Origin of the sequence: Shewanella metallivivens, from assembly GCF_028750675.1 — a bacterium.
In the GTDB taxonomy this organism is placed as follows: Bacteria; Pseudomonadota; Gammaproteobacteria; order Enterobacterales; family Shewanellaceae; genus Shewanella; species Shewanella metallivivens.
Map to the genome: position 1 here is coordinate 288358 of NZ_JAQQPZ010000003.1, position 91498 is coordinate 379855.

The 91498-nt window shown below is 42.5% G+C and carries 81 protein-coding genes, 2 tRNA genes and 1 pseudogene (1 of these 84 cut by a window edge); 18 read left to right on the plus strand and 66 right to left on the minus strand.

All coding sequences use genetic code 11. The features are described 5' to 3' along the window. Both PQR79_RS06580 and PQR79_RS06585 read left to right on the plus strand, forming a co-directional pair. A protein-coding gene (locus PQR79_RS06580; RefSeq protein WP_238107210.1) for a YjiH family protein crosses the window boundary here: on the plus strand, positions 1–145 show its end. 1133 nt of this gene lie to the left of the window's left edge; only the last 145 of its 1278 coding nucleotides appear in the window; the start codon falls outside the window, past its left edge; its stop codon occupies positions 143–145. Positions 146–299: 154 nt separating this feature from the next. Then, the gene (locus PQR79_RS06585) at positions 300–665 is read left to right on the plus strand and encodes a PilZ domain-containing protein (RefSeq protein WP_238106947.1); all 366 of its coding nucleotides are present in this window, start codon (positions 300–302) and stop codon (positions 663–665) included. A 105-nt stretch (positions 666–770) separates the two neighbouring features. Here PQR79_RS06585 and radA read toward each other — a convergent pair whose 3' ends face one another. Continuing rightward, the gene (radA, locus tag PQR79_RS06590; RefSeq protein ID WP_238106946.1) at positions 771–2150 is read right to left on the minus strand and encodes a DNA repair protein RadA; all 1380 of its coding nucleotides are present in this window, start codon (positions 2148–2150) and stop codon (positions 771–773) included. Positions 2151–2620: 470 nt separating this feature from the next. Here radA and PQR79_RS06595 point away from each other — a divergent pair, with 470 nt between their 5' ends. Then, complete coding sequence (locus PQR79_RS06595) at positions 2621–5014, plus strand: PilZ domain-containing protein (protein ID WP_238106945.1); 2394 nt, start codon at positions 2621–2623, stop codon at positions 5012–5014. Positions 5015–5023: 9 nt separating this feature from the next. On the opposite strand, the gene PQR79_RS06600 is transcribed toward PQR79_RS06595, so the two are convergent. Beyond that, positions 5024–5932, minus strand: coding sequence for an alpha/beta fold hydrolase (locus tag PQR79_RS06600; RefSeq protein WP_238106944.1), 909 nt, complete (start codon positions 5930–5932; stop codon positions 5024–5026). 97 nt (positions 5933–6029) lie between these two features. Continuing rightward, positions 6030–7016 carry a phosphoserine phosphatase SerB gene (gene serB / locus PQR79_RS06605; protein ID WP_238106943.1) on the minus strand — a complete coding sequence of 329 codons (987 nt, stop codon included), beginning with the start codon at positions 7014–7016 and terminating at the stop codon, positions 6030–6032. 161 nt (positions 7017–7177) lie between these two features. On the opposite strand from serB, the gene PQR79_RS06610 reads away from it, so the two are divergent. After that, on the plus strand, positions 7178–7864 hold the full coding sequence (locus PQR79_RS06610) for a YtjB family periplasmic protein (protein ID WP_238106942.1): 687 nt from the start codon (positions 7178–7180) through the stop codon (positions 7862–7864). 83 nt (positions 7865–7947) lie between these two features. Here the strand turns inward: PQR79_RS06610 and deoD are convergent, their stop codons facing one another. The 10 genes and pseudogenes from deoD to pnp form a co-directional block, all read right to left on the minus strand. Continuing rightward, the gene (gene deoD, locus PQR79_RS06615; RefSeq protein WP_238106941.1) at positions 7948–8658 is read right to left on the minus strand and encodes a purine-nucleoside phosphorylase; all 711 of its coding nucleotides are present in this window, start codon (positions 8656–8658) and stop codon (positions 7948–7950) included. Positions 8659–8761: 103 nt separating this feature from the next. Beyond that, complete coding sequence (locus PQR79_RS06620; protein WP_238106940.1) at positions 8762–9979, minus strand: phosphopentomutase; 1218 nt, start codon at positions 9977–9979, stop codon at positions 8762–8764. A gap of 11 nt (positions 9980–9990) precedes the next feature. Continuing rightward, on the minus strand, positions 9991–11322 hold the full coding sequence (gene deoA / locus PQR79_RS06625) for a thymidine phosphorylase (RefSeq protein WP_238106939.1): 1332 nt from the start codon (positions 11320–11322) through the stop codon (positions 9991–9993). Between the two features lie 146 nt (positions 11323–11468). Then, positions 11469–12242, minus strand: a complete 774-nt coding sequence (gene deoC / locus PQR79_RS06630; protein WP_238106938.1) for a deoxyribose-phosphate aldolase — start codon at positions 12240–12242, stop codon at positions 11469–11471. 401 nt (positions 12243–12643) lie between these two features. Beyond that, complete coding sequence (locus PQR79_RS06635; protein ID WP_238106937.1) at positions 12644–13483, minus strand: nucleoside-specific channel-forming Tsx family protein; 840 nt, start codon at positions 13481–13483, stop codon at positions 12644–12646. A 358-nt stretch (positions 13484–13841) separates the two neighbouring features. Continuing rightward, positions 13842–15093, minus strand: a pseudogene (locus PQR79_RS06640) (NupC/NupG family nucleoside CNT transporter). Positions 15094–15270: 177 nt separating this feature from the next. Further along, positions 15271–16032 carry a TatD family hydrolase gene (locus PQR79_RS06645; protein ID WP_238106935.1) on the minus strand — a complete coding sequence of 254 codons (762 nt, stop codon included), beginning with the start codon at positions 16030–16032 and terminating at the stop codon, positions 15271–15273. A 191-nt stretch (positions 16033–16223) separates the two neighbouring features. After that, entirely contained in the window at positions 16224–17804 is a 1581-nt protein-coding gene (gene prfC / locus PQR79_RS06650; protein WP_238106933.1) for a peptide chain release factor 3, read from the minus strand. A 76-nt stretch (positions 17805–17880) separates the two neighbouring features. Next, the gene (nlpI, locus tag PQR79_RS06655) at positions 17881–18792 is read right to left on the minus strand and encodes a lipoprotein NlpI (protein ID WP_238106932.1); all 912 of its coding nucleotides are present in this window, start codon (positions 18790–18792) and stop codon (positions 17881–17883) included. Between the two features lie 150 nt (positions 18793–18942). Next, positions 18943–21039, minus strand: coding sequence for a polyribonucleotide nucleotidyltransferase (gene pnp, locus PQR79_RS06660; protein ID WP_238106931.1), 2097 nt, complete (start codon positions 21037–21039; stop codon positions 18943–18945). A gap of 396 nt (positions 21040–21435) precedes the next feature. Between pnp and PQR79_RS06665 the strand changes: the two genes are divergently transcribed. Continuing rightward, a complete protein-coding gene (locus PQR79_RS06665) occupies positions 21436–23472 on the plus strand; it encodes a putative bifunctional diguanylate cyclase/phosphodiesterase (RefSeq protein WP_238106929.1) in 2037 nt (678 codons plus the stop codon). 419 nt (positions 23473–23891) lie between these two features. On the opposite strand, the gene rpsO is transcribed toward PQR79_RS06665, so the two are convergent. The 14 genes from rpsO to rlmE form a co-directional block, all read right to left on the minus strand. Further along, the gene (gene rpsO, locus PQR79_RS06670) at positions 23892–24161 is read right to left on the minus strand and encodes a 30S ribosomal protein S15 (RefSeq protein WP_238106928.1); all 270 of its coding nucleotides are present in this window, start codon (positions 24159–24161) and stop codon (positions 23892–23894) included. 127 nt (positions 24162–24288) lie between these two features. Further along, positions 24289–25242 carry a tRNA pseudouridine(55) synthase TruB gene (truB, locus tag PQR79_RS06675; protein ID WP_238106926.1) on the minus strand — a complete coding sequence of 318 codons (954 nt, stop codon included), beginning with the start codon at positions 25240–25242 and terminating at the stop codon, positions 24289–24291. Continuing rightward, entirely contained in the window at positions 25242–25673 is a 432-nt protein-coding gene (rbfA, locus tag PQR79_RS06680; RefSeq protein ID WP_238106925.1) for a 30S ribosome-binding factor RbfA, read from the minus strand. The genes truB and rbfA overlap by 1 nt, the downstream gene beginning before the upstream one ends. Positions 25674–25738: 65 nt before the next feature. Further along, on the minus strand, positions 25739–28393 hold the full coding sequence (gene infB, locus PQR79_RS06685) for a translation initiation factor IF-2 (protein WP_238106923.1): 2655 nt from the start codon (positions 28391–28393) through the stop codon (positions 25739–25741). A gap of 25 nt (positions 28394–28418) precedes the next feature. Next, on the minus strand, positions 28419–29918 hold the full coding sequence (nusA, locus tag PQR79_RS06690; RefSeq protein ID WP_238106922.1) for a transcription termination factor NusA: 1500 nt from the start codon (positions 29916–29918) through the stop codon (positions 28419–28421). 31 nt (positions 29919–29949) lie between these two features. Continuing rightward, positions 29950–30405 carry a ribosome maturation factor RimP gene (gene rimP, locus PQR79_RS06695; protein WP_238106920.1) on the minus strand — a complete coding sequence of 152 codons (456 nt, stop codon included), beginning with the start codon at positions 30403–30405 and terminating at the stop codon, positions 29950–29952. 170 nt (positions 30406–30575) lie between these two features. Beyond that, positions 30576–30651: transfer RNA gene (locus PQR79_RS06700), tRNA-Met, on the minus strand. An 82-nt stretch (positions 30652–30733) separates the two neighbouring features. Continuing rightward, a tRNA-Leu gene (locus PQR79_RS06705) sits at positions 30734–30820 on the minus strand. 13 nt (positions 30821–30833) lie between these two features. Further along, positions 30834–31169, minus strand: a complete 336-nt coding sequence (secG, locus tag PQR79_RS06710; protein WP_238106919.1) for a preprotein translocase subunit SecG — start codon at positions 31167–31169, stop codon at positions 30834–30836. Positions 31170–31173: 4 nt separating this feature from the next. Continuing rightward, on the minus strand, positions 31174–31956 hold the full coding sequence (gene tpiA / locus PQR79_RS06715) for a triose-phosphate isomerase (RefSeq protein WP_188917264.1): 783 nt from the start codon (positions 31954–31956) through the stop codon (positions 31174–31176). Positions 31957–32094: 138 nt separating this feature from the next. Further along, complete coding sequence (gene glmM / locus PQR79_RS06720; protein ID WP_238106917.1) at positions 32095–33432, minus strand: phosphoglucosamine mutase; 1338 nt, start codon at positions 33430–33432, stop codon at positions 32095–32097. A 102-nt stretch (positions 33433–33534) separates the two neighbouring features. After that, complete coding sequence (gene folP / locus PQR79_RS06725; protein WP_238106916.1) at positions 33535–34368, minus strand: dihydropteroate synthase; 834 nt, start codon at positions 34366–34368, stop codon at positions 33535–33537. A 68-nt stretch (positions 34369–34436) separates the two neighbouring features. Then, the gene (gene ftsH / locus PQR79_RS06730; protein WP_238106915.1) at positions 34437–36386 is read right to left on the minus strand and encodes an ATP-dependent zinc metalloprotease FtsH; all 1950 of its coding nucleotides are present in this window, start codon (positions 36384–36386) and stop codon (positions 34437–34439) included. A gap of 45 nt (positions 36387–36431) precedes the next feature. Continuing rightward, entirely contained in the window at positions 36432–37061 is a 630-nt protein-coding gene (gene rlmE / locus PQR79_RS06735; protein WP_238106914.1) for a 23S rRNA (uridine(2552)-2'-O)-methyltransferase RlmE, read from the minus strand. Between the two features lie 90 nt (positions 37062–37151). Between rlmE and yhbY the strand changes: the two genes are divergently transcribed. Next, positions 37152–37451, plus strand: coding sequence for a ribosome assembly RNA-binding protein YhbY (gene yhbY, locus PQR79_RS06740; RefSeq protein WP_188917254.1), 300 nt, complete (start codon positions 37152–37154; stop codon positions 37449–37451). A 67-nt stretch (positions 37452–37518) separates the two neighbouring features. Here yhbY and secF read toward each other — a convergent pair whose 3' ends face one another. From secF to dnaK, 12 genes are all read right to left on the minus strand, one after another. Next, entirely contained in the window at positions 37519–38442 is a 924-nt protein-coding gene (gene secF, locus PQR79_RS06745) for a protein translocase subunit SecF (RefSeq protein ID WP_238106913.1), read from the minus strand. Between the two features lie 4 nt (positions 38443–38446). Further along, positions 38447–40270, minus strand: coding sequence for a protein translocase subunit SecD (secD, locus tag PQR79_RS06750; protein ID WP_238106912.1), 1824 nt, complete (start codon positions 40268–40270; stop codon positions 38447–38449). Between the two features lie 135 nt (positions 40271–40405). Then, a complete protein-coding gene (locus tag PQR79_RS06755; protein WP_238106910.1) occupies positions 40406–40954 on the minus strand; it encodes a hypothetical protein in 549 nt (182 codons plus the stop codon). 201 nt (positions 40955–41155) lie between these two features. Next, entirely contained in the window at positions 41156–41632 is a 477-nt protein-coding gene (gene greA, locus PQR79_RS06760; RefSeq protein ID WP_238106909.1) for a transcription elongation factor GreA, read from the minus strand. A 226-nt stretch (positions 41633–41858) separates the two neighbouring features. Beyond that, entirely contained in the window at positions 41859–45080 is a 3222-nt protein-coding gene (carB, locus tag PQR79_RS06765) for a carbamoyl-phosphate synthase large subunit (RefSeq protein ID WP_238106907.1), read from the minus strand. Positions 45081–45102: 22 nt separating this feature from the next. Next, positions 45103–46260, minus strand: a complete 1158-nt coding sequence (carA, locus tag PQR79_RS06770) for a glutamine-hydrolyzing carbamoyl-phosphate synthase small subunit (RefSeq protein WP_238107209.1) — start codon at positions 46258–46260, stop codon at positions 45103–45105. A gap of 173 nt (positions 46261–46433) precedes the next feature. After that, positions 46434–47246, minus strand: a complete 813-nt coding sequence (dapB, locus tag PQR79_RS06775; RefSeq protein WP_238106905.1) for a 4-hydroxy-tetrahydrodipicolinate reductase — start codon at positions 47244–47246, stop codon at positions 46434–46436. A gap of 73 nt (positions 47247–47319) precedes the next feature. Then, a complete protein-coding gene (gene bamJ / locus PQR79_RS06780; RefSeq protein ID WP_238106904.1) occupies positions 47320–47937 on the minus strand; it encodes a BamJ family beta-barrel-assembly machinery protein in 618 nt (205 codons plus the stop codon). Between the two features lie 81 nt (positions 47938–48018). Next, positions 48019–48825 (minus strand): M48 family metallopeptidase, encoded by an 807-nt coding sequence (locus PQR79_RS06785; RefSeq protein WP_238106902.1) that lies wholly within the window; start codon positions 48823–48825, stop codon positions 48019–48021. Between the two features lie 97 nt (positions 48826–48922). Beyond that, on the minus strand, positions 48923–50155 hold the full coding sequence (locus PQR79_RS06790; RefSeq protein ID WP_238106901.1) for a DEAD/DEAH box helicase: 1233 nt from the start codon (positions 50153–50155) through the stop codon (positions 48923–48925). A gap of 106 nt (positions 50156–50261) precedes the next feature. Next, the gene (dnaJ, locus tag PQR79_RS06795) at positions 50262–51377 is read right to left on the minus strand and encodes a molecular chaperone DnaJ (protein ID WP_238106900.1); all 1116 of its coding nucleotides are present in this window, start codon (positions 51375–51377) and stop codon (positions 50262–50264) included. A 110-nt stretch (positions 51378–51487) separates the two neighbouring features. Further along, entirely contained in the window at positions 51488–53410 is a 1923-nt protein-coding gene (gene dnaK, locus PQR79_RS06800; protein ID WP_238106898.1) for a molecular chaperone DnaK, read from the minus strand. A 400-nt stretch (positions 53411–53810) separates the two neighbouring features. Between dnaK and PQR79_RS06805 the strand changes: the two genes are divergently transcribed. Next, positions 53811–54146, plus strand: coding sequence for a hypothetical protein (locus PQR79_RS06805; protein ID WP_238106897.1), 336 nt, complete (start codon positions 53811–53813; stop codon positions 54144–54146). 69 nt (positions 54147–54215) lie between these two features. Here PQR79_RS06805 and PQR79_RS06810 read toward each other — a convergent pair whose 3' ends face one another. The 4 genes from PQR79_RS06810 to PQR79_RS06825 form a co-directional block, all read right to left on the minus strand. Then, positions 54216–55490, minus strand: coding sequence for a glutamate-5-semialdehyde dehydrogenase (locus PQR79_RS06810; RefSeq protein ID WP_238106896.1), 1275 nt, complete (start codon positions 55488–55490; stop codon positions 54216–54218). A gap of 10 nt (positions 55491–55500) precedes the next feature. Then, positions 55501–56610, minus strand: a complete 1110-nt coding sequence (gene proB / locus PQR79_RS06815) for a glutamate 5-kinase (protein ID WP_238106894.1) — start codon at positions 56608–56610, stop codon at positions 55501–55503. A gap of 159 nt (positions 56611–56769) precedes the next feature. Next, entirely contained in the window at positions 56770–58059 is a 1290-nt protein-coding gene (locus tag PQR79_RS06820) for an NCS2 family permease (RefSeq protein ID WP_238106892.1), read from the minus strand. Between the two features lie 871 nt (positions 58060–58930). Further along, positions 58931–60472: a M17 family metallopeptidase gene (locus tag PQR79_RS06825; RefSeq protein ID WP_238106891.1), complete on the minus strand. Its 1542-nt coding sequence runs from the start codon at positions 60470–60472 to the stop codon at positions 58931–58933. 170 nt (positions 60473–60642) lie between these two features. Here PQR79_RS06825 and PQR79_RS06830 point away from each other — a divergent pair, with 170 nt between their 5' ends. Next, positions 60643–62106 carry an aminoacyl-histidine dipeptidase gene (locus tag PQR79_RS06830; RefSeq protein ID WP_238106890.1) on the plus strand — a complete coding sequence of 488 codons (1464 nt, stop codon included), beginning with the start codon at positions 60643–60645 and terminating at the stop codon, positions 62104–62106. Between the two features lie 68 nt (positions 62107–62174). Here PQR79_RS06830 and dinB read toward each other — a convergent pair whose 3' ends face one another. From dinB to PQR79_RS06925, 19 genes are all read right to left on the minus strand, one after another. Then, complete coding sequence (gene dinB, locus PQR79_RS06835) at positions 62175–63254, minus strand: DNA polymerase IV (RefSeq protein WP_238106888.1); 1080 nt, start codon at positions 63252–63254, stop codon at positions 62175–62177. A 126-nt stretch (positions 63255–63380) separates the two neighbouring features. Then, positions 63381–63848: a bacterioferritin gene (gene bfr, locus PQR79_RS06840; RefSeq protein WP_238106887.1), complete on the minus strand. Its 468-nt coding sequence runs from the start codon at positions 63846–63848 to the stop codon at positions 63381–63383. 11 nt (positions 63849–63859) lie between these two features. Then, positions 63860–64330 carry a bacterioferritin gene (bfr, locus tag PQR79_RS06845; protein WP_238106886.1) on the minus strand — a complete coding sequence of 157 codons (471 nt, stop codon included), beginning with the start codon at positions 64328–64330 and terminating at the stop codon, positions 63860–63862. A 220-nt stretch (positions 64331–64550) separates the two neighbouring features. Beyond that, positions 64551–64775 carry a (Na+)-NQR maturation NqrM gene (gene nqrM / locus PQR79_RS06850; RefSeq protein ID WP_238106884.1) on the minus strand — a complete coding sequence of 75 codons (225 nt, stop codon included), beginning with the start codon at positions 64773–64775 and terminating at the stop codon, positions 64551–64553. 53 nt (positions 64776–64828) lie between these two features. Continuing rightward, positions 64829–65842, minus strand: a complete 1014-nt coding sequence (locus PQR79_RS06855) for an FAD:protein FMN transferase (protein ID WP_238107208.1) — start codon at positions 65840–65842, stop codon at positions 64829–64831. 115 nt (positions 65843–65957) lie between these two features. Beyond that, positions 65958–67205, minus strand: a complete 1248-nt coding sequence (gene nqrF, locus PQR79_RS06860) for an NADH:ubiquinone reductase (Na(+)-transporting) subunit F (RefSeq protein WP_238106883.1) — start codon at positions 67203–67205, stop codon at positions 65958–65960. Between the two features lie 45 nt (positions 67206–67250). Beyond that, positions 67251–67859, minus strand: coding sequence for an NADH:ubiquinone reductase (Na(+)-transporting) subunit E (gene nqrE / locus PQR79_RS06865; protein ID WP_238106882.1), 609 nt, complete (start codon positions 67857–67859; stop codon positions 67251–67253). A gap of 5 nt (positions 67860–67864) precedes the next feature. Continuing rightward, complete coding sequence (locus tag PQR79_RS06870) at positions 67865–68497, minus strand: NADH:ubiquinone reductase (Na(+)-transporting) subunit D (protein WP_238106880.1); 633 nt, start codon at positions 68495–68497, stop codon at positions 67865–67867. Further along, positions 68497–69282 carry a Na(+)-translocating NADH-quinone reductase subunit C gene (locus PQR79_RS06875; RefSeq protein WP_238106879.1) on the minus strand — a complete coding sequence of 262 codons (786 nt, stop codon included), beginning with the start codon at positions 69280–69282 and terminating at the stop codon, positions 68497–68499. The genes PQR79_RS06870 and PQR79_RS06875 overlap by 1 nt, the downstream gene beginning before the upstream one ends. Then, positions 69275–70474, minus strand: a complete 1200-nt coding sequence (locus PQR79_RS06880) for an NADH:ubiquinone reductase (Na(+)-transporting) subunit B (RefSeq protein ID WP_238106877.1) — start codon at positions 70472–70474, stop codon at positions 69275–69277. Before PQR79_RS06880 ends, PQR79_RS06875 begins: the two co-directional genes overlap by 8 nt. Continuing rightward, positions 70474–71808 (minus strand): Na(+)-translocating NADH-quinone reductase subunit A, encoded by a 1335-nt coding sequence (locus tag PQR79_RS06885; protein ID WP_238107207.1) that lies wholly within the window; start codon positions 71806–71808, stop codon positions 70474–70476. The genes PQR79_RS06880 and PQR79_RS06885 overlap by 1 nt, the downstream gene beginning before the upstream one ends. Positions 71809–72219: 411 nt before the next feature. Continuing rightward, positions 72220–74292, minus strand: coding sequence for a TonB-dependent receptor (locus tag PQR79_RS06890; protein ID WP_238106875.1), 2073 nt, complete (start codon positions 74290–74292; stop codon positions 72220–72222). A 178-nt stretch (positions 74293–74470) separates the two neighbouring features. After that, entirely contained in the window at positions 74471–74980 is a 510-nt protein-coding gene (luxS, locus tag PQR79_RS06895) for an S-ribosylhomocysteine lyase (RefSeq protein ID WP_188926516.1), read from the minus strand. A 141-nt stretch (positions 74981–75121) separates the two neighbouring features. Further along, positions 75122–76213, minus strand: a complete 1092-nt coding sequence (locus PQR79_RS06900; protein WP_274408424.1) for a TRAP transporter substrate-binding protein — start codon at positions 76211–76213, stop codon at positions 75122–75124. Between the two features lie 255 nt (positions 76214–76468). Then, complete coding sequence (locus PQR79_RS06905; protein WP_238106873.1) at positions 76469–76768, minus strand: BolA family protein; 300 nt, start codon at positions 76766–76768, stop codon at positions 76469–76471. A 129-nt stretch (positions 76769–76897) separates the two neighbouring features. Further along, complete coding sequence (locus PQR79_RS06910; RefSeq protein WP_238106872.1) at positions 76898–78313, minus strand: DASH family cryptochrome; 1416 nt, start codon at positions 78311–78313, stop codon at positions 76898–76900. A 100-nt stretch (positions 78314–78413) separates the two neighbouring features. Further along, positions 78414–79061 carry an alpha-ketoglutarate-dependent dioxygenase AlkB family protein gene (locus tag PQR79_RS06915; protein WP_438270807.1) on the minus strand — a complete coding sequence of 216 codons (648 nt, stop codon included), beginning with the start codon at positions 79059–79061 and terminating at the stop codon, positions 78414–78416. Positions 79062–79085: 24 nt separating this feature from the next. Then, positions 79086–80054: a magnesium transporter CorA family protein gene (locus PQR79_RS06920; protein ID WP_238106870.1), complete on the minus strand. Its 969-nt coding sequence runs from the start codon at positions 80052–80054 to the stop codon at positions 79086–79088. A 38-nt stretch (positions 80055–80092) separates the two neighbouring features. Further along, complete coding sequence (locus PQR79_RS06925; protein WP_238106869.1) at positions 80093–80419, minus strand: winged helix-turn-helix domain-containing protein; 327 nt, start codon at positions 80417–80419, stop codon at positions 80093–80095. A 193-nt stretch (positions 80420–80612) separates the two neighbouring features. Between PQR79_RS06925 and PQR79_RS06930 the strand changes: the two genes are divergently transcribed. Beyond that, positions 80613–81344 carry a PH domain-containing protein gene (locus PQR79_RS06930; protein WP_238106868.1) on the plus strand — a complete coding sequence of 244 codons (732 nt, stop codon included), beginning with the start codon at positions 80613–80615 and terminating at the stop codon, positions 81342–81344. Then, a complete protein-coding gene (locus PQR79_RS06935; protein WP_238106867.1) occupies positions 81337–82947 on the plus strand; it encodes a PH domain-containing protein in 1611 nt (536 codons plus the stop codon). The genes PQR79_RS06930 and PQR79_RS06935 overlap by 8 nt, the downstream gene beginning before the upstream one ends. Positions 82948–83090: 143 nt before the next feature. Here PQR79_RS06935 and PQR79_RS06940 read toward each other — a convergent pair whose 3' ends face one another. Then, on the minus strand, positions 83091–83522 hold the full coding sequence (locus PQR79_RS06940; RefSeq protein ID WP_238106866.1) for a universal stress protein: 432 nt from the start codon (positions 83520–83522) through the stop codon (positions 83091–83093). 317 nt (positions 83523–83839) lie between these two features. Between PQR79_RS06940 and PQR79_RS06945 the strand changes: the two genes are divergently transcribed. Continuing rightward, entirely contained in the window at positions 83840–85261 is a 1422-nt protein-coding gene (locus PQR79_RS06945; RefSeq protein WP_238106865.1) for a coniferyl aldehyde dehydrogenase, read from the plus strand. Between the two features lie 75 nt (positions 85262–85336). Continuing rightward, entirely contained in the window at positions 85337–85927 is a 591-nt protein-coding gene (locus PQR79_RS06950) for a TetR/AcrR family transcriptional regulator (RefSeq protein WP_238106864.1), read from the plus strand. A gap of 40 nt (positions 85928–85967) precedes the next feature. Here the strand turns inward: PQR79_RS06950 and PQR79_RS06955 are convergent, their stop codons facing one another. Then, positions 85968–86282, minus strand: a complete 315-nt coding sequence (locus PQR79_RS06955) for a DUF1289 domain-containing protein (protein ID WP_238107205.1) — start codon at positions 86280–86282, stop codon at positions 85968–85970. A 421-nt stretch (positions 86283–86703) separates the two neighbouring features. Between PQR79_RS06955 and PQR79_RS06960 the strand changes: the two genes are divergently transcribed. The 3 genes from PQR79_RS06960 (at position 86704) to PQR79_RS06970 (ending at position 88850) form a co-directional block, all read left to right on the plus strand. Then, positions 86704–87279 (plus strand): DUF4136 domain-containing protein, encoded by a 576-nt coding sequence (locus PQR79_RS06960; RefSeq protein ID WP_238106863.1) that lies wholly within the window; start codon positions 86704–86706, stop codon positions 87277–87279. A gap of 121 nt (positions 87280–87400) precedes the next feature. Further along, positions 87401–88048 (plus strand): DUF2913 family protein, encoded by a 648-nt coding sequence (locus PQR79_RS06965; protein ID WP_238106861.1) that lies wholly within the window; start codon positions 87401–87403, stop codon positions 88046–88048. Between the two features lie 52 nt (positions 88049–88100). Further along, on the plus strand, positions 88101–88850 hold the full coding sequence (locus PQR79_RS06970; RefSeq protein WP_238106860.1) for a type 2 periplasmic-binding domain-containing protein: 750 nt from the start codon (positions 88101–88103) through the stop codon (positions 88848–88850). Positions 88851–88868: 18 nt separating this feature from the next. On the opposite strand, the gene PQR79_RS06975 is transcribed toward PQR79_RS06970, so the two are convergent. Continuing rightward, positions 88869–89441 carry a DsrE family protein gene (locus PQR79_RS06975; RefSeq protein ID WP_274408425.1) on the minus strand — a complete coding sequence of 191 codons (573 nt, stop codon included), beginning with the start codon at positions 89439–89441 and terminating at the stop codon, positions 88869–88871. Positions 89442–89574: 133 nt separating this feature from the next. On the opposite strand from PQR79_RS06975, the gene PQR79_RS06980 reads away from it, so the two are divergent. The 3 genes from PQR79_RS06980 to PQR79_RS06990 all read left to right on the plus strand — a co-directional run bounded on the left by PQR79_RS06980 (position 89575) and on the right by PQR79_RS06990 (position 91061). After that, the gene (locus PQR79_RS06980) at positions 89575–90066 is read left to right on the plus strand and encodes a GNAT family N-acetyltransferase (protein ID WP_238106858.1); all 492 of its coding nucleotides are present in this window, start codon (positions 89575–89577) and stop codon (positions 90064–90066) included. 204 nt (positions 90067–90270) lie between these two features. Then, positions 90271–90525 (plus strand): DUF2960 domain-containing protein, encoded by a 255-nt coding sequence (locus PQR79_RS06985; protein ID WP_238106856.1) that lies wholly within the window; start codon positions 90271–90273, stop codon positions 90523–90525. A gap of 26 nt (positions 90526–90551) precedes the next feature. Continuing rightward, positions 90552–91061, plus strand: a complete 510-nt coding sequence (locus tag PQR79_RS06990) for an RDD family protein (protein ID WP_238106855.1) — start codon at positions 90552–90554, stop codon at positions 91059–91061. A gap of 61 nt (positions 91062–91122) precedes the next feature. Here the strand turns inward: PQR79_RS06990 and PQR79_RS06995 are convergent. Next, on the minus strand, positions 91123–91498 hold a 376-nt coding region (locus PQR79_RS06995; RefSeq protein ID WP_274408426.1), incomplete at its 5' end, for an LptF/LptG family permease.

Consider the following 91498-nt stretch of genomic DNA (forward strand, 5'->3'; position numbering starts at 1 on the left):
ACAGTTAATCTACATGAGTGAAGTAGGGGCTTTATTGATTGGCAGTAAAATTCCGGTTAACTTTTTTGAACTGTTTGTCATCTTTATCTTGCGTACATTAGTCACGCTCCCCGTTATTGCTCTTATGGGACATTTGCTGGTTTAAGCTTAAACATGATCGACAACACAAAGAGCGCATTGCGCTCTTTGTGTTGTGTAAAAATGCAGCGCGAACGGCAAAAATCAAGTATGCTTTATTTTAATAGACTCAATTATAGTGAGCAATAACTCGTTATCATTAAACGCATTAAGGGTACCCAATGGATGACAGACGCAAATTTTCTCGTATCTTATTTGCTGCCAGCGCTCATTTAGCGCAAACGGAGCAAACTTGGCGTACCAAAATTTTAGATTTAAGCCTTAATGGTGCACTCGTAGAGTTACCAGAAGGTTATACTGGGCAACTCAATACCATATTAACGTTGGCATTTGTGTTGCCAGACTCTGATATTGAACTGCAGATGGAAGCAGCTATCGTGCATAAAACCCACGAGCATCTTGGGTTAAAGTGTACCCACATCGATCTAGATAGCATTACCCATTTGCGCCGAATTATTGAATTGAACATGGGCGATGCTGAATTACTCGATCGTGAGCTAACCTCACTTATTACACCTGCGCCATAAGGATAGTCGTTCGTTATTGTTACTGATTATAGATAACCATTTTTGCACTTTGTAAAACGAAAAAGGCAAGCCGAGTGGCTTGCCTTTTTCAGCTCAGGACAAAGACTAATTAATCAGTTCGAGTAACTCATGGATAGTTTTAACCGGGGTAATTTTAGCACCTAGGCCTTCCATGGATTTGTGGTAGTTACGAAATGGAATAAATATCTCAGTAAAACCATGTTGCGCGGCCTCTTTCACTCTCGGCACACCACTGTCAATTGGCCTTACATCACCATTTAAGCTCAACTCCCCCATAATGCAGGTGGTTCTTGGCACCACAAAGTCATTTAAACTGCTCAATAATGCCGTCACCAATGCTAAATCGATACAGGTTTCAGACTCATCAATTTTTAAACCGCCAACAATATTAAAAAACGTATCATGGAAAATCTTTGTTTTTGTATGTTTACGTAAAATCCCGGTTAACATTTTAATCCGGTTCATATTGAGCCCCACACACACGCGCTGCGGAAACTCAGATTCGGTTTCAGTGGTTAAACATTGGATCTCTAATAACAAGTTACGATTACCTTTACGAATGCAGGTAATGGTAGAACCGGGAGAATCAGTTGTTGACCCAGATAAAAATATCTCGCTGGGGTTATCAACGCTCACCATGCCACGCTCACTCATGCGGAAAATACCCACGGTATCAACATCACCAAAACGATTTTTATTAGCTCTTAAAGTACGGATTTGGCCGTCATTAGTATCGATATGCAATAACGAATCGACAATGTGCACTAACGTTTGCGGCCCCGCGATTTCATTATTTTTATTCACGTGGGCAATGATAAACATAGTGACGTTGTTTTTTTTACAGTATTGGGTAAACGCCTGCGCAGCCGTTTTAACCTGCGAAGGCGAACCTGGGCTGCCGTTGGCATTCTCGGTTATCACCGCTTGAATCGAGTCAATCACCGCAAATTTAATTTGTTTTGCTTCTAACTCTTCGATAATCGACTCAACACTGGTTTCCGATAACAAGTATAAATTGTCTTCGTTATAGTTCAGTTTTAAGCGATTTACCCTGTTTTTGAACTGAGATAATGATTCTTCAGCAGTACAATATAACGACGCTGTCGACTGCGACATCCGCGCGACAAGATCCGACAGTAAAGTGGTTTTACCCGCACCGGGATCACCTGAAATAATATTGACTGACCCCGTAGTCAAACCGCCACTTAATACGCGATCTAACTCACCTATACCCGTGAGCCTTTTTTCTGCTTCTACTGATTCGACTTCATTCAGTTTTTTAGCACCGCCCCCCGCAGCGCCGGCATACCCCAATACCGCAGGACGAGATGCAGACGTCTTAGCAGCAGATAGGCGCACCTCAACTAACGAATTCCAGGCACCACAACGACATTGCCCCTGCCAACGCGGATAATCCATACCACAATCGTCACACACAAATGCCATTTTTGGAGCTTTAGCCATGTTACTTCCTACCATTTACACGAATGTTTAGTCTTTTAAAAACTTAACTTAAGGTTGATTTTTCACCGCACTTAACTGTGGCAATATAAACCGTTAATACAATCAGCCCCATTATCCTATAACGGTGCAGTAGAGACAAAAGCTTAGATAACTTATATAAATACTCAATTAAATGAAGTTTATAGCGAAGATATATTGTTTGAACCTTGCCAAAAATACCAATCTTGTTCACACTGAATACGCCTAAGCAATAAAAGCAAAAAACGACAAATACTAATGTGGTGTAGCATGATGAGATCGATATTAATTTCACACTCGTCGATTACTTTTATTCATTTACTTTTGCATCATATTAGCTTACCAATTGTTGATTGGTCATGCATAATGATGAAAAATATTATAAAGAACAGCATGTTCTTGCCGATAAATATTAGCCAGACTCACAATAAGCCAATAAAACGATAACATAAATGAGTTTAGATAATCACAGTGCATTGATTGAACAACTTAAACCCTTGTTGATGGAGCCTGATTTTCAGGAAATCTTCGAGCAGTTAACTGCGGATGAATCAAACTCAACCCGATTCCTATTAAAAATGGAATTAAACCGCATCTCTTCGCAATGCACTCGTATTATTGATTTGCGTGACAAAACAGAATTACCCTGTGAAGAAGTTGTCATAGCCAATCAAAGACACTTTCTTGACGAACCGGCTAAAGAGTCACTCATCAATGCTCTGCCTTTATATCGTAATAAATATACACTTGGTGTTTACGAACAGGTTGTTAAAGCGCATAAGTTACGCCGTTTAAAGCTTCGTAATATAGAACCAGAAGAACTGATTTCAGAAGAAAACCCTTATTTAGTACCAGGTGTTGTGCTTGGCAGTTATTTTAATCGCTGTGAAGAGCGAATGAATTACAGCATTCGAATTGCGGTGAATCAACCAGGAGTGCCAGAGGTCAACGGCGTCACCCTCGATCTTTCTGTTGGCGGCGCGAGGATAAAACTTCCTTTAAAACACCACTTAGATCAAGACAAGCCGATTAAGCTCAAATTACTCGAACTAAGTGAAGAGTTTTTTGTAGATGATCTTCAGCATGGTGTTGACTATCAAATTGTTGATATTCAAAACAAAGACGGCAATGCCATACTAAGACTTAAACGCCTTGGCGGTGGTGAGACGCTCGACAAAGTGATTAGTAAAGTCATTCGAAGCTTTAAATTTCGTTACAAAGTGGATGTTAATGATGTCATTGTGACTGCCACAGGTCTTGGTTATGAGCGGCATTACTTACCCCTATTAACCCATCTTCCTTTGTATATTAGCGTTAAAGATGACATACCACATATTGCTTATGAGCTATTAGGCCGAGGTAATCAACCAATACAACACTATTTTCAAGATGAAAATGAAGTCAGCCAGTTGCCTAACTTCTTAAATAGCCGACGATTAACTCAAATTTTAAAAAATACCCTTGATGTTGACCACTGTTTATTATTTTCATTTACTCACCACGCACAAGGGAAGTTGCATTTCTACTCAGCGTCGCTAGCAGAGTTAAAAGCGACCAAAAACCTGCATTTATTTTTAGGATTTGCATCAACCAAAGCGAGCTGGCGAGTATTTAAGGTTGTAGCGCAAACGATTGATCACAGCAAAAACTACAAAACATCAACACTACCAGGTGATGATGCACGTTATAGTGCTCTAACAGAGCAACAATTAGCGCAATTTAGCCATACGTTACAATTGATCGACTTAACCAATGAAGATGCACGCAAAGATTACCAAGGGTGGTTTAATAAGGCCGATGTCAATGGCCTGAAAATTTTTGCACAAGCCAAGGTTAAGAAACACAGCATTAAAAAAGTATCGATGCCATTCAGTGAGCGTCGTCACGAAGCTCGTTTTGCATTTAAAACCCTTGTAACGATCCAACAAGGCGACAAGAAAGCCACAGGCGTCACCCATGATATTTCTAGTCGAGGCTTACAGCTTATATTAGAAGAAAGCGTCGATTTTACCGAGCCTGCTCAAGTTATGTTGTCTTTCCCTCGCCTGCAAGCCGCTTCAGGCAAAGCCAATTTAGCCCATTTACCTTATCAACTCATCCGTAGCCGCATGAACGGCCAAACATTGCATTTAAGTGCACTGATAGGACACACACCACATGATGGCGTTGAGTTTTTAAATAAACTGATTGCACATAATAAACAAAAACTAGAGCAATTATCTGATAATGAAGGCCAACTTAAAGAGCTAGCCGACGGACTTAAAAACTTGTTTATGCGTCAGCTGCCTGGAGTACCTTATTTTATTGAAAAAACAGTTAAATCAGCACAGATGGCCTACATTGGCATTGGCACAACCACTGATGAAATAAGCCATTTGTTTGCCCAAGACTCGGACCAAGTACTGCAATATAATTTACGACCATTACTTGATAACAATGTCCTAAAACAACAAATCATCGATCCAATCAAAGCCATGAAACCTAGCCATGACATGGATTTTTTTGAGGTGTTTATTCAACTCGTGCGCCAAGCAAGAGGCTCTGTGCAACTAAAATGTGTACTTAAGTCGGAGCTAGGCGGTAAAGACAACCAAGTAAAATTTATTCAACAAAGTAAAAAAGTTGGCCGTTTTATGGCTTTACGAGTCTATCGTGGTGCGACAGACAAACCAGACATGAGTTATATTCGTCGTGAATTAGAATATATCCATATTCATGCTAACCACCGCGCCAAACATCTTGAAGAACAACTGTGGAAAGTCATCGGCTCTGGTGAATTACTTGATATAACAGCAGAAGTAGAAATACGTTACCCCAGCTTAGTCATGATCAGCCAACCTAAATAACAACTTGCCTTATAAGGTTAAATACCACTGCTTAATCGCGACAAAGTGGTCTTGCTCAGCTTGTTTATGGGTTAACATCCCTGCATGATCATAATCAAATAAGTTTCCCTGCGCTTTAGACAATAATGTATATTTCACTTGCTTAAAGCCACATTCGGCAATCATATCGCGCACATCAGAGGGATTACCCAGTACTCGATCGTTTTTACCCGCAATAAACCAGCTTGTTGGCCACAGGGTTTGTCTTGCTGCACTCGCATAATCAAAATCATCATCGTGATCTATCCATTCGCCTTTTACCCAATCAATCGTTTGCAATAACGAGGCGCGACTTTCGTTGTCCATGCCAACACGTAAACGATTTGCATCTAGATAACCTTGCCTTTGCACAAAAAAAGGGGCCAAGCGGTTCCAAAAAAAATCGACCATTAGCCACTTTTTGAACGACTTAATGCTAATGGTTCGTTTGGAGCCAAATGTTAGCAAGGATGCAACACTGCCCTGCAAATCAGCAAAACGCACTAAGCTACTGGCCATGAGTACGCCTCCCCACGAATGGGCACACCAATGAACTTGGTTTACGAGTGGGTGACGTTGCAATATAAACTGATGTACCAACGGGAGCTGCTCACGGATCACCTCACCTTGCCCCAGACTAAAATCACGGTGAATTTTAGGTTCGCTTAAGCCTCGTCCGGCGGTATCCATCACATAAACATCAAAGCCAGCTTTAGCCAAAAAACATGCTAATCCACGGCCTGACTCACTGTAAAACACCCTGCCGTTAGACATAGCACCATGTAGCATCAAAATTGGGGTCGTCGCCCCATGTGGAGTTTGAGGATGAATATGCCTTACGTGAAGGCGACCTTCACGATAAGGAATAAATAATGAATGTTGTAAAATAGCAGTCGTCAAAATAGGCAGTATTCAATTCAATCGTAAGGTTAAGCTATCATTACTGCCATGAAATACCTAGAGTAATTGCGTTAAAAATTAACGCAATTAACGCATTCTATGCTTGTAAGCAAAAGACTAAAGCACGCAGGTCTAAACGTTGAATCGCCGCATCAGCCGCCGCAACTAGTTTTGGTTTGGCATGAAATGCCAAACCAAGGTCGGCCGCTTGGATCATTGGAATATCATTGGCGCCATCACCAATAGCAACACACTGCCCAGCCGCTATTGACCATTGCTTTGCACTTTTTGCAATCACATTAGCTTTATATTGTGCATCAACGACCTCGCCCGTGACTTCACCCATCAGCTTGCCATCTTTTATCACTAACTCATTAGCGTAGGCCGCATCTAAACCGAGTAATTGTTTTAACTGACCAACAAAAGGCGTAAAACCACCAGAGGCAACCACCAATTTCCATTGATAAGACTTGAGCTCAGCAATCATCGACTCAATCCCAGGCATCAAGGGTAAAGAATCGCATAATGATTGAATGATATTCTCATCTGCACCGGCTAATTTAGCTACACGCTGCCTTAACGACTGCTCAAAGTCTAGCTCGCCACGCATGGCGCTGGCGGTCACCGCAGCAACTTCTTCACCCACACCAGCCAATGCCGCGAGTTCATCAATACATTCGATTTTAATCGCGGTAGAGTCCATGTCCATCACTAATAAACCGGCAACCTTAAGCTGTGCGAGAGGTTGTTGAATAAGCACGATTTCAGCGCTGACTTGTTGTGGAAAAGAGCCTATCCATTGGTCACTCACACTTTGAGTAGCAAGCTCGAATCCGCGCAAATCGTTTTGTCTTTTCAGTTCGGCAATATGCACATCTGTTGGTGTCTGCGCTAACCAAGATTCGATTTCAGCGGCGGATTCAACATTAAAAATAACTCGACAACGGTAAGGTAAATGAGATTGTAAGCCCAATACATATTCAGATTCATCATAGCGGTATAGCACACGACCTTGATGTTGATAAGTCTCACAAGTCTCTGAAAATAACCAATTAAGTAAAACATTATCACGGGTTTGTTGCATCAATCCGGCCTCTTGGTATGTTACGACTATCTACTGACAAAATTTTCGATTAGTATAGCTTTTTGATGATTTTCTGTAATTGAATTGCCGCTGTGCCTTATATACACCACAGACAACCCAAAGCAGCCTTCAATTAAATAGAAAAAACACTGAGGATTAAAGTGATTTTTGTTAAAGGTCTTAAGAAAAGACAAAAATTCAGTCGGATAGTACAAATTATTATCGCAATAACACTGATTTTTGGTCTGATACATTTATGGCAGGCCAGTTTACGCAATGGTCAAAACTTACTTAACTCGCAAACGAAAGTAATGGCACGCTTACTGGCACAACAAGCTGCCAATGGCGCTGCCCCAGCTATGTATTTACAAAATGACGAGCAACTTCAATGGTTAGCGTCGGCATTAGCCGCTGATCCTAAAGTCATGTCTGTGAATATTTACAATTCTCAAGGTGTTAGACTTGCCTTTGCTCAGAGTGTGTCTTTTGAGCAATTAGAAGCTGACTCAGAAGCATTAAAAGGTTTATTAAAACCTTACCCGCCATTAATCGAAAATGTGGTTCAAGATGACAACAACCTAGGTTATGTTGAGGTGCGCTTAAACTTGGATATCTTTTTTGACGAGATTAAGATTTTGCACGAACAGAACATGGAGCTTCAGCAAATGATGTTAATCGTTGCTGGCTTTATCGGTTTGCTATTATCGCGTTCACTGTCCTTTAAGCGAGCCGATTTCGATCGCCGAAAAACACGCGCTAAACTGCACAAAAAGCCAAAAAAATCGGCCTTGCTTACGGAGTCTTCGCAAACGGCAGATAATGTTGTTGATAAAAATCCCCTCGCCTAAAGTGCAACACGCTAAAGATAGGTATAATCAGCAACAAAAAAGAGGCACTCATTGAGTGCCTCTTTTTAATATAACATTATAAATTAGAGCGTTAACGCTGCATCTAATGTCATCACGATCATGTCGTTGAAAGTTGTTTGACGCTCATCAGAAGTGGTTTTTTCACCCGTACGGATATGGTCAGATACTGTCACAACACATAAAGCTTTAGCACCTAATTCATGTGCCACACCGTATAAACCAGCGGCTTCCATTTCAACGCCTAATACACCCATTTTTTCCATCACGTCAAACATTTCAGGATCTGGTGTGTAAAATAGGTCAGCAGAGAAAACATTACCTACGCGGATTTTAGTGCCGTGAGTTTTAGCAGAATCGACCACTGCGCTCAGTAAGCTGTAGTCAGCAATAGCAGCAAAATCGTTATCTTTAAAGCGTAAACGGTTCACTTTAGAGTCAGTACAAGCACCCATACCAATGATCACGTCACGTACTTTTACGTCAGTGCTGATTGCACCACAAGTACCAACACGGATTAAGTTTTTAACACCGTAGTCTTTGATAAGCTCATGAGCATAAATTGAACAAGATGGGATACCCATGCCGCTGCCCATTACAGAAATACGCTTACCTTTGTAGGTACCCGTAAAGCCTAGCATGTTACGTACATCAGTGACTTGTTCAACATTTTCTAAAAAGGTTTCTGCAATGTATTTAGCACGTAGCGGATCGCCTGGAAACAGTACAGTTTCAGCAAAAGCACCTTCTACAGCATTAATATGTGGTGTAGCCATGTTATAACCCCTATGTTTCTATTTTATTTGGTCTTGCTTTAATAATATCGACAGTTTAGCAAACACATTAAATTTTATATAGAACCGTCGTTTGAAAATGTGACTAATTAATAAAAGATTCACCATAATTCATTGGTTCTAGTTTAAAGTAGCTCGCAATGGATTGGCCAATATCAGCAAATGATTGACGACGACCTAATGAACCAGCCGGTAAACCTGCTCCGTACGCTAATACAGGCACACGTTCACGAGTGTGCTCTGTTCCAACCCAAGTTGGGTCGCAACCGTGATCAGCGGTAAACACCACTAAATCGTCAGGCTGTAAAATAGCAAAGAGTTCAGGTAAACGAGAATCAAAATACTCTAATGCTTTCGCATAACCGGCAGTGTCGCGGCGATGACCATAATGAGAGTCAAAGTCGACAAAGTTAGTAAACACGATGGTGTTATCACCTGCGCGTTTTATTTGCGTTAAGGTCTCGTCAAATAACTCTTCAAGGCCTGTCGCTTTAAACTTTTGTGTAATACCACTATGTGCATAAATATCGGCAATTTTACCAATACTGACCACTTCACCGCCGGCGGCTTTCAGCTTATCAAGGATGGTGGGGGCCGGGGGTAATACCGCATAATCGTGACGATTACCTGTGCGGGCAAAATCAGCAGGGCCAGTGCCCACAAAAGGACGGGCAATGACACGGCCAATGTTATAAGGCTCAAGTTCTTCGCGAGCAATTTTGCATAAGTTGTACAGGTTTTCTATGCCAAATGTTTCTTCATGGCAAGCCACTTGAAATACAGAGTCAGCAGAAGTGTAGAAAATAGGCTTGCCTGTTTTCATATGCTCTTCGCCAAGCTCTTCAAGAATTTGGGTACCAGATGCATGACAGTTCCCTAAGAAATCCTCTAAACCTGCACGTTTAAGAATTTTATCAGTCAGCTCTTTCGGGAAAGAATGAGTTAAATCGCTGAAGTAGCCCCATTCATACAGAACCGGTACACCCGCCATTTCCCAATGACCACTAGGAGTATCTTTACCAGAACTCAGCTCGTCAGCATGGCCATAAGCACCAATCACTTCAACATCAGCGTTAAAGCCATCAGCAAATTTACCCGTGCTTTCAAAGCCAGCATGACCTAAACCTAATTTAGCTAAATTAGGCAACTTTAGAGGTCCCTGACGACCAATATCGGCTTTACCTTGTGCACACGCTTGAGCAATGTGACCAAAAGTATCAGAACCGACATCACCAAACTTTTCAGCATCAGTAGCAGCACCAAGGCCAAAAGAATCTAGCATTAAAATAAAAGTACGTTTCATTGTGTTTTCCTTTATAAATCTGAAGCGCGAATGTAGCGATATATTTCAGGCGTCTTTTCTGGCGCGCTATCACTAATCACAATTGCTTTTTGGACTGCCGCAGCAGCTTCAGCAAAGGCATCTTCAGATTGAGCATGGATCATCGCTAACGGAACATCTTGGTTAACTTCTTGACCCAGTGCGCAAACTTGAGTTAATCCGACACTGTAATCGAGCGCATCACCCGGTTTACGACGTCCACCACCTAAAGTGACGACGGCTAAACCAAGTTCGCGGGTATCCATGTGGTGAGCAAAGCCGGAAGTATTGGCATAAACTGGACGAATAATCTTCGCATGAGGCAGATACTTGTCATAAGCCTCAACAAAATCAGTTGGACCGCCTAAACCAGAGACCATTTTAGCAAATGCCTCAGCCGCTTTACCATTATCTAATACAGTATTTAGTTTATTGCGAGCGTCGGCTTCGTTTTGTGCAATACCACCCAAAACAAGCATTTCAGCACATAAACCCATAGTGACAGCATATAAACGTGGGTTACGGTATTGGCCGGTTAAAAATTGAATGGCTTCGCGGACTTCAACAGCATTACCCGCACAAGAAGCCAATACTTGGTTCATGTCAGTTAATAACGCTGTGGTTTTAGTGCCAGCACCGTTGGCTACTGCGGTAATACTGCGGGCCAATTCTTCAGAAGCTTCGTAAGTCGGCATAAATGCACCACTTCCCACTTTGACATCCATCGCTAACGCATCAAGACCTGCTGCCAGTTTTTTCGATAAGATCGAGGCGGTAATAAGCCCAATAGATTCAACGGTAGCCGTGTTATCGCGAATAGAATAAAAACGTTTGTCAGCTGGCACGAGATCGCCCGTTTGGCCGATAATAGCCACACCTGCGTCTTTAACAACTTTACGAAATAATTCGCTAGAAGGCTCGGTTTGATAACCAGGAATGGCATCAAATTTATCAAGTGTGCCGCCGGTATGGCCTAAACCACGTCCAGAAATCATGGGCACATAACCACCACAAGCTGCCGCCATTGGGCCAAGCATGAGGCTGATTACATCACCCACGCCACCTGTACTGTGTTTATCGATAATAGGACCATCTGCACGTAATGCATCCCAGTTTAATACGGTGCCAGAATCACGCATGGCTGTGGTCAGTGCAATACGCTCATCCATATTCATGTCTTGGAAATAAACCGCCATACCAAATGCCGCAATCTGACCTTCAGATACAGTATTACGAGTAATGCCATCGACAAAGAATTGGATTTCGGCTGTGCTAAGTGCATCGCCATTGCGTTTTTTACGGATGATCTCTTGAGCAAGAAACATAATACGTCCCCTTTTAGGCAACCCATCACCTTTAGGATCGCCATTAATATAGGAATACTATCTTACGATAGTGCCTTTAGATGACACCTTAATGCGTCACCTAAAGAGAAAATAAAGCCTAGCAGATCTCTGCTAGGCTATTGTCATTAGTAACCTGAAGTAGGCTTAGGCGCGTCTGACAACTCTAACGTGTGCAATAAGCTGTTTAATAAGCTTGATGCGCCAAAACGGAATGTTTGAGGCGTCACCCAGTCATCACCTAAAATGCGTGCTGCAAGGCCTAAAAACTCAGCCGTTTGAGCGGCATCGCGTACGCCACCGGCTGGCTTAAAACCAACGTTACGGTCTTTTTCACTGATTACGGTTAACATAATTTCAGCGGCTTCTAATGTGGCATTAACCGGTACTTTACCTGTTGATGTTTTGATAAAGTCTGCACCTGCATCAATTGAAATTTCAGACGCTTTACGGATTAACGCAGGATCTTTTAACTCACCAGACTCAATGATGACCTTAAGAATGGCTGCATCGCCACATTCTTCTTTACAGGCTTTAACCAGTTCAAAGCCTACTGTTTCATTACCTTCCATTAAGGCGCGATACGGGAATACAACATCAACCTCATCAGCACCATAAGCGACTGCTGCGCGGGTTTCTAATACCGCAATAGCAATATCATAGTTACCGTGTGGGAAGTTAGTTACTGTGGCGATTTTGATGTCTTCACAGTCAAGCTCATTTAGCGTTTTACGCGCAATAGGAATAAAACGTGGGTAAATACAGATAGCGGCAGTATTGCCAGCAGGTGATTTAGCTTTGTGGCACAAGTCGATCACTTTTTGATCGGTGTCATCGTCATTTAATGTGGTTAAATCCATTAAAGAAATGCCAAGTTGCGCCGCTTTTTTTAAATCAGTCATAATTGCTCTCCAAACGAAAAATCAAAGTAGATAAATTTTTATTCAGGCAACACTAGGTAGCAGGCATATGATTATTATTATGGCCGGGCCTTCAGTATTGCCAGTAAATCTAGGTGATATTTACTAACCTAAGTATTCAATCTGATAACGAGTACCACGACTTGAATCCTTGAAGACCGGAAAAGATAAAACAAAGATAGTTGTTTCAACCATTCCGCGAAAAATCCGTTTTAGCGCGCGAAAATAAAACTTTGTAGAGTACAAACCTTTATATAAAACTACGGTACTTGGACAATAATTTTAGATAACGATTTCTATAGTTGGGATGTTTTTTTGTTTTTGTTATGTTTTAAATTTGGAGCCGCAAATTGCGGCTCCAATAACCACAACGTTAACAAGTATTAGAACTTGTAAGTTGCAGAAAGATAGTGTGACCAACCTGTAGATTCTAGTGCTAAAGCACCTGCACCATCTTCTAACAAGTAAACATCTTTGAAACCTTTTAAGCCATAACCAAGTGCATAACGGTCAGAGTGCCAGTATAGACCGAAGAAGATGTTACCACCGCTTGAAGTGGTTGGTACGAATGCTGTTTCGTCTTCGTCAGCACCAAACTGATAATCGATATAACCTTGGAATGATAAGAAGCTCTTGTTGTCGAAGAAGTGGAAAGGCTTGAACCAGTTAGCAGAGAACTGATAACCATTCCATTCTTTATTATTCATGTCGTATAAACCATAAAGGTTCATACCAGTTTTGCCTAACCAAGGTACGTTTACGTCTGCACCAACACCCCAGAATGTAGAGTTAACGCCTTCGCCGTTAAGACCATCCCAGTTGAAAAGTGTAGAGAAATAAACTTCTTGAACTGGGCCAAAAGATAAATCTTTACCAGTAATAGCATCGATTGAGAAACGTGGAGCAAACTTCATGAATAGTTTACTGGTTCCTGAACCTGGGTTTTTGTCACCATTATCAGTTGTTTCGTTAGCTAAATTGAATATATCTACATAGCCATATAAATCAACAACACCAGAACGACCACCAAACTCCATTTCTAAATAGTTGTGTTGGTCACCAGATGCTGGATTTTCTGGCTTTTCACCGATAGAGTACATAGCATTAAACTGTAACCACTTGTAATCACTAGCGTGAAGGTCTGTACGGTCTGCAGCAAAAGCATTACCAGAAATAGCAGCAACTGTTGCACCCGCTAAAGCTAACATTTTTACATTTTTCATCATCAACCCCATGTATATTATTAAACTATCTTCTTGGATAGCACTTCTTTTTAATTCACTCGTATTTTACCGTTAATGCTAAAAATCACAACAATTAATCGATAAAAAACGAATACAAAATTCTATTCTGTGAACAATATCGCGACACAATGTCTACATATTGATAACAACACTTATTGAGACTAGCTAGCGGTTTTAAAGCATCCTCTTTCGCAGTCATCAATCAGTTGTCGTGTTACATCGGAAATGGTGGATTAACACAAAAATCAATAACAACGTTCTTATTACACTGGGTCTCTATCGTTATAAGTGTAAAGACCCAGTGTGATAGGAGAAACCTCCTATCAAGACTCTTAACTTAGATAGCTAAGAATAAACCGGCTAATGTCGCGCTCATTAAGTTAGCTAATGAAAACAGCACGGATACCTAATTTTGCAAGGTCATGGCGACGTGAAGGAGCCATAGCACCTAAACCACCAAGTAAGATTGCAATAGAAGATAAGTTAGCGAATCCACACAGTGCAAATGAGATAATCGCTTTAGTACGATCAGTCATGACAGCTTGTGTTGCTTCAACTAGGATACCGCCATCTGCAACATCTTTTAGGTATGGAGCAAAGTTTAGGTAAGCAACAAATTCGTTTACAACAATCTTTTGACCGATGAAAGAACCCGCAACTAATGCTTCGTTCCAAGGTACACCGATTAAGAATGCTAAAGGCATGAAAATATAACCAAGGATAAGTTCTAGAGTAATACCCTCTAAACCAAACCAACCTGTTACGCCACCGATGATGCCGTTGATCATGGCAATTAAGCCAACGAATGCAATCAACATTGCACCAACGTTAATCGCTAGGCTCATACCAGATGAAGCACCACCTGCTGCAGCGTCTAATACGTTAGCTGGCTTATCAGGATCTTCAGGTAAATCGTCCATTTCGTTGATCGCAGTTTCAGTTTCAGGGTGCATCAGTTTAGCCATTAATAGACCACCTGGTGCTGCCATGAATGACGCTGCAACTAAGTATTGAATTGGAACACCCATTTGCGCGTAACCCGCTAGAACTGAACCAGCAATAGATGCTAAACCACCAACCATGATGGCGAATAATTCAGACTGAGTCATTGTGGCAATGAACGGACGAACAACTAAAGGCGCTTCAGTTTGACCAACGAAAATGTTGGCTGTAGCAGACATAGACTCTGTACGGCTTGTGCCTAATGCTTTTTGTAAACCACCACCAATAATACGGATGATCCACTGCATGATGCCTAAGTAGTAAAGCACTGCAATTAAAGAAGAGAAGAATACAATGACGGGTAATACGTTAATGGCAAAAATAAAACCAACTTTAAAGTTAGCTAAATCACCAAATAAGAAGCTAATACCACTTTGTGCATAACTAATTACACTTGATACAGCGTCAGAAACACCTTTCAGAATATCTTTACCGATTGGAACATATAATACGAAGCCGGCGAAGAATGCTTGAATTGCTAAAGCACCACCAACGGTACGTACATTAATTGCTTTTTTATTATTTGATAGTAAGAAACCTATCGCAAGTAGGGTGACCACCCCTACTAAACTCATTAAAATATCCATTAATCATCACCCTTTTGTTAACAGTTTTTTTGAATGTTGTTAACTCACCTAATTTCCGTTGATGATTATAACTGAGCATGAAACGAAAAGCGTCGTTTTGATCAACTTTTTAGAGTTTAATTTCAATCTCTTAGGCAACAAAACTCAAATTTACACAATTCGTTTTAAAAAAAACAATTAAAGCTCAAACAGTTGCAAAGCATTTTTATTCAACTGTTCTAATATACAAACAGTTTCATTTTTCTTTAAAAATGAGATTTCGGACACAATTCTGGTTAATGTTAAAGGCGTATTACGTTGATTAACATCATCGAAAGGACTCATGCTTGGTGAATCTGTTTCTAACAAAAAATGATTTAACGGCAACTCAGCAACGGCCTGCCGAAGCTTTTTGGCACTAGGGTTGAGCAATAATCCACCAATCCCTAATTTAAAGCCGAGATCGATATATTGCTGAGCCACAATACTGTTTCCGTAAAAGCCATGGATTACACCTCCTCGGCTTAACTTGGCTGCACGTAGCAATCCTAATAATTCTTGATGCGCTTTTACCGCGTGTAAAATCACTGGTAATTGATATTTTTGGGCAAGTTCTAATTGCTTCTCTAATATTAACAGTTGCTTATCAGACCAATTATGTAATTTATCTAAGCCACATTCACCCACGGCAACTAAATGCTTATTTTGTCTATATTGCGTTAACTTGGCATCTAGCTTACAAATGGCATCATCAATATCATCTGGTACATACCAAGGGTGGATCCCTAGAGAAAAATACCATTGATACTTTTCAGCAATTTCTAGTTGTTTATCCCAAGCGTCCACAGCCACTCCAGGAATAATCACAGAAGTAATTCCTTGGGCAGTCATCGCTGCAACCAATTGCACTCTATCAACATCAAACTCAGGCATATCAAGATGAGCATGGGTATCGATCATTAATCACCTACTTAACCCAAAAGGTATCAACATATTGTCAAACACAGTCACTTTAATATCAATATCGACACAAACGCGCCTTTTTAAATACAGAAATACGTCATCAATACTGTGATGCTCCCCTTAAAATGCATAAAAAAAGGCGGCCAAAGCCACCTTTTTAACACTAAAGTAACATGTTGAGTAACAAATTAATGTTCGCGGGTCTTAGCAAACTCAATGTCAGGATAACGTTCCATAGACAGGTTTAAATTAACCATTGTTGGCGCAATATAAGTTAAGTTATCGCCACCGTCGAGTGCAAGGTTAGCACTGCATTTTCGACGAAACTCTTCAAGCTTTCGTTCATCTTTGCAATAAACCCAACGAGCAGTACTCACACTAATACCCTCGTAAATAGCTTCAACGTTATATTCGCTTTTTAAGCGTCCAACAACCACTTCAAACTGCAGAACACCAACAGCACCAACAATTAAATCATTCGAGTCTATCGGCCTAAACACCTGAACCGCCCCCTCTTCAGATAATTGCACCAAGCCTTTGAGTAACTGTTTTTGTTTTAAGGGATCTTTTAAACGAATACGGCGAAACATTTCTGGCGCAAAGTTAGGTACTCCAGTGAAACGTATCTTTTCACCTTGAGTGAAAGTATCGCCAATGCGCATGGTACCGTGGTTATGCAAACCAATGATATCACCAGGGTATGCTGCTTCGGCACGATTACGATCACCCGCCATAAAGGTCAATGCATCACTCACATTAACATCTTTACCAATTCGCACATGGTGCATTTTCATGCCTTGCTCATATCGACCTGAGCAAATACGCATAAAGGCTACACGGTCACGATGCTTAGGATCCATGTTGGCTTGAATTTTAAAAATAAACCCAGAGAACTTTTCTTCATTGGGTTGTACTTCACGGGCATCCGTTTCACGTGGCAATGGCTTAGGTGCCCACTCAACGATACCATCTAGAATATGGTCAACACCAAAATTACCTAATGCTGTACCAAAATAGACAGGCGTGAGTTCACCCTTTAAAAATGCTTCTTGGTCAAACTCATGCGACGCTCCAGCAACCAGTTCCATTTCATCGCGGATCTCTGTGGCATAAGCGCCCAGTTCTTTATCGAGTTCAGGGTTATGTAACCCTTTAATAATGCGTTTCTCTTGGATGGTATGGCCCATACCGCTTTGATATAAGATCACTTCATCACGCAGAATATGATAAACACCTTTAAATTCTTTGCCTGAGCCAATAGGCCAGGTAATCGGTGCACAAGCCATTTTTAAAATGTCTTCAACTTCATCCATTAACTCAATGGGATCACGAATGTCACGGTCACATTTATTCATGAAGGTCACAATCGGAGTATCGCGTAATCGCGTCACTTCCATCAGTTTAATGGTTCGATCTTCAACACCTTTAGCGGAATCAATAACCATTAAACAAGAGTCTACAGCGGTCAGAGTGCGGTAAGTATCTTCCGAAAAATCTTCGTGACCAGGCGTATCAAGTAAGTTGACGAGTGCGCCACCGTAAGGAAATTGCATAACTGAAGTCGTGATAGAAATACCACGATCTTTTTCCATTTCCATCCAGTCCGACTTAGCATGTTGCCCAGACTTTTTACCTTTAACCGTACCGGCTTTTTGTAAAGCTTGTCCGAATAAAAGTACCTTTTCGGTAATGGTGGTTTTACCCGCATCGGGGTGCGAAATGATGGCGAAGGTACGACGCTTGTCGACCTCAACGTTGTTGCCTGACATGTTAACCTTGCACTAGCCGCTAAAAAAGGCGCAAATTATAGCGCCTATCAACAGAATTGGCTAGGCAAAGTGCGGTTTAACCTTCGCCAGATAATGCAACTGACTTTTGGATCATGTTTTTCATTTTTGCCAATTCGATTCTGGCGTAACGATGCTCAACAAAATCGTAAATATTTGTCGCTAATGTTAATCGATAAAAATTTGCAGCTTGTTGGTATTGGCCTTGTGCAGCAGCGTGTTTTGCTAAATAGAAATAAGCTTCACATAAACGCTCAGCATATTCCTTCGGTTGTGACAAGCCCACTTTGGCAGCCGCAAAAACTTGCTCTTGATTAATTTTACCTAAATAAAAATCAACCAAAACACTCGCCCAATCTTGAGTGTTTAGCTGTTGACGCTGTAACGCCAAATCAGCTAAAGCCTGTGACTTATCAACTGCTGATGACATTAAATAAAGCCACAACACCCGATAACCATCAGTCGGGTCTCGTTCAAAAAAGGCTTGCATATCTTCTATCGCTAACTGGTAGCGCTCACCATAGTACAGAGCGATACCACGATTTAGATAGGCATAATCGTAACCTGGAGATAACTCTAATACACCATCAAAGGCCTCATAGGCACTTTCAAACTCGCCTTCTTGGGTGTAATAAATACCTAAAAAATTATACGCATCAGCTAAATCAGGTTGAAGCTTAATAGCTTGATGGAAATCAATTCGACCTAATAAACGTAAACCGACGCTGTCGTAGATAACCCCGCGGTCGTAATGAAAACGTGCACGCTGTTCATCCGTGAGCTCCATGGTCGCTAATACTTCATTTAGCTTAGCGAGAGTCACTTCCATTTTATAATCAGGCATGACAGGCGCGACAATCATTTGCCCTGCAACATCATCACTAGAGCCTTGCGTTGCAGCACAGCCTGACAACAACATGCTTGCACCGACAGCAACGGCAATGACTGTGGTGCGTAGTTTACATTCCATTCATATTACCTTATCAGGTTTTATTTATATTCAATATCATAGCAATCTGCTTATCTAAGAGCTATGGACTCATACAGATTATTTTTAATAAACATAAAAAAAGGAGATCGTATGATCTCCTTTTTAAGTCACTTAACACGTAAAATTAAATTACTCAGCAGTTTCCTTAGTCTGAGCTTCTTTAATTGACAATCTTACGCGACCTTGGCGATCCACTTCCATTACCTTAACAGCAACTTCTTGGTTCATTTGAAGGTGATCTGACACATTAGCTACACGCTCATCGCTAATTTGCGAGATGTGTACTAAACCGTCTTTACCGGGAAGGATGTTAACAAACGCACCGAAATCGACGATACGGATAACTTTACCATTGTAAATACGGCCCACTTCAACTTCAGCAGTGATTTCTTCAATACGACGAATCGCTTCTTTAGTTGCTTCACCGTTAGACGATGCAATTTTGACTGTACCGTCGTCATCAAGTTCAATCGTAGTGCCAGTTTCTTCAGTAAGTGCACGAATAACCGCACCACCTTTACCGATAACATCACGAATTTTTTCAGGATTAATCTTGATAGTCGTAATACGCGGCGCGTGATCAGAAATATCATCACGGTGCGAACCAATCGCTTGGTCCATTACATTTAAGATATGAACGCGAGCGCCATAAGCTTGTTGTAATGCAATATCCATGATTTCTTTCGTGATACCTTCAATCTTAATATCCATCTGCAATGCAGTAATACCATCACGAGTACCGGCTACTTTAAAGTCCATATCACCTAAATGATCTTCATCACCTAAGATATCAGAAAGTACAACAAAATCGTCGCCTTCTTTCACTAGACCCATTGCAATACCAGCAACAGAAGACTTAATTGGAACACCGGCATCCATTAATGCTAAAGATGTACCACAAACAGAAGCCATAGAGCTTGAACCGTTTGATTCAGTAATTTCTGATACGACGCGAACACTGTATGGAAATTCTTCAGCTGAAGGCATAACAGCATTCATACCACGCCATGCTAACTTACCATGACCGATTTCGCGGCGCTTAGGTGAACCAACCATACCTGTTTCACCAACAGAATACGGAGGGAAGTTATAGTGAAGCATGAAGCGGTTAGTGCGCTCACCCATAATGCTGTCAATTTTCTGTGCATCACGTTCTGTACCTAAAGTACAAGTCACTAATGCCTGAGTTTCACCGCGGGTAAATAATGCGCTACCGTGTGTGCGAGGTAACACACCAGCAAGTACGTTAAGAGCACGGATCATGTCTGGTTCACGACCGTCAATACGTGGCTTACCACTGATAATACGACCACGAACCACTTTCTTCTCTAAGCTACCTAATAAGTTGTCGACTTCACGTAAATCAACATCTGCATTCTCAGCAACAAGAGCCGCTTTTGCCGCAGCTTTAACAACACCGACTTGAACATAACGGTCTTGTTTAACTTCAATTTGATAAGCGTCAGTTAATCCTGCTTCAGCAAGATCTTTAATTTTAGCCACTAAGTCTTGGTCTTGAACTGGTGCAGTCCAGTCCCATGTAGGCTTACCCGCTTCAGCTTTAAATTCGCTAATGGCGTTAACAACAACTTGTTGTTGGTCGTGACCATAAGTCACAGCGCCTAACATGATTTCTTCAGCAAGCGATTTCGCTTCAGATTCAACCATTAATACTGCAGCTTGAGTACCTGCAACAACAAGGTTTAAGTCGCTTGTAGCAAGTTGTTCTACACTTGGATTAAGCACGTATTCGTTATTAATATAACCCACACGAGCAGCACCGAGAGGACCATTGAAAGGAATACCTGAAATAGCTAACGCAGCTGAGGTACCAATCATTGAAATAATATCTGGCTCAATTTGTGGATCAACAGAAACCACAGTGATGATAACTTGAACTTCGTTTTTAAAACCGTTAGGGAATAAAGGACGAATTGGACGGTCGATAAGACGGGCAATCAAAGTTTCATCTTCTGATGGACGACCTTCACGTTTGAAAAAACCACCAGGAATTTTACCTGCTGCATATGTTTTTTCTTGATAGTTAACTGTTAATGGGAAAAAGTCGCGACTTAAATCGGCTTCTTTTTTACCCACTACGGTAACTAGTACTGTGGTATCGCCCATGCTGGCTAAAACTGCAGCATTTGCCTGACGTGCAATGACACCTGTTTCTAAGGTGACGGTATGTTGACCATACTCAAAACTCTTTACAATTGGATTCACTTGACCCATTCCTTAATTTAATGACCTTTAATTACGCGCACAAGTATACTTCAATTACTTTGAATAGTTAAATAGACGCGATATACAGAATGAAAAATATTTAAAATAATCATTTTCCTACAGCAGAACATGACAATAATCATCGATTTGTTATTGAGAGTTCGGCTTTTGTTGCAAATAAGTTATCCCAGCGCGGGTTTTACCGACATTGTTAATGACAATCGTGTTGAATTTGACTAAAGTTAGCACAGTGATAAGCATCTATGATTTAAGGCAAAAGGATATAACTAACCCTAAAATAGGCTGCAAAAAACACAAATAACATTAGCGTTTATCGTAAACCAAGTAGAATATAATTAACGTAAAATTAGTCACTTATGCGACATGGAATACTAAATGACCCCCAGTTTTAAGTCTTTAACATGGAAACAGACTAACTTAGTGGTATTTACTGCTTTGTTTTTTGCGGTTGCTATTTTTATTGTCGAAATCGCTATTCAAGTTATCTCAACCAAAAATCAATTAGCTGAGGCACAGCAAGAGTTACTCAATTCGGTTGAGCAAACCACCACTAATGCAGTTTGGTCACTCGATGACAAGCTCGCTAGCCAAACGCTACAAGGGATCATAAAAGTCGATAATGTCGGTTCTGCAGTCATTGAACTGGATGATGGTTCACGATTTGTGTCAACAGCGAATCAAACCAGCAAATCATTTGGAGCCTATGAGAGTTTAAGTCAACGATTATTTGGTGACTTAAAAGAAACCTCGCGTCCTTTGTACCGTCCTTTTTATTTTGAAAGTAATCAACAACAACAGCTTATCGGCACCTTAACTATTTTTTACGATACCCAAAAACTGACCAACAAACTATTTGGTCAACTTAAACTTGGGTTAATTGCCACCTTAGCCAGAGCATTATTGCTCACATTAGTATTGAGTGTGGTGTTTCATCGATTTTTAACCCAACCAATAGCCCAAATCAGTGAGGCTATTGATAAAATTGATCCAGACTCACCCGATGAAAATCTATTACCCATGTCGCCAGCCCATAAAGACGATGAATTAGGCTTGGTGACCAGTAAATTCAATCAAATATTATTGCAATTTAGCCAAACTCAAAACAAATTGCGCAAAATGGCGACTCGTGATCCACTTACCGGTTTGCCAAATCGCACCTTATTATTAGAAACCTTAAACGTCACCATTCAGCGCTCTCGAGTACATAAACGTAATTTTAGCCTATTATTTATCGATTTAGACCGTTTTAAAAATGTCAACGACTCGTTAGGACATGCCCTTGGCGATCAGTTTTTGGCCCGTATAGCACGCATATTAGAGCGCGTGGTCGGCGATAAAGGCAGTGTGGCTCGTTTAGGCGGTGATGAGTTTGTGATTTTGGCCGATGAAATCCAAACCCCAGCTCAAGCCGCTGACTTCGTTGACAAATTACTGATTCAATTGAATGCGCCAGTGCAACTAAATGAACACGCTATCCACCCCGCTGCGTCGATTGGCATATCAATATATCCAGAAGATGGCGATACTGCAGAAGATTTAATCCGCCACGCAGACATTGCCATGTACAGCGCAAAGGCTGCGGGGTCAAACCAGTGGTCTTTCTTTAAGCAACAAATGACCGAACGTGCAGCGGTAAGACTTCGCACAGAAGCCTCATTACACGATGCCTTAAAAAACAATGAGTTTTTACTGTATTTCCAACCTAAGTTTGACTTAAATACTCATAAAGTGGTTGGGTGTGAAGCGCTAATACGCTGGCAAAAAGATGGCCGAGTGATTAGTCCAATGTCATTTATTCCAGTAGCCGAAGAAACGGGCATTATCATACCAATCGGACGCTGGGTCATTGAGCAAAGTTGTAAGGTTATCCGTGAATGGCAGCGGAAATATAATTATGCCATTCCTATTGCTGTTAATGTCGCATCACAACAGTTTGCCGATGCTAGTTTAGTTCCTGATATTAAGCAATTGGCCATTCGCTACCAAATTAGCCCTGAATTACTCGAAGTTGAAATTACTGAAACATCATTAATGAATGATGTCGAGCAGGCAATTATTAAGCTTGAACAACTTAAAACTGCCGGATTTGGTATCGCTGTTGACGATTTTGGCACGGGTTACTCTTCGCTGTCTTATTTGCGCCATCTGCCTATTACTACCATGAAAATCGACAGAGCCTTTGTGAGCGACTTACCAAAAGACAGTGCGATTGCATCAACCATTTTGATGCTTGGGCAACAATTAGATTTATCTATTGTGGCTGAGGGTATTGAAAACGAAGAACAACTACAGTGGCTTAAAGACAACAACTGTGTGATCGGCCAAGGGTTCTTTTTTAGTGAGCCATTACCGTTAGCAGAGTTTGAGCAACAGTTTATTTCAAGCAATACCGCCAAGATTCTGCACGTTTAGACAAAACAAATAATACCATTTCCATTAATGATGTCACCAATCTGAGCCACTCAGACTGTTCAGTTTAAGGTGCATTGTTAAAACAATGGTTATTCCCTTTTAAGACACAATGCAACAAAGAAATGGACAGTCTGAGGACCTCCTGCAAGGCGGGTTTCTGTGTATTCTATACTGCCTAATAGCATTTTGAGGTACGACTGCATGGATGCAGGAGCTAGAACAACGCAGGAGCAGTTGTCGAGAACAGCTATGCCTACTATCCTATTACTTGCCTTGAAGGCTCAGGACTCCCGCTGAATGACCAGATAATGGTTGGAGTGAGTGGGTATTAGGCACATTAAATTTAAGACAATAAAAAAGGAGGCCAATGCCTCCTTTTTTACGGTTTGTTGCCCAGTGATACTAAGCAACACATCGAATTAACGACGTAAACCTAACTTCTTGATTAGATCAGCATAACGATCTGCATCAGTACGCTTTAGGTAAGCAGTAAGCTTACGACGAGCGCTAACCATGCGTAATAGACCACGACGTGAGTGGTGATCATGGATGTGCTCTTTAAAGTGACCTTGAAGGTGGTTAATTTGAGCAGTTAACAAAGCTACTTGAACTTCAGTTGAACCTGAATCGTTTTCGCCGCGACCAAACTCAGCTAAAATTTTTGCTTTTGCTTCAGCACTTAGTGACATGTGTATCTCCAAAAAAGTAAATGTATCTCTAGCCGATCACTAACTCAGCCAGAGCGAGCGCGGTATAATAACGAGATTAACCTGCAACCGCAATAAAAAAACGCAAAAAAACGAACTATTTGTGTCGTTAAGATTGCTGTGCACTTTCATGCATAACAATAAGACGCTTAGGCGCTAATAAACCATCGTCATTCATCATACCAATGCCAACAAACTTACGTTCATCACCAATTGTAATCCGCACTAAGCAATCAGGCTTTAACCCCGACGCTTGAATAGCTTGACCTTGCATAACGTAGTACAGCATGGCATCAGGCAGGTTAATTTCTGGGAAATTAGCCACTGCGGTATCCATAGGCAATAATAAAGGATCAAGTAAGGTTTTAGGGGCAACCTCTTGCTCTTGAGCCTGGACCAACAATGCTTCTAGCTCTGCCAAGCTGACCATTTTTTCATATGGATAGTCTGCAACTTGAGTACGGCGCAACATAATCACATGAGCACCACATCCAAGCATTTCACCTAAATCATCGATAATAGTGCGGATATAAGTGCCTTTAGAGCAGTGTATGTCTAAGGTTAACTCATCACCTTCAAGCTTGATGAAATTAAGTTCAAATACCGTTATCGGACGCGATTCACGCGGTACTTCAATGCCTTCACGCGCATATTTATACAAAGGCTGACCTTGGTATTTTAGTGCGGAATACATTGACGGAATTTGTTGGGTCGTTCCACGAAAGAACTCAAGTTTTTCATCTAGAAAAGCCTGAGTAAATTCAACTGGACGCGTTTGGACGACTTCACCGTCGGAATCACTGGTGTCAGTACGCTCACCCAATTTTGCTGTAACAAGGTAACGTTTATCAGCATCCAAGAGATGTTGAGAAAACTTAGTCGCCTCGCCTAAGCAAATTGGTAACATTCCGGTCGCTAATGGATCTAACGCGCCAGTATGACCGGCTTTATTCGCGTTAAAAATGCGCTTAACACGTTGCAAAGCAAAGTTAGAACTCATGCCAGTGTCTTTATCGAGTAACACGATTCCGTCGATGAAGCGACCTTTAGGGCGACGAGCCATTAATCTTGCTCCTTGTCACCGTCAACAGCTTCGCTGCTTTCTGGTGCCTGTGGATCAAATTGTTGTTGCTTAGCTTTATCTTTATTAATGACCTGCGTGACTAGGTTAGACATTCGCATGCCCTCTACTAAAGAGCTGTCATAAACAAAGCGCAGTTCAGGCATAACACGTAATTTCATACGTCCCGCCACTAACGTGCGAATATAAGGTGCAGCTGCGCTTAGCGCATCAACTTTTTGCTGAACAAGTTCGTTATCTTCTTCAAAGAAGGTTACAAAAACTTTTGCATAGCTTAAGTCACGTGAAACGTCTACGTCGTTTACGGTAACAAAGCCTATACGTGGATCTTTCATATCGCGCTGTAACACCATTGCAAGTTCTTGCTGGAGTTGTTGAGCGATACGGCGGGTACGACTAAATTCTTTTGCCATGATGATATGCCATAACGTTGGGTATACAATCAAAAAGGGCGGCTAATGCCGCCCTGTTTTGGTTCTTATAAGGTGCGAGCTATCTCGACGGTTTCAAAGACCTCAATCTGGTCTCCTACACGTACGTCATTATAGTTCTTCACGCCGATACCACATTCCATACCGTTGCGTACTTCTGTTGCATCGTCTTTGAAGCGACGTAATGATTCAAGTTCACCTTCGAAGATAACCACGTTTTCACGTAGTACACGGATTGGCGCGCTGCGCTTAACCAGGCCTTCGGTAACCATACAACCAGCAATAGCACCCAGTTTAGGCGACTTAAACACGTCACGAACTTCAGCAAGACCAATAATCTCTTGTTTGAACTCAGGTGCTAACATACCGGTCATTGCAGCTCGTACTTCATCAATTAGATTATAGATGATGCTGTAATAACGTAGGTCAACACTTTCTGTTTCGATAGTCTTACGCGCTTGAGCATCTGCACGAACGTTAAAACCAACAAGAATAGCATTTGATGCCGCTGCAAGTGTTGCGTCAGTTTCAGTTAATGCACCGACACCACGAGCAATGATGTTCACTTTAACTTCGTCAGTAGACAGTTTAGTTAATGAATCACAAATTGCTTCTAGTGAGCCTTGTACATCCGCTTTAAGTACGATGTTCAGCTCTTGTACTTCGCCTTCTTCCATGTTGGCAAACATGTTTTCTAGTTTCGACTTCTGCTGACGAGCTAACTTAACGTCACGGAACTTACCTTGACGATATAGTGCGACTTCGCGCGCTTTACGCTCATCACGTACAACGGTCGCTTCATCACCCGCTGACGGCACACCTGAAAGGCCTAAAATCTCTACAGGAATAGATGGACCCGCTTCAGTAATTGCTTTACCGTTTTCGTCTTTCATCGCACGGATTTTGCCGTACTCTAAACCACATAAAACGATATCACCTTGGCGTAACGTTCCTTCTTGAACAAGGATAGTTGCCACAGGGCCACGGCCTTTATCAAGTTGTGACTCAATCACCACACCAGCAGCCATTGTATCGCGTACGGCTTTAAGTTCTAACACTTCAGCTTGTAGTAAGATGCCTTCTAACAACTCATCAACACCGTCACCTGTTTTAGCTGACAAGTGGACAAACATGTTGTCTCCACCCCAATCTTCAGACATCACGCCATGCTGAGAAAGTTCGCTCTTAACACGCTCTGGATCAGCTTCTGGCTTATCCATTTTGTTAACCGCAACAATTAATGGCACATTACCAGCTTTAGCATGTTGAATCGCTTCGATGGTTTGCGGCATTACGCCGTCATCAGCAGCAACAACCAAAATAACAATATCCGTTGCCTTAGCACCACGAGCACGCATCGAGGTAAACGCAGCGTGACCAGGGGTATCAAGGAAAGTAATCATGCCATTGTCTGTTTCAACATGGTATGCACCAATGTGCTGAGTAATACCACCGGCTTCGCCATCGGCAACTTTAGCGCGACGAATGTAGTCAAGTAGTGACGTTTTACCATGGTCAACGTGCCCCATAATAGTCACAACTGGCGCACGTGATTCTAGAATTACGTTATCATCACGGTCTTGTAGTACTTGATGCTCTAATTCGTTTTCACGAATTAATACCACTTTGTGACCCATTTCTTCTGCAACCATTTGAGCAGTTTCTTGGTCAAGTACTTGGTTGATCGTTACCATTGAACCCATTTTCATCATTTGTTTGATGATCTCAGTGGCTTTAATTGCCATTAAGTGAGCAAGTTCAGATACGGTTACGGTTTCACCGATACGTACATCGCGAGTGACTGCTGCTGCTGGCTTGTTAAAACCATGAGCCATCGATTGCGGTGCGGTACTGCGATTACGCATGTGTTTTTCACGGCCATCACGTGCATCTTTACCACCACGTTTTTTATTGGTGTTTTTGTTGCGTGCACGACGACCACGTTTTTCATCATCAGCATCAGAACTGTCTTCTGCTGCACGAGCAACTTTAGACGTTGTGATGTGGTGATCGCTGTTCTTTTCAGCATCTAAACGTTGACGTTCTTCTTCAGCCCAACGCTTCGAGTTTTCTTCAGCTAATTTGCGTGCTTTTTCTGCCGCTTTAGCTGCTTCTTCTTTCTGCTTTTCGGTTAATACCGCTTCTTGAGTTGCTTTTAAGCGCTCAGCTTCTGCTTTTGCTGCTGCCGTTTCTGGATCAGCGGCTTTAGGCGCTTTTTTAGGCTCTGCTTTCGGTTTTTCTGATTTCACTTTGGCTTCTGCTTCTGCTTTTTTCTTCGCTTCGGCGTCAGCTTTGGCTTTAGCTTCTGCTGCTGCTTTTGCTTCAGCCTCAGCTTTTGCCTTAGCTTCGGCTTCTGCTTTTGCTTTGGCTTGAGCTTCTAACTCAGCTTGTTTTGCTAATTCAGCATCATCACGCTTAACAAAAGTACGTTTTTTACGCACTTCAACTTTCACGTCTTTAGACTGACCGCCTGTACTTGCAACACTTAATGTTGACACAGTTTTACGCTGAAGCGTCATTTTAGTCGGTGCAGAATCTGCACCGTGCTGTTTTTTCAGATAATCTAAAAGCTGTTGCTTTTCTTGCTCTGAAACGGTGTCTTTCTGTTGCTTTTTAATACCAGCATCTGAAAACTGCTCGATTAGTCGATCAACCGATTTTCCCACTTCTGCTGCTAATTTTTCTACACTTGTATCTGCCATCAATTAAATCCCCCTGTTGATCGACTTATGCTTCTTCGCCAAACCAACAGATGTTGCGGGCAGCCATAATAAGCTCACCTGCTTTTTCTTCTGTTAATTCTTCAATATCAATTAAATCGTCAATACCTTGCTCGGCCAAGTCTTCTAAAGTCACTACACCTTTGCTCGCAAGAACATAAGCTAAATGTCTTTCTAATCCTTCCAATGCTAATAAATCATCACTTGGCTCTGCACCATCTAACGCTTCTTCAGTGGCTAATGCTCTTGTTGAGATAGCCGCTTTTGCACGTTCACGTAATGCCGCGACGATTCCTTCGTCAAAGCCTTCTATTGCGAGTAGTTCAGATTCTGGCACATAAGCAATTTCTTCAAGTGAAGTAAATCCTTCATCAGCTAATACGCTTGCAAAATCTGTATCTACATCTAGCGAAGCAACAAACAAATCAATCACCTTAGCGCTTTCGGCTTGGTGTTTCTTGTTCATGTCTTCTACTGTCATTACGTTAAGTTCCCAACCTGTTAGTTGAGTGGCTAAACGTACGTTTTGGCCGTTACGACCAATTGCTTGAGCTAAACTGTCTGCTTCAACTGCAATGTCCATAGAGTGGTTGTCTTCGTCCACAATAATAGACGCAACGTCGGCTGGCGCCATGGCATTGATCACATATTGAGCAGGATTATCATCCCACATCACGATATCAACACGTTCGCCACCTAATTCGTTTGACACAGCTTGAACACGTGCACCGCGCATACCAACACAAGCGCCAATGGGGTCGATGCGACGGTCATTTGATTTTACAGCAATCTTCGCGCGAGCGCCTGGATCACGAGCAGCACCCATCACTTCAATCATTTCGTCGTAAATTTCAGGCACTTCTACACGGAAAAGCTCGATTAACATATCAGGCTTACTGCGTGTTAAAAATAACTGAGCACCACGCGCTTCTGGACGAACGGCATACAATAATGCACGTACACGGTCACCTGGGCGGAATGATTCACGACTGATTAAGTCTTCTTTAAATAATACGCCATCGGCATTATTACCTAAATCGACAACCACGCTCTCACGGGTGCTTTTCTTTACAACACCAGTAACGATTTCGCCTTCACGTTCAATAAATTGTTCAACGATTTGTGCACGCTCAGCTTCTCGTACTTTTTGCACAATGACTTGCTTAGCTGTTTGTGTTGTAATGCGGTCGAAAGCGACAGAGTCGATTTGATCTTCAATAAATTCGCCAGGTTGAATTTCTGGGTCTTCAAAACGTGCAGCTTCAAGGGTAATTTCGCTGTATGGGTTTTCTAATGCTTCACCCTGGTCATCAACAACCATCCAACGACGGAACGTATCGTAATGACCGGTTTTACGATCAATTGCAACACGAACTTCAATATCACCTTCGTATTTTTTCTTAGTAGCAGTAGCTAATGCGATTTCTAGCGCTTCAAAAATTTTCTCGCGCGGAACGCCTTTCTCATTGGAAACCGCTTCTGCGACTAGCAGGATCTCTTTATTCATTTGGTCTTGCCTCGTTCTTCACCTGAAACTATCAAAACTTAGCGATAATGTTGCCTTTACGGATATTATCCAAAGCAACAATCAAGTCTTTACCATCAACTTTGATGGTGAGCATTTGCCCATCAACACTAGTGATGACGCCTTTTAAATTACGACTACCCGCAACAGGCATAGTCAACTGTACTTTCGCATCTTCACCGATATAAGCGGCATACTGCGCTGCAGTAAATAGCGGTCTATCTACCCCTGGTGAAGAAACTTCTAATGTGTATTCTGTCGAAATGGGGTCTTCAACATCCATAACAGCACTGACTTGGCGACTGGCCTCAGCGCAATCTTCAATATTGATGCCATTCTCGTGATCGATAAACACACGGAGTATTGAATGACGACCAGCTTGAACATATTCAATGCCCCAAAGCTGAAAGCCTGAAGCTTCAACTGGCACAGTTAATAATTCAACTAGTTTGGATTCTATTGTTGCCAAAAATGACCCCCAAAAAAACAAAAAAAGGGCTAAAAGCCCCAGAGCAACCCGCCATAAACACGGATATTTAAAAGTCCATATAACAAAAAACCCCGTAATCACGAGGTCATTTTATTATAGAACCTGTAAATTGCGATTTAATTTCAATGTGAAAATAAATCGCAAGGAGCTGGTTGCGGGGGCCGGACTTGAACCGACGACCTTCGGGTTATGAGCCCGACGAGCTACCAACTGCTCCACCCCGCGTCAACTGCATGCAAGTATATTGATTTACGTCATATCTTGCAATAACTAATCAAACACAATCCTTAGTTTGTTAGTTAAAATTTGGTGCCGAGAGCGGGACTTGAACCCGCACGTCCGTTAGGACACAGCCACCTCAAGGCTGCGCGTCTACCAATTCCACCACCTCGGCGACACCTGGTTTACTAGTCAGGAATTTTCGTTTCTGACTGTTCGGTTTGCACAGGCGCTTCATCAATGATTTGCTCTGCTGCTGAACCTAAATCGTTCCATTGATCGTTCTGCTGTGTATGGTTAGCACTTAAATTACCAATCACTAAGCTTAATGCGAAAAACGCAATCGCTAAAACAGCAGTCGAACGGGTCAGGAAGTTACCTGAACCACTTGAGCCAAATAAAGTGCCTGAAGCACCGGCTCCGAAAGATGCGCCCATATCGGCACCCTTTCCTTGTTGGATTAAAATTAAGCCGACTAGACCTAATGCAACCACCAAGTATACAACTATAAGAACTTCGTACATATTATTACGCGCTCATCGCTATGGTGCATAAACTTAAAAACTCTGTTGAGTTTAAACTTGCACCGCCAATCAGACCACCATCAACATCGGGTTGGGCAAAGATATCTGCCGCATTATTGGGGGTAACACTACCACCGTAAAGAATCCTAATGTTCTCTCCAATAAATGGAGACACTTCAGAGAGGCGACTGCGAATAAACGCATGAACTTCTTGTGCCTGCTCTGGTGTAGCGCTTTTACCGGTTCCTACAGCCCATAAAGGTTCGTAGGCGATAATCGCGTTATCAAAAGCCATGGTACCGTTTTTTTCAATTACAATATCTAGCTCTTCGGCAATCACCTCAAAGGTGCGTCTTGCTTCACGAGCAGGTCCTGATTCACCGACACACAGTATTGGTGTTAGACCATTTTTTTGTGCTGCAGCAAACTTCTCTGCCACAATATTACTCGTCTCTCCGTACATACGGCGACGTTCGGAATGGCCGATAATGACATATCGACATCCTGAATCTTTTAGCATTTGCCCGGAAATCTCACCGGTGTACGCACCAAAATCATGTTGACTAAGATTTTGCGCGCCCATTCTAACAAGCGCTCCATCTAAGGTTTGCTTATTGGCTTCAAGCAGCTGCCTAACACTTTCAAGATAAATTGAAGGCGGGCATAAAACCACTTCAGCTGAATCATTTTGGAGCTTAGTAGCAAATTTTTTAAATAACTCTTCAGCTAAAGCTGAATTGCCATTCATTTTCCAATTGCCAGCTACCATAGGACGTCTGAGTGCCATCACGGTCTCCTCTGAAAGCGGCGTGAATAATAGCGAACCACTTCTCAAGTTACAATAGGTAAAAGGGGAATATTTCAGTTTACCTGTCGAAGCGTCTACTTTTTGAGCGCGCAACTACATTACTGAATATTCAAATAATTAACATGCTGCTTTTACAGCCTCTGCAATGCGATTTGCATGCGCTAACACTTGTGAATGATCATCACCTTCAACCATTACACGGATTAACGGTTCAGTACCCGATTTACGCAGTAAAACTCGACCACGGGCACCTAATTGCATTTCGACATCAGCCTGTGCAGCTTTAACCGCATCGGTATCAAGTGGGTTTGTCGCTCCTTCAAAGCGAACATTGACCAATACTTGCGGTAACATTTTCATGGCATCAGTCAGTTGCTCAAGCGATGCTTGTTGTCTTCGCATTGCAGCAAGCACTAAAATACCAGCTACAATACCGTCACCGGTTGTACCATGATCGAGGTTGAGTATGTGACCAGAGTTTTCACCACCAATACGCCAATCATGCTGTTTAAGCATTTCCATGACGTATCGATCACCCACTTTTGAACGAACAAATGGAATATCAAGTGCTTGCAGTGCTAAGTCTAACCCTAAATTTGACATAAGGGTACCCACAACACCGCCTTTTAAAATACCACGTTTTTGCGCATCTACCGCTAAAATATACAGTATTTGATCGCCGTCTATCACTTCACCACGATTATTTACCATCATTATGCGATCGCCGTCACCATCAAGGGCAATACCTAAATCCGCTTTTTCAGCTAATACTGTTTCGCAAATTTTGGCCATTGAGGTGGCGCCAACTTTGTCATTAATATTCAGACCATCAGGTTTATCACCAATCGCGACAACTTGTGCACCTAGCTCTCTAAATACATTGGGCGCGATATGGTAGGTTGCGCCATGGGCACAATCGACCACAATTTTTAAACCTTCAAGAGTATGCTCTGCGGGAAAGTTACCTTTACAATATTCAATGTAACGCCCAGCAGCATCATCAATTCGGCGTGCTTTACCTAATAAGTGCGATTCAACACACACTAATGGTTTTTCAAGCTCGGCTTCAATTTCAAGCTCAATAGCATCATCGAGTTTACTGCCATCAGTTGAAAAGAACTTAATCCCATTATCATAATAAGGATTGTGTGAAGCGCTAATAACCACCCCTGCTTCAGCTCTAAAAGTTCGTGTCAAATATGCGACAGCGGGAGTTGGCATAGGTCCAAGTAATAATACATTTAAACCAGCAGCGGATAACCCCGCTTCCAAGGCCGATTCAAATAAATAACCCGAAATACGCGTATCCTTACCAATAATGACTTTTTGAGTGCCACTTCGTGATAATACTCTGCCAGCAGCCCAACCTAACTTTAACGCAAGTTCTGGGGTCATTTTGCCAGCCCCTACTTTACCGCGAATACCGTCGGTTCCAAAAAATTGTCTTTGTTTCACATGTCCCCACTTAAGTGATTCACTTTGTGATTAATATTATTATGTTTTATTCACGGTTTAACGAGTCAGAAAGTTAACGAATAGCACATTTCTGGTACTCATTTATAGCTGCTCCATGGTTGCAGACATAACTTTAAGCGCATCGACTGTTTCGGCAACATCATGAACACGAATAATCTGCGCGCCTTGTTGTGCCGCGATAAGCGCACCTGCAATACTGCCAGCAAGACGTTGGTCAGTATCGCGCCCCAGTAAATTACCAATCATACTTTTACGTGATAAACCGACAAGCACAGGTAAATGAAACTCATGTAATGTTGGTAGCATGGCTAATAGTCGATAATTATGCGCTAAAGTTTTACCAAAGCCAAAGCCTGGATCAAGGATTAACCGCTCACGCTCAATCCCAGCAGCTTCACAATAAGCAATTCTCAATTCAAAAAAAGCAGCCACCTCATCAACAACATCGGCATACTCTGGCGCATCTTGCATTGTTTGCGGTTCACCTTGCATGTGCATTAAGCAAATAGGCACATCAAGTGATGCCGCCATGGCTAATGCACCCGGCGCTTGCAATGCTCTTACATCGTTGATTAAGTTAGCACCAGCATTAACGGCAGCTTCCATCACTTCGGGTTTGCTGGTATCAATTGAAATCCACACATCATGAGTTTTAGCTGTGTATTCAATAATCGGCAGCACTCGGGCAAGTTCCTCTTCCACAGAAACTTCAGCTGCACCAGGGCGAGTCGACTCACCACCGACATCGATCACTAGCGCGCCTTGCTTAACCAAATTATCAACATGGCGACAAGTTTTTTCAAAGCCAGTATAAGCACCACCGTCAGAAAATGAATCAGGGGTAACATTGACGATCCCCATCACAACAGGTGCTGATAAATCGAGGGTTTTATTGGCATGAATTAATTGAAACACTGGGATATCCTAAATAAGATTAAAAACAAGAAAACCCCTTTCGGGGTTTTCTTTATTAGCGTGTATATTTATTTAGCAGGTGATTCATCTGCGTCATTAATATCAGCCTTTTGAGCCTCTTCAGGCTTTTCTTCTTCAACTTTCGGAGCGTTATTTCCGCCGCCTTGGCCATCTGAAGAATCATCTTTCTGCCAATCAGCTGGCATACGCACTTCACGGCGATTCATTAAATCATCGATTTGTAAAGAATCAATCGTTTCATATTTCATTAAAGCATCTTTCATCGCATGCAAAATATCCATATTTTCTGTCAACATGGTTTTAGCACGTTGATAGTTTTTATCGATAAACATTTTGATTTCAGAGTCAATTAATGTTGCAGTGTCACCCGACATTGCTTTTGACTTACCCATGCTGCGTCCTAAGAAAACCTCGTTTTCTTCTTCTGCATACAATAGTGGCCCTAACTTGTCAGAGAAGCCCCATTGGGTAACCATGTTTCGTGCAATAGATGTCGCGTATTTAATATCTTGCGACGCACCAGTAGACACTTTTTCACTGCCGTAAATAAGTTCTTCAGCTAAACGACCGCCATAAGCCACAGAAATTTGCGACTCAAGTTTACGACGGCTTTGGCTGATGGCATCGGCTTCTGGTAAGAAGAACGTCACGCCCAACGCACGGCCACGAGGAATAATCGTCACCTTATGCACAGGATCATGCTCGGGCACTAAGCACCCAACAATTGCGTGTCCAGCTTCATGGTATGCAGTCATTTCTTTTTCAGACTCAGACATCACCATCGAGCGACGTTCAGCACCCATCATAATCTTGTCTTTAGCACGCTCAAACTCTTCCATTCCTACAACGCGGCGATTACCACGTGCAGCAAATAGGGCAGCTTCGTTAACTAGGTTGGCTAAATCCGCACCTGAGAACCCTGGCGTACCACGTGCAATAACACTGGCTTTAACATCGTCAGAGAGTGGCACTTTACGCATGTGCACTTTTAAAATCTGTTCACGACCACGTACATCTGGCAAGCCAACAACCACTTGGCGGTCAAAACGACCAGGACGAAGTAGTGCAGCATCCAATACATCAGGGCGGTTGGTCGCAGCAATAACAATAATACCTTCATTACCTTCAAAGCCATCCATTTCAACCAACATCTGGTTTAATGTCTGCTCACGCTCATCATGACCACCACCAACACCGGCACCACGTTGACGGCCTACTGCATCGATTTCGTCAATAAAGATTATACAAGGCGCTGATTTTTTAGCTTGTTCAAACATGTCACGTACACGAGATGCACCAACACCGACAAACATTTCAACGAAATCAGAACCAGAAATAGTAAAGAATGGTACCTTTGACTCACCAGCAATCGCTTTAGCAAGCAAGGTTTTACCCGTACCTGGTGGTCCCACCATTAACACACCCGTAGGAATACGGCCACCAAGTTTTTGGAACTTAGTTGGATCACGTAAGTAATCAACCAGTTCTTTTACTTCTTCTTTTGCTTCATCACAACCAGCAACATCGGCAAAGGTGGTTTTGATTTGATCTTCGCTCATCAGTTTGGCTTTACTCTTACCAAACGACATTGCCCCCTTACCGCCACCGCCTTGCATTTGACGCATGAAGAAAATCCATACACCAATCAGCAGTAACATAGGGAACCATGAAATAAAAATTTGGGTTAAGAAGCTAGACTCTTCAGCTTCCTGGCCTTTCATGGTGATGCCTTTACGGTCAAGATCATTAATTAAATCTTGATCATACATTGGCATGATTGTAGTGAACTTCTCGCCGGTACGCTTGGTACCTTCAATCGTTCTTTGGTCGCTTTTAACTTCGACCGTGTTGATTTGACCATTTCGAACATTGTCCAAAAAGGCGGAATAATCCATCTTCTGCGAATTCGAAGAAGAGGGGGAATAACCCTGAAACACTGACATCAACACAACAGCGATGACAACCCAGAGTATTAAATTTTTTGCCATGTCACTCAAATTACTAGACCTCTTAACAGTCCTGCGATTATTAACGTTAGACTACTACAACTTGTAACCAGTCGCCACTAGATAGACTTCTCGAGAGCGCGCTCTAGAGGAGTCTGGTTTACGGGTTTTCACCACTTTGAATGCCTCTTTGACTGTTTTCATATACTCGTCAAAGCCCTCCCCCTGAAAGACTTTAACAGCAAAACAGCCATTAGGCGCCAACACTTGATGACACATATCTAGTGCTAATTCCACTAGGTACATAGCTCTAGGTTGGTCTACAGCATCCGAACCACTCATATTCGGCGCCATATCTGATAGTACCACATCCACTTTATCTTGCCCTACTCGGTCAAGCAATGCTTGTAATACTTTGTCTTCTCTAAAATCACCTTGAAGAAAATCTACGCCGACAATGGGATCCATTGGTAAAATGTCACAGGCGATCACTTTACCTTTTTCACCCGCTAATTTCACCGCGACTTGTGACCAGCCCCCAGGGGCAGCACCTAAGTCAACAACCGTCATGCCGGTTTTAATCAAATTATCTTTTTGCTGGATTTCTTCTAACTTAAATGCCGCGCGTGAGCGAAGTCCGCGCTTTTGCGCCAATTTCACGTAGTGATCATCAAAGTGTTCTTGCATCCAACGAGCAGAACTCGCAGTACGTTTTTTGGTTACCATTTAAATTCCGCAACGATTCAGAGTTACATAAGCCTTATATAAGGGTAGAATAACGGTTTTTCAACAGTAACTCAGCAAAAGTTGGTACAAATGAACTTAACAACCAAACAAAAACAGCATTTAAAAGGTCTGGCGCACAGTCTAAAGCCAGTGGTGCTGCTTGGTGGCAACGGACTGACTGAAGGTGTTCTGGCTGAAATTGATAGCGCTCTTACACATCATGAATTGATTAAAGTGAAAGTAGCCTCTGCCGACAGAGAGCTTAAAAATGCCATCGTTGACGCCATCGTACGTGAAACCCAGTCTGCGAAAGTGCAACTTATCGGTCATGTATTAGTTATCTTCCGTCATTCACCTGAAATGAAGATTGCCCTGCCAAAAGCAAAGTAACACAATCTTCAATGACAAAGCCGCTGAAATCTGCGGCTTTTTCATAAAAAAGATTAACTAAATATGTCTAAGGGGTATCAGGTAACGGCACAACAAGGTAATGCTCTGCCTTTAATCCTAAAAACTCAGGTAAGGTTGCACCTACCGATATCGATGACCAAGTCCCCGTTAAAATCCCAATGAACATGGCGATTGAAAAACCTTCTAACGGTGCCCCGCCCATCACCCAAAGGGCAACCACAGTAAGTAACGTGGTACCAGATGTCACCATAGTACGAGAAAAAGTAGATTTTACCGCTAAATTATTAATATCTGTAGTATTCCATTGTGGCTTTGCCACTAACTGCTCGCGCACTCTGTCGGCAATAATAATAGAGTCATTCAGCGAGTAACCCAGTATCGCCAAAATGGCGGCAAGCACGGTTAAATTAAATTCCATTTGGCTCAGTGAAAAAAATGCCAACACAAACACCACATCGTGCACTAACGCAAACAACGCCCCTGACGCTAGGCGCCATTCAAAACGAAAACTTAAATACCCCATAATACAGAGCATTGCGACCAGTAATGCTAATCCACCTTGCTCTACAAGCTCTTGGCCAACCTGCGGCCCAACAATGCTACTGTTAAGCACTGTAATATCGCTATTTAATGGTGCTAACACTGTGTGTAATTGTGGACGCTGCGCTTCATCAGGAATATTGGCATAACGTAATACCCAACGCCCAGGTTCACTGGCCGAGATCACACTCACTTCTTGCTGGTAGGCAGCATTCATTAAGGGTTGAATTTCACTGGCGCTAATACGCTTATCTATTTGAATTTCGGTAACCACTCCGCCGGTAAAATCTAACCCCCAGTTAAATCCTTTTACGCCGATAACGGTTAACGATAGCAACATAAATACGATTGATATTAAACTGGATGCATAACGCCATTTGGTTAAATAAGCTAATGCTTGCGATGAATTGTTTATTGTTTTTACATTCATTGTGTTACACCTTAATCGCGCGACGAGTGTCACGGCCATATACTAAATTAATGATTGCTCTAGACGCAAAAATACCGGTAAACATACTGGTTAATAACCCTAAGCCAAGCGTTAATGCAAAGCCTTGAATAGGCCCATTACCCATTGAAAACAACACTACAGCAGTAATCATTGTGGTAAAGTTAGCATCGATAATAGTTGAAAAAGCACTGTCAAAACCCACATCAATAGCGCTAGCAAAGCTGCGCCCTTCAGCTAACTTATCTTTAATACGTTCAAAAATAAGTACGTTAGTATCAACAGCCATACCCACAGTAAGCACTAAACCCGCAATGCCAGGTAAGGTCAAAACGGCGCCAGGGATCAATGCTAATAAACCAAACAACATCACCATATTGGCAATCAAAGCCAAATTTGCAACCCAACCTAAACGGCGATACCAACAGGCCATAAATAACAAGGTTACCGCCATTCCCAAAGCCAAAGCGGCAAAGCCATTAACAATATTTTCAGCACCTAAACTTGGACCTATGGTGCGCTCCTCTACTATTGTGACTGGCGCAGTCATTGAACCTGCTCGAAGCAATAGCGCTAATTGCTGTGCTTCTTGGTGTGTGCCAGCCCCGGTGATTTCAAATTTACTGCCTAATTGACTTTGAATAGTCGCGACACTAATGATTTTCGTGCTTTGCTGCGCCTGACCTTTTTCATTACGGCTATATTCGCTAAATGCTGTCGCCATGGGTTTGCCAATATTGTCGCGAGAAAAATCCGACATGAACTTACCACCGCCAGCATCTAAACTGATGTTGACTTTTGACATACCAAAATCCCCAATAGCAGCACGAGCATCAACAATATGATCGCCACCTAACACCGGTTTACGTGCAACATAAACCGGTTGATCTTGTTCATTCTTGAGCACCATGGCATTAACTGACCCCATTTCTAGTACCGGATAAAACGCTAAGCTCGCGGTGGCACCAATGACATTTTTTGCGCTGGCGGGATCTTGCACCCCAGGTAGCTCAATGCGAATGCGGTTTTCACCTTGCCGTTGCACTAAGGCTTCTGTAATACCCAGCTCTTCAATTCTGCTGCGCATGATTTGTAAGTTTTGTTGTACGGTAAGATTAGTCAGCTTGACCTGCTCACTTTCACTTAACGAGACAGTCAGAGTGTCTTGACGTCCTACGACCTGCCATAAAGGATATTGCTGGGCAATAAATTGTCTTATTTTTCCTCTTGCCTCTTGTTGTGCCGCTTCAACATTTACTTCAGCGCCGTCACCTTGACGGACCATCACAGCGCTAATATGTTCTTGCCGCACAAATTGTTTTACCGAATCGCTGACCATCAACGCTTGATTGTTGAACACCAAATCCAGATCGACATCAAGCAAAAATTGTACTCCGCCCCGTAAATCCAAACCTAACTTGATGGGCGCAAAACCCATGTTTAATAACCAGTTTGGTGCAGCGGGTGCCAGTACTAATGTGACCTGCACATCATCTGCAAAGGCTTGCGATAACAAATTTTTAGCAAGGGTTTGCTGATCAGCTTGCTGTAACACCACCAAGGTGTTTTGCATCTGTTGATCAATTCGCTTGGTATGAATCCCGGCTTGACTTAACACTTGGTACACTTGTTCTGACGATAAGCTATTAGGTGTTTTGCTCGATAACTGCACAGCAGCATCTTCGCCATACCAAGACGGCAAAGCACTTAAAAACAGTATGATTAAGGTGACGACCAGCACCCAGTATTTCCACTGGGCATATTTGTTGAGTTGCGTATTTAGCGGTTTATTGTTTGATAGTAATGTCATAACACTTGCTCTCACTAACCGCGCCCAAGGACACGATAACAATGCATAGCGAACGATAAAGTCGTAAAGCCATTATCGGTTCACAATCAAATCCATTAGCCTAGCTAATAGAGTGGGGAGTCAAACAAGTGCGTTTTAGCAGGTGTGCGAATGTACGAAAAGTCGGTTGGATTCTTTCCAAGCAGAAATACGAGAAGGACCAGATGCCGCTGTTAACACCCAGTCTAATTGCGGACTAAAATTAATTTGATAGCCAATTTGTAAAATCGGGATTGGTGGAGAAACAAACTCATAAGCGAATACATAACTAGGATTGACCTCATCAGGTTGATGCTGAGCAAGGTTAATGTAGCGCGCCGAATAGGTTGGCACATAATGAATGTCATTTGGGCTGCTCGCTGGAGTAATATCTGGGTCAAAGCTATTATTTCCAACATAACCGAGCCTAGAGGCATTAGTATCAATCAATGTTGCAGGGCTTATCTGAGTGACATCAGTAGATTGCTTGAGGCTTTTCGGCTCGCAATTAAGGATGGCAGTACAAACAGGTGAGCCGATAGAGCTTAGCTGTGGGGCGCTAGAATGCGATGACGGTAAAATTAATACACGACTATTGATCAGGAAGAATGAACTCAACCCTACAATAACCAGCATTAATACTATACGCACCCAAGGAAACGTCATAACCGCCTTGTAACCTATATCAATTGACCTTAATTAAGCCAATACCCTAATCAAGCATTACCTAAGATAGTATCGGCACTATTGTTAACAGGCAAATTAAATCTTTTACATCTTGCTTATAAAAAAAGCACTTACCTTAAAAGATAAATGCTTTTTAATTATTGCTTTAACGATATCTCATCGTCCAAACCAAATAACGGCTTAAATATACTCAACAGACACGATGTCGTAATCAGTTAGCCCGCCAGGCGTCGTGATAGACACTTCATCGCCTTCACTTTTACCAATCAAGCCACGGGCAATAGGTGAGTTCACTGAAATCAGGTTTTGTTTGATATCGGCTTCGTCGTCACCCACAATACGGTAAGTCATTTCAACATCTGTTTCGACATTTAAAATGGTCACTGTGGTGCCAAAAATGACCCGGCCAGTATTTTCCATTGTTTTCACGTCGATGATTTGTGCATTTGAAAGCTTACCTTCAATATCACGAATACGCGCTTCACAAATGCCTTGCTCTTCACGGGCAGCGTGATATTCAGCATTTTCTTTTAAATCGCCTAATTCACGTGCTGATGCAATGGCTTCAGTGATTTTTGGACGGCGATCAAACTTTAAAATCTCTAATTCTTTACGTAGTTGATCCGCACCAACCACTGTCATTGGAACCTTATTCATAATGTCTTTGTCTCCTTTAAAAACAAAAGCATCCCGTGTTAGCTAATGCCAACACAGTGAAAAAACTATTGGAAATACGCAATCGAGTTTGGCTGCGTCTTTGGGATGCATCTCTTCGATGATTGCAGACAGCTTACCTAAGCTTTTAACGACTTGCTAGTGATCCATCATCAAAATGTCATAAAAAAGGTCGCCATATGGCGACCTTTTAGTAACGCTTTATGGTTTAACCTACAATACGCTTATGAAGCTCTTGTATTGAACTCACTTTTACACGGTCATCGGCAGCGTGCGCGAGGCAAGTTGCAAAGGCAGCATTTAGTGTAGTGGTGTAATTCACTTTATAACGCAATGCACCGCGGCGGATCTGACGTGAGTCTTCAATGGCTTGACGACCTTCGGTGGTATTGACGATGTAAGTGTATTCACCATTTTTGATACGGTCCAAAATATGCGGACGGCCTTCATGTACCTTGTTCACCAAGCGAGGATTAATGCCTGCTTCGCCCAAGATAATGGCAGTGCCGTGAGTCGCATCAATTTCGTAACCTAATTCAATCAACTTAGATGCTAAATCAGCAACACGTTTTTTATCACTGTTACGCACAGATAATAATGCACGGCCTGATTTTGGTACTTCTGATGTGGCACCTAGTTGTGCTTTTGCATAAGCTTCGGCAAACGTATCACCCACGCCCATCACTTCACCAGTAGAGCGCATTTCAGGCCCTAATAATGGGTCAACCCCAGGGAATTTATTAAACGGCAATACCACTTCTTTAACCGAGAAATAAGGTGGGATAACTTCAGTGGTAAAGTTTTGCGCTTTTAAACTTTGGCCAGCCATAACACGAGCAGCAATTTTAGCTAACGGTACGCCAGTGGCCTTTGATACAAACGGCACGGTACGAGCAGCACGAGGGTTAACTTCAATCATGTAGATTTCGTTATCTTTTACTGCAAACTGGACGTTCATCAAACCAACAACACCGAGCTCGAAAGCAAGCTTAGACACTTGTTCACGCATTCTTGCCTGAATATCTGCACTTAATGTGTAAGGTGGTAATGAACAACCAGAGTCTCCAGAGTGAACCCCTGCTTGTTCAATATGTTCCATGATTGCACCAACAACCACAGTTTCACCGTCACACACTGCATCAATGTCAACTTCAATCGCATCGTCTAAGAAGTGATCAAGTAACACAGGCGATGCGTTAGACACTTTAACCGCTTCGTTGAAGTAACGTAGCAAGTCTTGTTGGTCGTACACGATTTCCATTGCACGACCACCCAATACATAAGATGGACGAACCACTAACGGATAACCAATGTTGCCAGCTTCAATCACAGCACTTTCAACCGTTGTTACCGTGGCATTTTGTGGTTGAATCATGTTTAAACGTTGAATAGCTTGTTGAAAACGTTCACGGTCTTCTGCACGGTCAATGGCATCTGGACTCGTACCAATAATAGGTACGCCTGCCGCTTCAAGCGCGCGAGCAAGTTTTAATGGCGTTTGGCCACCGTATTGTACAATCACACCTTTTGGCTGTTCAATGCGTACAATTTCAAGTACATCTTCTAGGGTTACCGGTTCAAAGTATAAACGGTCAGAGGTGTCATAATCGGTTGATACGGTTTCTGGATTACAGTTAACCATAATGGTTTCGTAACCGTCTTCACGTAAAGCTAATGCGGCATGAACACAGCAATAATCAAACTCGATACCCTGGCCAATACGGTTTGGACCGCCACCTAATACCATGATTTTGTCACGGTTTGATGGATTGGCTTCACATTCTTCTTCGTACGTTGAGTACATGTAAGCTGTGTCTGTTGAAAATTCAGCAGCACAGGTATCTACACGCTTGTATACAGGAAAGATTTCATGGCGGTGACGTAATTTACGTACTTCAGCATCGCTAACACCTAACACATCAGCAAGACGAGCATCAGCAAACCCTTTACGTTTAAGCTTACGTAAAATGTCTTCATTCAAACCTGACATACCTAACTCTGCCACTTTGGCTTCGTCAGCAATAAGGTCTTCAATTTGAATCAAGAACCAGTGATCAATATTGGTCAACTTAAAGATTTCATCGCGTGATAATCCTGCACGGAAAGCATCAGCAATGTACCAAATACGGTCACAGCCAGGCTCTTTAAGTTCCAGACGAATACGCTGTAAGCCTTCTGTAGAGTTATAATCAACGATAGAGTCAAAACCATTACGGCCAACTTCAAGACCACGAAGCGCTTTTTGTAACGATTCTTGGAAAGTACGGCCAATGGCCATCACTTCGCCCACCGATTTCATTTGAGTAGTTAAACGGTCATTCGCACCGGCAAACTTTTCAAAGTTAAAACGCGGTACTTTAGTCACTACGTAGTCAATGGCAGGTTCAAAAGACGCAGGCGTTTTACCGCCGGTAATATCATTGCTAAGTTCATCTAATGTAAAGCCAACCGCCAATTTAGCGGCAATTTTTGCAATCGGGAAGCCCGTGGCTTTAGAGGCCAATGCAGATGAACGCGAAACACGCGGGTTCATCTCAATGATCACCATACGGCCAGTATTAGGACAAATACCAAACTGCACGTTTGAACCACCCGTTTCAACACCAATTTCACGCAGTACCGCTAATGAAGCATTACGCATCAACTGGTATTCTTTGTCGGTTAAGGTTTGTGCTGGAGCAACGGTAATCGAGTCACCAGTGTGCACTCCCATTGGGTCAAAGTTTTCAATTGAACACACGATAATACAGTTATCGTTGCGGTCACGAACCACTTCCATTTCGTATTCTTTCCAACCAATTAATGATTCATCAATCAATAATTCGTTAGTTGGCGACAAATCTAAGCCTTGAGAACAAATCTCTTCAAACTCTTCTTTGTTGTAAGCAATACCGCCGCCACTGCCACCCATAGTGAAAGATGGACGGATAATACATGGGAATCCAACCATGTCTAATACGCCGTATGCTTCTTCCATACTGTGAGCAATACCGGCACGCGGACATTCTAAACCAATGGCTTTCATTGCGGTGTCAAAACGGCTACGGTCTTCAGCTTTATCAATGGCGTCAGCTGTCGCACCAATCATTTCAACGTTAAATTCTTTCAGTACGCCCATTTCTTCAAGTTTTAGCGCGCAGTTTAATGCTGTTTGTCCACCCATTGTCGGTAGAATCGCATCTGGACGTTCTTTAGCAATAATGTTGCGTACCACTTCCCAGTGAATCGGCTCGATATACGTTGCATCGGCCATTTCTGGGTCAGTCATAATGGTGGCTGGGTTAGAGTTCACCAAAATAACCCGGTAACCTTCTTCACGAAGGGCTTTACAGGCTTGCGCACCTGAATAGTCAAACTCACACGCCTGGCCAATAACAATTGGGCCGGCACCTAGGATAAGAATACTTTTAATATCTGTACGTTTTGGCATTGCGTCGTCTTCTCCCAGATAATTACTTAGCGTGCTGACGGTATAGTTCAATAAGTTCGATGAAATGATCGAACAGAGGCGCGGCATCATTTGGGCCAGGGCTTGCTTCAGGGTGCCCCTGGAAGCTAAACGCCGGCTTATCGGTTAAATGAATACCTTGAAGTGAACCATCAAATAACGATTTATGCGTGACCTTAATGTTGGCAGGTAATGTCGCTTCGTCAGCAGCAAAACCGTGGTTCTGGCTGGTAATCATGACATTGCCTTGTGCAATATTGCTCACAGGATGGTTTGCGCCATGGTGACCAAATTTCATTTTTAAGGTTTTTGCGCCTGAAGCCAAAGCAAGTAACTGGTGGCCTAAACAAATACCAAATACCGGCGTGTCGGTTTTTAAGATTTGTTGAATAGCTTCAATGGCATAATCACAGGGTTCTGGATCGCCAGGGCCGTTTGATAAAAACACCCCATCTGGATTCATTGCCAGCACTTCTGCAGCAGATGTTTTTGCTGGAACCACTGTTACGTCGCAACCACGGTCAACCAGCATACGTAAAATATTGCGCTTAATACCATAGTCGTAAGCAACGACTTTGTATTTGAGTTCAGACTCTGGTGTATCAGACGGTAAACCACCGACTAATTTCCAGCTGCCTTTGCGCCATTGATAAGCGTTATCAGTAGTGACTTCTTTGGCTAAATCCATGCCTTTCAACCCTGGGAATGCTTTTGCTTCCGCCAAGGCTTTTGCTTCGTCTAGGTCTCCCACCATAATACAACCGGCTTGAGCCCCTTTTTCACGCAGAATTCGAGTTAGTTTGCGAGTATCTATATCAGCAATACCAACAACATTATTCGCTTTTAAATAATCGCTTAATGATTGTTGATTGCGGAAATTACTTGCCATCAGCGGTAAATCACGAATGATTAAGCCACACGCATGAACCGCATCCGATTCGGTGTCTTCATCATTGGTACCCGTGTTACCGATATGTGGGTAGGTTAATGTTACTATTTGGCGTGAATATGAAGGATCCGTAAGAATCTCTTGATAACCTGTCATTGAAGTATTAAATACGACTTCACCAACAGAGATACCGGTAGCACCAATAGCGGTGCCAGAGAATACGGTTCCATCTTCGAGTACGAGTAAGGCAGACTGTGTCAACGCGACCTCCAGAAAAGAGCCAAGCCACTGAAATTATGAGTTTTTATTTTGCACTAAAATACCAACTTCCGCTTAAATACGAAATTTTGACAAATTCCGTCGAGTATATAAGAAATTGGTAATAACGTCTATGTTGTGTTGGATTGTTTTCAAAAAAAAACACCAATAAATGGTGTTTTTAATTGTTACTGCAACCCAAGCACTTGCTGCATGTCATATAGACCTGCATTTTGATCGGAGAGCCAATAAGCCGCTCTCATTGCACCATTTGCAAAGGTCATCCGACTCGATGCTTTATGGGTAATCTCTAACCTTTCGCCTATATCTGCGAACATTGCGGTGTGTTCACCCACAATATCGCCTGCACGAACGGTTGCAAAACCTATTGTGTTTGGATCACGTTCTCCAGTGATACCCTCACGGCCATATACTGCACATTGCTCTAAATCACGACCTAACACTTCGGCAATCACCTCACCCATTTTTAAAGCCGTACCCGACGGTGCGTCTTTTTTATGACGGTGATGCGCTTCGATTATTTCGATATCGGTATAATCACCCATAACGTGTGCGGCTAATTCAAGCAGCTTCCACATCACGTTAACACCAACAGACATGTTAGGCGCTAATACAACGGGAACTTGTTCAGCATAGGCATTAATTTGCTCTTTTTGAGCGTGATTGAAACCTGTTGTGCCAATCACAATAGCTTTATGATTTTTAGCACACCAATCAAGGTGAACAATTGAGGCCTCTGGAGAGGTAAAATCAATTAACACGTCAAAATCATTTACCACGCTATCCAGTGAATCTGTGACCGCCACATTCATGGTGCCCACACCAGCGAGTTCACCAGCATCTACACCAATTAAGCTTGAGCCCTCTCTTTCAATTGCAGCGCCCAATTTAATCACTTGTTGCTGTTTAGCAGACTCAATCAAGGTACGGCCCATACGGCCACTGGCACCCACTACAGCAATTCTCACTTTAGCAGTCATTAATTTCTCCCAGTGTTGACTGAAAACAGCTTATACAAAAACGCCTAAGTTAACTTAGGCGTTTTTAGTGTTGTTAGATAATATCTAACAACTCGACTTCAAATACCAAAGCAGAGTATGGCGGGATTGACGCGCCTGCGCCACGCTCACCGTAAGCTAAGTGATGTGGAACATATAACTTAAGTTTAGTTCCTACAGGCATTAATTGTAATGCTTCAGTCCAACCAGCAATAACACCAGAAACCGGGAACTCAGCAGGTTGACCACGAGTCACTGAACTGTCAAATACTTCACCGTTAAGGAAAGTACCGTGGTAGTGAGTTCGTACTGTTGAGTCATATGTTGGCTTTTCACCATCACCTTGAACCAAGACTTCATATTGAAGACCAGACTCAGTGACTATTACACCTTCACGAGTGGCGTTTTCAGCTAAGAATGCATCACCTTCAGCAGTAGCGGCTGCAGCAGCGGCTTCTTGTGCTTCTTGTAAACGACGGCTGATTTCAGTGAAAGCAATTTGTAACTCTTCCATTGTGACTTGGCTTTCTTTACCGGTAAATGCATCAGCAAGACCAGCTTGGACAGCAGGAATATCAATACCTTCAAAAGAATTTGCAGCTAGTTGCTCGCCCATTTGACGACCTACACCGTAGCTTGCATGCTGTTCCATCGTGCTGAACAAATCTGACATAATTAAATTTCTCTCAATAATTCATTAAAAATTCGCACGAGAGTTTATCACAATAATTTACTCTCATGTTGGCAAAAAACGTTATTTAACTTGAGCAATTTTACACTCAGTCAAAGACTGTTTTCTTGCCTGTGTATAAAGTGGCATCACTTGATTTTGTGCCGTTTGTAAGTCTTCTATACGATGACTATGAGAGGGATGAGTTGATAATAACTCAGGCCCTTGAGCACCACCTGCTTTAGCCATATTTTGCCATAAGGTAATACTTTTTTCAGGGTTAAAACCCGCTTTAGCCATTAACTCTAATCCGACGATGTCGGCCTCTGACTCTTGACTTCGACCAAACGGTAAAATAATCCCGACATTGGCCCCTAATCCCAATGCAGCCATGTATAAATCTTTATTGGCCACACCAGAGGCGCCAATCGCAGCATCGGCAACTTGTAAGCCTAAACCCGTAAGCTGCGCGCGCGACACTTGCTCGTTTCCATGTTGCGCTAACACATGAGCCACTTCATGGCCCATTACCGTCGCAAGCTGGTCTTGATCGGTCGCCACTTTTAATAAGCCGGTATACACCCCAATATGGCCACCAGGTAGAGCAAAGGCATTAACCTGGTCAGACTCAAACAGCACCACATCCCACTGCAGAGATTGATCGGGCAAAACTGCAACAATGCGTTTTGCGATACAATTAACATAATCGGTCTGTGCTTTATTTTGACTAATTTTTTCACTTTGCTTCATGGTTTCAAACGACTGCGCGCCCATTTGTTGCATTTGCGCGTCAGAAAACAGTAGCGTTTGCCCACGTCCAGTCGGTGATTGGTTATTAGCACAACCGGCTAATAAAGTAGAAACTAATAACGCTAGCGCAACAGGTTTCATTGTCTCTTCCTTTCACAATAAGTAGCTAAACATAATCCATGACTTAGTTTATTTTATACTAATCTCATTGGCGAATGCATCATTTGCACATGCTAAACTAACGTGTCGGATTTCGCTTAGAGAAATCACTCGCACTGCGTTTATTCATGGTGCGGCGGTTAGCTTGTTTATCGCGCGGTGCGCGTTTACTGCTCCCGCTCAGAGGCTTATCTGTCACCGCAAAACCAGCAAGTTCGTTTAAACGCAAGGATTGGGTGGTTAAGGTGTTAATTGCCTCCAAGTAAGCCAATTCTGAATGACTCACCAATGACAACGCCACGCCAGTTAGCCCTGCGCGCGCAGTCCGGCCAATACGGTGCACATATACAGCAGCTTGAGCGGGTAAATCGAAATTAATGACCACAGGTAGCGCATCTATATGAATGCCGCGCGCCAACACATCAGTCGCCACTAATAAATTATGTATTCCTGTTTTAAACTCCTCAAGTGTTTGACTGCGCAGCGCTTGCTCTTTGTCACCGTGAAGCGCAGCGGCGCGCACACCAGCTTTAAGCAATTTTTTACATAAGGCATCGGCATCGGCTTTAGCATTTACAAACACCAATGCCTGTTGCCATTGATTAGTGTGCACCAAATGAATTAACGCTTGCGCTTTGCTACCTTTATTGACGTGATATACCGTTTGTGCAATGTCATCAACCGCACTATTCAGTACCTGAGCTTGAATACGCACATGAGTTGCAGACAGTATTTGTTGAGCCAATGTATTTAATGCGACAGGCATGGTGGCCGAAAATAGCAACCTTTGCCCCGCAGGCATCATGGACATAAGCACATTAATGTCCTTAACAAAGCCCATATCCAGTAATCTATCGGCCTCATCTAGCACCACACTTTTCACTTCACTGAACGTCACCACACCTTGTTGGACTAATGCTAATAAGCGACCCGGTGTCGCCACCAGCAAATTGGCAGTAGTGGTTAATCGTTCAATTTGGGATTCAATCGCTTCGCCACCACATGCATGTTCAACACGTAAACCAAGTGCTTGTGCTAAGGGGTGTAGGTTTTGAGCAACTTGTGAGGCTAACTCTCTGGTTGGCACAATCACCACCGCGGCGAGATTCATCAATGAAACCTGGCTAATTCGCTGCAAAATAGGAAGACCATAAGCATAGGTTTTACCGCTGCCTGTTTGCGCTAAAGCCAACACATCTTGGTTATTCAAAATGACAGGAATAGCCAATTGCTGAACCCGACTTGGCGCAATAATCTTTGTCGGTATTGCTTTCACTAACTGAGTGCAGAGAGATAATTCAGAAAATAACATGGATAATGCCTAATAATGACACAAGTAAAAAAGTGTATTGTACAGCCAATAAAAAAGGCTGCTTACCACAGTAAACAGCCTTTTAAAGATGTGCTAATTAACGTAATTAACTGTTTAAGTCCTGAAAGAACTTTTTCACGCCATCAAAGAAACCTTCAGCTTTTGGGCTGTGCTTTTTTGATTCGCCAGTTAATGTGGCTTCAAACTCACGTAATAGCTCTTTTTGTTTCTCGTTTAAATTAACCGGTGTTTCCATAACGACTTTACACAGTAAGTCACCTACAGCATGACTGCGCACCGATTTAACACCTTTACCGCGTAAACGGAACATACGCCCAGTTTGGGTTTCTGTTGGAATTTTAAGGCTTACTTTACCGTCAAGTGTAGGGACTTCAATCTCGCCGCCAAGTGCAGCTTTACTGAATGAAATTGGCACTTCACAGTATAGGTTATTAGCATCACGAGTAAATATCGCATGTTCACGCACACTTACCTGGACGTATAAATCGCCTGGAGGTGCGCCAAATTCACCGGCTTCACCCTCGCCAGAAAGACGAATACGATCACCTGTGTCAACACCTGCAGGTATTTTAACAGACAAGGTTTTGCTCTTTTCAACACGGCCTTCGCCATGACACTTACCGCATGGATCTTTAATAATTTTACCGCGACCATGACAGGTAGGACAGGCTTGTTGCACCGCAAAGAAACCTTGGCGCATTTGTACTTGGCCTTGTCCATGACAGGTGCCACATGTGGTTGCTGAAGTGCCTTTTTTAGCACCACTACCATCACAAAGATCACAAGTTGCCAGTGTTGGAATACGCAACTCTTTGGTTAAACCACGAACAGCCTCTTCAAGTGATAACTCAAGATTGTAACGTAAGTCGCTACCACGGGCAGCTTGGCGTTGACCGCCACGACGTCCGCCACCAAAAATATCACCGAATACATCGCCAAAGTCACCTTGACCGCCGCCATGTCCACCACGATTAGGATCAACACCTGCATGACCAAACTGATCATAAGCGGCTTTTTTGTCACTGTCGGTTAAAATTTCGTACGCTTCTTTAATTTCTTTAAAACTAGCTTCTGCGGCTTTATCACCTGGATTACGGTCTGGGTGAAACTTCATCGCTAAGCGTTTGTACGCTTTTTTAATTTCGCGTTCACTGGTGTCACGAGAGACACCAAGAACTTCATAATAATCACGCTTTGACATAGTGTTCTGTTTCTCGAAGGTATGAGTAAGTCGATAAACTTAATTTATACAAACGGGCGTATGAGGATAGCCCCAACGCCCGCTTTAAGGTAACTAACTGAAATTGTTAATTACTTTTTGTCGTCTTTTACTTCTTCGAACTCAGCATCAACAACATCATCAGCAGGCTTTGATTGACCAGCATCTTGCGCTTGACCTTCTGCACCACCTTGGGCTTGTGCTTTAGCTTGGGCAATTTCCATTAACTTAGCAGACGCTTCCATAAGGGCTTGAGTTGCCGTGTCCATTGCTTCTTTATCTTTGCCTTTGATAGCAGTTTCTAATTCAGCTACAGCCGCTTCAATCTTCTCTTTTTCGTCGCTTGGTAAATCATCACCCGCTTCTTCAATTTGTTTCTTAGTGGCATGGACTAAACCATCAGCTTGGTTACGTGCTTGCACTAATTCTTCAAATTTAGCATCTTCATCAGCGTGAGCTTCTGCGTCACGTACCATTTGTTCTACTTCTTCATCAGATAGACCTGAAGAAGCTTTAATGGTGATGTTTTGTTTCTTACCTGTTTTCTTGTCTGTTGCAGACACATGTAAGATACCGTCAGCATCGATGTCGAATGCCACTTCAATTTGTGGTTGACCACGTGGCGCTGGCTCAATGCCTTCAAGGTTGAATTGACCTAAAGACTTGTTAGCGCTTGCTTGCTTACGCTCACCTTGCAATACGTGAATGGTTACCGCGCTTTGATTGTCGTCAGCCGTTGAGAACGTTTGGCTCGCTTTTGTCGGGATAGTGGTGTTCTTCTCGATAAGCTTCGTCATTACGCTACCCATGGTTTCAATACCAAGCGATAGTGGCGTCACGTCAAGTAATAGTACGTCTTTCACATCACCAGAAAGTACACCCGCTTGAATTGCTGCACCAACGGCTACGGCTTCATCAGGGTTAACGTCTTTACGTGGCTCTTTACCGAAGAAGTTAGTTACCGCTTCTTGTACTTTAGGCATACGAGTCTGGCCACCAACTAAAATCACTTCGTTGATGTCTGAAACGGATAAGTCAGCATCGGCTAATGCGACTTTTAATGGCTCTAAAGAACGTTGAATTAGGTCTTCTACTAGCGACTCTAACTTAGCACGAGTAATTTTAACCACTAAGTGCTTAGGACCTGTTGCATCAGCAGTGATGTAAGGTAAGTTAACTTCAGTGTGGTTAGTGCTTGAAAGCTCGATTTTTGCTTTTTCCGCCGCTTCTTTCAAACGTTGCATTGCTAAAGGATCTTTACGTAGATCTAAGCCTTGGTCTTTTTTGAATTCATCAGCTAAATAGTTGATTAAACGGTTATCGAAGTCTTCACCACCTAAGTGAGTGTCACCATTGGTAGCCAATACTTCAAATGTTTGGTCGCCGTCATTGCTGTCGATTTCGATGATAGAGATATCGAATGTACCACCACCTAAGTCGTATACTGCAACAATGTTGTCGCCTTGCTTCTTGTCAATACCGTATGCTAACGCAGCCGCTGTTGGCTCGTTGATAATACGCTTAACATCAAGACCTGCAATACGACCAGCATCTTTGGTTGCTTGACGTTGCGAATCGTTAAAGTAAGCAGGAACGGTAATTACCGCTTCTGTCACTTCTTCACCTAAAAAGTCTTCAGCAGTCTTTTTCATCTTTTTCAAGATTTCAGCTGACACTTGTGGCGGTGCCATTTTGTTACCGCGAGATTCAACCCATGCATCGCCATTGTCTGCAGCAATAATTTTGAATGGCATAATGTTAACGTCGCGCTGAACTTCGTCATCTTTAAAACGACGACCAATTAAACGCTTAATTGCAAAGAAAGTGTTTGCAGGGTTAGTCACTGCTTGGCGCTTTGCAGGTTGGCCGACAATAGTTTCGTCATCGGTGTAAGCGATGATAGAAGGAGTTGTACGATCGCCCTCTGCGTTTTCTATTACGCGTGCTTTGCCGCCATCAAGGACAGCCACACAAGAGTTTGTCGTGCCTAAGTCGATACCAATAATTTTGCCCATGGGGTCCTCCAAAATTGACGTTAATCGTCGCAAATATGTTATTTGATGTTGATATGGGGGTGAACTTGGCGTTTTTCAACCTTTAAGTTGGCTAACTTACCGTTCACGTATTGCCGCTCATATCAGCCTTGATACCTATATTGGGACAACAAAGTGAAATACAAGGGCAAGATCAAAAAATTTATGCCATTTTGCTGATATATGTAGGTACAGGTTAAAATAGTCGTTAAGAATAGAGGGTAGCCTGATGTCAGGCTTGGTGTAATCAGCACAAAAATCGCTCACACAACACAATTAATACGCACTATAACAAACCTAAATATTTGATAAAAAACACGATCAAGTGTTATAACACTATTTCGACACATAAGTACGAAAGTAAAACAGAGGAATATCGGCAATGGGACTGCCAAGATGGAATTTTAGCGACAGTACTGAACGTAAAATACGCATTGTTATCTTAACGATTGTAGGCTTGATCATGGCCTATGAAAAATTTTATGGTGTGAGTAGTACTCAATACCCTGCGATGTATTTATGTGTATTTGCCCTCATTGCAACCATCATGACAAACTCTGTCCAACGTCGTTACTTTACGTTTGTCATGGAGTACGCCCAAGCTTTTCGCATTGTCGCCATTTTAATGACCGGTGCTTTTTTCATTATTTGGTTATTAACCACCTATGAACGATTTACCTTACCAGCCGCCCCAAGCCACCTTATTTACAATTTATAATCGGCAACCTGCGCAATAAAAATAAGGACGCAAATTTGCGCCCTTATTTTACGTGTTGATTAATTTGCTTTATTGCCTGCTGGTATAATCCCCCCAGGCAAGCCACTTATAAGTGGTTAATGCATCAAGCGCCATTGGTCCGCGAGCATGCAATTTTTGCGTACTTACTGCCACTTCGGCTCCTAAACCAAATTGAGCACCATCGGTAAAACGAGTGCTGGCATTAACATACACTGCAGCCGAATCTACCTGGTTCATAAAATAGGCTGCTGCGTGTATATCATCGGTTAAAATGGCCTCAGAGTGCCCACTTGAATATTGCCTAATATGTTCAACGGCAGCATCAATATCACTGACAACTTTAATCCCTAATGTTAGCGATAACCACTCGGTTGAAAATGACTCATCATGTGCCGCTGTCACATCAAAACCTAAACCGTCTAAATACGCTGACGCTTTGTCACAGGCATGAAAACGTACGCCAAGCGAATGCAAATGTGAGGCGATATTGGGAATAAACGCAGCAGCAACATCTTGATGCACTAATAGTGTATCTAATGCATTACATACAGTTGGGCGTTGAACTTTAGCATTAGTGATAACATCAATAGCACGCACTAAATCAGCGTGTTTATCTACAAATAAGTGGCAAATCCCGATGCCGCCTAAAATAACTGGAATACTGGATTGCTCAGCACACAAACGTTGTAAATGTTGGCCGCCACGCGGAATAATCATATCGACATATTTATCTAATCTAAGCAAGCCACTGACAATACTTCTGTCAGGAGAGTCAATCAGTTGCACCGCATCTTGCGGCAATTTCTGAATAGCTAATGCAGAGCGTATTACCTCGCTTAAGACTTTGTTCGATGTGAGCGTTTCTTTACCGCCACGTAAAATAACTGCGTTGCCAGTTTTAAGAGCTAATACAGCAATATCGACAGTAACATTTGGCCGCGCTTCATAAATTACCCCGACTACGCCCAAAGGCACGCTGCGACGAGTAAGACGCAGGCCATTATCAAGCACTCTGCTTTCAGACTCGTTACCGACAGGGTCGGCAAGTGCAATAACATTGTCGATATCGGCAATAACGCCCGCTAAGCGGCCTTCATCTAACATCAGGCGATCGATCATCGCATCAGTTAAACCCTTTGCTTTAGCATTTGCCACATCTTGAGCATTGGCTTGTAAAATATCATCTTTACGCTCACCCAATTGATGAGAAATCTCCATCAACAAAGCAGATTTTTGCTTGGCAGATAGTGAGGCTAAAATAAAGCTCGCGGCTTTTGCGCGCTGGCCAAGTTGGGTTAAATATTCTGCTTCAGAAGCTGACATATACTTATCCTTAATTATTCAGTACGACCATATCATTACGATGAATGACCGCATCTCCATAGTCATAACCCAGTAAGCGCTCTATATCATTTGAATGCTTACCGCTAATTTTAGATAAATCATTAGCACAATAACGGCTCATGCCTTTGGCCAATACCTTACCTTGCTGATCAATAATTAATAGCGTTGCTCCGCGGTCAAATTTACCCTCAACGGCGACAATACCTTTAGACAATAGACTTCGGCCATTGGCCACCACCGCAGTAGACGCACCAGCATCGATAACGAGCTTACCTTGGGTTGCAGGACCAGCCAAAATCCACTGTTTACGGCTTTCTAGCGGGTTTTCAATTGCGCTAAAATGCGTGCCAACTGATTCGCGTGCTGCCACCTTGATAATCACATCAGGATGATGACCTGATGCGATGACGACTTCAATTCCGGCTCGACGGGCAATATCAGCCGCTTCGAGTTTTGTTGCCATCCCCCCAGTACCTAAACCCGACACAGAGCCGCCTGCAAGTAAGCGTAAACTGTCATCAATATTAACGACTTGTTTAATAAGCTGAGCATCTGGATTGGTGCGCGGATCGGCGTCAAACAAACCTTTTTGATCGGTTAACAAAATCAATAAATCGGCGTCACATAACAAGGCTGCACGAGCCGATAAATTGTCGTTATCCCCCACCTTAATTTCATTGGTGGCTACCGCGTCGTTTTCATTAATAATCGGGATAATATTGTTAGCGAGCAGTGCATTTAAGGTGTCTCGCGCATTAAGGTAACGTTCGCGATCATGAAGATCGGCACGAGTCAGTAATAACTGCCCCACATGTAAACCATAAATACTAAAGAGTTGTGACCAAGCTAAAATTAACTGACTTTGCCCAACCGCTGCCAATAATTGTTTATTTGCCATAGTGTCGGGGAATACGGGGTATTGTAGGTGTTCACGCCCAGCCGCAATGGCACCCGATGTGCACAAGACCACCTCAACACCAGCTCGCATTAGCATGGTCATTTGCCTTGCTAACTCCACCATGTGTGCTTTATCAAGCTTTTTACTGCCCGACGTCAACACACTCGTCCCTAACTTAACCACTACACGGCGATAACCCATTATGTCACTCAGTTAACTAAAAATATTCGAATTATTTTTATACCCAATTCGGTGACTAATTCATAGTGAAAGCCACTAATACTGGGCTTTTTTTATCATTACACAACAAAAAAGGGCCTTAGGGCCCTTTTTGTTAGTTATCTGTTGATAAACGGAACATTAACTGTAAGCAAATTTAGCAATAAACAGCGCAGCTACAACCAATATACCTGAATTCAAATCTTTAAATCGACCTGTCAACATTTTAATTACCGCGTATGAGATAAACCCAAAACCAATCGCATTCGCAATCGAAAAGGTTAATGGCATCAATAAACATGTCACGACAACGGGTGCAGCTTCGGTTAAATCTTCCCACTCAACATTAACTAAACCAGACATCATTAAAATGGCGACATAAAATAATGTTCCGGCAGTTGCGTATGCAGGTACCATCCCCGCCAATGGTGAAATAAATAACGCGGCAACAAACAACAAACCAACCACCACTGCGGTTAATCCGGTACGTCCGCCAGCACTAACACCTGCAGTACTTTCAATATAACTTGTCGTGGTAGATGTTCCTAATGCTGCACCAGTAATGGTTGCTACACTGTCAGCAGTTAACGCACGTTTAACACGAGGTAAACGGCCTTTATCATCAAGTAAACCACCACGCTGAGCCACCGCAACTAAAGTGCCAGAGGTGTCAAATAAGTCGACAAATAAGAAGGCAAAAATAACCGACAGCATGCTCACTTCAAGTACGCTTGATAGGTCCATTTTCATGAAAGTAGGTGCAATTGATGGTGGCATTGAAATCAGTCCGTTGTATTGCACATCACCAAATATCAAACCTAATACTGTCACAATCAAGATACTAAAAATAACCGCCGCTTTTAGCCCGCGTTGCACCATGGCGATAATCAAAAAGAAGCCTAATGCTGCCATTATCGCAGGGAAAGAAGTGATATCCCCCATGGTCACCAAAGTCGCAGGGCTTGCCACTACAATACCGGCACTTTTTAAACCAATTAACGCTAAAAATAAACCGATACCAGCTGCGATACCAAAACGCAGTGACATTGGAATACTGTTGACAATCCATTCACGGATTTTCACTAGCGATAAAACTAAAAAGCACACACCAGACATAAACACTGCACCTAATGCAGTTTCCCAGCTGTAGCCCATCTCTCCTACTACAGTGTAAGTAAAAAAGGCATTTAATCCCATCCCTGGCGCGAGTGCGATAGGATAATTAGCTAATAATCCCATAATTAAACAACCCACCGCCGCAGCTAAGCAGGTCGCGACAAATACTGCACCGTGATCCATTCCGGCGTCAGCTAACATCATTGGGTTAACAAAAATGATGTATGCCATGGTTAAAAAGGTGGTTAAACCGGCGACAGCTTCTTGCTTTAAGCTGGTATTGTTTTGTTTTAATTTAAATAATTTTTCTAACATGGAACAAGGTTCCTTGGGTAAGGGTTAAGTTTAAGTAATTGTTTTAATTGCAATAGGTGGGCTTTAGCTAAGTCATTAAGCTGTCACGCAACACAATAAAGCAGTATAACGGGATCATAAAACCAACAATGTGAAGTTATGCCAACTTTAAGGAGGGAGATTATAATTATTTACAGCAATGATAGCTATAAACCGCCTTTTTATTCAAAGATTTCAGTTTTTTATACAGCGAATTAATAAATTTAAGGCAAAAAAAAGCCTACTCAATAGAGTAGGCAGACATGTTACAAGCATCCATATGGGGAAAGGAAAGCTAGTATCACTTAATGTGATGTGGCGATAAATTAATTAATTTACCACCTTGTCTAAAACGTCAAACGAGACGAACAAAAGGTTGATGGATATTAAAGCGACTTTAAGAGGGTCAAATCTTAAAGTTTCATGGCGAATATACCGCCACGTAAAACGGTTACGTCAGCAAACCAAGTGTTTTGCCAATAAATTTTGCTGTTACCTGTGTAAGACATAGTCTTTCTCCTAAATAAAGTTAAGTTGTATAAACCTAGTAAAGCTTGGCTCGGTTCCTTGGAACGTGCATTTCTCAAATCCGTTGAGACAACTTGTCACTCAGATCCTTGGAGGCTATATCCTTCCTGGATTAACTAGAGTCGACAATCACAATGCTTGCCGACGAAAAGAATTATACAAAACTGTAATTTAATTACAAGCATTATTTGCTTAAACTCACAAAAACTTGATTAAAAGTTATTTTATTACAGTATTTTTGTATTAAAACTATGTATAACGATTGTCAAACAATTGTTATCAATAAATAATAACAATTAAAAACATAGGTTTATCAATCAGGCAATCACAGCACCGCAACCTGTAATAAAGTAACCAAAGGGTTGGCCGTTGGCTTACCATACAATGGATCGCCCTCCACTGCGCTGCCAGCAATATCAATATGAGTAAAGGGCAACGACGTTTGCCCCAAACCGGACGCGTTAATTAAAAACGCAGCCGGATATTGGTGGCCTCGGGCTGTTATTGATGACGGACCATTGTTGGATGACACGACGTCTGCAACACCATTTTTATCAGCCACTTTTTCAAAATCTTCCGGGCGTAAGCGAGACACTTCAAACGGTTCTCCCCATAGCTCCCCCGTCTGAGCTAATAAGAGTGCTACACCTTGTTTCTTAGCTTCATCATTTTCAACTAATGCAGGATAACCGCCATACGCTCTTACAACATGACCGGTTAGTGTTGCCACCGAAAACAACTGAGGATTAACTTCACGTTGTGCTTGAACACGTAAATGCGACAGTAAATCTGCTAACACCAAGCGCCCTTCTGCGTCGGTATTGCCAATACGCACTCGCATACCTGCATGGCTGCTAATGATCTCATCTGTCACAAAGGCATCGCTACCAATACTGTTTCTCACCAAACCAAGCTCTGCAACAACCTTTATCCCTTTAGGTTTAATAATGGATAGTGCTTTCATTAACCCGGCCACAGCTGCTGCACCGCCTTTATCGCGGCTCATCCCAGCCATTGAGCCGGCCACTTTGATGTCTGCGCCGCCCGTATCGTAAACCACCCCTTTACCTGCAAAAAATAAAGTTTTAGTAATAGTGCCCTCACCAATATATTCTAGTTTTACGACCCGAGGATGGTGGCGTTCAACCCCAAATGAGCTTCGGCCCACAGCACTTAATAGCGGGTAGTCAGTATGTAACTGTTCAACTTGATCAATGACAGATATCGCTATGTCACTGTCAGCAAAAGCATCGACACAATACTTAGCAAATCCCATGGCTGACATTCGCTCAGGCTCAGTACCACAAAGATCACGTGCCAGCACTCTTCCAGACTCAGCAGCGTTAATCAACATACTGTGAGATGCGCTATTAAGCAGGCCGATTGCAGCTAAACTTGGGGTTAATGACTTTGCTTCTCGTGCTTCTAGTGGCTGCCATAACTCTTGCCCACACGCTAATGCAGCAACTTGTTGTGCATGTTGATAGCGTGTATCACTTACCGCTGGCACCACAAGGAGTGGTTTAGTCGCGCCTGCGGCTTTTGCAATAGCAATCCCCTCACGGGCTGCTTTAGCAAATATCCGCACATCGTTATAAGTGTTATCAGCATCTGCAACAGGCGAGATAATCAAACGCCCACCAGCTAGGCCTGGCGCCAACAGTAACGTGGCAGTGTTGCCAACACGCTGATCAATTTGGCTAGCGTGGGATGCCAGTAAATTAATTTCATCTTGCTTAATATCAGCAAGGGTCGGGGCGATAACCACTACAGCATCCCAGCCCTCACCTTCAAAAATGGCTTCGTCACTGGTGACATCAATAAAAGGCACTTGAAATGCTTGCGCAGTTTGATTTATTTGAGTCATAAAAGTCCTTGTTCAACAACAGTGTTGCTGGTTCATATTTATTTACAGATTTGTGGCCTAAACCTTGGCAAATTGGTGTGGCAATATCAAGTAACGCCGCAGAATATGTTAAAATATTTGCAGTTTTAATATCTGTCGTATCCGACTGAATTCTTCATAGAGGGCGTTTCGTGACTGCATTAACTCAATTATATCCTCAGCCTCTTTGGCAATGGTTCGAACAAATTTGTGCGATTCCACATCCTTCCAAGCATGAACATGCGTTATCGCAACACATTCAGCAATGGGCCAAAGCTCAAGGGCTTGCGGTTGTTGAAGATAAAGTAGGCAACCTCATTATTCGTAAGCCTGCAACACCAGGTATGGAAAATTGTAAAACGGTTGTGCTGCAAGCTCACATCGATATGGTGCCGCAAAAAAATGCCGACAAAGTACATAATTTTGAAACCGATCCAATCGAAGCCTATGTCGACGGAGACTGGGTTAAAGCCAGAGGCACAACCTTAGGTTCTGACAACGGTATCGGTATGTCATCTGCACTGGCAGTACTAGGCAGTAAAGACATCAAACATGGTCCATTAGAAGTATTATTAACCATAGATGAAGAAGCCGGCATGACAGGCGCCTTTGGTTTAGAAGCCGGTTATCTAGAAGCCGACATTTTAATTAACACCGACTCAGAACAAGAAGGTGAAATCTACATGGGTTGTGCTGGCGGTGTCGATGCGCAAATCAGCGTCCCGATGTCTTGGCAAGCGCCAGAGCACAGTAATGCCAGTTTTTCGTTAACACTGTCTGGCTTAAAAGGCGGTCACTCAGGGGTTAACATTCACCTTGGTCGTGGTAATGCCAACAAATTACTCGCCCGCTTTTTGTTTAAATACAGTGACGAGTTAGCACTTGAGTTAGTTAGCTTTTCGGGTGGTTCTTTACGAAATGCCATTCCGCGTGAAGCCAATATTGAATTTATGCTTCCAAGCGAAAATGTTGCAGCGCTTAACCAGGCTATAGCAAGCTTTCAAGCATTAGTGCGTGAAGAGCTAGCCATTGCCGACCCAAGTATGTTACTGACCTTAGCAGAGATTGCCACCCCAGCAAAAGTCATGGGTGAAGATGCACAAAATACCTTAATCGACTTACTTCATGCTAGCCCTAATGGCGTGATCCGCATGAGTGATGACGTTGAAGGTGTCACAGAAACCTCACTCAACATAGGTGTGATTAGCACCGAAGATGAGAGCGTTGAAGTGTTGTGTCTTATCCGTTCATTAATCGACTCTGGCCGAGAAGAAATTGCCGGTATGCTCACAGCATTAGCTAACCTGTCTGGAGCCAGTATTGATTTAAGTGGCGCTTATCCAGGCTGGAAGCCTGATAGTAGCTCACCGGTGATGGCCATTGTGCGTGACACTTATAATGATATTTATAAGAAAGACCCGACCATTATGGTTATCCACGCAGGTCTTGAATGTGGTTTATTTAAAGAGCCATACCCGAACATGGACATGGTCTCGATTGGTCCAACCATTCGCTATCCACATAGCCCTGATGAAATGGTTAACATCACCACTGTGGGTCAATACTGGGAATTACTGCTAGCCGTGCTAGCGCGTATTCCAGCAAAAGACGCGTAATCACGGGTAGATAACTCAATAGAATCATAAAGGCGACGTTGATGTCGCCTTTATTGTTTCTGCCGTTATCAAAATACCAAGTCGAGTTGGGTCACGTGGTCTGCGTTCTCATTGGTGTTAGCTGCAGTTATATCGGCTAGGCCAATACTGACACCTATCAATCTAATTCCACGCCCTTGAGATCGTAACAAGGCTTGTTCGAGCAGTTGATAAAATACATTTACCGATATTTCATCACTGCGCTGTTCAATGGTGGTTTGTTTAAAGTCATTAAACTTGAGCTTCACGACTTGCTTGTTAACCACTCGGTCTTTAGCGCTTCGCTGAACACGCCCGCTTAACTCCTGAATGAGCTGCGGCAATACTTGATGACATTGCTCTAAGGTAAAAATATCTTTGGCTAAGGTGGTTTCAACGCCCACCGACTTGCGTACTCTGTGAGGACTAATTTGTCGGGTATCAATGCCTTGTGACCGCTCAATAAGCACATTGCCAAACTTACCAAAAGCCTCAATGAGTTTGGCTTGCGGATACTGCTGCACATCAAAACATGTTGTTAAGCCAAGATCGGCTAACTTTTGGGTAGTAACTTTGCCCACTCCGGGAATTTTACTTAACGGCAAGTCCTTTACAAAGTGACTGATTTGATTGGGAGGGATCACGTATTGACCATTAGGTTTGTTTAAATCAGATGCTATTTTTGCTAAAAACTTAATTGGCGCGACACCAGCAGAAGCGGTTAATCCTGTTACCGCAAATATCTCATCGCGTATCGCTTTAGCGATTAAAGTGGCACTGCCTTTTTGTTCGGTGCAATCAGTGACATCAAGGTAGGCTTCATCTAGCGATAACGGCTCAACCAAATCGGTATAACGATGAAAAATCTCGCGGATTTGACCCGAGATGAACTTATATACATCCATCCTCCCGGGCACTAAAATTAACCGCGGACAAAGCTGCAAAGCATGATAACTCGACATCGCACTGCGTACACCAAACTGGCGCGCTTCATAACTGCAGGTACTTATCACCCCTCGGCGATCACTTCTGCCACCAACGGCAATGGGTTTTCCTCGTAATTCAGGAAAATCGCGCATTTCAACGGCAGCATAGAAACAATCCATATCGATGTGAATGATTTTACGCATTCTTAAACCATCACTGAATAATTGAACTGACACCATATTACTGTATATAAAAACAGTATTCAATCGATCGAAAACAAAAAAGCCCAAACACAGTTGGGCTTTTGTTTACATCGCATAAAGTAAAAATTACATTTGCTTTTGTAGGTAGTTTTGCAAGCCTACACGGTCAATTAAACGTAATTGCTTTTCTAACCAGTACATGTGATCTGATTCAGTGTCATCTAACAACACTTCTAAGATTTCGCGTGTTTGGTAATCTGCTTTTTCTTCACACAGCTTTATCACTCGGCGTAAATCGTCTGCGACTTTATATTCATAATCTAGGTCATTTTTTAGCATTTCTTGTACATCTTTACCGATGTTTAAAGCTTCACGGCTAGCAACATCGGGCGTACCTTCTAAAAAGAGAATGCGCTGAACTAACTTAGCTGCATGTAATTTTTCGTCGTCCGACTCATGCAAAATACGGGTATATAATTCGTTAAATCCCCAATCCTCGTACATATGAGCATGAACAAAATACTGGTCCATTGCAGATAGTTCGCCAGTTAACAGTAGGTTTAGGGCGTCGATAACTTCTTGATTGCCTTTCATGATAAATCCTATTAGTCGTTAATTTGTGATTGAAGGTAGTTTTGAACACCGGTTTGGACGATGAGCCCTTGTTGTGACTCAATCCAATCTAAATGTTCTTCTTCGTCTTCGAGCAGATCTTCAAGCAAGTCACGGCTGACGTAATCTTGCTCTGTTTCGCACACATTAATCGCTTCACGTAATATCGCAATTTGTTCAGTTACGGCAGCCATATCACAACTGAGCATTTCTTCAGCATCTTCGCCAATACGCAACTTATCTAATTGTTGTAAATTAGGTAAGCCTTCAAGAAACAATACTCGTTCAATCAACTTATCAGCATGCTTCATGTCTTCAATCGACTTTTTGTACTCTTTTTCATTTAGCTTTTCTAATCCCCAATGTTTAAACATGCGAGCATGTAAAAAATACTGGTTAATAGCTGTCAGCTCACAAGTCAGTACACGATTGAGTTGACTGATGACTTTAGGATGACCTTTCATAGTAATGTCCCTTGATGAATAATTTGATCTCGATCAATTTTAAATAGAATAAAACACTGTAGGGAGAAACGCAAATTTTTACTTTAATTTCATAAGCTTACAATTGATAACCATTATCATTATAACTAAGGTTTGTAACTCTAGTGCGAAAAAGTGGCAACAAAAAAGCCTTCAAAATGAAGGCTCTTTACATTGTAAACAGTTACTGAATCACAAAAGATTAAATAATTCGGTTTTGATTCAGCATCTCTTTGCGTTCTTGTTCTTTTTGCATACGGAGTTTACGCGCATCACAAGGGTCGTCACAGTCACAGGCTTTTTCAATACCCAGCACACCCAACCCACCACAGCTGCCTTCTACCGCTTTCTTTTTCACGATATAACCAACAGACATTAACAAGAAAAATAATAACAACACCACAAACGCTGCTAAAAATGTACTCATAACGCACTCCAATTAACTCAATTTTAGGCCTGACGTAAAATCAGTGATATACCCTATTTTACATATGCTTTAAAAGCATCACTGTAATAGACCTGAAAACCTTGATCTTGCTTTTCTATCAGCATTATTGCTAAATTTTTCTCTTTAGCAAGCGCCAATGAAGCTTGTGTACCTAATACCATCATGGCAGTAGCATATCCATCTGCGGTCATACAACTAGAGTGTAGCACGGTTGCTGAGGCAAGTTTATGCTTAATAGGGTATCCGTTACGAGGATCGATTAAATGAGAAAAACGTTCGCCGTTTTCTTCGTAAAAATTACGATAATCACCTGATGTTGCCATTGACATTGTACCGGGCTCTATCACTTGCTGCACGGCTTGGCCGCCATCTGTTGGCTGCTCAACGGCAATGCGCCATGCACTGCCATCCGCTTTATTGCCTTTTACGTTCAGCTCACCACCAATTTCAACCAAATAACCACTGCTGTGATACTTGTCTAGAATAGAAGCAATTTTATCAACCCCAAAACCTTTGGCGATAGAGGATAAATCGACATATAAACCAGCATTGTGTTTAGTCAATGTAGTCCCGTTTATGGCAAGCTCATTAATGCCCATTTTCGCTTTAGCGGCATCAATCTGTGTTTGAGTCGGTACTGATGTTGGCCGTTTATCCGGTCCAAATCCCCATAAATTAACCACTGGTCCTAAAGTAATATCTAACGCACCGCCCGTCTCTTGATACAAGCGCATGCCTTCATTAATCACTTTAAGGGTATCGGCAGACACTTTCACACTTTGTTGAACTTGTAATTGATTAAACTTCGACAGCTCTGAATCACTGCGGTAAGTTGACATTTGGTCGTTTACCACCTCTAGAGCCATGTCGATCTCGGCTTGCAATAATTGCGCCTCAGGCAAGGTGTCGCTAGGCACCACTTTTACATGATATGTGGTTCCCATCGTACTGCCAGATAGCGTGATGATGGGCTCTGGTGAGCTGCAAGCACTCACGCCAAGTAACAATAATGAGGTTATTAATAACTTGATAGCTTTCACGGTCATTTCATATTTACACGGGTTGATGAATAAAAAAATTGCAGCTTGCAGACCTGTGTAAACACCCTGTCTGCATTGCTGCAATTTCATGACTTACTTGTCAATGTAATGAGTTAACTCATTAGCCACCGAAATCATCGAGTAAGATGTTTTCGTCTTCAACGCCTAAGTCTTTTAACATACCAATTACGGCCGCGTTCATCATTGGAGGTCCACACATATAGAACTCACAATCTTCTGGCGCATCGTGGTCACGTAAGTAGTTTTCGTACAATACGTTATGGATAAAGCCAGTGTAACCCGTCCAATTATCTTCCGCTTGCGGATCAGATAACGCGACATGCCACTTAAAGTTATCATTTTCAGCAGCTAGGCCGTCAAAGTCTTCAACGTAGAACATTTCACGCTTAGAACGAGCACCGTACCAGAAGCTCATTTTACGCTTAGATTTAAGACGCTTTAATTGGTCAAAAATGTGTGAACGCATTGGTGCCATACCTGCACCACCACCAATAAAGACCATTTCAGCATCGGTATCTTTAGCGAAAAACTCACCAAATGGACCCGAAATTGTCACTTTATCGCCAGCTTTAAGGCTCCAAATGTACGAAGACATTTTACCACAAGGTAGGGTTAAATTACGTGGCGGTGGCGTAGCAATACGCACGTTCAACATAATAATCCCAAACTCTTCTGGGTAGTTAGCCATTGAGTATGCACGAATGGTTTCTTCGTCTACTTTAGACTCTAACTTAAAGAAACCAAAGTGTTCCCAATCACCACGGTATTTTTCAGGTACGTCAAACTCAGCATATTTAACATGGTGAGCTGGCGCTTCAATCTGAATATAACCACCGGCGCGGAAAGGTACAGATTCGCCATCAGGGATTTGCAGCTTAAGTTCTTTAATGAACGTTGCTTTGTTATCGTTTGAGATAACTTCACATTCCCATTTTTTAATGCCGAAGATTTCTTCGTCAAGTTCGATTTCCATATCAGATTTAACGTTAACCTGACATGATAAACGACAACCCTGACGAGCTTCACCTTTGCTTATGTGATCAAGTTCAGTCGGTAGAATATCGCCACCACCTGATTTGATGTTTACGCGACACTGGCCACAAGAACCACCGCCACCACACGCACTTGATACGAAAATACCGTTGTCTGCTAATACGCCAAGTAACTTGCCGCCTGCACCTGTTTTAATTGCTTTATCTGTGTCGCCGTTGATACCAATAGTGATATCACCGCTTGCTACTAGTTTTGATTTAGCGAATAAGATCACTAATACCAACACTAATACAATCACAGTAAACATACTCACACCTAGATATACATCTATTGGAGTAGATTCAAGAATACCCATTCACTTATCCTTAAAGGTTCAAATTAATGCGTCGTCTCAGTGCTCTTAAAGAGAAACACCAGAGAATGACATGAAACCTAGAGCCATAAGACCAGCCGTCACAAAGGTAATACCTAAGCCACGTAAGCCATTTGGCACGTCAGAATATTTCATCTTTTCGCGAATACCGGCTAGCAATACAATTGCTAATGCCCAACCAATACCAGAGCCGATACCAAATACCACGCTCTCGCCTAAGTTGTAATCACGTTCTACCATGAAAGATACTGCACCAAAAATTGCACAGTTCACGGTAATCAAAGGTAAGAAAATACCTAACGCGTTGTACAAAGGTGGGAAATATTTGTCTAACGCCATTTCCAAAATTTGCACAAGTGCTGCAATCACACCGATAAAGGTGATGAACTTCAAGAAGCTCAAATCAGCATCTGGTACGCCAGCCCAAGCTAAAGCACCAGGTGCAAGAATACCTTGATAAATAATTTGGTTTGCAGGAACCGAAATAGCCAGTACCACAATCACTGCAACACCTAGGCCCATCGCAGTAGTCACTTTCTTAGACACAGCTAAGAAAGTACACATACCTAAGAAGAACGCTAGCGCCATGTTTTCAATGAAAACTGAGCGAATTAATAAACTAATATAATGTTCCATTGCGTTTACCCTTTTGCTTCTACTTGCTCTGGCTTATAAGTACGGATCATCCAGATCAAACCACCGATCAAGAAGAACGCACTAGGTGGAAGCAGTAATAAACCGTTAGGCTGATACCAACCACCGTCAGAGATTTTGCTGAGGATTTCTACGCCGAATAATGAACCATTACCAAATAGTTCACGCACAAAACCAACTGATAACAAGATTGCACCGTAACCTAAACCGTTACCGATACCATCCATAAAACTCATCATTGGTGGAGTTTTCATAGCGTAAGCTTCTGCACGACCCATTACGATACAGTTAGTAATAATCAAACCAACGAATACCGATAACTGTTTCGCAATCCCGTATGCATAAGCTTGTAACACTTGGTCAACCACGATTACCAATGAGGCAATAATGGTCATCTGTACAATGATACGCACGCTGCTAGGAATGTGATTACGAATAAGCGAAATAAACAGGTTAGAAAACGCTGTTACCGCAGTTAACGCAATGGTCATTACTAATGCTGTTTCCATTTTGCTGGTTACAGCAAGCGCACTACACACACCCAAAATTTGCAGTGCAATTGGGTTGTTATTAATAATCGGTCCGGTCAGAACCTGTTTAAGTTCTTTAGCGTCAGCCATTAGCTTAACCCTCCGTTGCGTGCTTTAGCGATAAAGCTTGCAAAGCCTTCTTTACCTAACCAAAACTGCAATGAGTGTTGAACACCGTTACTGGTTAAGGTTGCACCTGAAAGTGCATCTACACCGTGAACCGTGCTAGCCACTGCAGGATTTTTAGTTACGCTGATAGCTAAGTCGCCTTGAGCATCAAATAACTGTTTGCCTGTCCATAATGCTTTCCATTTTGGATTTTCTACTTCACCACCTAAACCCGGTGTTTCAGCTTGGTCATAATACACTAAGCCTTGAATCGTGTTTAAGTCAGCTTCTAGAGCCAAAAATGCATACATGGTTGACCACAAACCGTAACCGTGAACCGGTAAAATAACACTGGTTAACTTGCCAGCGTCATCACGTACCAAGTACACAACAGCTTTGTCAGCTACGCGCTTGATTGAAGCGATGTCGTTTTCAGGAATAGACGAAGTTGTCACATCACGCGATGCTTTACGTTGGTCGTAAACATTCGCATCACCTTCAACAAACTCACCTGTTGCTAAATCAACTAAACGCGCTTCAACATACTTGTTATATGTGCTAAGAATATCTTGCTTAGTGACGTTACCTTCTTTGGTGTTAATCAGGCTTGCCGCTTCAAGAATATACTTTTGCTTATCTAACAGCTTGTTCTCTTGCTGGGTCGGTTTTAACAACACCGCCGCTGTCGAAACCAGTACAGAACAAATAAGACATAAGCCGACAACAACAAATAGCGTTCTACCGAACGAATCTTTATTACTAGCCACGAGCAATCCTCCGCTTGATATTTGCCTGTACAACGAAATGGTCAAATAAAGGAGCAAAAAGGTTAGCAAACAAAATAGCTAACATCATACCTTCAGGGAACGCAGGGTTAATCACACGGATAAACACTACCATCGCACCGATTAAGAAACCGTAAGCCCATTTAGCCGTATTAGTAAACGACGCAGAAACCGGATCGGTTGCCATAAACATCATACCGAATGCAAAACCACCTAACACTAGGTGCCAATGCCAAGGCATTGCAAACATGGCGTTAGTGTCACTGCCGATAACGTTGAGCAGTGTTGCAATTGCAACCATCCCTAACATCACGCCGCCCACAATGCGCCATGACGCGATGCGAGTGTAGATGATGACCAATCCACCAAGCAAAATAGCAAAGGTTGATACTTCACCTACAGAACCAGGAATAAAGCCCATAAAGGCATCTAACCAGTTTGCATTAGAGGTATAATCAAATGTGCCTTGTGCTGCTTGGCTTAATGCTGTCGCACCAGAATAGCCATCTGCAACCACCCATGAGGTATCGCCAGACATGCTTAATGGGTAAGCAAAGAACAGGAATGCACGGCCCGCTAAGGCTGGGTTTAAGAAGTTACGCCCTGTACCGCCAAATATTTCTTTTGCAACCACCACACCAAAGGTAATACCTAATGCCACCATCCATAATGGGATCGTAGCGGGTAAGGTTAACGCAAACAGTACCGAGGTGACGAAGAAACCTTCGTTAACTTCATGACCACGCACAGAGGCAAACAGCACTTCCCAGAAACCACCAACCACAAAGGTAACAGCGTATATCGGTAGGAAGAAACAAGCACCATAAAACATCAAGGATGCAACGCCTGAGTCTGCAGTCAGTTGTGCGCCTAATAACTCAAATAAACCAACTTGCCAAACGTCAGGGGTACCGAAACCGGCAGCCAAAGCAATTTGTGCTTGTAAGCCTACGTTGTACATACCAAAAAACATGGCAGGGAATGTACATGCCCAAACCGTAATCATCATACGTTTTAGGTCAAGGTTATCGCGAACATGGGTTGCACCATGGTTCACTTTACCTGGAGTGTAAAATACCGTGGCTGCCGCTTCATAAAGGGCATACCACTTTTCGTACTTACCGCCTTTTTCAAATTGCGGTTCAATACGCTCGATAAAATCTTTCAAGCTCATTAGCCTTCCCTCTCGATCGTATCTAGACAGTCACGTAAATATGAAGCGTAGTCATACTTACCAGGACATACGAACGTACACAATGCCAAATCTTCTTCGTCCAACTCTAATGCGCCTAAACGAGCTGCACCATCAAAGTCCCCAGAGACAAGGTCTCGAAGTAGCATGGTAGGTAGAATGTCTAAAGGCATCACGCGTTCGTAGTTACCAATCGGTACCATGGCACGATCAGAACCGCCTGTACTCGTGGTCATGTTAAACAAACGTGATGGGCTTAGGTGACCTAAAAATGCACGAGTAATAGAGAATTTGTCGGCACCAGGCATAGCCCAACCAAACAATTCTTTCTCAGTGCCTTCTTCAAGTACACTCACCTGTTGGTGATAGCGACCTAAATAGCCATGAGGTCCTACTGCTGTGCGACCATTTAGTACCGAGCCAGACACAACACGAACACTTTCACCTACTGTTTCATCAGCAGTAAGCTCAGTCATGTTTGCACCTAAAACGGTACGCACTAAACGAGGCTGTTTGGCTTTAGGGCCGCCAATGGCCACTACACGCTCAGTGTTTAGTACACCTTGAGTAAATAGTTGACCCATTGCAATCACGTCTTGATAACCAACATGCCACACACTACGAGTAGCAGAAGCAGGAAGAACGTGATGAATGTGAGTACCCACTAAACCTGCAGGGTGTTTACCCGCAAACTCTTCAACGTGAGCATTGGCTGCAGGGATATCAGCACCTGGCGCTTTACATAGGTAAACTTTACCTTCAGTTAATCGTGCTAATACCTTAAGGCCATTAACAAAATCGTCTTTATGTTCAGCGATGACTACCACAGGATCGGCAGCAAGAGGTTGAGTATCTATTGCAGTAACAAAAATACCTGCTGCAGTAGCATCTACGGCGGGCACTTTACTGAAAGGGCGAGTACGTAAGGCTGTCCATAAACCTGATTCAATCAGGTTGTCACGAACGGCTTGTACATCTAACGTGTCTAATTTGTCTGCATCATATTGAGCAAAAGCAACGCTATCGTCACCTTCTACAGCAATAACAACAGATTGAAGTACACGTCTTGCACCTCGGTTGATTTCTAAAATAGTACCACTGGCTAAAGCCGTATATTTAACGCCTAAATTCTTTTTGTCTTCAAAAAGAACCTGGCCTTTTTGTACTTTATCGCCCACTTTGATCTTCATCGTTGGACGTAAGCCAATATACTCTTCACCCAAAGTAGCTACGTGTCCAATGGCTGGGCCATTATGGATAACTTGCTCTGGTCCGCCTGCTATAGGCAGTTCCAATCCTTTCTTAATTGTAATCATATCCACAAGCACTACGTTTGAAGGAAAGACAATGCGCCACGTTCCGCTACAAAAACAAAGTATTAACAAATACTTGCCATTTGAGCTAGCGCAGATTTAACACGGAAATGCGATCGAAATCACGCTGGTCGCGCGCATTTTACCGTAAATATGAGACTATCGCCACGAAAATAATAGGTGATTTCAAACCAATACCCTCGCGAATCGGCAACATTTAACTCAAATTTAATAAATAACAGCACAATACAAAAAGATAATGGCTATTTTTTGATTTGAAATACTATAGCATTAATTTTTATAGAAATAATTTATATCATTTCGCATCAAGCAAACACACAGCAGCCCAAGTAAAAGATTACTTGGGCTGCTGGTATGGGCTCTCAAATTGAACAAAACTCAATCAGTTTAATTTTAAAAACGAGCTTGATAACCTAAATATGCGGTCATTTCTGATTGGGCTTGAAGACCTGCTAACGTCCGACTTGCCACTAAGGTTTCGTCAAATAAGTTTTCAACTCGTAAGTACACTTCATGCTGCTGAGTAATACTATAAGTGGCCGCTAAATTGACTTTCCATTGGCTGTCGATTGGCTCAATGGCTGCCAGATTACCTTCATATTCTAACTCCGATTGAAACAGCGCCTGCGCCATCACAGAAACATCACCGACTACCACACCTGAACTGAAAGAAAACTGCTGCTTAGGTACCCAGGGTAATTGGCTGTCGCCGTCAAAGCAGCCATTGTTATTTGAACAATATCCAATATCTGTTTCAGCTTGGGTGTATTGATATTTTGCTTTAAATGGAATTGAAAAACGGTCAAACGTCAGGCTGTACTCTGCCGATAAGTCGATGCCTGTGACTGTCACATCCTCGATATTTTCCTGCAATGCAATTTGCTCATAATCGCAAATCATGCCAAACATACAACCAATATGTTGATTATCGTAATCATGCAAATAAGCGGTCATTGCCAGCGCGAGTGTATCTTGCTGATACGCTACTGCTAATTGATATTGTAGTGCTTCTTGCGCACGCTGTTCTAAATTACCCGCAGAAGCTGCAGTCCAAGCTTGTTTAGCTTGAACAGCTGCAGACCATGCACCCGTAGTGTAAGCCACTTCAATTGAAGGCATCCAACCATCGTCAGAAAAGTCAGCTTCAGTCAGGTTATACTCATCACTGACATCACGAGACACACTGACATGCTCATAACCTAGGCCAATGTTTATCGACCAATCACCATAATTTAACTTTGCATCCACTGCAGATGAAAATGCCGAAGCATCATCGGTATATACCGCAAAAGCCTCTTTATCACTCACTGAGGTTAATGATAAATCTTGATTCCATAGCCAATCTTGGCCACCTAATTCCATTTCGGCTTTGTCGGTATGATAACGAGCGCTATAAGTCACTTCATGTTGACCATACATATTCACGCCTTTGGTTTGCACACCAAAACCCGCAAAGTCGTTATCTTGAGATAAGGCACCTAAATCCATTCCATCAATAGTTGGATTAATTTCAAATGCTGCAATATTACTTAACAGTGTTGAATTGATTGTGTCACCGTCAACATACAACATGTCGACAACTTTTTGAGAATAGGTTTGGTAATAAAAGTCGGTAGCCACTGTTGAGGTTTTCGACAAATAAAGCTTATGTGCTAACACATAACGATTGCGCTCTGTTTCTTCTTTATCAATGTTGGCAGCAGAATACAGTTTACCAGGGTCTTGATCAAAATCAGCGTTAGTTAAACCAAGCGTGCCGATATCGGTATCTTTACTCGAGTATTGATAGCTAAATTCTGTGGTTTGTTTGTTTCTTGCGCCGGGTAAGCTGTCGGCGGTAATTTTAAACATAAGATCAGCTTGCGTCGCATCGGCATCACGATCAACTTGATAACCTACCTCATCTGTTGCTGATTGATAATCAAGCGCCAGTAGCATGCCATACTCTTTTGTGGTCCCGCTTACGATCCCACCGACATTGAAGTCGCTGTTATCGTTCATTTCGGCATTAAACTCACCAGCGTTCTTTTTAGGGCTAATCGCAGCTGATTGATATTCAAGCTTACCAAATGATGCTTCCGAGCCATCGACAATACTGGTCATACTCGACAAAGTGACACTCTGCTGATGCAGCATATTAGGTTGAATCACTAAATTTTGCCCAGAATAAGGCGCCGGAGAAAAGAAAATACCATCTTGCATAACGGCTACACCATCAGACACACCGCGATGCATTAATTCAACGTCTTCACTTGTTGCCGTCGGAAGCACTGTTGCGCCTGTTAGTCCAACCGCGATATCACTCTGACGATAATGAAATGCTGTTTGTGTAGATTGTTTTAACTCGAGGTGGTTATTTGTCTTATCAATTGATTCTGTCACCGTTTCGGCGACTGCATCAGCAGACTGACAAGCAAAAAGGACTGCAACTGCAATCAATGACAGGCTAAATGGATGGTTAGACATGGTTATCTCCGTATATTTGTCTGGTCAAGCCAACATAAACATCATATTTGTTATTATGCCGATACAATAACGGTTTCAGTGACATAAAAACAGCATACCGATAACGTTTCCCCCATAAAATGCAATTTTATTAACAAAAAAAGCGGCCGAAGCCGCTTTTTTACTGCGAGGTAAATGTTTATAGATTACCTAAAATCTCATCACTCAACTTTAAGTCATCATTTAGATTAACGCTAACACCTGCCGCGATAATCATTCGAGCAATATCTTGTGCTTCAGTCAGTGAATGCATCTCATAAGTGCCACATTGGTACTCATTAAGTTCTGGAATGTCTTTTTGCTCAACGACATTGGTCACATCCCCCATTGCAGCAAGCCATGCATCAGCGACTGCACTTTCAGTTGGCTGACCAATTAAACTCATATAAAAACCGGTACGACATCCCATTGGCGAAATATCGATAATTTCAACTCCGTCACCATTTAAATGATCACGCATAAAGCCGGCAAATAAATGTTCCAGAGTGTGAATACCACGCTCACTTAAAATGTCTTTATTGGGTGCGCAAAAACGTAAGTCAAACACGGTAATGGCGTCGCCACTGGGCGTACTCATGTGTTTTGCAACGCGCACAGCTGGTGCATTCATACGAGTATGATCTACGGTAAAACTGTCTAATAAAGGCATTGCTTTCTCCCAGAAATAAAATGATGTTGACAATATACGCTCTAATAACCAAATAGTATCACTTATCTGCCGTCGTCACAGCTTGAGTTTTTATCGTTTTATTCATCTTATGGTCTGTTGGTTATTCATGGCTGTTTGAGATTAGTTAAGTGCGTCTTCGGTATACTGAAAATAACGTTTAACCGCTTTCTCATTGGCTAAATAAGCATCCAACACTTTTTTAAACACAGGATCTTTTGCAGCCTCTTCCTGTAAGACTTCATCCCTAGCCAGTTTTAATGCCGCTATAACTTCAGGTGGAAACGCTTTTACGACCACATTATGTTCAGTTATTAATGTGTCCAACGCGGCAATATGACCCTGGGTATAATCATCGAGCATATCTTGGTTTATCGCTCTAGCAGCGACTTTGACAATCGTTTGTAAATCGGCTGGCAACGCTGAAAATGCTTGCTGATTAACCAAAAACTCCATCGAAGAACCAGGCTCATGCCATCCAGGATAATAATAATACTTGGCAACGTGATGCAGCCCGAGTGGTAAATCGTTAAATGGGCCAACCCATTCAGCCGCATCAATTGCCCCCGTTTGCAATGCACTGTAAAGCTCTCGTCCAGCTAACTCATCAACGGGGATCCCACCTAATTTCTTTAACACTTTGCTGCCAATACCAGGCAAACGCATTTTAAGGCCTTTCAAATCTGCAGGAGAGGTAATGGGTTTATTAAACCACCCCCCCATTTGCATACCTGTATTTCCCCCAGCTAACGGCAAAATACCAAAAGGCTGATAAACCTCCTGCCATAACTCAATTCCGCCGCCATAGTGCAGCCAGGCATTCATTTGCTGGGCATTTAAACCAAAAGGAATTGATGAGAAAAACTGCGATGCTGGTGCTTTTCCTTTCCAATAATGTGCAGCACTGTGACCCATTTGCACCGTGCCTTTGCTTACACCATCAAAAACCGACAAGGCTGGCATTAGCTCACCAGCACCATAAACATGAATAACTAAGCGGCCATCAGACATTTGCTCAACCAGTTGTGCAAAGCGCTCTGGAGCCATGCCTAATCCAGCAAGATTTTTAGGCCAAGATGTCGCTAAACGCCATTCAATTGCAGCATAAGACGCCTTAGCCGCTTGAGTTTTCGTCACCGTTTCAGCGGGAGGTTGTTGACAACTAGCCAACAACAACAAAACCAATAACCCGCAGTACAGTCTCAACTTCCCCATGATGAAATCCTTACGTTCTTTCATTGATAACTGTCTAAGATTGACCACTGATTTAAACAGTAATCACATTGGCATTACCTTAACATAACAATAACAACTAACAACGATTGCGACCTCATTTACAAATAAAAAAGCCTCACAAACTAGTGAGGCTTTACCGTATAAAATATTGATTATATTATTTTTTACAATGTATTTGTCGCAGCCATACTGATAAACAAACTATTGTTAAGCAATCGTGCCGCAACAATCGCGCTACCCTTTACAGTTAGGTGTTTTAGGGACTTCATCCAAAGCTTGCCATTCTGCTTCAGTGTAAACATTAATGGATAATGCATGCACACCATTTGCTAACTCATCAGCTAAGGCTTGATTAACTAAACGATGACGAGCCAATAAACGCTGCTCGCTAAATATATCGCTGACAATAACGACTTTAAAATGGGTTTCTGAATTAGGTGGCACATGATGACGATTACTTTCATTAATCACTTCAAGGTGCAATGGCGTAAAGGCTTGATTCAATTTATCTGTAATGATTTGTTCGACAGACATAGTGATACTCTTATTAATCCATATCAATGAAACCGCAGGGTACTGGTTTGCCGAATAAAGGTCAAACAAGCAAACTAAAACTTATTACTGGTGCACAAATTTACCACAACTGAATTCCAGCCCACATGTTCACGTTATTGGCCAATCGGCCATATCGACATCATCAAGTTCATCATGCTCACAACCACTCAGCGGCAGGTTTTCTTTCCCAAGCCAAGCGCTGATAAACTTGCCTTGAGGGTCGTAAGTTTGCTGTTGCTTGGCTAGATTGAACCGTCTAGAACCTCTAGGGTCTGCACCGACACCCGCCAGGTATTGCCAATTGCCCCAATTAATTGCAACGTCATAATCAATGAGTTGCTGCTGAAAATAAGCAGCACCATAGCGCCAATCACACTGCAATTCGTGGATCAAACAACTGGCCACAATTTGTCTGCCACGATTAGACATGTAGCCTGTTTGGTTTAACTGTGACATTAATGCATTCACTAGCGGGTAAGGAGTGGTTGCCGTTTTCCACGCCTGAAATCGTTGGGCATAAAAACTGGTTAATGGTTTTTTGCCACTGATCCCCGAAAACCAAAATAGTTTATTGTTAAATTTGTGGCTATACCAATGGAAGTATTCACGCCAAAGTAACTCATACTCAATCCATTGCGTCGACTCATTTGCACCATGTTGCGATTCAAATTGACGTAATGCCGACACCACTTGTCGGGCAGATAAACACCCATTAGCCAACCAAGGGGAAAACTTGGTTGAGTGTTCCCAGCCAGCTAATTCGTTTCTCACGATTTTGTAACTGTGGGCCAAATTGGAAGCAAAATAGCTGTCTAACTGCAATTTACCCTGGGTTTCGCCGCCACAAAATACATTACTCAACTGATGAGTTTGTGGAAACCAATCAGGATAGGTAATCCATTGCTGTATTAATTTATCTTGCGAGTGAAGAACAACCATAGGTGGCAACCAAGCGACTTGTTCTGTCGCTACATCAAAATGGCTGTTGTTAACTTGTTTTCGAAACTGGCTAAAACTAGGCGGCAACGCGTCTAACTCAAATGGCAGTTGCGGTAAATTAAACAAGGTTTGGGTCGTGAAAGTCGAAAACGCAATGCTGGTATCACATTGTTGTTGAATCGCTTGCCAAGCGGCTCGCTCATCTGCGCCGCTGTGATTGCTCCGATAGACTCGAGTAATATCATGGGTGCTAATTAAATGAGGCAAACAAAGCTGCGCCTGAGCATACACAATATGTAATTGCTGACCATATTGATTAAGTGCTTCATCTAAAGCTTGTAGCGACTCAAGTAAAAATTTCAGCCTATGCAGCCCCAATGGCCTTGCCTGATATTGAGCCGCACTAAACCAGTGAGGCTCAATGCAATACACAATCATCAGTTGTTGAGCATGCTGGGCGATGTCGGAAAATATGGCATTATCTGATAGACGCAAGTCATCGCCAAGCCAATAAAGCGCCCTCACATTTTTTGTCGAGCTGATGGTCTTACTTGTAGGTAAAGGTTGAGCGTTTGCGTTGCTCATATTTAGCACCATTTATGCGTGTTTAATGCTTAACTGATACGTATACAAACCATTACAAGGTTCAATAACAGGCTAATTTTTGTCGTTAACTTGACTGAGATTAGCGATAGTAGTGAGGGATAACATGCCTAAAAGTAAAGTTAATTCTTGGCTCTGTCACTTTAAGCCGTTTAGGTAAAGCATGTTGCCAATCTTGCTGCATGCCTGGGTGCATAATCAACAAATCACCTGACTCAAGTGTAAAATTAACTTTGGTTTGCGTTGTTTTATGGCGAACAACAAAGTCCCTACAGGCACCGAGAGTGACAGATGCAATAGCAGAGCCCTTAACTATTTCGGGTTCATCGTCACTATGCCACCCCATGCAGTCGTGACCATTTGCGTAGCGATTCACTAACACTGAGTTGCTTTGGATTTGGTGTTCCGTGAACAACTTTTGTCGTAAACGACTTAACACCTTAGGCCAAGGCAAGGCACTTATGTGTAATTTAGAATAGTGATAGTCACAACCAAGATCGCCAAACCACGCTTGAGTGCGTGGAATAGGATGCCGCTTGCCATAGACTTCAATGGACACTCTTTCTAAGGGATAGTGATCAACTTCGTTAAGTAACAATTGTTGCTGCTTCGCTGACAAAAAGCCTTTAATCCAGGTCACCGGCGGCGTTAATGGATGATGAACTTCTGTATTACGCTCTAACTGGGGGTGTGGTGCCTCAAAATCAAAACCCTGTTGCAAACCAGACACTTTACCTCCTACTTCATTAAACAGTTAAAACCAGCGCTTTATTTTAGCCCACCACAACCCCAAAAGCACAATCAACGCCATAAGCAGCAACACGGCAAAATAACCATAAGACCATTTTAACTCTGGCATATTGTCAAAGTTCATCCCATAAATCCCCGCGATAACCGTTAAAGGTAAAAATATGGCCGTCACCAAGGTTAACGTCATCATTACCCGGTTGGTTTTATGTGCGCTTACAGAGATAAAGCCATTAATCAAACTGCTCACCAAGCCCTGATACAAGCTCGCTCGACTCGATAAACGCTCAAACTGATTATACAAATAGCTTAACTGTTGAAAATCAAACCCAATGTGTTTAGTGCTGTCATTACCTAACAATTGTTGTAGGAGTTCTTCATGATAACTAAATGAACGTTTCGCCTTTTGTAGTTTACTGCTGTATGCCATTAGTTCAGCAAGTAAATCATCACTTGATGCATCAAAAATCTCATCTTCTATATCATTTAAGCGCTCTTCTAATGCCAACATTACAGCCAAATAATCCGCCACGATTTGACGCATAATAGCAAAGCACACCCCGCTCATTTCAGGAGTATCTAGACTGTGCTTAGCCATAACTTGCTCAGTAATTTTGGCAACACTAATTGAAGGGTTTAGATGCTGGGTAATCAAAAATTGACGATTAACGTGCATCAACAAATGGCTTCTATCAAGTAATAAATAGACCTCTCGCGCCATTAACTCATGTGTCAATAAGTATGCATGGTTAGGATAAACTTCAATTTGAGGTGGGTGGCGTTCACGGTGTGCTTCTTCGAAATCAAGATTATCAATACCAAATTGCGGGTACGCCTTAAAAAAATCTTGGTTATTGGGGCCGCTGATATCAATCCAAATGCGCTGCTGTTCTGGTTTATATTGCGCCATAAGACGCTCATCGCCATGCGACAATAGTTGACCTTGGTTATCAAACAATAAGATATGAATGGTCATAATTAACTCATGCTAAGACAACTGGGTGGCCGCTCAAACTAGCTGGCTAACGTTTGTGCTTCGACGTCTTCAATTACAGCTTTAATTTGTTCAAAATGACTGTTAACCCAAGCGCTGCTGATGGGCCCCCAGGTCGAAATTCGATAATACCCTTCGTTATGTCTCTGGCCTTGCTGAATAAAATCCACTTTAACACCAATGTCAGCAAAGGCCGCAATAGCATCTTGCAGCGTTCTCCTTGGCATACCTGTTAATTTTTGTAGGCTTAATAGATTATGTTGCTCTTCATCGAGCAGATGTGCCAGATATAGCTTTCGCAAAAATGCTTTTTGCGATTTATTAATAACGTTAGGCTGAGAAAACATCGATATAACGCCCTATAAATAATACGACTTTATTTGAAATTACTGCATGTGTTGCCTTGTATGCAAGTAATATCAACAGCTAAGCAATAATCAAATTATGGTTTGAGACAAACATTTACAACCTGTTAGTCGCAAATTGCCCCAAAAACATGGCAGTATGATATCGAGAAGGTAACAAAGGGATAACATAATAATGAAAATAGACTCGCCACAAAAAAGCCAGCCTATAGTCGCGCCAGCCTCAGAGTTAAAAAATGAGTCAGCGGCAGAATTAACCCCTTACCAACATGGCCATATACTCAGGCCGGCACAATATATTCCATTATCCAGGTTAGCGCTCCAAGGCGTAGATGCTAACTACCCCAAATTACTGTTAATTATCAGCATCACTATCACGGTGTTAATCACCCTAGTCATTACCATTTTTGGCCTAATAAACCCCGATATCCCAACAAGTGTGACCCTATCCATATTGCCCGGTTATGCATTGTTAGCCGTCATTATCATTAAACTTATCCATACAAAAGCTAAACGGATTGCCTATGGTGTATTTGAACATGAGCTGGTGTTACGCGAAGGGTTATTTTGGGTATCAACAACAGCCTTGCCATACACCCGCTTACAGCACGTTAATTTATCCCAAGGGCCAGCAGAGCGAAAATTTAACTTGGTGTCGTTAAAATGTTTTAGTGCTGGCAGTGGCGTGGCAGAAATCGATTTGCCCGGACTCAATGCTGAACTGGCTGAACATTTGCGTCAGCACCTGTTAGCTAAAGCCGCTGCGAGCCACCAGCCTATGGCTGAACAACACAATATTGACAACGATAGCCCGCTAGAAAATGACACTCAACATACGGCTGATGTTGAGCATCAACTCACCACGTCTAAAGCTAAAACGTCCAACGAGGACACGCCTCATGGATGAGTTACCAAAAACACCTCAATCCATAAGACAACCAGGTGCTATAGAGGCGAATACCTCTCAGCAGCACACCTGTGACGATCTCGCCAGTCAGCTAAAAGAATGGCAAGCATTATCGCCTTGGTCGATTATTACCTACGTATTTGGTGCGCTAAAAGGGATCCTCAGTAATGGTTTTGCCATCATTCCAATTGTTTACACCGGTTGGAAACAAGGATTTGACGGGCAATGGTTAGTGTTGATGATAAGTGTGATAGTGCTGCTTGTTTGCCTGTCGGCGGTGATTGAGTGGCATAAATTTCGCTTTCGCTTATTGGGGGAACAACTCGATGTAAAGCGGGGATTATTTTTTACCAAAAAAGATGAAATCCCACTCAGCAGAATTCAAAACATACGTTATGAGCAACCTTTTTATTTTAAACCGCTAGCCCTTGGGACATTGGTGATAGAAACTGCCGGGTCAAAAAAAGATGAAGCCAAGCTTGCGGCGTTAAATACCGAACAGGCACAGACACTCAAGCGCTTATTACTCAATTTAACGCACCTTGAACAGTCCGCATCTCAAACCTCTAGTGAACCGCAACCTGATGATCAATCACAAAGCTCTAGCCCTGTGGTGCGTAAATCTCTGAGTGAGCTATTACTTTTTGGCTTTTATCAAAATAACTTTATTTGGTTTGCGGTGATCGCTGGCCCCATCATTGGGCAAATAGATATGGAAAAGGTGTTTGACTCAGCAATAGCCAGGCAATTTTGGTTGTGGGTTGAGAGCCAAACCCATCAAAACATCGGCTTGCAAAGCCTGTTTTTCATTCTTGGTTTGCTGTTTTTGTACGGGCTATTTTCGCTTATTTCGATTATCTCTGCTGTGTTAAAATATTATCCATATAAGCTCGACAGGCACACAGACACCCTTCAACGCAGTGGTGGAGTCATTTCACACCAACAAGATGCATTAGCCATTAAGCGTATACAGCTTATCCATGCACAGCAACCGCTAATCGCTCGACTCTTTAAGCGTTGGACCTTGTATTTTAAGCAAGTCAAAGGACAAGAGGTTGAGCAAAAAACCAAACAACATATGCTTATCCCAAGTGTTAAACTAGGCGAAATAGTATCGATTTTAACGGCGATGCCCAATCTCAGTGGCGGCGCAAGCGCTTTACCACGAAAATATACGCCAATTCACATTAATTGGTTTACACGACGGATCATGCTACCACTTGCTGTCGCGGTTTTATTATCGGTCATTGGCGGGTTTGATGGCCGAAGTTTAAGCTTTTTTGAAACCACCTGGTTAACCACCACTGCCGTCGTTGGAGTCATTTATATACGTTACAAACATTGGGGATATGTACTTGAAGACAAGGTGATTTGGCTGCACTCAGGCTTCCTTGGCAGGCAATGGAAACGCGTTGCTTTTGATAAAGTGCAACACGTCAAAATAACCCAAACCAAGGGGCAACAACGGGCAAATTTAGCCTATGTTGAAGTCGGCCTTGCCAGCGGCAGCTTAGTGTTTCCTTACATCCCGATTGACATTGCCAATCAAATCATTTCCCGGTCGCTGCATGCGGTTAGCCGTAATAGCCAAAACTGGATTTAACGTCATACCGCTTAGACAAAGACAAATGTTCTAGCCAATACCAACCAGGCGCTTTTCTAATCCAGATTTCAAAATGCTACTGGTCACCCATCACGGGTGACTGGTCAGCATTTTTAACTTAGTCAGGCTCAAGCTTTTATAGGTTATTTAACCACTAACACTGGGCATTTGGCTTTATTAGCCACTTCTTCCGCCACATTGTCATGCAAAAAGTGTGAGAGGCCGGTGCGGCCGTGGCTGGCGATAACCACCATACCGATGTCTTCGCCATTAGCTTCAGCTAAAATTTCGGTCACCGCATCACCACGGCGTATCACAGTTTCTATTTTTAAATCGGTTTTTAACTGAGCTAATAACTCATGCATCTGTTTTGCTGCTGCATCTTCCATCGATTTTGCGAGTTCTTCTGGTGTAATCGCAAGCACCATGTAGTTTTCGTCACCTAGAGGTTGATCAACCACATTCAGAATACGAATACCTACATTGTAGAGATTTGCCATTTCAATGGCATATCGTAGGGCATGTGACGCCGTGTCTGAAAAATCGGTAGGCCATAAAATATTACGTGTACGCATTTTGCTACCCTCCTTAAACGTGAACAACGCAAGAGTCAGTTAACCAACTTAAATTGACACAACCAACAGACTGTATTCACGCAATTAATAACCCTTCTTACCCTTCAAGTGTAGTCATTAATTTGATTTTTTTAGTGATCAAAATCAAATCCATGTCGAAAACTTGCTCTAGCTCAAAAAAACACCTAACATTAGACCGACTAATCAGTCGGTACGTATCGAACCGCTATGGTTAAGCACATTAGCCACTGCCAATTCAAAGATATTTAACCAACAAGCACAATTAACCGACACAGACTATCAGCCGGAGAACATTAATGAACATGGCAGTTGATCAGACAGTAAACTCACTCACGCAATTACTTGACACGCAACGTAGCCGTTATTTGTCACAACCGGCACCGAGTTATCAATCTCGCGTTAACAAATTAACCCAACTTAAACTCGCATTACTCGATAACCAACAAGCGATAATAGATGCACTCAATCAAGATTATGGTCACCGCTCTTCAAATGACACCGTGATCTCAGATATCATGCCTTGCGTTAACAATATTAATTACACTATTAAGCATCTGAAATCGTGGATGAAACCCAGCCGTCGTCATGCAGGCATGTTGTTATCGCCCTCAAAAGTGTCGGTACAATATCAACCTTTAGGTGTGATTGGCATTATCGTGCCATGGAATTTCCCGATCATGTTATCCATCGGCCCATTAGTTACCGCTATTGCCGCGGGTAATGGTGCCATGCTCAAAATGTCTGAGTTTACCCCTGCAACGAATGCCGTGTTACGCCAATTACTCGCCACGGTTTTTGATGCTTCTGAGGTAGCCATTGTTGAAGGTGAAGCGGAAGTCGCGGCAGAATTTTCATCTCTGCCTTTTGATCATATTTTATTTACCGGGTCTACCGTCGTAGGGCGCCATGTTATGCGAGCGGCAGCCGAAAACCTTACCCCTGTAACGTTAGAATTAGGCGGTAAATCGCCAGCAATTATCGCGCCAGATATGTCGATAGACACAGCTGTTGAGCGACTCATTTTTGGCAAATGCTTAAATGCCGGACAAATCTGTGTAGCCCCCGATTATGTGCTCTGCCCTGCCGACAAAGTCGATGCGTTTATTGCAGCTTATCGGGCGCGTTTTAACAAAATGTATCCTGACTTTGTCAATAATCAAGATTACGGCAATGTCATTAATGACCGTCAGTATCAGCGTTTGTTGAACGTGCTTGAAGATGCTAAAGCAAAGGGCGCAAAGGTCATATCTGCAACGGATGACCCGATTTCGACCGATAGCAGAAAACTAGCCACTCAATTAATCACCGAAACAACAGACGACATGTTGCTAATGCAAGATGAGATTTTTGGGCCATTATTACCCATTATTAGCTATAAAAATGTGTCAGAAGCCATTGGTTATGTAAACCGTGGGCACCGGCCACTGGCGTTATATATAATGAGTTTTGATGATACAACCCAACAACATATCTTGCAGCAAACCCATTCGGGTGGTGTATGTATTAATGACACCGTGTTTCATGTGGCCGCAGACGACGCGCCATTTGGCGGTATCGGGCCTTCTGGAATGGGGCATTACCATGGTAAAGAGGGCTTCTTAACCTTTAGTCACGCTAAAACTGTACTGAACAGTGGTAAAATCAATACTGGCATCTTTGTGCACCCACCTTATGGCGGCGTCATTCAGCGACTATTAATGAAATTCTTCTTGCGTTAACAACACAGCAGCCCAACCTACCCTAAATCTTTGTTGGGCTGTTTATCGTTTTCAACCATAGGCACTTTTAACTTAATGAGCAGTAAAACACCTACCACCACAGATAAGAAACAAGCCATATTAGACTCGGCATTACAACTGTTTGTCAGTAAAGGCTTTAGTGCAACATCAACAGCATCAATCGCCAAAGCTGCGGGAGTGGCAACTGGGACATTATTTCATCATTTTCCGACAAAAAACGACATAATGAACCAATTGTTTCTTTATATAAAGCAAGAGTTTGCTAATAATATGGTGAGTAATACTCAATTATCAGGTGATATTGAAAAAGACGCCAATAATCTATGGCAGAAAGCCATTGACTGGGCCATTGCACAACCTCTTAAGCAATTGTTCTTTTTACAATATTCAATGTCGGCCGATATTGATATTGCGGTAAGAAAACAAGCGATGATGAGCATTTTAGGTTTTGTCGTTGAATTGATTGAGCAAGGTAAACAACAAGGCATTATTGCCAACTTCCCCAACGAATTATTGCTCGAAAACTGCCATGGACAATATTTAGCAGCCATCAGATACTTTACTGACAACCCACAACTCGGTAACGACCCAAAGCACCGTAGTGCCAGCTTCAAATTGTTTTGGCACGCCATGAAAGCTCAGTAATCCACCGACAGAAGCCACTAGAGGTTTAACGAACTCAACTTTAATCATCTAAACTGAAGCCGGCTAAATCAATATCATCAGTTGAGTCATTACTGTCTTCAAAATTTAATTGTCCTGTATGAGCAGTTTGTTGGTTAAGCATTTCTTGCTGCTTGGCTTTGTGTATTGCATATTGGCGTCGACGCTTACGTTGTAAACATAATCGAATAACATCTTGTTTTTGTAACTCACTGTAACTCATCCAATTAAAACGCTCATCACGGCTTCTTAAGCAACCAACACAATAACCACGGCTGTCAGACTGACACACGCCGATACAAGGGCTGGGTACGGCAAAAAAGCTTAATTGTTCCATCATTAATGAGATTAACTCCAGTACATAAATTACAGACTATTGATTACACCAATCCGCATTAGAATGTGCTCTTTTAGCGAAAGCTATCAGTGCGGTATTCGAGGCAGCCTTTTGAGGGCATAGTGCACTACGTTAAGAAAGGCTAACAAAGAATACCACGCTGATAAATTCGCCCTTCGGGGTTGCGTCACACCCCCCGTTACGGCTTCAAATGACGTTGATGTAGATGACTACACCTGCAGTCATTTTCATTGTACTGGGTCTAGTGACGTAACCTAAAATAGATCATATTCTAATAAGGATTGGTATTAATGCGATATAGTCAAATAAGCCTAATAATCTACAGGCAAACAATCGTCGTATATTAAGGTTATACTAATTGAGTTAATTTTGTACATTATTACACGTTTTAGGAGGTCTTATGACAACATCAAAGCGTTCCAAATTAAGGGGAAACTGTCCAACCTGGCGTAGCCTAGCATTAATGATATGTAGCTTATTTATTTTCACCGCCTGCGCGACAAAGCCTAAACAAGATTATGATGTTAATTACGATTTCTCTGCTCTTAAAACGTTTAGCCAACTCAGTGTTGAGCAAACTAATGACCCGCTAACGGCCGACAGAATTAACGCTGACATCAAACAAAGTTTGTTAAACCAAGGGTTTGTTTATCAACAAGAGGGGGGTGATTTTTTAGTTAACTATGCATTTGTCACCCAAGACAAAGAAAAAGACTCTAGTCTTTCTATCGGCTTAGGCTCTGGCACTTGGGGCTCTAAAGGCGGTATCGGTCTTGGCACCAGCATCGGGATCCCACTGGGGAGCAACACCGCCAAAACCCAAACGATCCAAATCGATATTGTTGATTCAGCAGATAAGCGCTTAATTTGGCGTGGTAATGGCCAATATCACTTTGACCAAGGCGGCGAAGATAAAGCGAAAGGTATTAATGAAACCGTCGCGGCCATCTTGGCACAATTTCCGCCACAAAAATAATAGTCACAGGCCGTTGTTAACATCACACGCAACAACGGCCATCGCTTAGCAAAAAAATCTATTTAGCAATGAGCGCTTGCACGGTAAACTAGCCAACATCCTACTTTATCGATTTGTAAACATGACCACCGAAACTTACAACCAAGCCATACTGGCATTAGCACTTGCCGGCATTGATGCTATTAATACCTCTGCATCTCAACACAAAGCCCAACGAACGCCTGCGCAAGAAAGCCATTTTTTATGTAATTGGATGGTTGAATCGTTAAAAACAAAGCGCTTTTCCAAATTGGTTGCCGATGACTTAACAGCGTGGATCCGTCAAGCTCGTAGTCAAGGTGCTGGGGCGCAACTAAAACGTCTACTCACCTGCATTGCAGACCAATATCAGCAAGCCAATAACAGCCCAACCGCCACCGGCCGCGGGCTAAAAAACTTATTAACAGAACTCGCGGCTCAGCAATGGGTAATCATCACAGATACCGATATTGACGCTAAACTGAAATTAGACAGTGATGGACAATCAAGCTTAATTATCTCTGCTAAAGAATTTAATCAACACATTATCGACGACAACATCGTTAAGCCGATTGCAATGTACATTCGCGGTGATGAAAACCAAGTGGCGCGTTTAGCACTCACTCAAGGTATTTTATTGAGCCAAGGCAATAAGAAAACCACACTGATTAAACACCACAAAACCTACACCTTACGACCTAACAACCTGCACCCAAGTTTATGTTTACTGTGCCTTGACCAATATAAGTAATTAAAGGCACCAAGCTACGTTTTAGGGCACAATTGTCATGTGAGGAGGTACCATGAAAAGAAGTATTATTACAATAAGTTGTTTAGTGCTATTTTTTATCTCTGGATTTGCTTTTGCAGATACTGCGCTCAAATATAACGTTAATGGTTCGAGTACCTGGGTGCCTTACTACATTCCAGACTCACCTGAAAGTCCTGGTATTCTAGGTGAGTTAGTTCCCCTTTTACTTGCCAAAGCGAATATTAACAATGAAAAGCATAATTTCCCGCCCAGAAGAACCAATTACGCATTGGACAACGGTTTACTCGACTTTGACTTTGTCAGCCCAAGTTGGTTTCCTAATAACGATTTAGGCGAGTTGTTTGTGCAGTCGTCTGCCATTATCGCCATTGAAGAGTACATCATTACCTTAGCGTCTAATGCTAAAGATTGGCAACATAATGACAACCTAAAAGGCCAAGAAATTGGCACCGTTGGCGGTTATTTGTATCACAATGACTCGGAGTTCACTCGGGTAGATTTCACCTCAGAAAAAGATCTCATAAAAGCACTTTATAAAGATCGAGTAAAAGCAGCAATTTCCGGAGACTTACCCGCGTTATACTGGGCTAAAAAGCTTAACTGTCCTGTCACACTTGCCGCACTGCACTCAAAAGGTCACCTAGTCATGCGGCTTCGAAAAGAACACGTAGCATTACTACCTAGTATCAATGCGGCGATCGCTGAATTACAGTCAAACGGTACGATTGACCGTATTATTGATAAATATACCCAGCAAGCGATATTTGAGCACACCAAATAATACTCATAACATAAACCCTTAAAACGGGTTCACGCTATAACCTTCATGAGCTAACACCGCATGGGCAGTTAATGCAGACAATGCCATTTCAACACCGGGTAATAAGTCATCAGGCGTAATGCCATAATAAGCCGCCGTTTGGCCGCACACATAAAACTGAACACCCACCTTGATCAACTGTGCAATTAAGTCTCTGTTAGCATTATCTTTTCCAGCATTTAGCATCTGATAATAACGATCTTGAGTCATGTCGCTCGCCGCTTGCCCATGTACCACCATCGCCAGTGAAATATCTTCCAATTTAACGCCTGCAGCAACATGCATATTGATAAAACGAGCTAGGGTATCAATATGACGATTCAACTCACCGGGTTTAGCGACAGCACCTAAATCAAAAGCGACCTTAAACTTCATTCCAGCAGGGATAGCCAAGCGACTCTTAACGCTAGCCACTTTACCGTACTCAGTGATCACTGTGCCTGGCTTAAATTCTTCCATACCCGCTTCAGCCATAAAAGGAGCGCAGGTGCTTGCACTGAACATGGCACAATATAGCGCTCGTTTAGCAAATTGAGATAAGCTTTGTTGCATATTTTATCCTTATGATTATTTTTATTCGGCCGGTCATTGGCGCATCCAAGCTCACTTTATCACAGATTAACGCATAGATTTTATGCTGATTATGGGTATAATCGCGCCTAAAATACGCAACAGTTTAAATGATATGTCTATTCGCCCAATTACTGCTTCTGACTGGCCAGCAATAATGGCTATTCAAGCACAATGTTATAGTGAATTAACCCCTGAGTCTCTTGCGGTTATGCAAAGTAAATGGCAAGCCTCACCAACGACATGTTTGGTCATCGAACAAGCTAAACACATTGTTGCTTATGCATTAGTTCATCCTTGGGCACAGGGAGACGCACCGTCTTTAGACACTGAAATAGCCTACAAAGAAAGCAATAGCTGGCATTTGCATGACATGGCAATTTCACCAGCGGCTCAAGGTATGGGGCTGGGTAAGCAGTTACTCAAATACGTCATTAGCCAAGCAACTCAATTAACCAAACACGGCATTGGTTTAGTGGCCGTTCAGGGAGCAAAAGACTATTGGCAACAACACGGCTTTTTACCCGCAGCCCCCTCAATTACATTAAAAACCGCGTTAAACACTTATCCTGCTGATGCGTGTTATTTGTATTTAACGCTCAATTAGGAGTGTGAGCGCAATAAAGTGGCTATTTATGCCAGCTGATTGGGTTCTAGTTGGTTATCCATCAACGAACGTGGGACAATTAACCACACTATAAAGCGCACCGTAGCGTTGGGTCCTCATACTCGAAAACCTAACTGTTTGCCGATATTGGTTGAGGGCCGTTTTTATTTTGAATGTAAACGACATTAATTTCAGGAGTTCGCCATGGCGCGCCAAGTAATTTATACCTTTAAAGGTCAAACCAAAACCATCGCCTTTAGCTATGACATCCACCACGACCTTTATGAAGCAGCTGCTGAGGCTGAAGGGATAGATTTAACAAAGTTTCTCGCAATGGAACAGCAAATCGCTTTAACCTCTAAAAAAGGGGCTAAAGCAGAAAAAGAGTTTCGTAAAAGTGAGTTTGCACGCTTTGGTTTTAGCAGTATTAAATTTGTTCGCGAAGATGATGAAATTTAATCTCAACTAAGTCTTAAGGAATATCGATGTTAAATTCAGAACATGCCAACTTTCCTCGGGCGAGCTTTGTTCGTCGAGCTGGCGCCATCATTTACGACTCATTACTGGCCGTAGCGGTATACATGTTTGCTGGTGCAATTGGTTTTGGGGTGTTTTTTGCTTTACAAAGCACCGGAATGATTGCAATGAACGGCTTTGAGCATACCTCAGACTTACTTAATAACACGCCGCTTTACCATGGGCTGTATCAATTATGGTTGGCATTGTGTGTTTGCAGCTTTTACGCCATATTTTGGAGTCGTGGCGGTCAAACTTTAGGTATGCGAGCATGGCGTTTAAAGGTACAGCATCCTAATGGTCAAAATCTCAGTTTTATTACCGCTTGTGCCCGCGTGGTATGGTCTTTGTTAGGTATTGGTAACTTATGGATTTTAATCAATGCCGATAAACTGGCTCTACAAGATATGATGACCCGCTCTGAAGTCGTGGTGTTGTCGGTTGAGGCCAATCAAATGCGTAATTGGCACGGCGCTTAATCTATACCAACAAAAATGGCAACTCATGTTGCCATTTTTGTCTCTTCGCAAATGCGAACGTTTATTTTCGAATGTAATGTATGGCTAAGGCCGTAAATAACACACTCGGCGCAACGGCCCCTACAAAAGCAGGTAGCTCATACACAAGACTCATAGGACCAAATATCTGGTTACTGATATAAAAGCTAAATCCTGCAACGACACCTAACAATACCCGAGCGCCCATCGTGACGGTTCGCAGCGGACCAAAAACAAATGACAATGCCACCAGCATCATTACAGCCACGGTAATTGGCTGCATTATTTTACGCCACAACGCTAACTCATAACGGCTAGGGTCTTGCTGATTAGTTTCTAAATAATCAAGGTAATCAACCAAGCCTCTAATCGATAACGATTCAGGCTTTACCGACACCACACTGAGCTTATCTGGGGTT

What these genes read in the sequence shown, in the direction of transcription:
- greA (WP_238106909.1), bottom strand. Translation starts at nt 41,632, where the DNA reads ATGAATAAGGTTCCAATGACAGTGGTTGGTGCGGATCAACTACGTAAA.
- PQR79_RS06985 (WP_238106856.1), top strand. Translation starts at nt 90,271, where the DNA reads ATGGCGCGCCAAGTAATTTATACCTTTAAAGGTCAAACCAAAACCATC.
- PQR79_RS06805 (WP_238106897.1), top strand. Translation starts at nt 53,811, where the DNA reads ATGGGACTGCCAAGATGGAATTTTAGCGACAGTACTGAACGTAAAATA.
- PQR79_RS06945 (WP_238106865.1), top strand. Translation starts at nt 83,840, where the DNA reads ATGAACATGGCAGTTGATCAGACAGTAAACTCACTCACGCAATTACTT.
- secF (WP_238106913.1), bottom strand. Translation starts at nt 38,442, where the DNA reads ATGAATGTAAAAACAATAAACAATTCATCGCAAGCATTAGCTTATTTA.
- rpsO (WP_238106928.1), bottom strand. Translation starts at nt 24,161, where the DNA reads ATGTCACTAAGTGCTGAAGCAAAAGCAAAAATTTTAGCTGAGTTTGGT.
- secD (WP_238106912.1), bottom strand. Translation starts at nt 40,270, where the DNA reads ATGACATTACTATCAAACAATAAACCGCTAAATACGCAACTCAACAAA.
- truB (WP_238106926.1), bottom strand. Translation starts at nt 25,242, where the DNA reads ATGGCTCGTCGCCCTAAAGGTCGCTTCATCGACGGAATCGTGTTACTC.
- dnaK (WP_238106898.1), bottom strand. Translation starts at nt 53,410, where the DNA reads ATGGGCAAAATTATTGGTATCGACTTAGGCACGACAAACTCTTGTGTG.
- PQR79_RS06820 (WP_238106892.1), bottom strand. Translation starts at nt 58,059, where the DNA reads ATGTTAGAAAAATTATTTAAATTAAAACAAAACAATACCAGCTTAAAG.
- secG (WP_238106919.1), bottom strand. Translation starts at nt 31,169, where the DNA reads ATGTACGAAGTTCTTATAGTTGTATACTTGGTGGTTGCATTAGGTCTA.
- yhbY (WP_188917254.1), top strand. Translation starts at nt 37,152, where the DNA reads ATGAACTTAACAACCAAACAAAAACAGCATTTAAAAGGTCTGGCGCAC.
- tpiA (WP_188917264.1), bottom strand. Translation starts at nt 31,956, where the DNA reads ATGGCACTCAGACGTCCTATGGTAGCTGGCAATTGGAAAATGAATGGC.
- PQR79_RS06965 (WP_238106861.1), top strand. Translation starts at nt 87,401, where the DNA reads ATGACCACCGAAACTTACAACCAAGCCATACTGGCATTAGCACTTGCC.
- PQR79_RS06920 (WP_238106870.1), bottom strand. Translation starts at nt 80,054, where the DNA reads ATGACCATTCATATCTTATTGTTTGATAACCAAGGTCAACTATTGTCG.
- PQR79_RS06890 (WP_238106875.1), bottom strand. Translation starts at nt 74,292, where the DNA reads ATGTCTAACCATCCATTTAGCCTGTCATTGATTGCAGTTGCAGTCCTT.
- nlpI (WP_238106932.1), bottom strand. Translation starts at nt 18,792, where the DNA reads ATGGAATGTAAACTACGCACCACAGTCATTGCCGTTGCTGTCGGTGCA.
- serB (WP_238106943.1), bottom strand. Translation starts at nt 7,016, where the DNA reads ATGCAACAAACCCGTGATAATGTTTTACTTAATTGGTTATTTTCAGAG.
- PQR79_RS06585 (WP_238106947.1), top strand. Translation starts at nt 300, where the DNA reads ATGGATGACAGACGCAAATTTTCTCGTATCTTATTTGCTGCCAGCGCT.
- dnaJ (WP_238106900.1), bottom strand. Translation starts at nt 51,377, where the DNA reads ATGTCAAAGCGTGATTATTATGAAGTTCTTGGTGTCTCTCGTGACACC.
- deoC (WP_238106938.1), bottom strand. Translation starts at nt 12,242, where the DNA reads ATGACTGATTTAAAAAAAGCGGCGCAACTTGGCATTTCTTTAATGGAT.
- PQR79_RS06990 (WP_238106855.1), top strand. Translation starts at nt 90,552, where the DNA reads ATGTTAAATTCAGAACATGCCAACTTTCCTCGGGCGAGCTTTGTTCGT.
- proB (WP_238106894.1), bottom strand. Translation starts at nt 56,610, where the DNA reads ATGGGTTATCGCCGTGTAGTGGTTAAGTTAGGGACGAGTGTGTTGACG.
- PQR79_RS06900 (WP_274408424.1), bottom strand. Translation starts at nt 76,213, where the DNA reads ATGGGGAAGTTGAGACTGTACTGCGGGTTATTGGTTTTGTTGTTGTTG.
- PQR79_RS06595 (WP_238106945.1), top strand. Translation starts at nt 2,621, where the DNA reads ATGAGTTTAGATAATCACAGTGCATTGATTGAACAACTTAAACCCTTG.
- PQR79_RS06620 (WP_238106940.1), bottom strand. Translation starts at nt 9,979, where the DNA reads ATGAAACGTACTTTTATTTTAATGCTAGATTCTTTTGGCCTTGGTGCT.
- deoD (WP_238106941.1), bottom strand. Translation starts at nt 8,658, where the DNA reads ATGGCTACACCACATATTAATGCTGTAGAAGGTGCTTTTGCTGAAACT.
- radA (WP_238106946.1), bottom strand. Translation starts at nt 2,150, where the DNA reads ATGGCTAAAGCTCCAAAAATGGCATTTGTGTGTGACGATTGTGGTATG.
- PQR79_RS06785 (WP_238106902.1), bottom strand. Translation starts at nt 48,825, where the DNA reads ATGAAACCTGTTGCGCTAGCGTTATTAGTTTCTACTTTATTAGCCGGT.
- PQR79_RS06975 (WP_274408425.1), bottom strand. Translation starts at nt 89,441, where the DNA reads ATGCAACAAAGCTTATCTCAATTTGCTAAACGAGCGCTATATTGTGCC.
- PQR79_RS06955 (WP_238107205.1), bottom strand. Translation starts at nt 86,282, where the DNA reads ATGGAACAATTAAGCTTTTTTGCCGTACCCAGCCCTTGTATCGGCGTG.
- PQR79_RS06885 (WP_238107207.1), bottom strand. Translation starts at nt 71,808, where the DNA reads ATGATTACAATTAAGAAAGGATTGGAACTGCCTATAGCAGGCGGACCA.
- PQR79_RS06870 (WP_238106880.1), bottom strand. Translation starts at nt 68,497, where the DNA reads ATGGCTGACGCTAAAGAACTTAAACAGGTTCTGACCGGACCGATTATT.
- PQR79_RS06635 (WP_238106937.1), bottom strand. Translation starts at nt 13,483, where the DNA reads ATGAAAAATGTAAAAATGTTAGCTTTAGCGGGTGCAACAGTTGCTGCT.
- bamJ (WP_238106904.1), bottom strand. Translation starts at nt 47,937, where the DNA reads ATGTCAGATTTGTTCAGCACGATGGAACAGCATGCAAGCTACGGTGTA.
- PQR79_RS06810 (WP_238106896.1), bottom strand. Translation starts at nt 55,490, where the DNA reads ATGTCAGCTTCTGAAGCAGAATATTTAACCCAACTTGGCCAGCGCGCA.
- PQR79_RS06935 (WP_238106867.1), top strand. Translation starts at nt 81,337, where the DNA reads ATGGATGAGTTACCAAAAACACCTCAATCCATAAGACAACCAGGTGCT.
- PQR79_RS06825 (WP_238106891.1), bottom strand. Translation starts at nt 60,472, where the DNA reads ATGACTCAAATAAATCAAACTGCGCAAGCATTTCAAGTGCCTTTTATT.
- nqrE (WP_238106882.1), bottom strand. Translation starts at nt 67,859, where the DNA reads ATGGAACATTATATTAGTTTATTAATTCGCTCAGTTTTCATTGAAAAC.
- PQR79_RS06950 (WP_238106864.1), top strand. Translation starts at nt 85,337, where the DNA reads ATGAGCAGTAAAACACCTACCACCACAGATAAGAAACAAGCCATATTA.
- PQR79_RS06940 (WP_238106866.1), bottom strand. Translation starts at nt 83,522, where the DNA reads ATGCGTACACGTAATATTTTATGGCCTACCGATTTTTCAGACACGGCG.
- luxS (WP_188926516.1), bottom strand. Translation starts at nt 74,980, where the DNA reads ATGCCTTTATTAGACAGTTTTACCGTAGATCATACTCGTATGAATGCA.
- deoA (WP_238106939.1), bottom strand. Translation starts at nt 11,322, where the DNA reads ATGTTTCTTGCTCAAGAGATCATCCGTAAAAAACGCAATGGCGATGCA.
- PQR79_RS06930 (WP_238106868.1), top strand. Translation starts at nt 80,613, where the DNA reads ATGAAAATAGACTCGCCACAAAAAAGCCAGCCTATAGTCGCGCCAGCC.
- PQR79_RS06925 (WP_238106869.1), bottom strand. Translation starts at nt 80,419, where the DNA reads ATGTTTTCTCAGCCTAACGTTATTAATAAATCGCAAAAAGCATTTTTG.
- infB (WP_238106923.1), bottom strand. Translation starts at nt 28,393, where the DNA reads ATGGCAGATACAAGTGTAGAAAAATTAGCAGCAGAAGTGGGAAAATCG.
- PQR79_RS06755 (WP_238106910.1), bottom strand. Translation starts at nt 40,954, where the DNA reads ATGACGTTTCCTTGGGTGCGTATAGTATTAATGCTGGTTATTGTAGGG.
- prfC (WP_238106933.1), bottom strand. Translation starts at nt 17,804, where the DNA reads ATGTCAGGCAACAACGTTGAGGTCGACAAGCGTCGTACCTTCGCCATC.
- PQR79_RS06905 (WP_238106873.1), bottom strand. Translation starts at nt 76,768, where the DNA reads ATGTCTGTCGAACAAATCATTACAGATAAATTGAATCAAGCCTTTACG.
- carB (WP_238106907.1), bottom strand. Translation starts at nt 45,080, where the DNA reads ATGCCAAAACGTACAGATATTAAAAGTATTCTTATCCTAGGTGCCGGC.
- PQR79_RS06980 (WP_238106858.1), top strand. Translation starts at nt 89,575, where the DNA reads ATGTCTATTCGCCCAATTACTGCTTCTGACTGGCCAGCAATAATGGCT.
- nqrF (WP_238106883.1), bottom strand. Translation starts at nt 67,205, where the DNA reads ATGGGTATTCTTGAATCTACTCCAATAGATGTATATCTAGGTGTGAGT.
- PQR79_RS06645 (WP_238106935.1), bottom strand. Translation starts at nt 16,032, where the DNA reads ATGATCGATACCCATGCTCATCTTGATATGCCTGAGTTTGATGTTGAT.
- PQR79_RS06910 (WP_238106872.1), bottom strand. Translation starts at nt 78,313, where the DNA reads ATGAGCAACGCAAACGCTCAACCTTTACCTACAAGTAAGACCATCAGC.
- nqrM (WP_238106884.1), bottom strand. Translation starts at nt 64,775, where the DNA reads ATGAGTACATTTTTAGCAGCGTTTGTGGTGTTGTTATTATTTTTCTTG.
- PQR79_RS06960 (WP_238106863.1), top strand. Translation starts at nt 86,704, where the DNA reads ATGACAACATCAAAGCGTTCCAAATTAAGGGGAAACTGTCCAACCTGG.
- PQR79_RS06855 (WP_238107208.1), bottom strand. Translation starts at nt 65,842, where the DNA reads ATGACCGTGAAAGCTATCAAGTTATTAATAACCTCATTATTGTTACTT.
- PQR79_RS06880 (WP_238106877.1), bottom strand. Translation starts at nt 70,474, where the DNA reads ATGAGCTTGAAAGATTTTATCGAGCGTATTGAACCGCAATTTGAAAAA.
- PQR79_RS06665 (WP_238106929.1), top strand. Translation starts at nt 21,436, where the DNA reads ATGACCCCCAGTTTTAAGTCTTTAACATGGAAACAGACTAACTTAGTG.
- dinB (WP_238106888.1), bottom strand. Translation starts at nt 63,254, where the DNA reads ATGCGTAAAATCATTCACATCGATATGGATTGTTTCTATGCTGCCGTT.
- bfr (WP_238106887.1), bottom strand. Translation starts at nt 63,848, where the DNA reads ATGAAAGGCAATCAAGAAGTTATCGACGCCCTAAACCTACTGTTAACT.
- dapB (WP_238106905.1), bottom strand. Translation starts at nt 47,246, where the DNA reads ATGACTGCTAAAGTGAGAATTGCTGTAGTGGGTGCCAGTGGCCGTATG.
- PQR79_RS06790 (WP_238106901.1), bottom strand. Translation starts at nt 50,155, where the DNA reads ATGTTATTTTCTGAATTATCTCTCTGCACTCAGTTAGTGAAAGCAATA.
- rbfA (WP_238106925.1), bottom strand. Translation starts at nt 25,673, where the DNA reads ATGGCAAAAGAATTTAGTCGTACCCGCCGTATCGCTCAACAACTCCAG.
- nusA (WP_238106922.1), bottom strand. Translation starts at nt 29,918, where the DNA reads ATGAATAAAGAGATCCTGCTAGTCGCAGAAGCGGTTTCCAATGAGAAA.
- bfr (WP_238106886.1), bottom strand. Translation starts at nt 64,330, where the DNA reads ATGAAAGGTCATCCTAAAGTCATCAGTCAACTCAATCGTGTACTGACT.
- rlmE (WP_238106914.1), bottom strand. Translation starts at nt 37,061, where the DNA reads ATGGTAACCAAAAAACGTACTGCGAGTTCTGCTCGTTGGATGCAAGAA.
- PQR79_RS06970 (WP_238106860.1), top strand. Translation starts at nt 88,101, where the DNA reads ATGAAAAGAAGTATTATTACAATAAGTTGTTTAGTGCTATTTTTTATC.